General features: G+C 72.6%; 105 protein-coding genes and 1 tRNA gene (2 of these 106 running past the window's edge). 77 read left to right on the top strand and 29 right to left on the bottom strand.

Features of this window, described 5'->3' with window-relative positions:
* From RKE38_RS10490 to RKE38_RS10505, 4 genes are all read left to right on the top strand, one after another.
* Positions 1–791, top strand: the 3' portion of a protein-coding gene (locus tag RKE38_RS10490) for a TnsA-like heteromeric transposase endonuclease subunit (protein ID WP_316007367.1). The gene continues 73 nt to the left of window position 1, outside the view; only the last 791 of its 864 coding nucleotides appear in the window; its start codon lies off the left edge, out of view; the stop codon is at positions 789–791.
* On the top strand, positions 791–3,181 hold the full coding sequence (locus RKE38_RS10495; protein WP_316007368.1) for a hypothetical protein: 2,391 nt from the start codon (positions 791–793) through the stop codon (positions 3,179–3,181). Before RKE38_RS10490 ends, RKE38_RS10495 begins: the two co-directional genes overlap by 1 nt.
* A gap of 19 nt (positions 3,182–3,200) precedes the next feature.
* Complete coding sequence (locus tag RKE38_RS10500; RefSeq protein WP_316007369.1) at positions 3,201–4,376, top strand: TniB family NTP-binding protein; 1,176 nt, start codon at positions 3,201–3,203, stop codon at positions 4,374–4,376.
* A gap of 217 nt (positions 4,377–4,593) precedes the next feature.
* Positions 4,594–6,414: a TniQ family protein gene (locus RKE38_RS10505; RefSeq protein ID WP_316007370.1), complete on the top strand. Its 1,821-nt coding sequence runs from the start codon at positions 4,594–4,596 to the stop codon at positions 6,412–6,414.
* A gap of 140 nt (positions 6,415–6,554) precedes the next feature.
* On the opposite strand, the gene RKE38_RS10510 is transcribed toward RKE38_RS10505, so the two are convergent.
* Entirely contained in the window at positions 6,555–7,397 is an 843-nt protein-coding gene (locus RKE38_RS10510) for a hypothetical protein (RefSeq protein ID WP_316007371.1), read from the bottom strand.
* A 199-nt stretch (positions 7,398–7,596) separates the two neighbouring features.
* Here RKE38_RS10510 and RKE38_RS10515 point away from each other — a divergent pair, with 199 nt between their 5' ends.
* The 6 genes from RKE38_RS10515 (at position 7,597) to RKE38_RS10540 (ending at position 10,468) form a co-directional block, all read left to right on the top strand.
* A complete protein-coding gene (locus tag RKE38_RS10515) occupies positions 7,597–8,058 on the top strand; it encodes a hypothetical protein (protein WP_316007372.1) in 462 nt (153 codons plus the stop codon).
* Positions 8,055–8,756, top strand: a complete 702-nt coding sequence (locus RKE38_RS10520) for a type II secretion system F family protein (protein WP_316007373.1) — start codon at positions 8,055–8,057, stop codon at positions 8,754–8,756. Before RKE38_RS10515 ends, RKE38_RS10520 begins: the two co-directional genes overlap by 4 nt.
* Positions 8,753–9,334, top strand: a complete 582-nt coding sequence (locus tag RKE38_RS10525) for a type II secretion system F family protein (protein WP_316007374.1) — start codon at positions 8,753–8,755, stop codon at positions 9,332–9,334. Before RKE38_RS10520 ends, RKE38_RS10525 begins: the two co-directional genes overlap by 4 nt.
* Positions 9,335–9,480: 146 nt before the next feature.
* The gene (locus RKE38_RS10530) at positions 9,481–9,675 is read left to right on the top strand and encodes a DUF4244 domain-containing protein (protein WP_316007375.1); all 195 of its coding nucleotides are present in this window, start codon (positions 9,481–9,483) and stop codon (positions 9,673–9,675) included.
* Between the two features lie 20 nt (positions 9,676–9,695).
* The gene (locus tag RKE38_RS10535) at positions 9,696–10,025 is read left to right on the top strand and encodes a TadE family type IV pilus minor pilin (protein WP_316007376.1); all 330 of its coding nucleotides are present in this window, start codon (positions 9,696–9,698) and stop codon (positions 10,023–10,025) included.
* Positions 10,025–10,468: an Rv3654c family TadE-like protein gene (locus RKE38_RS10540; protein WP_316007377.1), complete on the top strand. Its 444-nt coding sequence runs from the start codon at positions 10,025–10,027 to the stop codon at positions 10,466–10,468. Before RKE38_RS10535 ends, RKE38_RS10540 begins: the two co-directional genes overlap by 1 nt.
* 57 nt (positions 10,469–10,525) lie before the next feature.
* Here RKE38_RS10540 and RKE38_RS10545 read toward each other — a convergent pair whose 3' ends face one another.
* Together RKE38_RS10545 and RKE38_RS10550 are read right to left on the bottom strand one after the other, a co-directional pair.
* Complete coding sequence (locus tag RKE38_RS10545) at positions 10,526–11,446, bottom strand: hypothetical protein (protein WP_316007378.1); 921 nt, start codon at positions 11,444–11,446, stop codon at positions 10,526–10,528.
* A 126-nt stretch (positions 11,447–11,572) separates the two neighbouring features.
* Positions 11,573–13,960: a DEAD/DEAH box helicase gene (locus RKE38_RS10550; RefSeq protein WP_316007379.1), complete on the bottom strand. Its 2,388-nt coding sequence runs from the start codon at positions 13,958–13,960 to the stop codon at positions 11,573–11,575.
* A 70-nt stretch (positions 13,961–14,030) separates the two neighbouring features.
* Between RKE38_RS10550 and RKE38_RS10555 the strand changes: the two genes are divergently transcribed.
* From RKE38_RS10555 to RKE38_RS10595, 9 genes are all read left to right on the top strand, one after another.
* The gene (locus RKE38_RS10555; RefSeq protein WP_316007380.1) at positions 14,031–14,375 is read left to right on the top strand and encodes an anti-sigma factor antagonist; all 345 of its coding nucleotides are present in this window, start codon (positions 14,031–14,033) and stop codon (positions 14,373–14,375) included.
* A 260-nt stretch (positions 14,376–14,635) separates the two neighbouring features.
* Positions 14,636–17,158: a sodium-translocating pyrophosphatase gene (locus RKE38_RS10560; protein WP_316007381.1), complete on the top strand. Its 2,523-nt coding sequence runs from the start codon at positions 14,636–14,638 to the stop codon at positions 17,156–17,158.
* Between the two features lie 117 nt (positions 17,159–17,275).
* Positions 17,276–17,983 (top strand): AIM24 family protein, encoded by a 708-nt coding sequence (locus tag RKE38_RS10565; RefSeq protein ID WP_316007382.1) that lies wholly within the window; start codon positions 17,276–17,278, stop codon positions 17,981–17,983.
* Positions 17,983–19,482: a methyltransferase gene (locus RKE38_RS10570; protein WP_316007383.1), complete on the top strand. Its 1,500-nt coding sequence runs from the start codon at positions 17,983–17,985 to the stop codon at positions 19,480–19,482. Before RKE38_RS10565 ends, RKE38_RS10570 begins: the two co-directional genes overlap by 1 nt.
* Before the next feature lie 154 nt (positions 19,483–19,636).
* Positions 19,637–20,314 (top strand): TetR/AcrR family transcriptional regulator, encoded by a 678-nt coding sequence (locus RKE38_RS10575; protein WP_316007384.1) that lies wholly within the window; start codon positions 19,637–19,639, stop codon positions 20,312–20,314.
* On the top strand, positions 20,314–22,047 hold the full coding sequence (locus RKE38_RS10580) for an ABC transporter ATP-binding protein (RefSeq protein ID WP_316007385.1): 1,734 nt from the start codon (positions 20,314–20,316) through the stop codon (positions 22,045–22,047). The genes RKE38_RS10575 and RKE38_RS10580 overlap by 1 nt, the downstream gene beginning before the upstream one ends.
* Before the next feature lie 79 nt (positions 22,048–22,126).
* On the top strand, positions 22,127–24,163 hold the full coding sequence (locus tag RKE38_RS10585) for an ABC transporter ATP-binding protein (protein WP_316007386.1): 2,037 nt from the start codon (positions 22,127–22,129) through the stop codon (positions 24,161–24,163).
* A 159-nt stretch (positions 24,164–24,322) separates the two neighbouring features.
* Complete coding sequence (locus RKE38_RS10590; protein ID WP_316007387.1) at positions 24,323–26,086, top strand: sodium:solute symporter family protein; 1,764 nt, start codon at positions 24,323–24,325, stop codon at positions 26,084–26,086.
* A 13-nt stretch (positions 26,087–26,099) separates the two neighbouring features.
* Positions 26,100–26,414, top strand: coding sequence for a hypothetical protein (locus RKE38_RS10595; protein ID WP_316007388.1), 315 nt, complete (start codon positions 26,100–26,102; stop codon positions 26,412–26,414).
* Between the two features lie 101 nt (positions 26,415–26,515).
* Here the strand turns inward: RKE38_RS10595 and RKE38_RS10600 are convergent, their stop codons facing one another.
* From RKE38_RS10600 to RKE38_RS10610, 3 genes are all read right to left on the bottom strand, one after another.
* Positions 26,516–27,691: an MFS transporter gene (locus RKE38_RS10600; protein WP_316007389.1), complete on the bottom strand. Its 1,176-nt coding sequence runs from the start codon at positions 27,689–27,691 to the stop codon at positions 26,516–26,518.
* 114 nt (positions 27,692–27,805) lie between these two features.
* On the bottom strand, positions 27,806–28,291 hold the full coding sequence (locus RKE38_RS10605; RefSeq protein ID WP_316007390.1) for a hypothetical protein: 486 nt from the start codon (positions 28,289–28,291) through the stop codon (positions 27,806–27,808).
* A 626-nt stretch (positions 28,292–28,917) separates the two neighbouring features.
* Complete coding sequence (locus RKE38_RS10610; protein WP_316007391.1) at positions 28,918–29,727, bottom strand: class III extradiol ring-cleavage dioxygenase; 810 nt, start codon at positions 29,725–29,727, stop codon at positions 28,918–28,920.
* A 155-nt stretch (positions 29,728–29,882) separates the two neighbouring features.
* On the opposite strand from RKE38_RS10610, the gene topA reads away from it, so the two are divergent.
* The 7 genes from topA (at position 29,883) to RKE38_RS10645 (ending at position 39,094) form a co-directional block, all read left to right on the top strand.
* Entirely contained in the window at positions 29,883–32,705 is a 2,823-nt protein-coding gene (gene topA / locus RKE38_RS10615; RefSeq protein WP_316007392.1) for a type I DNA topoisomerase, read from the top strand.
* Between the two features lie 61 nt (positions 32,706–32,766).
* The gene (locus tag RKE38_RS10620; protein WP_316007393.1) at positions 32,767–34,137 is read left to right on the top strand and encodes a serine hydrolase domain-containing protein; all 1,371 of its coding nucleotides are present in this window, start codon (positions 32,767–32,769) and stop codon (positions 34,135–34,137) included.
* 154 nt (positions 34,138–34,291) lie between these two features.
* The gene (locus RKE38_RS10625; RefSeq protein ID WP_316007394.1) at positions 34,292–35,065 is read left to right on the top strand and encodes an ABC transporter ATP-binding protein; all 774 of its coding nucleotides are present in this window, start codon (positions 34,292–34,294) and stop codon (positions 35,063–35,065) included.
* Between the two features lie 4 nt (positions 35,066–35,069).
* Positions 35,070–35,777, top strand: a complete 708-nt coding sequence (locus tag RKE38_RS10630; RefSeq protein ID WP_316007395.1) for an ABC transporter ATP-binding protein — start codon at positions 35,070–35,072, stop codon at positions 35,775–35,777.
* Positions 35,778–35,828: 51 nt separating this feature from the next.
* The gene (locus RKE38_RS10635; RefSeq protein WP_316007396.1) at positions 35,829–37,070 is read left to right on the top strand and encodes an ABC transporter substrate-binding protein; all 1,242 of its coding nucleotides are present in this window, start codon (positions 35,829–35,831) and stop codon (positions 37,068–37,070) included.
* A 132-nt stretch (positions 37,071–37,202) separates the two neighbouring features.
* Complete coding sequence (locus RKE38_RS10640) at positions 37,203–38,072, top strand: branched-chain amino acid ABC transporter permease (protein WP_316007397.1); 870 nt, start codon at positions 37,203–37,205, stop codon at positions 38,070–38,072.
* On the top strand, positions 38,069–39,094 hold the full coding sequence (locus tag RKE38_RS10645) for a branched-chain amino acid ABC transporter permease (protein ID WP_316007398.1): 1,026 nt from the start codon (positions 38,069–38,071) through the stop codon (positions 39,092–39,094). The genes RKE38_RS10640 and RKE38_RS10645 overlap by 4 nt, the downstream gene beginning before the upstream one ends.
* Positions 39,095–39,121: 27 nt before the next feature.
* On the opposite strand, the gene RKE38_RS10650 is transcribed toward RKE38_RS10645, so the two are convergent.
* Positions 39,122–39,859, bottom strand: a complete 738-nt coding sequence (locus tag RKE38_RS10650; RefSeq protein ID WP_316007399.1) for a TetR/AcrR family transcriptional regulator — start codon at positions 39,857–39,859, stop codon at positions 39,122–39,124.
* A 101-nt stretch (positions 39,860–39,960) separates the two neighbouring features.
* Here RKE38_RS10650 and RKE38_RS10655 point away from each other — a divergent pair, with 101 nt between their 5' ends.
* The 8 genes from RKE38_RS10655 to RKE38_RS10690 all read left to right on the top strand — a co-directional run bounded on the left by RKE38_RS10655 (position 39,961) and on the right by RKE38_RS10690 (position 48,257).
* Positions 39,961–41,598, top strand: coding sequence for an MFS transporter (locus tag RKE38_RS10655; RefSeq protein WP_316007400.1), 1,638 nt, complete (start codon positions 39,961–39,963; stop codon positions 41,596–41,598).
* A 17-nt stretch (positions 41,599–41,615) separates the two neighbouring features.
* Positions 41,616–42,395, top strand: a complete 780-nt coding sequence (locus RKE38_RS10660) for a MerR family transcriptional regulator (protein ID WP_316007401.1) — start codon at positions 41,616–41,618, stop codon at positions 42,393–42,395.
* Positions 42,396–42,425: 30 nt separating this feature from the next.
* Positions 42,426–43,025, top strand: a complete 600-nt coding sequence (locus RKE38_RS10665) for a GNAT family N-acetyltransferase (RefSeq protein WP_316007402.1) — start codon at positions 42,426–42,428, stop codon at positions 43,023–43,025.
* Between the two features lie 106 nt (positions 43,026–43,131).
* Positions 43,132–43,749: a dTMP kinase gene (gene tmk / locus RKE38_RS10670; protein ID WP_316007403.1), complete on the top strand. Its 618-nt coding sequence runs from the start codon at positions 43,132–43,134 to the stop codon at positions 43,747–43,749.
* Positions 43,746–44,894 (top strand): DNA polymerase III subunit delta', encoded by a 1,149-nt coding sequence (locus tag RKE38_RS10675; protein WP_316007404.1) that lies wholly within the window; start codon positions 43,746–43,748, stop codon positions 44,892–44,894. The genes tmk and RKE38_RS10675 overlap by 4 nt, the downstream gene beginning before the upstream one ends.
* A 27-nt stretch (positions 44,895–44,921) precedes the next feature.
* Positions 44,922–46,463, top strand: a complete 1,542-nt coding sequence (locus tag RKE38_RS10680; RefSeq protein ID WP_316007405.1) for an alpha/beta hydrolase — start codon at positions 44,922–44,924, stop codon at positions 46,461–46,463.
* 136 nt (positions 46,464–46,599) lie between these two features.
* Positions 46,600–46,676: transfer RNA gene (locus RKE38_RS10685), tRNA-Thr, on the top strand.
* A gap of 204 nt (positions 46,677–46,880) precedes the next feature.
* A complete protein-coding gene (locus RKE38_RS10690; protein ID WP_316007406.1) occupies positions 46,881–48,257 on the top strand; it encodes a DUF1254 domain-containing protein in 1,377 nt (458 codons plus the stop codon).
* Positions 48,258–48,447: 190 nt separating this feature from the next.
* On the opposite strand, the gene RKE38_RS10695 is transcribed toward RKE38_RS10690, so the two are convergent.
* The 3 genes from RKE38_RS10695 to RKE38_RS10705 form a co-directional block, all read right to left on the bottom strand.
* Entirely contained in the window at positions 48,448–48,879 is a 432-nt protein-coding gene (locus RKE38_RS10695) for a hypothetical protein (protein ID WP_316007407.1), read from the bottom strand.
* 62 nt (positions 48,880–48,941) lie between these two features.
* Positions 48,942–49,187, bottom strand: a complete 246-nt coding sequence (locus RKE38_RS10700; protein ID WP_316007408.1) for a hypothetical protein — start codon at positions 49,185–49,187, stop codon at positions 48,942–48,944.
* A 10-nt stretch (positions 49,188–49,197) separates the two neighbouring features.
* The gene (locus tag RKE38_RS10705) at positions 49,198–49,443 is read right to left on the bottom strand and encodes a hypothetical protein (RefSeq protein ID WP_316007409.1); all 246 of its coding nucleotides are present in this window, start codon (positions 49,441–49,443) and stop codon (positions 49,198–49,200) included.
* 338 nt (positions 49,444–49,781) lie between these two features.
* Between RKE38_RS10705 and RKE38_RS10710 the strand changes: the two genes are divergently transcribed.
* From RKE38_RS10710 to RKE38_RS10720, 3 genes are read left to right on the top strand one after another with little or no spacing between them, the layout of a single operon-like run.
* On the top strand, positions 49,782–52,520 hold the full coding sequence (locus tag RKE38_RS10710) for a LuxR C-terminal-related transcriptional regulator (RefSeq protein WP_316007410.1): 2,739 nt from the start codon (positions 49,782–49,784) through the stop codon (positions 52,518–52,520).
* A gap of 27 nt (positions 52,521–52,547) precedes the next feature.
* Entirely contained in the window at positions 52,548–54,227 is a 1,680-nt protein-coding gene (locus RKE38_RS10715) for an MFS transporter (protein WP_316007411.1), read from the top strand.
* Entirely contained in the window at positions 54,224–55,774 is a 1,551-nt protein-coding gene (locus RKE38_RS10720; protein WP_316007412.1) for an ATP-binding protein, read from the top strand. Before RKE38_RS10715 ends, RKE38_RS10720 begins: the two co-directional genes overlap by 4 nt.
* 1,422 nt (positions 55,775–57,196) lie before the next feature.
* Here the strand turns inward: RKE38_RS10720 and RKE38_RS10725 are convergent.
* Both RKE38_RS10725 and RKE38_RS10730 read right to left on the bottom strand, forming a co-directional pair.
* Positions 57,197–57,700, bottom strand: a complete 504-nt coding sequence (locus RKE38_RS10725; protein WP_316007413.1) for an RDD family protein — start codon at positions 57,698–57,700, stop codon at positions 57,197–57,199.
* A 7-nt stretch (positions 57,701–57,707) separates the two neighbouring features.
* Positions 57,708–58,754 carry a hypothetical protein gene (locus tag RKE38_RS10730; protein ID WP_316007414.1) on the bottom strand — a complete coding sequence of 349 codons (1,047 nt, stop codon included), beginning with the start codon at positions 58,752–58,754 and terminating at the stop codon, positions 57,708–57,710.
* A gap of 233 nt (positions 58,755–58,987) precedes the next feature.
* On the opposite strand from RKE38_RS10730, the gene RKE38_RS10735 reads away from it, so the two are divergent.
* From RKE38_RS10735 to RKE38_RS10745, 3 genes are all read left to right on the top strand, one after another.
* Positions 58,988–59,455: a DUF6325 family protein gene (locus tag RKE38_RS10735; RefSeq protein ID WP_316007415.1), complete on the top strand. Its 468-nt coding sequence runs from the start codon at positions 58,988–58,990 to the stop codon at positions 59,453–59,455.
* Positions 59,456–59,460: 5 nt separating this feature from the next.
* Positions 59,461–59,823 carry an SHOCT domain-containing protein gene (locus tag RKE38_RS10740; RefSeq protein WP_316007416.1) on the top strand — a complete coding sequence of 121 codons (363 nt, stop codon included), beginning with the start codon at positions 59,461–59,463 and terminating at the stop codon, positions 59,821–59,823.
* Positions 59,824–59,890: 67 nt separating this feature from the next.
* Positions 59,891–60,460, top strand: coding sequence for a potassium channel family protein (locus RKE38_RS10745; RefSeq protein ID WP_316007417.1), 570 nt, complete (start codon positions 59,891–59,893; stop codon positions 60,458–60,460).
* Positions 60,461–60,473: 13 nt separating this feature from the next.
* Here RKE38_RS10745 and RKE38_RS10750 read toward each other — a convergent pair whose 3' ends face one another.
* The 4 genes from RKE38_RS10750 to RKE38_RS10765 form a co-directional block, all read right to left on the bottom strand.
* The gene (locus RKE38_RS10750) at positions 60,474–61,340 is read right to left on the bottom strand and encodes a YihY/virulence factor BrkB family protein (RefSeq protein ID WP_316007418.1); all 867 of its coding nucleotides are present in this window, start codon (positions 61,338–61,340) and stop codon (positions 60,474–60,476) included.
* A gap of 68 nt (positions 61,341–61,408) precedes the next feature.
* Entirely contained in the window at positions 61,409–61,792 is a 384-nt protein-coding gene (locus RKE38_RS10755) for an SHOCT domain-containing protein (RefSeq protein WP_316007419.1), read from the bottom strand.
* A gap of 134 nt (positions 61,793–61,926) precedes the next feature.
* Complete coding sequence (locus tag RKE38_RS10760) at positions 61,927–62,634, bottom strand: phosphatase PAP2 family protein (RefSeq protein ID WP_316007420.1); 708 nt, start codon at positions 62,632–62,634, stop codon at positions 61,927–61,929.
* A 216-nt stretch (positions 62,635–62,850) separates the two neighbouring features.
* Positions 62,851–63,348, bottom strand: a complete 498-nt coding sequence (locus RKE38_RS10765) for a hemerythrin domain-containing protein (RefSeq protein WP_316007421.1) — start codon at positions 63,346–63,348, stop codon at positions 62,851–62,853.
* Between the two features lie 117 nt (positions 63,349–63,465).
* Here RKE38_RS10765 and RKE38_RS10770 point away from each other — a divergent pair, with 117 nt between their 5' ends.
* The 4 genes from RKE38_RS10770 (at position 63,466) to RKE38_RS10785 (ending at position 65,759) form a co-directional block, all read left to right on the top strand.
* Positions 63,466–64,167 (top strand): HAD family hydrolase, encoded by a 702-nt coding sequence (locus tag RKE38_RS10770; RefSeq protein ID WP_316007422.1) that lies wholly within the window; start codon positions 63,466–63,468, stop codon positions 64,165–64,167.
* A 108-nt stretch (positions 64,168–64,275) separates the two neighbouring features.
* On the top strand, positions 64,276–64,464 hold the full coding sequence (locus RKE38_RS10775; RefSeq protein WP_316007423.1) for a hypothetical protein: 189 nt from the start codon (positions 64,276–64,278) through the stop codon (positions 64,462–64,464).
* 83 nt (positions 64,465–64,547) lie between these two features.
* The gene (locus tag RKE38_RS10780) at positions 64,548–64,973 is read left to right on the top strand and encodes a hypothetical protein (protein ID WP_316007424.1); all 426 of its coding nucleotides are present in this window, start codon (positions 64,548–64,550) and stop codon (positions 64,971–64,973) included.
* An 81-nt stretch (positions 64,974–65,054) separates the two neighbouring features.
* Entirely contained in the window at positions 65,055–65,759 is a 705-nt protein-coding gene (locus RKE38_RS10785; RefSeq protein ID WP_316007425.1) for a DUF6766 family protein, read from the top strand.
* 67 nt (positions 65,760–65,826) lie between these two features.
* On the opposite strand, the gene RKE38_RS10790 is transcribed toward RKE38_RS10785, so the two are convergent.
* On the bottom strand, positions 65,827–66,393 hold the full coding sequence (locus tag RKE38_RS10790) for a hemerythrin domain-containing protein (RefSeq protein WP_316007426.1): 567 nt from the start codon (positions 66,391–66,393) through the stop codon (positions 65,827–65,829).
* A 28-nt stretch (positions 66,394–66,421) separates the two neighbouring features.
* Positions 66,422–67,285: a sigma-70 family RNA polymerase sigma factor gene (locus RKE38_RS10795; protein WP_316007427.1), complete on the bottom strand. Its 864-nt coding sequence runs from the start codon at positions 67,283–67,285 to the stop codon at positions 66,422–66,424.
* Between the two features lie 192 nt (positions 67,286–67,477).
* Here RKE38_RS10795 and RKE38_RS10800 point away from each other — a divergent pair, with 192 nt between their 5' ends.
* The 4 genes from RKE38_RS10800 (at position 67,478) to RKE38_RS10815 (ending at position 72,078) form a co-directional block, all read left to right on the top strand.
* Positions 67,478–68,263, top strand: coding sequence for a GAF and ANTAR domain-containing protein (locus tag RKE38_RS10800; protein WP_316007428.1), 786 nt, complete (start codon positions 67,478–67,480; stop codon positions 68,261–68,263).
* A gap of 159 nt (positions 68,264–68,422) precedes the next feature.
* Positions 68,423–69,124: a GAF and ANTAR domain-containing protein gene (locus RKE38_RS10805; protein ID WP_316007429.1), complete on the top strand. Its 702-nt coding sequence runs from the start codon at positions 68,423–68,425 to the stop codon at positions 69,122–69,124.
* 244 nt (positions 69,125–69,368) lie between these two features.
* Positions 69,369–69,641 (top strand): Rho termination factor N-terminal domain-containing protein, encoded by a 273-nt coding sequence (locus tag RKE38_RS10810; protein WP_316007430.1) that lies wholly within the window; start codon positions 69,369–69,371, stop codon positions 69,639–69,641.
* 85 nt (positions 69,642–69,726) lie between these two features.
* Entirely contained in the window at positions 69,727–72,078 is a 2,352-nt protein-coding gene (locus RKE38_RS10815; RefSeq protein WP_316007431.1) for a TIM-barrel domain-containing protein, read from the top strand.
* Positions 72,079–72,104: 26 nt separating this feature from the next.
* On the opposite strand, the gene RKE38_RS10820 is transcribed toward RKE38_RS10815, so the two are convergent.
* Both RKE38_RS10820 and RKE38_RS10825 read right to left on the bottom strand, forming a co-directional pair.
* Entirely contained in the window at positions 72,105–73,010 is a 906-nt protein-coding gene (locus RKE38_RS10820) for a L,D-transpeptidase family protein (RefSeq protein ID WP_316007432.1), read from the bottom strand.
* A gap of 62 nt (positions 73,011–73,072) precedes the next feature.
* Positions 73,073–73,579 carry a DUF6328 family protein gene (locus tag RKE38_RS10825; RefSeq protein WP_316007433.1) on the bottom strand — a complete coding sequence of 169 codons (507 nt, stop codon included), beginning with the start codon at positions 73,577–73,579 and terminating at the stop codon, positions 73,073–73,075.
* 286 nt (positions 73,580–73,865) lie between these two features.
* On the opposite strand from RKE38_RS10825, the gene RKE38_RS10830 reads away from it, so the two are divergent.
* From RKE38_RS10830 to RKE38_RS10845, 4 genes are read left to right on the top strand one after another with little or no spacing between them, the layout of a single operon-like run.
* The gene (locus RKE38_RS10830) at positions 73,866–77,738 is read left to right on the top strand and encodes an ATP-binding protein (protein WP_316007434.1); all 3,873 of its coding nucleotides are present in this window, start codon (positions 73,866–73,868) and stop codon (positions 77,736–77,738) included.
* A 4-nt stretch (positions 77,739–77,742) separates the two neighbouring features.
* Positions 77,743–78,144 (top strand): roadblock/LC7 domain-containing protein, encoded by a 402-nt coding sequence (locus RKE38_RS10835; RefSeq protein WP_171244902.1) that lies wholly within the window; start codon positions 77,743–77,745, stop codon positions 78,142–78,144.
* A gap of 4 nt (positions 78,145–78,148) precedes the next feature.
* On the top strand, positions 78,149–78,520 hold the full coding sequence (locus RKE38_RS10840; protein ID WP_310153489.1) for a DUF742 domain-containing protein: 372 nt from the start codon (positions 78,149–78,151) through the stop codon (positions 78,518–78,520).
* The gene (locus tag RKE38_RS10845; protein WP_316007435.1) at positions 78,501–79,085 is read left to right on the top strand and encodes an ATP/GTP-binding protein; all 585 of its coding nucleotides are present in this window, start codon (positions 78,501–78,503) and stop codon (positions 79,083–79,085) included. Before RKE38_RS10840 ends, RKE38_RS10845 begins: the two co-directional genes overlap by 20 nt.
* 103 nt (positions 79,086–79,188) lie before the next feature.
* Here the strand turns inward: RKE38_RS10845 and RKE38_RS10850 are convergent, their stop codons facing one another.
* The 3 genes from RKE38_RS10850 to RKE38_RS10860 are packed head-to-tail and all read right to left on the bottom strand — an operon-like array spanning position 79,189 to position 82,098.
* Complete coding sequence (locus tag RKE38_RS10850; RefSeq protein ID WP_316007634.1) at positions 79,189–80,808, bottom strand: LLM class flavin-dependent oxidoreductase; 1,620 nt, start codon at positions 80,806–80,808, stop codon at positions 79,189–79,191.
* Positions 80,805–81,194, bottom strand: coding sequence for a VOC family protein (locus RKE38_RS10855; protein WP_316007436.1), 390 nt, complete (start codon positions 81,192–81,194; stop codon positions 80,805–80,807). Before RKE38_RS10855 ends, RKE38_RS10850 begins: the two co-directional genes overlap by 4 nt.
* Positions 81,187–82,098: an alpha/beta fold hydrolase gene (locus tag RKE38_RS10860; protein WP_316007437.1), complete on the bottom strand. Its 912-nt coding sequence runs from the start codon at positions 82,096–82,098 to the stop codon at positions 81,187–81,189. The genes RKE38_RS10855 and RKE38_RS10860 overlap by 8 nt, the downstream gene beginning before the upstream one ends.
* Positions 82,099–82,154: 56 nt before the next feature.
* Between RKE38_RS10860 and RKE38_RS10865 the strand changes: the two genes are divergently transcribed.
* On the top strand, positions 82,155–83,498 hold the full coding sequence (locus RKE38_RS10865; protein ID WP_316007438.1) for an MFS transporter: 1,344 nt from the start codon (positions 82,155–82,157) through the stop codon (positions 83,496–83,498).
* A 226-nt stretch (positions 83,499–83,724) separates the two neighbouring features.
* Positions 83,725–85,104, top strand: a complete 1,380-nt coding sequence (locus RKE38_RS10870) for a C40 family peptidase (RefSeq protein WP_316007439.1) — start codon at positions 83,725–83,727, stop codon at positions 85,102–85,104.
* Positions 85,105–85,209: 105 nt separating this feature from the next.
* On the opposite strand, the gene RKE38_RS10875 is transcribed toward RKE38_RS10870, so the two are convergent.
* Positions 85,210–85,761 (bottom strand): inorganic diphosphatase, encoded by a 552-nt coding sequence (locus RKE38_RS10875; protein WP_316007440.1) that lies wholly within the window; start codon positions 85,759–85,761, stop codon positions 85,210–85,212.
* A 94-nt stretch (positions 85,762–85,855) separates the two neighbouring features.
* Here RKE38_RS10875 and RKE38_RS10880 point away from each other — a divergent pair, with 94 nt between their 5' ends.
* From RKE38_RS10880 to RKE38_RS10925, 10 genes are all read left to right on the top strand, one after another.
* Positions 85,856–87,289 (top strand): D-alanyl-D-alanine carboxypeptidase/D-alanyl-D-alanine-endopeptidase, encoded by a 1,434-nt coding sequence (locus RKE38_RS10880; RefSeq protein ID WP_316007441.1) that lies wholly within the window; start codon positions 85,856–85,858, stop codon positions 87,287–87,289.
* Between the two features lie 63 nt (positions 87,290–87,352).
* Entirely contained in the window at positions 87,353–88,414 is a 1,062-nt protein-coding gene (locus RKE38_RS10885; RefSeq protein WP_316007442.1) for a zinc-dependent metalloprotease, read from the top strand.
* A 7-nt stretch (positions 88,415–88,421) separates the two neighbouring features.
* Complete coding sequence (gene tilS / locus RKE38_RS10890) at positions 88,422–89,402, top strand: tRNA lysidine(34) synthetase TilS (protein WP_316007443.1); 981 nt, start codon at positions 88,422–88,424, stop codon at positions 89,400–89,402.
* A gap of 79 nt (positions 89,403–89,481) precedes the next feature.
* On the top strand, positions 89,482–90,018 hold the full coding sequence (gene hpt, locus RKE38_RS10895) for a hypoxanthine phosphoribosyltransferase (protein WP_410055441.1): 537 nt from the start codon (positions 89,482–89,484) through the stop codon (positions 90,016–90,018).
* Positions 90,019–90,195: 177 nt separating this feature from the next.
* Positions 90,196–92,295: an ATP-dependent zinc metalloprotease FtsH gene (gene ftsH, locus RKE38_RS10900; RefSeq protein WP_316007445.1), complete on the top strand. Its 2,100-nt coding sequence runs from the start codon at positions 90,196–90,198 to the stop codon at positions 92,293–92,295.
* Between the two features lie 12 nt (positions 92,296–92,307).
* A complete protein-coding gene (gene folE / locus RKE38_RS10905; protein ID WP_316007446.1) occupies positions 92,308–92,901 on the top strand; it encodes a GTP cyclohydrolase I FolE in 594 nt (197 codons plus the stop codon).
* Positions 92,898–94,640, top strand: coding sequence for a phosphatidylglycerol lysyltransferase domain-containing protein (locus RKE38_RS10910; RefSeq protein ID WP_316007447.1), 1,743 nt, complete (start codon positions 92,898–92,900; stop codon positions 94,638–94,640). Before folE ends, RKE38_RS10910 begins: the two co-directional genes overlap by 4 nt.
* Before the next feature lie 53 nt (positions 94,641–94,693).
* Positions 94,694–95,491: a dihydropteroate synthase gene (folP, locus tag RKE38_RS10915; RefSeq protein ID WP_316007635.1), complete on the top strand. Its 798-nt coding sequence runs from the start codon at positions 94,694–94,696 to the stop codon at positions 95,489–95,491.
* A 58-nt stretch (positions 95,492–95,549) separates the two neighbouring features.
* Positions 95,550–96,434: a 2-amino-4-hydroxy-6-hydroxymethyldihydropteridine diphosphokinase gene (gene folK, locus RKE38_RS10920; RefSeq protein WP_316007448.1), complete on the top strand. Its 885-nt coding sequence runs from the start codon at positions 95,550–95,552 to the stop codon at positions 96,432–96,434.
* Positions 96,431–96,916 carry a DUF3180 domain-containing protein gene (locus tag RKE38_RS10925; RefSeq protein WP_316007449.1) on the top strand — a complete coding sequence of 162 codons (486 nt, stop codon included), beginning with the start codon at positions 96,431–96,433 and terminating at the stop codon, positions 96,914–96,916. Before folK ends, RKE38_RS10925 begins: the two co-directional genes overlap by 4 nt.
* A gap of 102 nt (positions 96,917–97,018) precedes the next feature.
* On the opposite strand, the gene RKE38_RS10930 is transcribed toward RKE38_RS10925, so the two are convergent.
* Together RKE38_RS10930 and RKE38_RS10935 are read right to left on the bottom strand one after the other, a co-directional pair.
* Positions 97,019–98,191 (bottom strand): NADH-quinone oxidoreductase subunit D, encoded by a 1,173-nt coding sequence (locus RKE38_RS10930; protein ID WP_316007450.1) that lies wholly within the window; start codon positions 98,189–98,191, stop codon positions 97,019–97,021.
* Between the two features lie 9 nt (positions 98,192–98,200).
* Entirely contained in the window at positions 98,201–98,758 is a 558-nt protein-coding gene (locus tag RKE38_RS10935; protein WP_316007451.1) for a hypothetical protein, read from the bottom strand.
* A gap of 125 nt (positions 98,759–98,883) precedes the next feature.
* Between RKE38_RS10935 and RKE38_RS10940 the strand changes: the two genes are divergently transcribed.
* Positions 98,884–100,089, top strand: a complete 1,206-nt coding sequence (locus tag RKE38_RS10940) for a cytochrome P450 (protein WP_316007452.1) — start codon at positions 98,884–98,886, stop codon at positions 100,087–100,089.
* Here the strand turns inward: RKE38_RS10940 and RKE38_RS10945 are convergent.
* Entirely contained in the window at positions 100,073–101,035 is a 963-nt protein-coding gene (locus RKE38_RS10945; RefSeq protein ID WP_316007453.1) for an SAM-dependent methyltransferase, read from the bottom strand. The two genes, RKE38_RS10940 and RKE38_RS10945, sit on opposite strands and share 17 nt — an antisense overlap.
* A 132-nt stretch (positions 101,036–101,167) precedes the next feature.
* Between RKE38_RS10945 and RKE38_RS10950 the strand changes: the two genes are divergently transcribed.
* The 9 genes from RKE38_RS10950 (at position 101,168) to RKE38_RS10990 (ending at position 109,059) form a co-directional block, all read left to right on the top strand.
* Complete coding sequence (locus RKE38_RS10950; RefSeq protein WP_410055442.1) at positions 101,168–102,064, top strand: Rossmann-like and DUF2520 domain-containing protein; 897 nt, start codon at positions 101,168–101,170, stop codon at positions 102,062–102,064.
* Positions 102,061–103,038, top strand: a complete 978-nt coding sequence (gene panC / locus RKE38_RS10955; protein WP_316007455.1) for a pantoate--beta-alanine ligase — start codon at positions 102,061–102,063, stop codon at positions 103,036–103,038. Before RKE38_RS10950 ends, panC begins: the two co-directional genes overlap by 4 nt.
* A gap of 35 nt (positions 103,039–103,073) precedes the next feature.
* A complete protein-coding gene (panD, locus tag RKE38_RS10960; protein ID WP_316007456.1) occupies positions 103,074–103,502 on the top strand; it encodes an aspartate 1-decarboxylase in 429 nt (142 codons plus the stop codon).
* Positions 103,492–105,309, top strand: a complete 1,818-nt coding sequence (locus RKE38_RS10965) for an L-aspartate oxidase (RefSeq protein WP_316007457.1) — start codon at positions 103,492–103,494, stop codon at positions 105,307–105,309. Before panD ends, RKE38_RS10965 begins: the two co-directional genes overlap by 11 nt.
* Positions 105,306–106,193, top strand: coding sequence for a carboxylating nicotinate-nucleotide diphosphorylase (gene nadC, locus RKE38_RS10970; protein ID WP_316007458.1), 888 nt, complete (start codon positions 105,306–105,308; stop codon positions 106,191–106,193). Before RKE38_RS10965 ends, nadC begins: the two co-directional genes overlap by 4 nt.
* 110 nt (positions 106,194–106,303) lie before the next feature.
* The gene (gene lysS / locus RKE38_RS10975) at positions 106,304–107,761 is read left to right on the top strand and encodes a lysine--tRNA ligase (RefSeq protein WP_316007636.1); all 1,458 of its coding nucleotides are present in this window, start codon (positions 106,304–106,306) and stop codon (positions 107,759–107,761) included.
* On the top strand, positions 107,758–107,958 hold the full coding sequence (locus RKE38_RS10980) for a hypothetical protein (protein ID WP_316007459.1): 201 nt from the start codon (positions 107,758–107,760) through the stop codon (positions 107,956–107,958). Before lysS ends, RKE38_RS10980 begins: the two co-directional genes overlap by 4 nt.
* Before the next feature lie 97 nt (positions 107,959–108,055).
* The gene (locus tag RKE38_RS10985) at positions 108,056–108,388 is read left to right on the top strand and encodes an Lsr2 family protein (protein WP_316007460.1); all 333 of its coding nucleotides are present in this window, start codon (positions 108,056–108,058) and stop codon (positions 108,386–108,388) included.
* Positions 108,389–108,600: 212 nt separating this feature from the next.
* Positions 108,601–109,059, top strand: coding sequence for a hypothetical protein (locus tag RKE38_RS10990; RefSeq protein WP_316007461.1), 459 nt, complete (start codon positions 108,601–108,603; stop codon positions 109,057–109,059).
* On the opposite strand, the gene ligD (RKE38_RS10995) is transcribed toward RKE38_RS10990, so the two are convergent.
* Positions 109,056–109,931 carry a non-homologous end-joining DNA ligase gene (ligD, locus tag RKE38_RS10995; RefSeq protein ID WP_316007462.1) on the bottom strand — a complete coding sequence of 292 codons (876 nt, stop codon included), beginning with the start codon at positions 109,929–109,931 and terminating at the stop codon, positions 109,056–109,058. The two genes, RKE38_RS10990 and ligD (RKE38_RS10995), sit on opposite strands and share 4 nt — an antisense overlap.
* On the bottom strand, positions 109,924–110,868 hold the full coding sequence (gene ligD / locus RKE38_RS11000; RefSeq protein ID WP_316007463.1) for a non-homologous end-joining DNA ligase: 945 nt from the start codon (positions 110,866–110,868) through the stop codon (positions 109,924–109,926). Before ligD (RKE38_RS11000) ends, ligD (RKE38_RS10995) begins: the two co-directional genes overlap by 8 nt.
* An 83-nt stretch (positions 110,869–110,951) precedes the next feature.
* Here ligD (RKE38_RS11000) and RKE38_RS11005 point away from each other — a divergent pair, with 83 nt between their 5' ends.
* The 3 genes from RKE38_RS11005 to RKE38_RS11015 all read left to right on the top strand — a co-directional run.
* On the top strand, positions 110,952–111,902 hold the full coding sequence (locus tag RKE38_RS11005) for a Ku protein (protein ID WP_316007464.1): 951 nt from the start codon (positions 110,952–110,954) through the stop codon (positions 111,900–111,902).
* A gap of 9 nt (positions 111,903–111,911) precedes the next feature.
* Positions 111,912–112,313: a nuclear transport factor 2 family protein gene (locus RKE38_RS11010; RefSeq protein ID WP_316007637.1), complete on the top strand. Its 402-nt coding sequence runs from the start codon at positions 111,912–111,914 to the stop codon at positions 112,311–112,313.
* A gap of 107 nt (positions 112,314–112,420) precedes the next feature.
* Positions 112,421–112,979, top strand: the 5' portion of a protein-coding gene (locus tag RKE38_RS11015) for an Fpg/Nei family DNA glycosylase (protein WP_316007465.1). The gene runs 269 nt beyond the window's last position; 559 of the gene's 828 nt are visible here — the first part of the coding sequence; the start codon lies at positions 112,421–112,423; the stop codon falls past the right edge of the window.

The raw sequence follows: 112,979 nt of genomic DNA on the forward strand, positions 1-112,979 counted from the left end.
GAGCCGCACCGGCCCGGTGGGGCGTCGTCCGGGCCACCGCGGTCACGTGGGCCGACCATACCGGCGCCGAGCACACGGGCCCTCCCGGCAGTGACCTTCGTGAGTTGTTGCCCGGGCGGGCGATCCGCAGCATCTCCCAGCATCGAGGGGTCACCCACACCACGAGCAACTACTGTTCGTCCACCGACCGCGCGAGCCTGGCTTGCGAGTCATGGCTTGAGGCACGCTGGTTGCGGCTACTGGACCATGACCCCGACGTCGTCGCCATCCGCACGCAACCACTGATCTTGACCGGGACTGACGTGGACGGGCAGTTCAGCCACACCCCCGATGTCCTGGCGCGTGTTCGCGGTGGAAGCGCCCGACTGATCGACGTGAAGAACCCGACCGTGGTCCGTCACCCTGATGTGCTCCGCCGCGCTCGGCTGGCATCGGCGGCGGCCGAGCGTCTGGGCTGGACGTACTACCTGCTGGCCGAACCACCCTCCACCAGGATGCGAACCGTCGGATGGCTGTCCGGGTTCAGGCGATGGCTGACCGGGCAGGATCTGTTCCCCGAGCTCCTGGCCGCAGCGGCCAAACCGGTCCGGTTGCGGGATCTGTGGGCGCCATTCGGTGAGGACGTGCAAGTCCGCCCCGCCACATACCACCTGCTCTGGTGGCACCGGCTGCTCATGGACTTCGACTCACCGCTGAGCGAGCGCACCCGGGTGTGGGCCTCACCGCTGCCGTATCGCCCGCCCCACGCCGACACAGACCCCGCCTTCGCCCGCACCATGATGGGCGTCTGATGAGCACAGCCGCAGACGCGAAACTGCCCAGCATCGGTGTCGGCGACACCATCACCTACGACGGTGAGGCGCACCAAGTCGTGGGCATCGAAGAACTGGTCACTGAGCAGTCGTCCATCGCGTTCCGGCTACGTGACACCTGCGGCGCCTACAAGCTCGTCCTGGCCGCTGCCCTCTATGCCGACCTGGCTGCTGCTGCGTGCGGGGGCTCGGCTCCTGCCGACACGAGGCGACTGGACCAAGCCCGCAAGCGTCTGAAGAAGAAGACCCGAGGAAGGAATACCGGCCCAGGGTCAGAGGGCAGGTCCGGCAGCTACCTCGGGTTGCCTTTCGACCCGACCACCGAGCCCGAACCCCTGCACTTGGTGGCAGTTGTCGACCCCGCCGATGTGACCGCTTCGCAGGACGTGGCCCCGGCCGACACCCGTAGGCGCATCGACTACTCGGCCGCCCTCCAAGGTCTGACTCAGCAGGCGCTCGAACGCGCTCAGACCCTCGAACGACACGTGCGTGAGGTGGCGACCGGCTTCCCGACCGGGGTCGTGGGGTCAGAACCCCGGCCCGAGTACGACCCGGCCGTCACCGACTTGGAAGGTCGCGTTCAGGCGAAGATGGGTGAGCTCGGGACTTCCCGCAGGACATTGTTCCGGCACTTGGCCGCTTGGCGCGCAGACGGGCTCTGGGGACTGGTCGACGACCGTTCGAAGCGGGTCGCGGACCCACTGGCCGGTTTGGACCACCGCATCGTCGACGCGATCCTCGACCAAGCCGATGCAGAACGGCACCAGTCGACCGGCACCTACTCCCGGTTCCGACGCCGCTTGGCGGCGCGCTTGGCAATCTCCGCGCCGGATCTGACGCTGCCGCCCGACTCGACCCTGCGACCCAAAGTCACGTTCTTGGTCGCTGGCAGGTACACCTTCGACAACGCCACAACCAGGCGCACTCATGACCGCAAGCCGTCCAAGACGTACATGCACGCCCGGGCAGACCGACCCGGGCAAGCGGTGCTCATGGACTCCACCAAGCTCGACATCACCGCCTACGACCCTGTGAACGACGTCGACGTCAAGGTTCAGATGACTTGGGCGGTCGACCTGAACACGCGAACCATCGGGGCGGCGCGACTGAGCCCGCAGGCAGTCAAGAACGTCGACGCTGCGCTGCTGCTCGCCGACATGCTGCGTCCCGAACCGATGCGTCCCCACTGGCAGGAGGAACTGTCAGTCCGGCTGCTCGGGTTGCCTGTCGGCACACTCATCGACCACGACGAACGATTCCGAGGGGCGGCAGCCAAACCCGTCATCTACCCCGAGACCGTTCTCGTCGACAACGACCGCGTCTTCGTGTCAGACGCATTCGAACGCGGCTGCGAGCTGTTCGGCATCAACGATCAGAGTGCCCGAGTCATGACCCCGACGGACAAGGCTGCCGTCGAAGCGTCCTTCCGCAGCCTCGGCGCCAAGTTCAGCCAGCACGTCGCCGGATACACCGGCCCGAACCCGGTCCGGCGCGGTGACCTGACCGAGGAACAGGCCAGGTGGACCGTGGCCGAACTCGAGGAGTTCCTCACCTACTACATCGTGGCCATCTACCAACGCACCCCGCACAGTGCCCTGGTCGCACCGGCGCAACCCTCGCGCCGCCTGTCCCCGAACCAGGCGTACGCCGCCTCCGTCACCAGATGTGGCTGGGTCGCTGCGCCCATAGCCGACGACATGTACTTCCAGCTCCTGCCCGTGCGTTGGGTCAAGATCCACCCCTACGGGGTGAACCTGAACTACCGCGTCCACGACGACGACATCCTGCGCTACTACGCGCGCAAGCCGAGCCCGTATGCCCGCCCACTGACGGCCAAGGGCCGTCGCGGAGGCTCCCAGCACGGCGAGAGGCGTGGCCGAGGAAAGACCCTGCCTGTGCGCTACGACCCCCGCGATCTCACGTACGCCTACTTCTACGCATGGGACCATCACGCTTGGTACGGCCTGAAGTGGATCGACGCCCCCGATGACCTCCAACCCTTCAGCGACACCTACTACCGCACCCTGCGCAAGTACATGCGCGACCACGGCCTGAACCACAAGTCCGGACCGGCCATCGCCCAAGCGCTGTCCGAACTGCAGCACGCAATGGACGCGGAAGAGAACTGGACGGCGACCACCCGCCGGGAACTGTCCATTCTGGCCGAACGGGCCCGTGCCGCTGCCCGCGACCGAGCGGCCAGTGTCCGCCTGGCCAACCAGGAGGAGCTGGACGGCGCTACGCCCGGGCGACGAAGGACGAAACGACCCCAACCGTCGGCACCGGAGCCCCACGACAGCGCCGGGGCCGGATCGTTCGACATCGACATCGCCGCCGCGCGCAGTCTGCGCGTCGTACGGAACGACTGACCCGAAGGGCGGCTCCACGATGGCGGCGCGCGACTCGTTGGTGACTCACTGGCCCGACCCCCTTGCCGGCGGGGCCGACCCGTTGGCAGAGCCGCCGCTGGCGGAGCCGTGGACGAAGACGGCGTGGCGCCGCTACCTGGACCGGACCGAACCTGCCCACCCACCCAAGGTGACCCGTCAGGCGTACGACCGGATGTCGCTGGACCGGGCAGCTGCCTACGACCGTGCCCGGGACCGGTACCACTCCTCCCTTGCGGTGTTCAACACGCCACTGATCGACGCGCTGTCAGCCAAACTCGGATCACTCCTGGCCATCAACCAGCACGCCCAGCCCGGGGCGAGAACCGGACTCGTGGTGTCCGGCCCCACCCGCATAGGCAAATCCACAGCGGTCAAGGCTCTCCTGGCCGACTACGAACGCAGCCTGCGCACACGTCACCCCGACTACTTCGTCAGGCGCGGGGACGAGTACGTCCCCGTCGGCTACCTGCAGATGCCCGAGAAGGCGTCGGTCAAAGCGCTGCTGCAGACGCTCGCCGTGTACTACGAGCTGGACCAACCGGACAAAGCCACCACAACCCTGCTGCAACATGTCGTTACCAAGGCCATGTCCTTGTCGGGGACCAGCATTCTCGTCATCGACGACCTTCACTTCCTCGACGTCGGAAAGGAGGCCGGTCAGGAGGCGAACAACATGCTCAAGGCGTTGGCGAACACCACCGGCGCCACGTTCGTAGCCATCGGTGTCGACTTGGAAGCGGGACAACTGTTCACCGAAGGTCCCGGCAACAGCCGCAAGACGCAGACGAGTGGCAGGTACAGCCTCCTCAGCCCCCAGCGTTACCAGGTGAACACGAAGGCAGCCGCGACCTCTTGGGTGAACTTGGTGAAGACGTTCGAAGACCATCTGGTCTTGCTCGATCAGCCGGTGAACAGCATCACCGAGCACTGGCAGTACCTGCACCGTCGCACCGGGGGTTCCATCTGCTCCCTGTCACAGCTGATGCGTGAAGCCGCGTTCCGCGTCCAAGGGACCGGCTTCGAGCGCATCACCGTCGAGACCCTGGACGAGATCACCATCGACTACGCCAGCGAGTACGAGTTCCGAAAGCACCTCGAAGAGCTGCGCGACCGCGCCGTGAGCACGACGCGGCGCGCCAGCGGCGCCGGCGCCAGCCGTCAACGCACCGCTTGACCCGTCGGGCGGACGCGTCCTAACTGCCGCGCTCCACGGGCGGCGTGTCGGCCCCGACCGGTCAGCCACCAGGTGAACGATGAGCAGCGAGGAACGACGCCACGCGTGCCCCGACCCGCAGATGGAAGCCCGTGTGGCCCGCCCTGTCGGGAGGGGTCTGATGGGCAGACCATTGAGTGCCACCAAATTCCAGAGCATCGCCGGACGTCGGTCACGGATGACGCTCGTGGTGCCGATCGAGCCCGGGGAAAGCCTGTGCTCGTGGCTGGACCGGATGGCCGATCACAACTGCGTCGGCCGGGCGACGATGTGGCACACCCTCGGCCTGACCTCACCCGCACGTCAGGCGCCGCAAGCGTTCGGCGTGGTTCTCCCGCCCGAGCAGGTCACGCACATGGCGGGGCGGACCGGCGAACCAGAAGGCGCCATCGAGGCTGCCCTGCTCAGTCACTTCCGCGACCGTGTGCTGACCGTCGAGGACCTGCACCCCGATGTGCCGGCACTGGTCAGCACCTGGGGCCGCGTCCACTGGGTCTACACGCGTTCGTCCATGGCATGCCCCACATGCCTTGCTGAGTCCGGCGGTGTCTGGCAGCTGACGTGGAAGCTGCCCTGGTTGTTCATGTGTGAACGTCACCAGTGCTACCTCGTGAGCACGTGTCCTTGCTGTGGGCACGCGTTGCAGAGCAACAAGGAGGACAAGCGTCAACGCACCATGTGCACCGCACCCGTCCTGAGCAGGGACGCCGGTGACACACCTTCCGCCGGCCGAACGCGAATGGCGGCTTGCTCTACGGAGCTGACTACCGTGGGCGCGGCTGCCGTGAACGACGACACGGCGCGTGAGCGCATGGCGTGGGCGCGTCGTCTCGTCGAGGGAGGATTCCTCGACGAGCCTGGGCCCGGCGGGCCGGTCGAACCGCTCGTCATGACCGCGAATCTGCGCGCGGCCACCCGACTCGTCCTGCACCAGGGCTGCCCCGAGCTCCTGGCCGGGGCGGACGACGCGATCGTTGGGGCGTTCCAACGGCATGTGGCGGACCGCGAGCAGCGCTTGGCGCAGAAGGCGCGGGAGCCTGGTCGGATCGTGGCCTACCGTGACGCCCCACGGAGCTCCCTCCTGATGGCAGCGGCGCTACGCATCGCCGTCCCGATGCTCGTGGGGACGTCCGAGTCCGTCCACGGACACGTCCGCCAGTTCATCGAGTCGAGCTATGCCCTGCCTGGCGGTCGCGCACGCTGGGACCGCGTTTTGCGGACGTGGACACCGCCCTCACCGATGAGCGGTGCCGTTGTGGCGGCGCGTGAAAGCCGCCACCGTGGACTCGCGCCCGTCACCAGTCTCGCGCGCGTGCACCGGTCCAAGCAGGCGATCGCACCCGGGCATGTCGCCTCGGCGGTCCCCGCCCTTATGTGGCCCACGGTATACGCCGGGCTTCTCCCTCACCTTCCCACGGCCGCTCGCCACGACAACGCCCGACGTCTCATGTCCATGTTGTTGGTGCGTTTGCTGGGGCCGGGATTGATGAGCGCCCCTGACGCAGCTGCCCTCCTCGGCCTCGGGCCCCTGGTCGGCAAGCAGTACTTCCACCACGCCCTGCACGAACTGCGCGTTCGCGGAAACGGAACCGAAGTCGTGAACACGTTGACACGGCTCGCCGGGCAACTCGCGACGACACCACCGCCGGTGGACTACAGCACACGCCGAACGACCTTGGCCGCCCTGACCACAATCACGGACTCCGAATGGTTCGACGTGTGGGCCCCCCACACGCAACGTCTGCCCGTCGGGCCGGACATCAGCCGGCGCCTCATCGCCGCACGTGCGTGGGTCACACTCACCGGCGGCGACCTTCGAGTTGCCCCACCCTTGACCGTAGGGGGGCACATTCTCGCCCCATCCCACCGCCGCGACCAGTACAGGCGCCTCGGTCGCATGGAAGGGGTGAACGAGCTCACCAGCCAAACCGTGACGTCCGTGGCAGAACGGTTCGGTGTCCACGGCCCCCACACGTGGGAACCTGTGCTCCCCGGCTGATGTGAACGCGTTCGCAAGCACACTGTGACCCGGCTCATACGATGGCGGCAGCCGGACGGCACGCACACGCACCTCGTTCGGATGCGATCGGGACGTCGGCGTGGGACTTGCGGTTCGAATGCGGTATTCGAGCCGACTACTCAGTACAGCGCGACGGCATCGACGAGTACAGCGGGCCCCTTGATGTAGGCATGCACGTCGTCTGCGGGTATGTCGAGTTCCAGTTGGCTGACCAGGTCCTTGAGCACGTCGTCGATCTGCGTCATGAGCTTTCGTCGCATGAGGTACTCCCACCCGTCCAGCAGCCATTCCTCAGCCCCGAGGTAACCCTCCTTGCCGCCGTCGACGAGCCTGACCACCGAACCCAGGACGCGCATTTCTCCTTCGAGCCGGTTCGACGACGCTGCGTCGACAAAGTTGTCCGGCCGGAGGTTGACGTAGACCTTCTGCGGCAGACGAGACCCGGTCATTTCGAGCAGCACCGGAATCGGCAGCAGCTCGTTGCGCAAGTAGACGGCCTTGAGCTGTTCGGCCACCTCGAAACTGTCGACGTCGAAGTCGAAGATGGTCTCGAGACCACCGGCGGAGGATTCCATCAGCCGGTGGAAAATGTGGAACATCTTGCCGGCCAGACTGGCTGCGGTGATCCGCGCAGTGCCTTCGACTTCCACCAGGTCGTCTTTGCTCAGCGGCGTCTGACCGTCAGGGTCGGTCTTGACGGCGTCCGCTGCGATGAGCCCGTCGATGACCCTGCTGACGGTCGCCTTCGAGCTGGGCGTCAACGTGTACGAGCGCTGGAACTCCACGTCGCTCCCGATGCTTGCCGTGGCACCGAAGCCGGTCAGTCCTGCTGTGCCTCCGGCCGACCGCTTTCGCCCTCGCCTTTCGACGACCTCCTCCTTCCTGGGCACGTCGATGTCGTGGTAGTCGGCCTGTGCCAGGAGCGTTTCGAGGTCCAGATAGGAGGGGTTTCGCAGCGGCACGCACCGATTGTGTCATCGCGCAGGGCCGCGCCCCCGAATTAGAGACCGTGTCCGGTTCGCGTTTGAGGGTCGGGCTGGTCAAGTGTCATGTTGAGCCGCGAGTGCGGCTTTGCCGCCCGTTCTGTACTTGACACTTACAGCACGAAAGTTCGGCACCCAAGTGTCACGTTGGGCCGATTCGGACAGCGGCTGTGGCACCGTGCACGCGAACGCCCCGGCTGACGTGCCGGCTCGCTTCGAGGCGCTGGGCGCGCTGGCCGGTATGCCGCCCGACGCCGTCCACGCCCAGCTCGCCTCCGCCGTCCGTGTGGTCGTGCACGTGCACCGACGAGTGGAGGGGCGCCGCGTGGCCTCGCTGTCCGTGCTGAAGCGGTCCCCCGACACCGGCCAGGTCCGGTGTGACCTCGCCCTCGACTCCCTGACGGGAGCCAGGGGTCCGGCCTGGTTTGCGCTGTCCGAGGCGATCGGCGCCGCCATCCAGGGTGACGCTCACGGCCATGGCGCCCCACGCAGCGAACACGACGATGGCGGCCAACGCAGCGAGCGCTCGGGTGGCGTGCGACGCAGCGAAGGCGGCGGGAAGGCCGGAGACGGTGACGACCGGGGCGCACGGCGCGGTGCGCTGTCTGTCGCGCCCACGCGGACGGCGGGGAGCGCGTGACCGGTGTCGCCCTGTGCTCCCTGCTCGGCGTGGTGGCCGTCCTGTCCTGGCCCCGCGCGGGGACACCGTTGCCTGTGTGGTCCCCGAACGGCGGCGAGGTCGGCGGGGATGCGTCCGGGCCTGGACGGCTCCCGTGGGCCACGTCGCGCAGGGCCCGCCGCAGCCGGGACGACGCCCTCGGGGAGCTGCTCGCGCTGGTGGCGGGCCCGCTGCGCACCGGCGCGCCTGCCGTCGTCGCCCTCGCCACGGCCCGGTCAGCTCTGGGACCCGGACCCCTGGACGGCCTCGTCGCCGACCTGGTCTCGACCGGCGACCGGGCCGAGCCGCTCGCGCCCGTCTGGTCGCAGTGGGCCGAGCGCCTCGCCAGCGACGAGCTGCGGTTCGTCGCGCGGGCGTGGGCGCTCACCGAGGACACCGGGGCTCCCCTCGCGGACGCCCTGGAGACCTCGCTCGACGTCGTCCGGGCTCGACGTCGTGCGGCGGACCGGGTCGCGTCCGCAACCGCGGGCCCTCGGGCCTCGATGTTCGTGCTGATGCTCCTGCCCCTGTCCGGGCCGCTCGTGGGTCTGGCGTGCGGGATCGACCCCCGGAGCCTCTACCTCTCGAGCCCGGCAGCCGCCGGGAGCCTGCTCGTCGGCCTGGTGCTCGCGGTGCTGGCGCGGTGGTGGAGCGCCCGGATCCTGGCCCGGGCCGCATGACCGGGCTGGTCGTGCTGCTGGCTGTCGCGGCGGTCCTGCTCTGGCCGCCGGGAGGCCGGGCCGGCCGGGCCGGCCGGGCCGGCCAACCGAAGGCTGTGACGACCGGGCGTCCGCGGGGACGGGCGAGTGCCCCCGCGGGTGACCCGCGGCCCGAGGACGTCGCCGATGCGCTGGTGCTGGTCGTGCTGGCCCTCCGGTCCGGCTCGGACCTGGCAGGTGCCGTGGCCGGTGTCGCGGTCGTCTCCCGGGGTGCGGTGCGCCGTGACCTCGACGCGGTCGTGGCTGCGCTGCGCTGGGGCGTGCCGGTCGCGGAGGCCTGGGGATACGCCGGGCCCGTCTGGCGCCCGGCGGCCCTGGCTTTCCAGATGGCCGCGGGCACGGGTGCGTCCCCGACGGGACTGCTGGTCGAGGCGGGTGCGCGGATCCGGGACGAGCAGGAGCAGGACCAGGCGCGGCGGGCGGCGAGGGCCGGCGTGCTGCTGGTGCTGCCGCTCGGCCTCGGCTTCCTGCCTGCTTTCGCGTGCACCGCCGTGATCCCCGTCGTCCTGGCGCTGGCCGCGAGCGTGCTGGCTCCCTGAGCGCTGTGGTGGCGGTCGTCCACAGGCCGTCCCCTCCCGCCACGTTGTCCACCGGCGACGAGAGCGTGCCTGTCCGAGCGCCCGGATCCTCGCTTCGCTGCGTGCAGAGAAGGCGAGACCGCCTTCACCACACGGGAGGAGTTCGCATGAAGAGGTCATTGGCCCACAGGTTCGCGGGGCTGCGTCGGCGGGCCGAGGCAGGGATGACGACGGCCGAGTACGCGGTGGGCACGTTGGCCGCGTGCGCGTTCGCGGCGGTGCTGCTCGCGGTCGTGCGCTCCGGCGGGGTGAAGTCCGCGCTCGCCGGGATCATCACGACCGCCCTCCGGACGGCCGGGTGAGCCGGCGGCGCGAGGGCGGGATGGCGACCGTCGAGCTGGCGGTCGCCATCCCCGCCGTCGTACTGTGCCTGCTCCTCGGCCTGGGTGCGGTGCGGGCCGTCACGGACCAGGTCCGGTGCACCGACGCCGCGCGGGCTGCGGCACGGGCGGCCGCCCGGGGTGACGCCCCCGGCGACGCGGTCGCCCTGGGGCGCAGGTTGGCGCCGCCCGGCGCCACGGTCACCGTCGAGCTGACGGGGGCGACCGTCGAGTCCGCCGTACGTGGCCGGGCGCCGCGCGCGCTGCGCTGGCTGGGCCGGGTGGGTGCGCCGTCGGCCCGGGCCGTGGCCGCGCGCGAGGACGCGGGGTGATGGCGGTCGTGGGCCGCCGCGTGGCCCGCCGCCACCCGCTCGGGCGTCGCCTCCTCGGCTGGCTCGCCCGTGCCCGCAGCGGCGGGTCCTGTCGCGACCGGGGGAGCGGGACCGTCCTCATGGTGGCTGTCGTCGCGCTGGTGTTCCTGCTCACCGTCGCCGGGGTCGCCGTCGCGAGCGCTGTGCTGGCCGTGCACCGCGCCCGGGCGGCCGCGGACCTGGGTGCGCTCGCGGGAGCGGTCGTGCTGGCGCAGGGGGAGTCGTCATCGTCCGCCTGCGGGGCCGCTCGTGCCGTGGCTGCACGCAACGGCGCCGTGCTCCTCGACTGCGGGGCCGGGGCCGACGGCTCGGTCGTCGTGCGGGCAGCCACCCGCGTGACCCTGGGGCTGCCGGGACAGCCCCGTGCGGCATCCGCCTCGGCACGGGCCGGCTCGACACAGTGAGGCCGCCGCCCGGACGTGTCCGGACGGCGGCCTCGGCTGCGCACAGCGGCGGGAGGGTCAGCTGCTGCTGTCGTCCCGTCCGGTCCGGCCCATGATCTTGTCGGCCACGGTGCGGTGGCGGTGGCGCCCCGGCTCGCCGTCTGCGGCCGTGGTGTCCTCGGCCGGCCCGTCCGCGTCGCGCTCCGGTGAGGCGTTCCCGTCGACGCCGTTGCGGGAGGTCCCGGCGCCGTCGTCCCAGGTCGGCGGCAGGTCGCGCGCCTCGGCACGCCGTTCGTTGGCGCTGTCGTCCAGGGCCCTGTCCCGGACCGGCGCCGACGCAGCGGGCCGATCGGCGTCCCCGGCGACGACGTCGCGCTCCGGGGTGTCCGCGCCGCTGCGGTCCCCGAGACGCGCGTTGCCGTTGCCGTTGCCGTTGTCGTCGCGGTGGGCGGCCTCTCCGGCAGCGGCTCCGGCGGCGGCCCCACCGAGGGCTCCGCCCCCAGCCGCGGCAGCGGCACCGTGGCGGTCGGCCAGCTCGCGCTCGACCCGCGCGCGCTCGTCGGCGCGGATGCGGGACTCCTCCTCGGAGCGGCGGCTCGCGTACTCCTCCTCGCGCGCCCGGTCGCGCTCGGCCAGCCGGGACTCGAACTCCTGCTCGCGCACCCGGTCGCGCTCGGCAATCGCCTGCTGGTGGGTCTCCTCGGCGCGGTTGCGCTCGTCGGCGCGGATGTTCTCCTCGAACTCGGCCTGTCGCTGCGCCTCCTTCGCCTCCCGGCGGGGGCGGGCGCGACGGCGTGCGCTGCCGCGCAGCAGCGCGAGGCCGAGCCACAGCAGGAGCAGCACGACGGCGCCGGCGATGATCAACGCGAGCGGCGTCATGCCGACGCTGATGCCGGCCGCGTCGAGGTTGACGGGGGTGGTCAGTGACTGGGTGGCGAGGAAGAGCAGCACACCGGCTGCGATCGCCACGATGACGACGAGAAGTCCGAGGACCAGCACGAGGCCTACCTCCAGAGGTCAAGGGCGCGTGGTGCGCCGTCCGCCTCGACCATAGTGGCTGGGTGGGCGGAGCGCTGGTCGAGCCGCGTCCGGTTTGTCCTGCACGGGGGCGCGCAAAACCGCAGGTCAGAGCTCTGCGGACGGAAACCGACCGAGCTCGGCCAGAGTGGCCTGCAACAGGCGCGCGGCGCCTGCCTTGTCCAGCGGCTCGTTGCCGTTGCCGCACTTCGGCGACTGGACGCACGCCGGGCACCCGGCCTCGCACCCGCACCCGTTGATCGTCTCGAGCGTGGCCCCGAGCCAGGCCTCGACCGCCTGGTGCGCCCGCTCGGCGAAGCCCGCCCCGCCGGGGTAGCCGTCGTAGACCATGATCGTCGGCAGGCCCGTGTCGGGGTGCTCGGCCGTCGACACGCCGCCGATGTCCCACCGGTCGGAGGTCGCCACGAGCGGGAGCATGCCGATCGCCGCGTGCTCGGCCGCGTGGGCGGCGCCGGGGATGTCGACCTCGGCCACCCCGGCAGCGGCGAGCCACGACACCGGCATCGTCCACCAGACCGCCTTGGTCCGCAGCGTCCGCGGCGGGAGGTCCAGGGGGTGCGTGCCGAGGACCTCCCCGCTCGGCAGCCGCCGCAGGAAGGACGTCACCTGCGTGTGGACCCGGACCGAGCCGAAGCAGACCTCGAGGGGCCCGACCCGTCGCGAGCGCTCGGCCGCGACGATGTCGAACGCGCTCACCGACTGCGCGAACGTGCTCCACCCCGGGTCGCCGCGCACCACGGTCGCGGTGCCGCCCTCGAGGTCGAGCTCGGTGACGACGTAGCTCTGGCCCTGGTGGACGTGCACCGCCCCGGCGTGGACCTGCGTGTGGGCGCTCGCGCCGTCGATGGTCCCGAGCACCCGACCCGTCCGGCTCTCGACGATGCCGACCACCTCGCCGGCACCGCGCAGCGACAGGTGGTCGCCGGGCCGGTCCGAGCGCGCCCAGTACCACCCGCCGTTGGGCCGTCGCCGCAGGATGCCCCGCGCGACCAGCGCGTCCAGCAGTGGCCGGGCGACCGCCTCGCCGCCGAAGAGGTCGAGGTCGACCTCGCGCAGCGGCAGCTCCGCCGCGGCGGCCGCGAGGTGCGGGCCGAGGACGTAGGGGTTGCCGGGGTCGAGCACCGCAGCCTCCACCGGCTGGCCGAAGACGACGTCCGGGTGGCCGACGACGTAGGTGTCGAGCGGGTCGTCGGCCGCCACGTAGACGGCCAGCGAGCGGGTGCCGGCCCGTCCGGCGCGCCCCGCCTGCTGCCACAGCGAGGCGCGGGTGCCGGGCCAGCCGGCCATGAGCACGGCGTCCAGCCCGGACACGTCGACGCCGAGCTCGAGCGCGTTGGTGGCAGCCAGCCCGACGAGCGTCCCGTCGCGGAGGGAGCGTTCGAGCTCGCGTCGTTCCTCGGGGAGGTAACCGCCCCGGTATGCCGCGACGCCCGTCGCTGCGCGCACGTGCCCGGTGTCGTCGAGCGTGCGCCGGGCGCTCGACGCGAGCGCCTCGACGCCGGCCCGGGACCGAGCGAACGCCACGGTCTGCACGCCGTCGGCGACGAGCGAGGCCAGCAGGTCCGCGGCCTCGGAGGTGGCGCTGCGACGACCCGACCCGTCGGGGAGCTCGCCCGGCTCCCACAGGGCGAACGTCATCGCCTCCCGCGGGGAGCCGTCCCGCGTGACCTCCTCGAACGGCAGACCCGTCAGTCGCTGCGCGTGCAGCCCGGGGTCGCGCACCGTCGCGGACGCCAGCACGAACGTCGGGTGCGACCCGTACCGCGCACAGACTCTCCGGAGCCGGCGGAGCAGCGCGGCGAGGTGCGAGCCGAACACCCCCCGGTAGACGTGGCACTCGTCCACGACGACGTACCGCAGGGCCCGCAGGAACGGGGCCCACCGCTCGTGGCCCGGCAGCAGCGAGTGGTGCACGAGGTCGGGGTTGCTCAGCACGAGCTGGGCGTGGTCGCGGATCCAGCGCCGCTCCTCGGTGGGGGTGTCGCCGTCGTAGGTGGCGGCCCGGACGCCCGGCACGGCCCACGCCTGGATCCGGGCGAGCTGGTCCGCGGCCAGCGCCTTGGTCGGCGAGAGGTAGAGCGCCGTGGCGCCCCGGCCCGACGGGGCGGTAGCGCCCTCGACGACGGCCGACAGGACGGGGAGCAGGTACCCCAGGCTCTTGCCCGACGCCGTCCCGGTCGACAGCACGACGTGCCGGCCGGCGTGGGCGTGGTCGGCGGCCTCGCGCTGGTGCGACCACAGGGAGGTGATCCCGGATCCGGCGCACGCGGCATACACGGTCGGGTCCACCCAGGTGGGCCACGGCTCGGGACGCGCGCTGCGCGCCGGGACCTCGTGGACGTGGCGCAGCCGCTCCGGCGCACCGGACGCGAGCGCGGACAGTGCGGCCGGCGGGTCGAACCCGGGGGGTGAGCCGGGCGCCCCGGCCGCCCCGCGGCTCGCCGCTGGGGATCCGGTGGCGCTGGGGATGGACATTGCCGCTACGGTAATCCCGTGGGCTGACGGTCTCCGTCGCGCCCGGTGAGCGCACGGAAAGGCGAGACGCGTGGATCTGTCGGTCTCCAGCACGGAGCAGGGAGCCGTGACCGTCGTGCACGTGGCCGGGGAGATCGACGTCTACACGGCGCCGTTGCTGCGCGAGGTGCTCGACAAGCAGGTCGCCGCCGGTCGCACCGAGCTCGTGGTCGACCTGGAGAAGGTCACCTTCATGGACAGCACCGGCCTCGGCGTCCTCGTCGGCCGGCTCAAGCTCGTCCGCGGGCAGAACGGCACGCTGCGCATCGTCAGCGCCCAGGACCGCATTCTCAAGGTCTTCAAGATCACGGGCCTGGACAAGGTGTTCCACATCTACTCCACGGTCGAGGAGGCCACCGCCGCCTCGGCGGTCTGAGCCCGCCGGCCCGGTCATCCGGGCTCCCGCCCCGGCAGGCCGGTGCCGCTGGGCCGCCGCACCACGGCGCCCGCGCCCCGCGTGCCGAGCAGGTCCCCTGTCCTGCGGAAACACCGCAGGAAATCTGCGTGTGACCCTGCTCACCCGCTGACATTTACGGTGTGACGTGCATTACCCTCGCCACCATCGTCCCCTCGTGCGGCGCGCTGGCCAGCGTGCCCGTGGGCGGTTTGGAGAGTTTCCCCATCGAGGAGGATGGAATGTTGCGCGTCGCGCCAGCCGCCAGTGCCCTCACACTGGACGGCTCCAATCTCACCCTGGTGATCGTGGTGGCCGTGGTTGCCGTCATCGCGCTCGGCATGGGTGTGTTCTTCCGCCAGCAGGTCCTGTCGCACGACGCCGGCACCGAGAAGATGCAGGAGATCGGCGCCGCCGTGGAGGAGGGCGCCCAGGCGTACCTCGCCCGGCAGTTCAAGACCCTCGGCATCTTCGTCGTGCTGGTCTTCGGCCTCCTGCTCCTGCTGCCCGCCGACACCGCCAGCATCCGCTGGGGTCGCTCGGCCTTCTTCGTGGTGGGCGCGCTCTTCTCCGCCTCGATCGGCTACCTGGGCATGAGCCTGGCCGTGAAGGCCAACGTCCGCGTCGCCTCGGCCGCGCGCGAGGGCGACCGCGACAGCGGTATGCGGATCGCCTTCCGCACCGGCGGCACCGTCGGCATGGCGACGGTGGGCCTGGGCCTGCTCGGCGCCTCGGTCGTCGTGCTCCTCTACAAGGGCGACGCCCCCAAGGTGCTCGAGGGCTTCGGCTTCGGCGCCGCCCTGCTCGCGATGTTCATGCGAGTCGGCGGCGGCATCTTCACCAAGGCCGCGGACGTGGGCGCCGACCTCGTCGGCAAGGTCGAGGCGGGCATCCCCGAGGACGACCCGCGCAACGCGGCGACGATCGCCGACAACGTGGGCGACAACGTGGGTGACTGCGCCGGCATGGCCGCCGACCTCTTCGAGTCGTATGCCGTGATGCTCGTGGCCGCGCTGATCCTCGGCTCGGTCGCGTTCGGCACCTACGGCCTGGTCTTCCCGCTGCTCGTCCCCGCCATCGGCGCGGTCACCGCCCTCATCGGCGTCTTCATCACCCGCGTCAGGCCCGGCGAGAACGCCCTCTCGGCCATCAACCGTGGCTTCTACATCTCCGCCGCGATCGCCGCCGTCCTGTCGGCCGTCGCCGCCTTCGTCTACCTGCCCGACACGTTCAAGGGCCTGGAGTCGACGGACCAGTCCGTCACCCAGCTGACCGGCAACCCGCGGGTCACCGCGATCCTGGCCGTGGTCATCGGCATCGTGCTCGCCGCGATCATCCTGTGGCTCACGGGCTACTTCACCGGCACCGACAAGCGCCCGACCCGGGACGTCGCCCGCACCTCGCTCACCGGCGCGGCCACGGTCGTCCTCTCCGGCATCGGCGTGGGCCTCGAGTCGGCCGTCTACACCGCGGTCATCATCGGCGGCGCCGTCTACCTCGCCTTCCTGCTCGGCGGCGGTTCAGTCGTGCTGTCGCTGTTCCTCATCGCGCTCGCGGGCTGCGGCCTGCTGACCACGGTCGGCGTCATCGTCGCCATGGACACCTTCGGCCCGGTGTCGGACAACGCGCAGGGCATCGCCGAGATGTCCGGGGACGTCGACGGCGAGGGCGCGCAGATCCTCACCGACCTCGACGCGGTCGGCAACACCACCAAGGCCATCACCAAGGGCATCGCGATCGCGACGGCCGTCCTCGCGGCCACGGCCCTGTTCGGCTCGTACTCCGACGCCTGGCGGGGCACGTTCGACCCGATCCTGGCCAAGCTCGAGCAGCAGGCGCAGACGGGCGTCATCGGCCAGAGCGAGGTGCAGGCGATCCAGAAGCAGCTGACCACCTCCTTCGGCCTGGAGATCGTCTCGCCGAACGTCCTGGTGGGTCTGCTCATCGGCGCCGCGGTCGTGTTCCTCTTCTCCGGCCTGGCGATCAACGCCGTCACCCGCGCCGCGGGCGCGATCGTCTTCGAGGTCCGTCGCCAGTTCCGCGACATCCCCGGGATCATGGAGGGCACCGCCCGTCCGGAGTACGGCAAGGTCGTCGACATCTGCACCAAGGACTCGCTGCGCGAGCTGGCCACCCCCGGTCTCCTCGCGGCCATGACGCCGGTCGCGGTCGGTTTCGGCCTCGGCATCGGCGCCCTCGCCGGCTTCCTCGCCGGCGCGATCGGCACCGGCGCGCTGATGGCCGTCTTCCTCGCCAACTCCGGTGGCGCCTGGGACAACGCCAAGAAGATCGTCGAGGACGGCACCCACGGCGGCAAGGGCACCGAGGCCCACGCGGCCACCGTCATCGGCGACACCGTCGGCGACCCGTTCAAGGACACCGCCGGCCCGGCGATCAACCCGCTCATCAAGGTCATGAACCTCGTGTCGGTGCTGATCGCGCCGGCCATCGTGACCCTGTCTATCGGCGACGGCAAGAACAGCCCCGTCCGGTACGGCATCGCCATCGCGGCGCTGGTCATCGTCATCGGTGCGGTCGCGGTCTCCAAGTCGCGCGACCTCGCCATCGGTGGCGACGACGACACCGCCACGCCGGCCGACGCGGCGGCGCCCGACGGGAGCGCCGCGACGGTCCCGGCCGCGCCGACGGCCACCGGTGCGACCACCGTCCCGGGCGCGACCGCCGACGGGTCGGGCGCAGCGCCCGGCGCCTCGGCGGGTGCGACCGGGACGAGCGAGTCGCTGGAGGAGCCCGCGAACCGCTGACCCTCCTCGGGAACCGACGCGGCCGGTGCCACCACGGGTGGTGCCGGCCGCGTCGTCGTGTCGAGGCCCTCGCCGAACCGGTGTCGGGGCGCAGGCCCGCGCCCCTAGGCTGGACGCGTGCACAGCCCCCTCTTCGACCAGGCCAACCTCGAGGTCCAGGCGCAGCAGCGCTTCGCCCTGCAGAACCCGCAGATGCTGCGCGTCCACCTCGGTGGCGACGTCCTCGCCGTCAAGGGGGCGATGGTCGCCTACCAGGGCGCCATCCGCTTCGACCACGAGAAGGCCGGCAGCGTCGGCCGGATGTTCAAGAAGGCCGTGACGGGCGAGGACGTCTCGCTCATGCGGGTCTCCGGTGAGGGTGACGTCTTCTTCGCCTCCGAGGCCGGCTACGTCTTCCTCGTCGACCTGGCCGGCGACGGCCTGTCGGTGAACTCGCGCAACCTCCTCGCCTTCGACTCGGGCATCGACTGGGACATCAAGCGGGTCCAGGGCGCCGGCATGCTCAGCGGCGGCCTGTTCAACACCACCCTGCAGGGCACCGGCACCGTCGCCATCCACACGGTCGGCCAGCCGGTCGTCCTCGACTGCGCCGCGCAGCCCACCTACGTCGACGTGCAGGCCTGCGTCGGCTGGTCGGCCAACCTCGTGCCGCAGGTCGTGTCGAGCATGAACGTGCGCTCGATGCTCCGCGGCGGCTCGGGCGAGGCGTTCCAGTACGCGTTCTCCGGTCCCGGCTTCGTCATCGTGCAGCCCAGCGAGTGGACCCCACCGCCCGCGCAGGGCGGCGGCGGCGGTGGCTTCAACCTGGGCGGGCTGCTCGACTGATGAGCGCACCGCCGCCGGTCGTCGACACCGACCTCGTCGCGCGCCTGCGCGCCGACCTCGAGCACGCGGCATACACCGTCGAGGCGGTGGGGGAGCTGCTCGGGCCGCTCGCGTCGGCGGCCCTGGGCCGCGAGCAGGTGCTGCCCGCGCAGCGGGTCACAGCCACGGCCGGCACCCCGCTGGCCACCCTGGTGCGGCTGTTCACCCTCGGTGACGCGGTCGACGCCGACGACGCGGCCCGCGCGCTGCCGACGCTCGGCGTCGAGGGTGCGGAGCGGCTGCGCCTGGTGACCCAGCAGGGGCCCGGCGTCGTGGCCACGTGCGACCTGCGCCCGTACGCCGACGAGGACCACTCCTGGTGGGTCGCCTCCGACCTGTCGGAGCTGGCCACCCGGGCGCCGCTGTCGGAGGACCACGTGCTCGGCATCGGTGGCGCCTCGACGACGCTCGCCTCTTGGACGCCCCGGCCGCGGGTCGGGCGCGCCCTCGACCTCGGCACCGGCTGCGGTGTGCAGGCGCTGCACCTGGGCGCCCACGCCGCCTCCGTGACGGTCACCGACATCTCGGCGAGGGCGCTGGCGTATGCCGCGTTCAACGCCGAGCTCAACGGCTGCGACTGGGCGTTCGTCGAGGGCTCGATGCTCGATCCCGTTGCGGGACAACGGTTCGACCTCATCGTGAGCAACCCGCCCTTCGTCATCACCCCGCGCACCCCCGACGTCCCCCTGTTCGAGTACCGCGACGGGGGCCAGGCGGGCGACTCGCTCGTCGCCGACCTCGTGCGCTCGATCGGCGACCACCTGGCGCCCGGCGGCATCGCCCAGTTCCTCGGCAACTGGGAGGTCGTCGGCGACGCCGACTGGCGCGACCGCGTCCGCGGGTGGGTCGCCGGGTCCGGCCTGGACGCGTGGGTGGTGCAGCGCGAGGTGCAGGACCCCGCGCAGTACGCCGAGACGTGGGCCCGCGACGGCGGCCACCACAGCGCCACGAGCGAGTTCGCGACGATGTATGCCGCGTGGCTGGACGACTTCGCCTCGCGCGGCGTGAGCGCCATCGGGTTCGGCGTGATCACGCTCCAGCGGCCCACCGGTGACCGGGAACCGTTCCTCGACCTGACCGAGGCCACCGGCCCGGTCGCGAGCCCGATGGGCCCGGCGGTCCTCGCCGGCCTGGCCGCACGCACCTGGCTGGCCGAGCACTCCGACGAGGAGCTGCTCGAGGTGGCGTGGCGCTGCGCCGACGACGTCACCGAGGAGCGGCACGGCCGTCCCGGTGACACCGACCCGACGGTGATCCTGCTCCGGCAGGGTGGTGGCCTGGGGCGGGTCGTGCGCCTCGGTACGGCGGGCGCTGCGCTGGTCAGCGTGTGCGACGGGAGCCTCCCGGCCGGTGCGGCGGTCGTCGCGATCGCCTCGCTCCTCGGCGTCGACGAGGCGCAGGTGCGGGTCGAGGTGCTGCCGTTGCTCAGGGCCCTGGTGGCCGACGGGCTGCTCGTCTGAACGCCCCCGGCGGGTGAGCGGGCCCGGCCGCCGGCTCCTCGTCCGACGGTCCCGGGCGAGTGAGCGCAGGAGCGCCAACTGCCCCTTGCGGTGGTGTTCGTGCAGGTCAGGAAAAGGTGTTGTGAGTGAGTGCTCACTCACTTACTCTGATCGGGTGTCTCCCCGCGCACCTGCCATGGCCCCCGACGAGCGCCGCGCCGCGATCATCGCGACGACGGTGCCGCTGCTGCGCGAGCACGGGCCGGCGGTGAGCACCAAGCAGATCGCCCGCGCGGCCGGGGTCGCGGAGGGGACGATCTTCCGCGTCTTCGAGTCCAAGGAGGAGCTGGTCGACGCCTGCGTGCACGACGCGTTCCAGACCGAGAAGCTGGTCACCCGCGTGCTCGCCATCGACGACTCGCTGCCACTGCGGGAGCGCCTGGCCGAGGCCGTGTCGACGATGCAGGAGTACCTGCGCGGCATCTTCTCGCTGATGACCATGCTGCACTCGTCGGGGCAGCCGATGCGTCGACCGCACAAGGACCCCCGGCGCGAGCAGGCGAACGAGGCCCTCGATGCGGCCTTCGTCGCCCTCATCGGGGCCGACCGAGACCAGCTCCGGCTGCCGCCGCTCGAGGTCGTCAACTACCTGCGGATGATCACGCTGTCCAGCGTGCACCCGATGCTGCACCACCAGGGCTCATCGGCCCAGGAGATCGTCGACGTCATCCTCGAGGGCGCGCTCCGGCGGCCCGACACCACGGCGCAACGCTGCGCGTCCGCCACCGCCACGCGGCATACCGGCTCGTCGTCCGGTGCCACCGCCACACCGTCCACCAGGGGGAAGAAGTAGTGCTCGTCAGGATTATCCGGACCTATCTCGGGCCGTACCGCGCCCTCGTGGTGGCCCTCGTCGCACTCCAGCTCGTCGGCACCATCGCCTCGCTCTACCTGCCCAGCCTCAACGGCCGCATCATCGACGAGGGGGTGGCGCGCGGTGACACGGGCTTCATCCTGCGCACCGGTGGCTGGATGCTGGCCGTCTCGCTGGCGCAGATGGCTGCCACGGTGGCGGCGACCTACCTCGGTGCCCGCTGCGCTGCCGGGCTCGGCCGCGACCTGCGCGCCGACGTCTTCGCGCGCGTCGGAGACTTCTCGGCGCAGGAGGTGTCGCGGTTCGGTGCGCCGACGCTGATCTCGCGCAACACCAACGACGCCACGCAGGTGCAGACGGTCGTCTTCATGGGTGCCGCGATGATGGTCTCCGCGCCGATCATGATGGTCGGCGGCATCATCATGGCGCTGCGCGAGGACGTCGGGCTCTCCTGGCTCGTGGCCGTCTCGGTGCCGCTGCTGGCGCTGTCGGTCTCGCTCGTGATCCGCAGGATGATCCCGCAGTTCCGGCTCATGCAGGAGTCGGTCGACTGGGTCAACCGCGTGCTGCGCGAGCAGATCACCGGCATCCGGGTCGTGCGCGCGTTCGTCCGGGAGGAGCACGAGGAGGCCCGGTTCGCCGAGGCCAACACCCAGTACACCGGGACGGCACTGGCCGTCGGCCGCCTCATGGCCATGGTCTTCCCGATCGTCATGCTGATCTTCAACGCCTCCACGGTGGCGGTCCTGTGGTTCGGCTCGCACCGGGTCGAGAGCGGGCAGATGCAGATCGGCGAGCTCACGGCGTTCATGAGCTACCTCATGCAGATCCTCATGTCGGTGATGATGGCGACCTTCATGTCGATGATGATCCCGCGGGCCACCGTGTCCGCGGGGCGCATCGGCGAGGTGCTCGACACCGCCTCGACGGTGGTCCAGCCGACCGCGCCCGTCGCCCTTCCCGCCGGCCGGGTCAGCCTGGAGCTGCGGGACGTCGAGTTCACCTACCCCGGTGCGGATGTCCCTGTCCTGCAGGGTGTCTCGCTGACGGCGGAGCCGGGGCACACCACTGCGATCATCGGCAGCACGGGCTCGGGCAAGTCCACCCTGGTCTCGCTCGTCCCGCGGCTCTACGACGTGACCGGCGGTGCCGTGCTCATCGGCGGCGTCGACATCCGGGAGGGGGCGCTCGAGGACGTCTGGTCGCGGATCGGCCTCGTCCCGCAGAAGCCGTACCTGTTCACCGGGACCATCGCGTCCAACCTGCGCTACGGCGACGCCGACGCGACCGACGACGACCTGTGGGAGGCCCTGCGGATCGCTCAGGCCGAGGACTTCGTGCGAGCGATGCCCGGCGGCCTGGACGCGACGATCGCCCAGGGCGGCACCAACGTCTCCGGCGGGCAGCGACAGCGCCTCGCCATCGCCCGGGCGCTGGTGGCCAAGCCGGACATCTACCTGTTCGACGACAGCTTCTCCGCGCTCGACCTGTCGACCGACGCGCGCCTGCGCTCGGCCCTGCGGCCGGTGACGCGTCATGCCGCGGTCGTCGTCGTCGCGCAGCGCGTGTCGACCATCGTCGACGCCGACCACATCGTCGTCCTCGACAACGGCAGCGTCGTCGGCACCGGGACGCACGAGCAGCTGCTGGCGACCTGCCCGACGTACGTCGAGATCGTCGAGTCCCAGCGCGCCGCGCAGGAGGCGGCATGACCAGCGGCGGCACGCGCGGTACGACGCCGCGCCGGCGCCACGAGCACACCACGAACGACCGGGGAACGGGGGCAGCCTGATGGCTGAGGGAGTCAAGACCGAGGAGGAGCGGGCCGCCGAGGCGCGCCGAGGGCCGGCGGCGCGCGCCGGGCAGCGGCACGGGCCCATGGCGGGTGTGGGCATGCCGGCGGAGAAGTCGCAGAACTTCGTCCCGTCCGCCAAGCGCCTGCTGTCCCTGCTGCGCCCCGAGCGCCACCGGCTGTATGCCGTGCTCGGGCTCGCGGTCGCGAGCGTCACGCTCAACGCCATCGGCCCCAAGATCCTGGGCCGCGCGACCGACCTGATCTTCGCCGGGGTCATCGGGCAGCGGCTGCCTGCCACGGCGACCCGCGCGCAGGTGATCGAGGCGCTGCGTGCGCAGGGCAAGGGCACCTTCGCCGACATGGTCGCGCGCATGGACCACCTCGTCCCGGGCCAGGGCATCGACTTCGGCGCTGTGGGCCGCGTGCTGCTGGCCGTCCTGGCGATCTACGCCGTCGCGAGCCTGCTGTCGTGGGCGATGGGCTGGATCCTCATCGGCGCCGTGAACCGGACGATCTTCACGCTGCGCCGCGACGTCGAGGACAAGCTCAACCGGCTGCCGCTGCCCTACTTCGACGCGCAGCCGCGTGGTGAGCTGCTCTCCCGCGTGACCAACGACATCGACAACGTCGCGCAGAGCATGCAGCAGACCCTGAGCCAGATGCTCACGTCGCTCCTGACGGTCGTCGCGATGATCGCGATGATGATCTACATCTCGCCGCTGCTGGCGGTGATCGCGCTCGTGACGATCCCCGTGACCATGGCCGTCACCGCTGCCATCGGCAAGCGCTCACAGAAGCACTTCGTCCAGCAGTGGAAGAGCACGGGCGAGCTCAACGGGATCGTCGAGGAGGCGTTCACCGGGCACCAGCTGGTCAAGGTCTTCGGCCGCCAGGACGAGGTGCGTGCGGCCTTCCGGGCCCGCAACGACGACCTCTTCGACGCCGGCTTCAGCGCCCAGTTCATCAGCGGCATCATCATGCCGACGATGATGTTCATCGGGAACCTCAACTACGTCGTCGTCGCGGTCGTCGGTGGCCTGCGGGTCGCGAGCGGGTCGATGAGCCTCGGTGACGTGCAGGCGTTCATCCAGTACTCGCGCCAGTTCACCCAGCCGCTGACGCAGGTCGCCTCCATGGCCAACCTGCTCCAGTCCGGTGTCGCGTCGGCCGAGCGGGTCTTCGAGGTGCTCGACGCCCCGGAGCAGCAGCCGGAGAGCGGGAGCCCGACCACGCTGGCGGCGGCGCACGGACGGGTGGCCTTCGAGGACGTCTCCTTCTCGTACTCCGAGGACGCGCCCCTCATCGAGCACCTGGACCTCGTCGTCGAGCCGGGGCAGACGGTGGCCATCGTCGGCCCGACCGGCGCCGGCAAGACCACCCTGGTCAACCTCATCATGCGGTTCTACGAGCTCGACGCCGGCCGCATCACCCTCGACGGCGTCGACATCACCGAGCTCACCCGGCGCGGGCTGCGCAGCCAGATCGGCATGGTGCTCCAGGACACCTGGCTGTTCGGCGGGACGATCCGCGAGAACATCGCGTACGGCAACCCCGGCGCGACCGACGAGCAGGTGGTCGCGGCTGCGCGGGCGACGTACGTCGACCGGTTCGTGCACACGCTGCCCGACGGGTACGACACGGTGCTCGACGCCGAGGGGGGCAACATCAGCGCCGGCGAGAAGCAGCTCGTCACCATCGCCCGGGCGTTCCTCTCCGACCCGGCGCTGCTCATCCTCGACGAGGCGACCTCGTCGGTCGACACGCGCACCGAGCTCCTGGTCCAGCAGGCGATGGCCGCGCTGCGCCACGACCGCACGAGCTTCGTGATCGCGCACCGGCTCTCCACGATCCGCGACGCCGACGTCATCCTCGTGATGCGTGACGGCAGCATCGTCGAGCAGGGTTCGCACGAGGAGCTCCTCGAGCGCGGGGGCGCCTACGCCGAGCTGTATGCCGCGCAGTTCAGCGGCGCGGCCGTGGACGTGGACACCGGCGAGGCCCCGGCCGCGGAGATGGCCACCGCCGGCAGCTGACCCACCCTGTGGTGTGGGTCGCGGAGCGTGTCCGCGGCCCACACCACCGGCGTGCCGGACGCCCTCTGGGGTCCGCGCTCGCGGTGGTCGCTCCCCGGGTGCCGAACCACGGCATACCGCCTAGTTTGGGGACGTCCGTCCGTGCGCGAGGAGCCGCCGATGTCATCCCTGGTCCACTTGGCCGCCCCGGCCGCCGACACCCTCATCAACGCGAACTGGCTCGACTACCTGCTGGTGGCGACCTACTTCGCGTTCGTGCTGGGCATCGGCGTCCTGGCCCGGCGGCAGGTGTCCGACTCCATCGACTTCTTCCTGTCGGGGCGGTCGCTGCCGGCGTGGGTGACGGGTCTGGCGTTCATCTCCGCCAACCTCGGCGCGGTCGAGATCATGGGGATGTCCGCCAACGGCGCGCAGATCGGGCTCCCGACCGTCCACTACTTCTGGGTGGGCGCGATCCCCGCGATGCTCTTCCTCGGCGTCGTGATGATGCCGTTCTACTACGGCTCCAAGGTGCGGTCGGTCCCCGAGTTCATGCTCCGTCGCTTCGGCACCGGCGCACACCTCGTCAACGCGATCAGCTTCGCCCTGGCCCAGCTGCTCATCGCGGGCGTCAACCTCTTCCTGCTCGGGTCGATCGTCCACGCGCTGCTCGGCTGGCCGCTGTGGGTGGCCCTCATCGTCGCCGCCGCGATCGTGCTGTCGTACATCACGCTCGGTGGGCTGTCGGCCGCGATCTACAACGAGGTGCTGCAGTTCTTCGTGATCGTCGCGTCGCTGCTGCCGCTGACGCTGATCGGCCTGCACCGGGTCGGCGGCTACGGCGGCCTCAAGGACAAGATCACGGCTGCTGCGAGTGCGGCACCCCCCTCGGCCAAGGTCGCCACCGCCCAGCAGCAGCTCGAGTCCTGGCCGGGCCAGGCCCTCTCGGGCTTCGACTCCGGGTTCTGGTCGGTGGTGGGCATCGTCTTCGGTCTCGGGTTCGTCCTGTCCTTCGGCTACTGGACGACGAACTTCGTCGAGGTCCAGCGGGCCATGGCCTCCAAGTCGATCTCCGCGGCGCGCAAGACGCCCATCATCGGCGCCTTCCCCAAGATGTTCGTGCCGTTCATCGTGATCCTGCCCGGCATGGTCTCCGCCGTGCTGGTCAAGGAGATGGTCGACCTCAAGAACGGCGGGTCGCCGCCCGGCGGGGCCTCCGGCGAGGGCGTCAAGTACAACGACGCGCTGCTGCTGCTCATGCGCGACGTGCTGCCGAACGGCCTGCTGGGGCTGGCGATCGCGGGCCTGCTCGCTGCGTTCATGGCCGGCATGGCGGCGAACATCTCTGCCTTCAACACCGTCTTCAGCTACGACCTGTGGCAGCGGTACATCCGCAAGGACCACAGCGACGACTACTACCTGCGCATCGGCCGGCTGGCCACCGTGGCCGCGACGATCATCGCGATCTTCACCGCCACGCTGGCGAGCAACTTCTCGAACATCATGGACTACCTGCAGACCCTCTTCGGGTTCTTCAACGCTCCACTGTTCGCGACGTTCATCCTCGGCATGTTCTGGAAGCGGATGACCGCGACGGCCGGCTGGGTCGGCCTCTCCGCAGGGACGTTGTCGGCGGTCGCCGTGGCCTTCCTGTCCGAGGACGCGTTCGGCTCGGCCAGCCTGGGCGTCATCCCGCTGTCCGGCCAGGGCGCCAGCTTCGTCGCGGCCTCGACGGCCTTCGTCGTCGACATCGTGCTGAGTGTCCTCGTGTCCATGGCGACCACGCCCAAGCGGGTCAGCGAGCTCAAGGGCCTGGTCTACTCCGAGACCCCGCGCGAGGACCTCGTCGACCCCGAGGAGGCGAGCCAGCCCTGGTTCCAGCGGACGCTGCCGCTGGCAGGGATCGCGCTCGTCCTCGTCATCATCCTCAACGTGAGCTTCTGAGAGGAGCACGGCCATGACCGACAACGACAGGCCCCGCCGCGGGGCGGCCGCGCCGCGCAAGACGGCCGGAGCCTTCGACATCCGCAACATCATCGGGCTGCTGCTCGGCATCTACGGTGTCCTGCTCCTGTTCGCCGGCTTCTTCCTGGACCGCGCGGAGGAGAAGACGGGTGGCGTCAACGCCAACCTGTGGACGGGCCTCGGCCTGGCCGTCGCGGCAGCAGTGTTCCTCGGGTGGGCCCGCCTGCGGCCGATCGTGGTGCCCGAGCACGTCGAGCCGGCGGAACCCGACCCGACCCGCCCCGGCCCCACCCGCAGGGGCCACTGACCCTCGGCTCGCCACTGACCCTAGAGTCACCACCGACCCTCGAGTCACCACCAACCCCGGTGCGTATGCCGCGTGGACGTCGTCCACGCGGCATACCTGTCTCAGGGGCGGTGCACGGACTCGGGCGTCCGGCGCAGTGCCCTGCGGCCGGTCAGGCTGAGGGCGGCGGCGGCCGCGAGGCCGAGGAGGCCACCGACCGCCCACATGAGCCGCGGGTCTACCTGGAACAGGGCGCCGGACAGCGGTGGGGCGATGACGGTGCCGCCGATGGACGCGGCACCGTAGAGGCTCTGGTAGCGGCCGTGCATGCCCTCGGGCGCGCGGTCGGCGGCGTGGGCCGTCGCGGTCGGCTTGTAGAGCATCTCCCCGGCGGTGACCACGGCGATGGCGACGAGGACGAGCACGAGGCCCGGGGCGGGCGCGACGAGCAGCCACCCCAGGCCCACGAGGAGGAAGCCGCCGGCGATCAGCCGCTCCGGCGGCCGCTCGCGCAGGCGGTGGGCCAGCCACGGCTCGAACAGGACGATGAGCGCGCAGTTGAGCGAGATCGTCGTCCCGTAGACCCACGGCGCGGCACCCAGCGACTCCAGCTGCCAGGGCACCGCCGAGTAGGCGAACCGGTAGGCCGTGTCGGCCGCGACCACGGTGAGCAGCAGCAGGACGAAGCGCGGGTCGGCCCGCAGCGCGGCGAGCAGCCGGGTCGGGGTCTCGGCCGAGAGCGTCGTGGGAGCGGCGGCCGGCACGACGAACAGCACGACGCCCAGCATGAGCAGGCTCGCCGCCGCGTCGATGACGAAGACGACGCCGAAGTGGTGGACGGCGAGCAGGCCGCCGAGCGGGGGCCCGAGCACCGTGCCGGCGTTGTTGACCGCCCGCATCCAGGCGGTGGCCTGGCGGCGGTGCTCGGTGGGCAGCGCGCTGGTGACGAGCGCGAACGACACCGGGCGGCCGACACCCCCGAGCGCCCCCATGAGGAACAGGACCACCGGCAGGCCGCCCGTCGGGGTGACCGGCACGAGCAGGCAGCCCGCCGCCGAGGCGAGCGAGGCGCCGGCGAGGGTGCGCCGCAGCCCGAAGCGGTCGCCGACCGTGCCCCCGACCAGGTTCCCGACGATCATGCCGGCGCCCCAGACCGCCGCGACGGAGCCGGCCCTGGCCTCGTCGAGGTGTCGGTCGGAGACGAGGTACAGCGGGACGAACACCCACGCCATCGAGCCCAAGGCGTTGACGAACCGTCCCGCCAGCAGCCAGCGGACCCAGCCAGGCAGCTCCCTCATGAGCGGGGGCGGGTCTGCGGGCGGCCGGGATTCACGCCCGCCACCCTAGAGCCGCCCCGCCCCCGCTCTCTTCCCCGTTTTTCCGCGTTTGGGGGTGTCAGCGTGATCCATACGTCACGCTGACACCCCCGATGCGGACGTCAGTCGGTGGTGGGCCAACACCACCTGGTCCATGAAGGCCACGGTCTGCAGCCGCAGCCCGACAAGGTCGATGGTCAGGACCGTCTCGCCGCCGATCGCCAAGGCGTTTCGGCGCAGGTTGTCCGAGCTGACGGCCAGACCGAGCCGGTGCTGGGCGCCATCGACCTCCACCACCAGGGGGCAGTCGCGCCACCTGACGTCGAGGTAGATCCGGCCCAAGGGTCCGTGGCGGACCACCTGGCGCTCGGGTTCGGGAAGTCCGCGCTCACGGCAGAACCCGGCGAAGTCGAGCTCGCCCAGCGACTGTGCGTCGTCACGGACGTCACAGACCAGCTGCCTGATGAAGGCGGTGCGGCCGTAGTGGGCTCCGGGCCAGCGAACCGGGCACAGGTCTTTGGCGCGGACGATCCGCTGTTGGACCGACATGCAGACGATGAGGGCCGCCTGTCGGTCCGACACGGCCCACTGTGCTGCCCGGACGGTGGCGACCTGCGGGCGAACGCGCGGAAGACCGGCCGCGATGGTGTCATCGTCACGCGTGTCCCGAACCCGGTGCACGCGCACGCCGGGCACCCGCACGGACTGTTCCTCGTGGTCGACGGACACGTGGACGCAGTCCGTGTCGAAGCCGGTGAGGCCCGCCGCGACCAGCGCCGAGACCCCGTCGACGCGCGCGCCGCGGCCCGTCTCCCAGACGGCGCGCCAGAGCTCGGCCGTGGGCGACAGTCAACCGGTGTGCACGGCAACGGTCTGCTTGCCGTGCAGGGCCCAGCGTCCTGCCTTGGCCTCACCGGCGACGGCCCACCGGTCGATGCCGGCTTCTCTGAGGGCGACTCGTGACACGACCCCGTCATGCGCAGCAGCCAGTTCCGCTGCTCGGCGTCGTCGCTCCCGTCCCTGCAGGGTCATCCTGCGATGGTGCTGTGAGCCGTCTCGACAGGGTGGTGCCGCCGAGGAAGGTTGTGGACGCTCGCCCGGGCGACGCGTGCCTGTGGAACGTCGCCGTCACCACTCGCTTTGGGGGTGCAGCCGTGACGAATGGCTCACCTCTGCACCCCCAAAGCTGGAAGAAGGTGGGGCGAGGGTCAGGCGAACTGCCAGGAGCGCTTGCTCAGGCCGAACCAGAAGCCGTCGATGACGCTCTCGTTCTCCAGCGAGCCCGACTCGTAGGCCGCCCCGAGGCTGACGTACAGCGGCGCCCAGTGCTCGGTCCGAGGGTGCGCCTCCCGGGCCGCAGGGGCCTTGTGCACGAAGTCGAGGATCGCGTCGACGTCCTGGCGCGCGAGCGCCTCGGCCGCCCAGTGGTCGAACTCGCTCGAGGCCGCCGGGGGCGTCCCGTCGGGGCCCCCGCCCGGGTTGAACCAGCGCAGGTTGTGGGTGGTGAATCCGGACCCGACGATGAGCGTGCCCTCGTCGCGGAGCGGGGCGAGCCGGCGCCCCAGGTCGAACAGGGTCCGCGGGTCGAGGGTCGGCATCGACATCTGCAGCACCGGCACGTCGGCCTCGGGGTACATCTCGACGAGGGGCACGTAGGCGCCGTGGTCCAGGCCGCGCGTCTCGTCCCGGTGCACGGGGTTCTCGGTCGTGTGGACCAGCCGCTCCACCGACGCCGCGAGCTCCGGCGCGCCCGGCGCGGCATACGTCACCTCGTAGTAGTGCCGCGGGAAGCCCCAGAAGTCGTAGACGAGCGGGACGTCGCCGGAGGTCGCGGACAGCGAGAGCGGCGCCTCCTCCCAGTGCGCCGACACCATGAGGATGTTGGCCGGCTTGCCGAACCGGCCCGACCAGTCGGCGAGCTGGCGGGTCCACACCGGGTCGTCCGCGAGCGGAGGGGCGCCGTGGCTGAGGTACAGGACCGGCTGGCGCTCCGGCGTCGACCCCGTCGAGGTGCTCATGCGTACAGCATACGCTCGAGACAATTTAACTTTCAACTACTGGTATGCCGATGCGGCGGCACAGCGCGGACGGCGAGACCGCCACCAGCCGACTTGACCGCCTCGGCTACCGTCTCTTGCGTTGCCATGTCCACGCAGCGACGAATCCGCTGCACATGGGAGCAGGACGGCAGGTTGGATCTGTGAGCACGGGGCGCAAGCTCGTCATCGTCGAGTCGCCGGCGAAGGCGAAGACCATCGGCGGCTACCTGGGCAAGGACTACGACGTCGAGGCGTCGGTCGGCCACATCCGCGACATCCCGACGCCGTCGGAGATGCCCGCCGAGATCAAGAAGGGCCCCTTCGGCCGGTTCGGCGTGGACGTCGACAGCGGCTTCGAGGCGTACTACGTCGTCGACAGCGACAAGAAGAAGAAGGTCGCCGAGCTCAAGCGCCTGCTCAAGGGCGCCGACGAGCTCTACCTGGCCACGGATGAGGACCGCGAGGGCGAGGCCATCGCGTGGCACCTGCTCGAGGTGCTCAAGCCCAAGGTCCCGGTCAAGCGCATGGTGTTCCACGAGATCACCAAGGAGGCGATCCAGCGCGCCGCCAGCGCCACCCGCGACCTGGACACCGCCCTCGTCGACGCCCAGGAGACCCGGCGCATCCTCGACCGGCTCTACGGCTACGAGGTCAGCCCGGTCCTGTGGCGCAAGGTCAAGGCCGGCCTGTCCGCCGGCCGCGTGCAGTCCGTCGCCACCCGCATCGTGGTCGAGCGCGAGCGCGAGCGGATGGCGTTCGTGCGCTCGTCCTACTGGGACGTCGAGGGCGACTTCACGCCCGACGGCGAGTCCAACCAGTTCGCCGCGCGGCTGACCGCCGTCGACGGGCGCCGCGTCGCCGTCGGACGCGACTTCGCCGACGACGGCACGCTCAAGTCGCGCGAGGTCGTCCACCTCGACCAAGAGCTGGCGACGTCCATCGCCGCCCAGGTCCTCGAGGCGCAGGTGAGCGTCACCGGGGTCCAGGAGAAGCCGTACACCCGCCGCCCGAGCGCGCCGTTCACGACGAGCACGCTGCAGCAGGAGGCCTCCCGCAAGCTGCGGCTCTCGTCCAAGAACGCGATGCGCGTGGCCCAGCGCCTGTACGAGAACGGCTACATCACCTACATGCGTACCGACAGCACGACGCTGTCGGAGGCCGCCCTGACCGCCGCCCGCCAGCAGGCGCGTGACCTGTACGGCGCGGAGTACGTCCCGCAGGCACCCCGCCTGTACGAGAAGAAGGTCAAGAACGCCCAGGAGGCGCACGAGGCCATCCGCCCTGCGGGTGACCGGTTCCGCACGCCGGCACAGGTCGCGGGCGAGCTGCGCGGTGACGAGTTCGCGCTCTACGAGCTGATCTGGAAGCGCACGGTCGCCTCGCAGATGGCCGACGCCCGTGGCTCGACCGCGACGGTCAAGCTCGGCGGCACGCTGGGCGACGGCCGGGTCGTCGAGTTCAGCGCGTCCGGCACCGTCATCACGTTCCGTGGCTTCCTCGCGGCATACGAGGAGGGGCGGGACGAGGACCGCAACCGCAACGCGGACGAGGACGAGCGCCGCCTGCCCAAGCTGAGCGAGGGCGTCGGCCTCACGGTCGTGCGCGCCGAGGCCGACGGCCACGAGACCACCCCACCGCCGCGCTACACGGAGGCGACCCTCGTTAAGGCCATGGAGGAGAAGGGGATCGGGCGCCCGTCGACCTATGCCAGCACGGTCGGCACGATCCAGGACCGCGGCTACGTCCACACCCGCGGCTCGGCCCTCGTGCCCACCTGGCTCGCCTTTGCCGTGACCCGGCTGCTCGAGGAGCACTTCACCGAGCTGGTCGACTACGACTTCACCGCCTCCATGGAGGAGGACCTCGACCGGATCGCCGGTGGCGACGAGCAGCGGGCCGAGTGGCTCAAGCGGTTCTACTTCGGGGAGGGCGACGGCGCCGTGGCCGGCGGCAAGCCCGGCCTGCCCGACGCCGGCTCCGCCCACCTCGGCCTGAAGCAGCTGGTCGACGACCTGGGCGACATCGACGCCCGGGAGATCTCGACCATCCCGATCGGCGACGGCATCGTCGTGCGCGTCGGCCGCTACGGCCCGTACGTCGAGGAGACCGTGCCCCAGGGCGTGGACGCCGCGACCGGTGAGATGACCGACGGTGCGGGTGACACCCCGCGGCGCGCGACGATCACCGACGACATCGCCCCGGACGAGATGACGCCGGAGAAGGCCCGCGAGCTGCTCGAGCTGTCTGCCGACGACGGCCGCGTCCTCGGCCAGGACCCGGAGACGGGCCGCGACATCGTGGCCAAGGCGGGCCGCTACGGCCCGTACGTGACCGAGGTGCTGCCCGAGGAGGAGACGGCGACCAAGGGCAAGGGCAAGGCGAAGGCCAAGCCCCGCACGGCCAGCCTCTTCAAGGACATGGACCTCGCGACCATCGACCTCGACGCCGCGCTCAAGCTGCTGAGCCTGCCCCGCGTCGTCGGCACCACGACCGAGGAGGACGGCACCGAGGTCGAGATCACCGCGCAGAACGGCCGTTACGGGCCCTACCTCAAGAAGGGGACCGACTCCCGCTCGCTCACGACCGAGCAGCAGCTCTTCGACATCACGCTCGAGGAGGCGCTGGCGATCTACGCCCAGCCCAAGCAGCGCGGGCGCGCCGCCGCAGCCCCGCTCAAGGAGCTCGGAGCGGACCCGGTGTCGGGCAAGCCGATGCTGGTCAAGGACGGCCGCTTCGGCCCGTACGTCACCGACGGCGAGACCAACGCGACCCTGCGCAAGGCCGACGACCCCGAGTCGATCACTGCCGAGCGCGGTGCCGAGCTGCTCGCCGAGAAGCGTGCGAAGGGCCCGACGACCCGCAAGCGGGCCGCGAAGAAGACGACGAAGAAGGCTGCGACGAAGAAGACCGCCACCAGGAAGTCGACCGCGAAGAAGACCGCGGCGAAGAAGTCCTGACCCGCGAAGTCCTGACCCGCGAAGTCCTGACCCGACCAGTCCTGAGACGAGCAGCCTCGCGATGACGCCTTCCCTCGACCCTTCCACCAGCCGGCAGCTGTCGCTGCGCCTCGCCAAAGAGCAGTCGCAGCAACGGCTTCCGTCGGTCGCCGCTGCGCTGGTGCGCGACGGTGAGGTCGTCTGGTCCGGTGCCGTGGGCACGCTCGACGGCCGCAGCGGTGGGGAGCCGGCCGGCACCGGCACGCAGTACCGCATCGGCTCGATCACCAAGACCTTCGTGGCGGTCGAGGTGATGCGGCTGCGCGACGAGGGCCGGCTCGACCTGTCCGACACGGTCGTCGCGCTGCTGCCCGAGGTGGAGGGGTCGGACTTCGCCGGCGTGACCGTCGCCCAGCTCCTGTCGCACAGCTCGGGCCTGCAGGCCGAGACCAGCGGGCCGTGGTGGGAGCGCACCGCGGGCGACGACTGGGCGGCGCTGCTCGCCAGCCGGCCGACGCTTCGGTTCCGCCCCGGTGCCCGCTTCCACTACTCCAACGTCGGGTATGCCGTCCTCGGCGAGGTCGCTGCGCGGCTGCGCGGGGTGCCGTGGCACGACGCCGTGCGCACCTCGCTGCTCGAGCCGCTCGGCATGACCCGGACGACCACGCGCCCGCAGGCACCCGCGGCCCCGGGCTGGGGCGTCCACCCGCTCGCGGACCTGCTCCACGTCGAGCCCGAGCACGACGCGGGAGCGATGGCCCCGGCCGGCCAGCTGTGGTCCACAGCGGAGGACCTCTCGCGCTGGGCCGCCTTCCTCGCCGGCCGCACCGAGGGGCTGCTCGACCCCGCGACCCTCGAGGAGATGTGCCTGCCGATCGTGGTCAACGACAGCCCCGGCCAGGCGTGGACCGCCGCGCACGGGCTCGGCTGGCAGGTGTGGAACCTCGAGGGCCGCCGGTATGCCGGCCACGGCGGCTCGATGCCCGGCTTCCTGGCGTCGCTGCGGGTCGACCGCGAGAGCGGCGACGGCTGCGTGCTGTTCGCCAACGCCACCTCCGGGATGTCGCCCGCGCTGTCGCAGGACCTGCTCACCCTGCTCTCCGAGCGGGAGCCGGTCGCGCCGACGCCGTGGTCGGCCGACGCCTCCCAGGTGGACGGCCTCGAGCTGGTGGGCGACTGGTACTGGGGCACGACGGCATACACGCTGCGGCTCGCGGACGACGGGCACCTGGTCCTCGGGGAGCCGGGGGTGCACCGCGGGTCGCGGTTCCGTCCCCTCGGGGCCGGCTGGGTCGGGCTCGACGGGTACCACGAGGGCGAGCCGCTGGTGGCGGTGCGGGACGCGCAGGGCCGGATCGGGCACCTCGACCTGGGCTCGTTCCGGTTCACCCGGACCCCGTACGACCCGGCCGCCGACGTGCCCGGTGACGTGCACCCCGACCGCTGGCACTGAGCTCCCGGTACGGGCGCCACGTGTGGCGCGGGTACATGTCCGGTCCGGTTTGTGTGGATGACCCGGCCATGTCCGACATGGTGGGGCGGCCCTAGGGTTTCGGGAACCGCGACGGGTACCCCCGCCCGTCGCCAGCCCGCACGAGGAGGTGCCGGTGCCGACCGAGGCCACCCATGGCTCCGCGCAGACGCTGCTGGAGACCCGCGGGCTCACCAAGGAGTTCCGCGGCTTCCGGGCTGTCTCCGACGTCAGTCTCGAGGTCGCCGAGGGCACCGTCCACGCGCTCGTCGGTCCCAACGGTGCCGGCAAGACCACCCTGTTCAACCTGCTGACCGGGTTCCTCTCGCCCACGTCGGGGACGATCTCCTTCGGGGGCCAGGACATCACCGGGCTGCAGCCCGAGCAGGTCGCTCACCGCGGCATCGCCCGGTCGTTCCAGATCACCAGCCTCTTCGACCAGATGAGCGCGGTCGACCACGTCGAGCTGGCGCTCGCCTCCCCGACGGGCCTCGGCTACCGGTTCTGGCGCTCCTCGCGGCAGATGCGACAGTTCCGAGACCGCGCGATGGAGCTGCTCGACGAGGTGGGCCTCGCCGACCGGTCGGGCGCAGCGGCCGGCTCACTGGCATACGGCCAGAAGCGTGCCCTCGAGCTCGCCCTGGCGCTCGCGCTGGACCCCAAGCTGCTGCTGCTCGACGAGCCGACGGCCGGGATGGGCCTGGAGGACGTCGACCGCACCATCGCGCTGGTCAAGAAGGTCTCGGCCGGCCGCACGGTCGTCTTCGTCGACCACAACATGCACGTCGTCGGCTCCCTCGCCGACACCGTCACCGTGCTCCAGTCGGGGCAGGTCCTCGCGCAGGGGACCTACGACGCGGTGCGCAACGACGAGCGCGTGATCACCGCCTACCTCGGACAGGCCGGGTGACCCCATGACCGACACCGCCACCCTCGAGCTGTCCGGCCTCTCGGCCTGGTACGGCGAGGCGCGCGTCCTCACCGACGTCGACCTGCAGGTCCGTCCCGGCGAGGTCGTCACGCTGGTGGGCCGCAACGGCGCGGGCAAGACCACGCTGCTGCGCTCGGTGATGGGCCTGCACCGCCAGGTCCAGGGGACCGTCTCGTGGGACGGCAAGGACCTCGGCCGCACGAGCCCCGACCGCCGCGCCAAGGCCGGGATCGGCTGGGTCCCCGACGACCGCGGCATCTACTCGACCCTGTCGGTGGCGGAGAACCTGCGGCTCCCGCCGGTCACCTCCGACGCGGCGTGGAGCCTGGAGCAGGTCTACGAGCAGTTCCCCGTCCTGCACGAGCGGCGCGACTTCCCGGGCACCAAGCTCTCCGGCGGCGAGCAGCAGATGCTGGCCATCGCCCGGGTCCTTCGGATGGGCTCGCGCCTGCTGCTGCTCGACGAGCCCAGCGAGGGCCTCGCGCCGGTCATCGTCCAGCGGATCGGCGAGATCATCCGCCAGATCAAGGAGCAGGGCGTCTCGGTCCTGCTCGTCGAGCAGAACGTGAAGTTCGCGTCCACCGTCGCCGACCGGCACTACCTGCTCGCGCAGGGCCGCGTCGTGGAGTCGCTCGACAACGAGTCCTTCCAGACCCGCACCACCGAGCTGCTCGAGTACCTCGGCATGTAGCACCCGCCACCCGGCATCCCAACGCACCACCTCGAACCCCCGGAGGGGAACATGAAGCGCACCCAGACCCTGGCCGTCGTGGCCACCGCCGTCACCGGCAGCCTCGTGCTCGCCGCCTGCGGCGGAGGAGGCCCGGCCTCGGCCGGCGGCAAGATCAGCGACGGCAAGGTCGTCATCGGCCTGCTCAACGACCAGTCCGGCGTCTACAAGGACCTGTCCGGCCCGAACTCCAAGGTCGCGATCCAGATGGCGATCGACGACTACAAGGCCAAGTACGGCAGCAAGGCCGTCGCCAAGGACATCGAGATCGTCTCGGCCGACCACCAGAACAAGCCCGACATCGCCAACACCAAGGCGCAGGAGATGTACGACCGCGACAAGGCCGACATCATCCTCGACGTGCCCACGTCGTCGGCCGCGCTCGCGGTCGCCACGCAGGCCAAGGCGAAGAAGAAGCTGTTCATCGACATCGGCGCCGGCACCACCGCCCTCACCGGCAAGTCGTGCAACAAGTACACGTTCCACTGGGCGTACGACACCTACATGCTGGCCTCCGGCAACGGTGCCGCCACCGTCCAGTCCGGCGGCAAGAAGTGGTCGATCGTCTACCCCGACTACGCCTTCGGCCAGGACATGACCAAGTCCTACAGTGCGGCCGTCGAGCGCGCCGGCGGCACGGTGCAGCAGAAGATCGCCACGCCGTTCCCCAACGACAACTACGCCACCTTCATCACCAAGGCCGCCGCGTCCAAGCCGGACGTCATCGGCATCATGGCCGCCGGTGGCGACCTGGTGAACTTCATCAAGCAGTTCAACCAGTCCGGCATCGCCAGCACCACCAAGCTGGCCGTCGGCCTCATGTTCATCACCGACATCCACAACCTCGGCGTCGACCAGTTCAACGGCACCACCTTCACCGACGCCTGGTACTGGAACTTCGACCAGCAGAACCGCGCCTGGGCCGACAAGTTCATGGCCAAGACCAAGGTCCGCCCGTCGTTCGCCCACGCCGGCAACTACTCCGCGGCGCTGAACTACCTCGAGGCCGTCCAGGCCGCCGGCACCGACAACAGCGACGCCGTGGTCAAGCAGCTCGAGGGCAAGAAGATCAACGACATGTTCCTGCGCAACGGCGAGGTCCGGGCGGCCGACCACAACGTCGTCCACGACGTCTACCAGGTCAAGGTCAAGAGCAAGGACCAGGTCAAGGAGGAGTGGGACCTCGAGCAGGTCATCAAGACCATCCCCGCCTCCGAGGCCTACGCGCCGCCGTCGCCCGACTGCACGATGTGACAGCTCCCCTCGTCAAGACCGCGCAAGGGCAACGCCTTTCGAGATCCTGAGGTATGCCGCCCGCCCACCCGGGCGGGCGGCACGCCGCCGGCGTCCGACCACCGCCACCGACCTGCACGAGAGGACCTCCCGGTGAGCCAGTTCCTGCAGTACACCCTCCAAGGCCTCGCGGCCGGCGGGTTCTACGCGCTCGCCGCGCTGGGGCTGGCCGTCATCTTCGGCGTGCTCGGCGTCGTCAACTTCAGCCACGGCGCCTGCTACATGCTCGGCGCCATGGCCTCGGCCCTGCTGCTGAAGAACCTGCACCTCGGCTTCTGGCCGGCGCTGGTCATCGTCCCGGTGCTCATGTTCGTCTTCGGCGTCGTCATCGAGCGGCTGTTCGTGCAGTGGCTGCTCAAGCTGGACCCGCTCTACAACTTCCTGCTGACCTTCGGGCTGACGCTGTTCACCGTCGACCTGATGAAGCGGCTCTACGGCGTCTCGTCCCAGCCGTACGAGGTGCCTGCCGGGCTGCGCGGACGGCTCAGCCTGGGCAGCGTCGACCTGTCGACCTACCAGCTGTTCGCCGCCGGGTTCTCCCTGCTCGTCTGCGCCGCCGTCTGGCTGGTGCTCACCAAGACCCGCGTCGGCATGATCGTCCGCGCCTCGACCGAGGACGCCGAGCGGTCGCGGGCCCTCGGCATCAACGTCGCGAGGTGGGTGACCCCGGTGTTCGGCTTCGGCATCGCCCTGGCCGGCCTGTCGGGCGTGCTCGCCGCTCCCTACCGCGCGATCGACGCGGACATGGGGTCGAACTTCGTCATCATCCTGTTCGCGATCGTCGTCATCGGCGGCCTCGGCTCGATCCTCGGCGCGGTCGTCGCCGGCTTCCTCGTGGGCCTGGTCGAGGCGTACGGGCAGGGGTACTACGGCCAGATCTCCCAGGTCCTGATCTTCGTGCTCATGGCCCTGGTCGTCCTGGTCCGGCCCAGCGGCCTGTTCGGCCGGGAGGAGTCAGCATGAGCTCGCAGCTGGAGCAGCGCGTCGACGTCGAGCTGCCCACCGGCCCGGTGGTCGGGGAGCGCAGGGCGGTCGTCCGGTGGGTCGTGCTCGCCCTCGGGCTCGTGGTCACCCTGGCCCTGCCGTGGTTCATCTACCCGCCGGTCGCCATGGACATCGCGGCCTGGGCGCTGTTCGCGATCTCGGTCGACCTGCTGCTCGGCTACACGGGGCTGCTGTCGTTCGGTCACGCGGCCTTCTGGGGCACGTCGGCATACACGACCGGGCTCATCGCCACGAACCTCGGCCTGCCCTTCCCGGTCGCCGTCCTCGGCGGCGCCGTCGTCGCGATGGTGCTCGCGGTGCCGATCGGCTACCTCTCCGTGCGGCGTACGGGCATCTACTTCGCCATGGTGACGCTGGCGTTCGCGCAGATGATCTACTTCATCGCCAACCAGTGGCGTGACGTCACCGGCGGGGAGAACGGCCTGCAGGGGATCCCGAAGAACCTCGGTGGCCTCACCGACCTCATCAACTCCGACGCGTTCTACTTCTACTACGCCGCCCTCCCGCTGATCCTGCTCGGCGTGTTCATCGCCTGGCGCGCGGTCAACAGCCCGTTCGGGCGGGTGCTCGTCGCCATCCGCGACAACCCGGCGCGAGCGCGGGCGCTCGGCTTCGACGTCGAGCGGTACAAGATCATGGCGTTCGTGCTGTCGGCCGGCCTCGCGGGTCTGGCCGGCGGCGTCTTCTCCATCAGCCACGGTTTCGCGTCGTTGCAGGAGCTGGTCTGGACGACGTCGGGCAAGGTCGTGCTCATCACCGTCCTGGGCGGCATCGGCACCCTGTGGGGCCCGGCCGTCGGCGCAGCGCTCGTCGTCATCCTCGAGGACCAGCTCGCGTCGTCCGGGTTCGAGGGCACGGGCATCATCACCGGCGCGATCTTCGTCGTGATCGTCCTCGCCTTCCGCCACGGCATCTGGGGAACCGCCCGCAACGGTCTGGTCGCCCTGATGCGCAAGCGGCGCCACGCCCGCGACGTCTGAAGCCCCGAAGGCTCGGGGAGGCGCGCCTCAGCCGACCTGCGCGGCGATGCCGTCCAGGATCGTCCGCAGCCCGAAGTCGAGCTCGCTGGCGAAGAAGTCCTCCGGCTCGCTGGGGTCCATCGCCTCGGCGGCGCCGGAGAGCAGGTGCGGGAACCGGGCCGGGTCGGCGAGGGCCTGCAGGTTCTGCGGGTAGGAGTCGCCGCCGGTCCGCGCCTCTCCTCCTGCGCTGAGGAAGCCGAGCTGCAGCGACTGGCGGATGTGCTGCTGGACGAATCCGTCGAGCAGCAGCAGTGACGAGAACCGTTGCTGCGACGACAGCGTCGTCGGCGTGAAGGCCTGCAGCCCGCACTCGGTCCACAGCGCCGTGTTGGGGGTCGCCGGGGGTTCGGCGAGCGGCACCAGGACGCTCCACGGGTGCTCGAGCCGGCGGGCCGCGATGGCCCGGGCCCAGCGCTCGAGCCGGCCGCGCCAGCCACCCCTGGCCGTGGTCGCCATGTCGGGCTTCCCGTATGCCGTGTCGAGCATGACCGCGAACAGCTCGTCCTTGGAGTCGACGTACCGGTACAGCGACATGGTGGTCAGGCCGAGCGATTCCGCCACGGCCTTCATCGAGACCCCGGCCAGCCCGTCACGGTCGGCGATGGCGACGGCCGCCCGGCCGATCTCCTCGATGCTGCGCCCCGGCTTAGGGCCGCGACGGCCGCCCTCCTCCACGCCCCACATCAGGCGCAGGTAGCGGGGCGCGGTGGCCGGCGTCGACGTCATGCGGGGAGTCTAGGGCAGAACTGCTTGCACCATACACATTTGAGGTCTACCTTTCCGTGTACAACATCAACAGTATGCGATGTACACAGACAGGAGTGCCCATGTCCAGCTCGCCCACGCTCCCCGAGGAGCAGCACACGCCGGCAGCAGCCCCCACCAGCCCGCCGGGCCACGGAGAGGTCGCGGGTCGCAGGGAGTGGGTCGCGCTCGCGGTGCTCTGCCTTCCTCTGCTCGTCGCGTCGATGGACGTGTCGGTCCTGTTCTTCGCGGTCCCCTCGATCGCCCGGGAGCTGCACCCGAGCGCCACGCAGATGCTCTGGGTCTTCGACGTCTACGGCTTCGTCCTGGCGGGGCTGCTCCTCACGATGGGGGCCGTCGGCGACCGCATCGGGCGGCGGCGGTTGCTGCTCCTCGGTGCGGCGACCTTCTCTGCGGCGTCCCTCGTCGCGGCACACGCCTCGTCGGCTGCGACTCTCATCGGGGCCCGCGCGCTGCTCGGGGTCGGGGGTGCGACCCTCATGCCGTCGACCCTCGCGCTGGTCCGCAACCTCTTCACCCGTGAGTCCGACCGCGCCAAGGCCGTGGCGGTCTGGAGTGCGGTGCTGTCGAGCGGTGTCGGCCTGGGTCCCGTCGTGGGGGGTCTGCTGCTCGAGCACTTCTGGTGGGGATCGGTCTTCCTCGTCAACGTCCCCGTCATGGCCCTCCTGCTGGTCCTCGGACCCCTCCTGCTGCCGGAGTCCCGAGTGACCGTCCGGCGGCCGCTCGACCTGCCCAGCGTCGCGATGTCGCTCCTGGCAGTGCTCTCCGTCGTCTACGCGGTGAAGTCCACCGCGGCCGAGGGCTGGTCGGTGCGCGCGACCGGCCTCGGGCTCCTGGGGCTGGGGGTCGGCGCGCTGTTCGTGCTGCGTCAACGCCGGATCGCCCACCCGCTGGTGGACCCGGCGCTCTTCCGCGACCGGCGCGTCGGGGGAGCGGTGGCGGTCAACGTCGCCGGCACCTTCGGCGTCATGGGCAACGCCATCGTCCTGACGCAGTACCTCCAGAGCGTCCTCGGCATGAGCCCGCTGCGGGCGGCGCTCTGGGGCCTCGTGCCGTCCGTGGCCGTCGCGGCGGCAGCACCGACGGCCGCGACCGTGGCCGGCCGCGTGGGGCGTGCCCGCGTCATGGCGCTCGGGTTCGCCGTTGCCGCAGCCGGGTTCGCGATCCTCACAACGGTCGGGTCGGGCAGTCCCCTGGCGGTGGTGCTCGTGGGAGCCGGCGTCGTGGCGATCGGGACGGTGGCCGTCCTCACGCTCGTCACGGACTACGTGCTCGGCGTCGCACCCGCCGAGCGGGCCGGTGCCGTGTCGGGCCTGTTCGAGACCACGAGCGAGCTCGGCGGGGCGCTCGGGATCGCCCTCCTCGGGAGCATCCTCGCCGCCGGGTACCGGGCCCACATCGACGAGCTGCTCCCCGCAGGGCTGGCGCCCGGTGCCCGCATCGCCGCCCACGACGGGCTCGCCGGCGCACTGGCGACGGCGGGACAGCTGCCCCGTTGGGCGGCGCGCGCGGTCGCCGAGGCCGGCCGCACGGCATACCTCTCGGGGATGCGGACCACGGAGGTCGTCGCAGCGGTGGCCATGCTCGCCATGGCGCTGCTCACCCGCCACCTCCTGCGCGGCGACGAGGGGACCGGGAGCCGCAGCGCGGACGCGGTGGACGACGAGCGCGCGGCGTCGCTTGACCCTCACGCGGCGTGAGGCGCCACAGTGGTGCCATGACCACGAGGACGGGGCAGGAGCTGCTGACGGTGGGCCAGGTGGCCGACGAGCTCGGCGTCACGGTGCGCACGCTGCACCACTACGACGAGATCGGGCTGGTCGAGCCGAGCGAGCGGTCGCGGGCCGGGTACCGGCTCTACACCGCGGACGACCTGACCCGGCTGCAGCACGTCGTGGTCTACCGGCGGCTGGGGTTCGGGCTCGAGGAGGTCCGGCTGCTGCTGGACCACCCAGAGGGCGTGGAGAAGCACCTGCGCCGCCAGCGGGCAGCGGTCGCCGAGCGGCTCGAGGAGATGCGCGAGCTCGTGGCGGCCATCGACAAGGCACTGGAGAGAGAGGGGTCAGGCATGAGGCTGACGAAGGAGGAGCAGAGGGAGCTGTTCGGCGAGGGGTACTCCGACGAGTACGCCGCCGAGGCCGAGGAGCGGTGGGGCGACACCGACGCGTGGAGGCAGTCGCAGGACCGCACGGGCCGGTACTCCAAGGAGGACTGGGTCCAGGTCAAGGCCGAGGCGGACGCGCTCAACGAGGCGTTCGTGGCGGCCAAGCGCGCCGGCCTGGCGCCGGACAGCACCGAGGCGATGGACGCGGCCGAGGCGCACCGGCGCCACATCCACGACCGGTTCTACGACCTGTCGCACGAGTTCCACCGCGGGCTCGGCGACATGTACGTGGCGGACCCGCGGTTCACCAGGACCTACGAGGACCTGGAGCCGGGGCTGGCGCAGTACGTCCGCGACGCCATCCACGCGAACGCCGACCGGCACGCCGGGTGACCCGACCCCGACGCGCCTAGGCTCGGTCCGGTGAGCACCACCGGACCGAGCCTCGCGTCGTTGACGTGGCCCCTGCGGACCGAGCGGATGTCGTTGCGGCCCATCACCCACGACGACGTCGACGCCGTGCTCGAGTACCGCTCGCGCGAGGACGTCGCGCGGTACCTCACCCGCGCGGCCCTGGGGCGCGAGGACGTGCGCGACCGCGTCACCCGGTTCGCCGAGCGTGGCCGCCCCGGACACCCGGAGCCGGGGCTGGGACTGGTCGCCGAGCTCGAGGGCCGCGTCGTGGCGGATCTGTCGCTGCGGCTCGAACCCGATGACAACGGGATGTGGCTGGCCGTGCTCGGCTACGCCGTGCACCCGGACGTCGCCGGCCGAGGGGTGGCGACAGAGCTGGTCCGCGCGCTGGTGCGGCTGAGCTTCGCCGACCTGCACCTCGCGATGGTCACCGCCGACGTGTTCGCCCCCCACCGTGCCTCGCAGCGGGTGCTGGAGAAGGCCGGCTTCCGCGTCGTGGCTCGGGTGCCGGCGGGCAGCAAGGGCGACGGCGAGCCGCGGCTGGACGACCTCGTGTATGCCGTGACCGCCGCCGAGTGGGCCGCCCACGCAGGCGCCGCCAAGGGCTGATGCCGCGCGACCCGCTGACCCACCGGGCGGTGTGCCGCGTGGCCGAGCCGGCCACGCGGCATACCGCTGTCCGGGGGTTGTCCGCCGCCTGGCCTAGGCTCGGGACGTGACCGACGGACTCTTCATCGCCTTCGAGGGGGGAGACGGGGCGGGGAAGTCCACCCAGGTGGCCCTGCTCCGTGACGCGTTCGAGGCTGCCGGCCGCACCGTGCTCGTCACGCGCCAGCCCGGGGGCACGCCGCTGGGGCGCGAGATCCGCGACCTCGTCCTGCACGGCGACCACGTCTCGCCGCGTGCCGAGGCGCTGCTGTTCGCCGCCGACAAGGCGCACCACGTCGAGCAGGTCATCACGCCGGCACTTGCCGCGGGCGACGTGGTCCTCACCGACCGCTACACCGACTCCTCCGTGGCCTACCAGGGGGCCGGCCGCGAGCTCGGCGCCCAGGAGATCCACGACCTCAACATGTGGGCGGTCGACGACCTCGTCCCCGACCTCACCGTCGTCGTCGACGTCTCCGCGCAGGAGGGCCGCCGCCGCCGCGGTGAGGTGCACGACCGGCTCGAGTCCGAGCAGGACGACTTCCACGAGGCGATCCGGGCCCACTACCTCGCCATGGCGCAGGGCAACCCGCAGCGCTACCTCGTCGTCGACGGCACGCTGCCGCCCGAGGACGTCCACGCGGCTGTCGTGCAGCGGCTGCGGTCGATGGGGGCCCTGCCGTGACGGTCTGGCGCGACGTCATCGGCCAGGAGTCCGCGATCGAGACGCTGCAGCGCGCGGTGGACTCGCCGGCGGCGATGACGCACGCCTGGCTCTTCACCGGGCCGCCGGGGTCGGGTCGGTCCAACGCGGCGCGCGCGTTCGCGGCTGCGCTGCAGTGCCGCCAAGGCGGCTGCGGGGAGTGCCGCGAGTGCCGCACCGCCCTCGACGGCACCCACGCCGACGTCGACGTCGTGGCGACCGAGGGCCTGTCGATCAAGGTCTCCCACGTCCGAGAGCTCGTCCAGCTGGCCCAGCTGCGGCCGTCGGTCGGTGCGTGGCGGATCATCATCATCGAGGACGCCGACCGGCTCACCGCGTTCACCGACGCGCCGGCCAACGCGCTGCTCAAGGCGCTCGAGGAGCCCACGCCACGCACCGTGTGGCTGCTGTGCGCGCCGTCGGTCGAGGACGTCATCATCACCATCCGCTCGCGCTCGCGGCACGTGCGGCTGCGCACGCCCCCGGTCGAGGCGGTTGCCGAGCTGCTCCACCGTCGCGACGGCGTCGAGATGCCCATGGCCCTGTATGCCGCGCGTGCGGCACAGTGCCACGTCGGCCTCGCCCGGCGGCTGGCGCGCGACGAGGGGGCGCGGATCCGCCGACGGGACGTCGTCTCGCTCGCGGGCAGGATCCACGGGGTGGGCGACGCCGTCGGCGCGGCCGAGGACCTCAAGTCGATCGCCGACGAGGAGACGGCCGCGGCGACCACGGAGCGCGACGCCGCGGAGCGCCAGCGGCTGATGGAGGTGCTGGGCGCCGACCCGACGGCGCGCACCCAGCCGCCCCACATCCGCAGCCAGCTCGCCGGCCTCGAGCGCGAGCAGAAGGCCCGCGCCACCCGGCACTCGCGTGACGTCCTCGACCGCTCGCTGGTCGACCTGCTGTCGGTCTACCGCGACGCCATGGTGCTGCACTCCGGTGCGAGCATCGGCCTGGTCAACCAGGACAACCTGCCTGCGGTGCAGGCACTCGCCCGGTCGATGTCGTCCGAGCAGCTGCTCCAGGCCATGGACGCGATCGGCACCGCCCGCGAGCGGATCGGGCTCAACGTCGCGCCCCTGCTCGCGCTCGAGGCGATGGCCATCTCGCTGCGCGTTCCGCGCTGACGCCGGGGCCTGTGTAGCGTCACCACCATGACGGTGCGGCGACTCCCGCTCGTCGCCGGCGTCCTGGCGCTGGCGACCGGCCTCTCAGGATGCTCACTGCTCGAGGGGGACCCCAACTCCGCCCCCGAGCCGAGCGTCACCATCTCGCGCACCCCGCCGCAGGGGTCCGAGGCGTTGGCGAAGTTCTACGCGCAGCCGCTCTCGTGGCAGGGCTGCGGCACCGGCCAGTGCGCGGAGCTCACCGTGCCCCTCGACTACGCCAAGCCCGACGGCGAGACGATCAAGCTCAGCGTGCTGCGGATGCGCGCCACGAGGCCGAAGGAGCGGCTCGGGTCGCTCGTGGTGAACCCCGGCGGCCCCGGCGGCTCCGGCGTGGACTACGCCCGGGCGGCGGACTTCATCGTGGGCAAGCCGGTGCGCCAGCGGTTCGACGTCGTGGGCTTCGACCCCCGCGGCGTGCAGCGGTCCAACCCGGTCCAGTGCCTGCCGGACCCCCAGATGGACACCTTCCTCGGCCAGGACCCCACGCCCGACAACGCCGGCGAGGAGAAGGCGTTCATGGCCTCCGGCGCCGAGTTCGGCAAGGCCTGCGTCGCCAACACCGGCCCGCTCGCCGCGCACGTCTCGACCGTCGACGCCGCCAAGGACATGGACATCCTGCGGTCGGCCCTCGGCGACGCCAAGCTCAACTACCTCGGCAAGTCCTACGGCACCTTCCTCGGTGCCACGTATGCCGGCCTGTTCCCGAAGCTGGTCGGCCGCTTCGTCCTCGACGGCGTCGTGCCGCCGGACGCGACCCCCGAGGAGCTCGCGCTCGGCCAGGCCGAGGGCTTCGAGCGGGCGACCCGTGCCTGGGCCGGCTCGTGCGTCGAGGAGGGCGGCTGCCCGCTCGGCTCGTCGGTCGATGCCGTCATGGCGTCGCTGCGTGCGCTGCTCAAGCAGCTCGACTCCCAGCCGATCCCGGTGCGCGGCGACGTCAGGGTCACCCAGCTCACCGAGGGCTGGGCGGCCACCGGTGTGGCCCAGGCGATGTACGACCAGGGCCAGTGGTCGACGCTGACCGACGCGCTCGGCAAGGCCCAGGCGGGCGACGGCACCGCATTGATGGACCTCGCCGACGCGTACGCGACCCGCGACAAGTCGGGGCGGTACACCTCGAACCTGCTCGAGGCGTACTACGCAGTCACCTGCCTCGACGACCCGGACTCGCCCGACCCGGCGACGTACGAGGCGCGGGCGAAGTCGTTCACCGCGAAGGCGCCGACCTGGGGGCCGTTCATGGCCTGGGGGAGCGCGCCGTGCGGCGAGTGGCCGGTGAAGTCCGACGCCAAGCCGCACAAGATCAGCGCCGAGGGCAGCGGGCCCATCGTGGTCATCGGCACGACCCGTGACCCGGCGACGCCGTACGAGGGCTCGGTGCGCCTGCGCGACCAGCTCGCCAACGGGCGGCTCATCACCTTCGACGGCGACGGGCACACGGCATACGGGCGCTCGAACAGTTGCGTGGACAACGCCGTCAACGACTACTACACGCAGGGGAAGGCGCCGGCCGACAACACGAAGTGCTGAGCCCTCGGGCCGCCGCCGTGGGCCGCCGCCCCGGTCGCGCGAGGGCGCCGACAGGTGCTCGGGGAGGCGATCCGGAGCCGGTTCGGAAAATGCCCGGCGCATCCGTATACTCGACCTCCGTGCCCGATGGGCACCTGCCGCCTTAGCTCAGTCGGCCAGAGCGATTCACTCGTAATGAATAGGTCAAGGGTTCGATTCCCTTAGGCGGCTCCACCAGACGCCCCCCGGCTCGCCGGGGGGCGTTTCTGCTGTGTTGGCACCAGGCGACGTGGTGTCGCTGGCACCCGCGCCGTGCGGGCGGCGGGGCGTCATCCGACGCGGATGATGGCGGCCGGCCCGGTCGCTGCGAGTGTTGGTGGCGGTCCAGCGCGGGCTCCGACCGCGCTGGACCGCCACCAGGCTGGCAGGAGAGATGCCATGAGCGTCAGGCAAGAGACCCGTCCCACGTCCACGACGTTCGACGATGCGGGCGCCATCGCCGTGGAGGCCTACGTCTACCTGTTCCCGCTGGTCCTGATGGAGGTCACCCGGCGCCAGATGACCTCGGGCCCGGTCGGGGCGAAGGTGGGCTTCGCGCCGATGGGCACCTTCTCGCACGCCCGTGAGTTCCCGCCGGGGGACTTCAGGGGAGTCGTCCGCCCGAACTTCGACACGCTGTACTCCAGCGCGTGGCTGGACGTGAGCACCGAGCCGTCGATCGTCTCCGTGCCCGACACACAGGGCCGCTACTACCTGCTGCCGATGTACGACATGTGGACCGAGGCCTTCGCCGTGCCGGGCACGCGCACGACGGGCACCGCAGCGGCGTCGTATGCCGTGGTGCCGCCGGGTTGGCGCGGAGAGCTCCCTGCCGGCGTCACGGCCGTGCAGGCCCCGACGCCGCACATCTGGGTCATCGGGCGCATCCAGACGAACGGCCCGGCGGACTACGAGAACGTCCGCACCATCCAGGGTGGCTTCACCATCACCCCGCTGTCCGGGTGGGACGGTGCAGGAGGGTCGCCAGCACCCGTGCAGTCCGGCCCCGCGACCGCGCCGTCCGACCCGGACGTCGACACCGAGACCCCGCCGCTGGACCAGGTGCTGGCCATGCCGTCACGGCAGTTCTTCACCCTGGCCGAGGAGCTCCGGGCCCGGCACGGGTCGCACCTGACCGACTGGTCGATCCTGGCGCGCATGCGTCGCCTCGGGCTGGCGGCCCGTGACCTCGACTTCGACGCGCTCGAACCGGAGGCCAGGGAAGCGCTCGACCGGGCCCCGGCCGCCGCTCTGGCGCTGATGCACGCGAGCGTGCCCCGGATGGCGCGGGTGCTCAACGGCTGGCAGCTGAGCACCGACACGATGGGCGTCTACGGCAACTCCTACCTGAAGCGGGCGATCGTCGCCCTGACGGGTCTGGGCGCGAACCAGGTGGAGGACGCGATCTACCCGTTGAACATGACCGACGCCCGGGGCGAGCAGCTCGACGGTGACCGGAACTACGTCCTGCACTTCGAGGCGGGGGAGCTGCCTCCGGTTGCGGCCTTCTGGTCGGTCACGATGTACGACACCGAGGGCTTCCAGGTGCCGAACGCCCTCAACCGGTTCGCGATCGGCGACAGGGACCCGCTGGTGTACAACCCCGACGGCTCGCTCGACCTCTACCTCCAGCACTCGAGTCCCGGCCCCGAGCGGGAGGCCAACTGGCTGCCGGCCCCACGAGGACCGCTGGGCGTGACGATGCGCCTCTACGCCCCCGCCCCCGAGGCGCTGGACGGACGCTGGACGCCGCCGCCGATCCGTCGGGCCACCTGATCCGGGTCCGGACGGCACCCGTACGTGGAAGGGACGTGCTGGGACTGAAAGGGACGTGCTGGGACCCCGCACGTGGAAGGGACGTGCTGCGGACCGAAAGGGACGTGCCGGGACCCCGCACGTGGAAGGGACGTGCGGGGTCGGGTGGAAGGGACGTGCGGGGTCGGGTACTCGGCGGTGCGACGCCGGCTCAGCGGTCCGACGGGAACTCAGCCGTGCAGAGCGCCCAGATCACGAAGACGTTGATGGCAAGGAGCACCGTCGACCACAACGGGTACCACGGCATCGACACGAAGTTGAGGATCACCGCGATGGAGGCGGGGACCAGGGCGAGGATCCGTCCGAGCGTTCGTCCGGCGACGATGAGTCCACCGGCCGCGACCAGGACGAGGCCCCAGATGAGGTGCACCCAGCCCCACGAGGTGACGTTGAACTCGAGGATGTACTTCGGTGTGCTGACGTAGAGCGTGTTGGTGAACAACGCGGTCAGCCCGCGGAAGAACTCCAGGATCCCTCCGATGAGCATGACGATGCCAGCAGCGAGGACCGTGCCGTACGCCAGGCCGCTGGGCTGTCCCGGTGTGGCGAGGGAAGACCTGGAAGTGGACGTGGAAGTGGACATTCTCGCTGCTCCTCTCCTTGGGGCGATGCCTCCATGCTCGGTCGCGGCGCGACCACGAGACCTCACCCCGGGCAGATGAGATGGGGGGATCCCACGCGCCGGATGTCGACGATGACCAGTCCGCGTGCCTCGAGCTCCCGGGCGATCGCCCCGATGCCGGGGTCGGGGACAGGGCGAAGGAGGAACACGGTGGTGAGCTCGACACCGAGTGTCGCGTCGGACACCAGGGCTGCACGGTGCGACGGCCTCAGGCTGCCGGGAACCGCCACCTCGTAGCCCGATCCGGTCCCGCGGGTCGTGCTCGGCATCCGCCGGCCCTCACCGCGTGGCGCGTCCCGAGCCACGGTCGTCGGCCACCCAGGTCGTCGGGATCCGTCGCACCTCCACGACCTCGATCCCCAGGGCCATGAAGCGGTCGAGCAGCCCGTGCAGGGCCGACTGGTCGGGAACCCCGCACAGGACGGTGCTGGTGGACCCCTCGGCGAGCCTGACGGCAGCCATGTCGTCCAGGTCCTCCTGCGAGACGACACCTGCGACACGAACCTCGTACGTCACCCGCTCCATGCCTGGTCCCTTCCGAAGAAGTGGCACCGACCCTCGCAGAGAGGTCGTCCCGCGAGCGTCATCCGTCCGGGATGAGATGCGCTGTGCGGCGCCGTCCCCGGCCGCGGTGTCCGGGCTGTCCCCTTCACTCCCGTTCGTGCGGGGACGGGGCGGTGCCCTTCCCCGACTAGGGGGTCGATCAGGACCTTCGCCCCCTCTCGGAGCCGACTCCCGCATGCTGCCGTGGACCTGGAGGAAGGCCGCAGGGTGGCCGTGCACCTACCTACAGATGGGTGATGGGTATGCCGCGCACGCTGCGGACGCAGACTGGTCCCGAGGGCAGGACCCCCCTGCGGCGCGTGGTACGGCAGCCCGCCGTGCTCGACCCGCTCGACTCGCTCGGCACGGCAGGCACCCACGAGTCACCTCGCCCGTCAGCGATCGTGCAGCGCCGCAGCGTGCTGTCCCTGATGGACGCGGGCGCGCAGCGGTCGGTGACGTTGCTGAGCGCGCCGGCCGGCTACGGCAAGACCGTCGTCGCCGGCGACTGGGCGTCCCGCGTCCACGCCTGGGCAGCCGTCGCGCACACCAGCATCAGCGAGGAGGGCGGGGCCCTCGACGACTTCTGGACCGTCGCCCTGAGAGCGCTCGACGCCGGCGGCGTCGACGTCTCGGGCCTCACCGCCGGGCCGTCCCCGAACGACGCCGGTCCGGCACTGGTGCGGGAGATCGGGCAGAGGATCCAGCGCCACGGCCAACCCGTCGTGTGGGTCCTCGACTGCGACGAGTTCGCGCTGGGCCGGGCGGAGGGGCAGCAGCTGCACCGACTGCTCAGCGCCAGCGGTGGGGCGCTCCGCCTGGTCCTCCTCACGCGGAGCGACCCTCCGCTGCCCCTGCACCGGTACCGGCTCGCCGGCCAGCTCACCGAGGTGCGCGCCTCCGAGCTCGCGTTCACGGTCTCCGAGGTCGCGGCGGTCCTCCGGCACGCGGGTGTGGACCTGCGACCCACGGAGGTGTCCGAGCTGCATGCGCGCACCGCGGGGTGGCCGGCCGGCCTGGCCTTCGCGGCGATGTGGCTCGCGGGCCGACGCGACACCAGGCAGGCGATCCGCGACTTCCGGGGTGACACGGCGAACGTCGGGGCCTACCTCATGTCCGAGGTGCTGGCCACGCAGCCGCCCGAGCTGCAGGAGTTCCTGCTGCGCACGTGCCTCGCCGACACCCTGTACCCGGAGCTCGCCGGCGTCCTGACCGGACGTCACTGCGACGACCGGGTGCTGCAGTTCCTGGCCCACGGGAACACGTTCATCGTCCCGGTCGGCGACGGGAGCGGGGCGTACCGCTACCAGCCGTTGTTCAGGGAGTTCCTGCGCAGTGAGCTCGCATACCGCCGTCCGGACCTCGTGCCGGGACTCCACCGGTGGGCAGCGGGATGGCTGGCGGCGAACGGCCGGTACAGGACCGCGATGCGGCACGCGGTGGCGGCCCGGGCCTGGGACGACGCCGCGCGGTACCTCCTCGACGGCCCGGGCGTCGCCGCGCTGCTCGTCGGTCCGGACCGGGTGGGCCTGCGCACCCTGGTGGCGGCGGTCCCCGCGGACGCGCCCGGGTCCGCGACCGCCCTGACCCGAGCTGCGCTGGCCCTCGGCGCGGCCGACGCCGAGACCTGCGTGGCCGAGCTGGCGGCAGCCCGTCGGTGGATCGGGGTGGAGGGGACGTCCTCGCCCACCTCCGACGCCGCGCTCCTCACGCTCTCGGCGGTGGCAACCAGCTTGGGGACCGACCTGGACGCCGCCGTCGAGGCCACCCTGGCGGCCGAGAGCACGGTGCTCACGACCACGACGGGCGCAGCCCCCGACACCCCGACCGTGACGCTCCTCGCGGCAGTGAAGGGCAGGGTCCTCTTCGAACGCGGCGACCTCGCAGCCGCGAGCGAGGCGTTCCGCGCGGCGGCTGCGGCGGCGACCACCGCCCACTTCGACGGGGACGCGGTCGAGCTCCGCGGCATGGCAGCCCTCGCGGAGGCCGCGGCCGGCAACCTGCGCCGCGCGCGTGAGCTCGCCGGGTGCGTGGCACCGCAGGGCTCCGGTACCGGTGGGCAGCCCAGCGTCGCGGCGTCCTCCCAGGCAGGGGCGCTCGCCATGGCGTGGGTGTGGATGGAGGAGTACGACCTCGCCGCCGCCGCCGAGGCGCTGGACGACGTGCACCGGCTGCCGTCGTCCTTCCCGGGGCGAACGCTCTGTGCGGTCCACGCACTCGTGAGGTCGCGCCTCCTGCGCGCGCAGGGCTCCACCGAGCTGGCCATCGCCAGCGTCCAGTCACTGCGTCGCGACGGCCCCACGGCGGACGTGGGTGCAGGCTGGCTCGCCCACGCCCTGGCTGCGGCCGAGGCCGACCACCTCGTGGCCGCCGGGCGGCGCGAGGAGGCGCTCGGGGTGCTGGCCGAGCTCGAGGCCTGCGAGCACGCGTCCTGTGCGCTCGCGGTCCGGCGCACTGCGCCCGCACGAGCTCCGGCGACCGGCGACCCGGGTGCGGACGACCCCGGTCCCTGGGCCCGAACCACGTCCACCGTGCAGACGCAGGTGGCGTACCAGGTGGAGTGCGCGCAGGAACACCTCGATGCCGGCGACCGCGAGGCGGCCGAGCGGTCGATCGAGTCCGCACTGGCCCTGGCGCTGCCGGAGCAGCTGCGCCGCCCCTTCCTCGAGAGCCCGGCCGAGGTCCGCGCGCTGCTCAGGGACACCGGCCGGATGGGACGGCTGCGCCAGCAGACCAGGACGGGGCCGCACCGGAGCCCCGACATCGCGCTGACCGCCCGGGAGCAGGAGGTCCTGGGCCACCTCGCCGAGCTGCTGACGACCGAGGAGATCGCGCAGGCGATGTTCGTGTCCGTCAACACGGTCCGCACCCATGTGCGCAGTGTGCTGCGCAAGCTCGACGTGACCCGGCGCAACGAAGCCGTGCGCCGGGCCTGGGAGCACGACCTGCTGCCCGGCCGACCCGGCCGCGGAGCGACTCCCGCGCCAGCGCTCGCGCAGCCCACCGGCATACCCCCCGAGCTCGTCCCGAGCCGCGCGCGTGGTGCGCGGACCGGGTGACACCGACCACCGAAGGACTCCCGAGCCATGTCGAGCGCACCCGCGACAGCCGCCACGACCGCCACCGCCGCAGCGTCCGGCGCCGTGCTGGTCACCCTCGCGTGCGGCCAGTTCCTCATGGCCCTCGACAGCTCGGTGATGAACGTGTCGATCGCGACGGTGGCGACGGACGTGGGCACCACGGTGACCGGGATCCAGACGGCGATCACGCTCTACACGCTGGTCATGGCGTCGCTGATGATCACCGGCGGCAAGCTGGGCCAGATCTGGGGGCGCAAGCGGGCGTTCGCCCTGGGGTGCACCGTGTACGGCTGCGGCTCGCTGACGACCGCCCTGGCGCCGAACCTCGCTGTGCTGCTGGTGGGGTGGTCCCTGCTGGAGGGCATCGGCGCGGCGCTCATCATGCCCGCCATCGTGGCTCTCGTGGCGTCGAACTTTGGTCGCGCCGAGCGGCCCCGGGCCTACGGCATGGTCGCCGCCGCCGGTGCCGTCGCCGTGGCAGCCGGCCCCCTCATCGGTGGCCTCTTCACCACGTACGCGTCCTGGCGCTGGGTGTTCGCCGGGGAGGTCCTGGTCGTCGTGGGGATCCTCGCCCTGGCGCGCCGCGTGACGGACAACCCCGCGGAGGGTGGGGTGCGCCTTGACCTGGTCGGGACGGCGCTGTCGGCCCTGGGACTCGGCCTGGTGGTCTACGCGGTCCTGCGAGCGGGGTCGTGGGGCCTGGTCAACCCCAAGCCCCAGGCCCCGAGCTGGCTCGGCGTGTCGGCGGTGAGCTGGCTGGCCCTGGCCGGGGGGCTTGTCCTGCTGCTGTTCCTGTCGTGGGAGCGGCGCCGGGAGGGCCGAGGTGAGGCCGCGCTCATCGACACCTCGATGCTGGGGAACCGCCTGCTGCGGGCGGGGCTGACCTCCTTCTTCCTGCAGTACATGCTCCTGGCCGGGCTCTTCTTCGCCGTCCCGCTGTTCCTGTCCGTCTCGCTGGGCCTGTCGGCCATCTCGACCGGCGTCCGGATCCTGCCGTTGTCCGTGACGCTCCTGCTGGCCGCGGTGGGGGTACCCAAGCTCTTCCCGCAGGCCTCGCCACGACGTGTGGTCCGCCTGGGGTTCCTCTCCCTCCTGCTCGGCCTGGTGAGCCTCACCGCAGCGCTCGAGGTGGGGGTCGGGGCCGAGGTGGTCACGGTGCCGATGTTGTTGGCGGGGCTGGGGATCGGCGCCCTCGCCTCGCAGCTGGGCAGTGTCACCGTCTCCGCCGTCCCGGACGAGCAGAGCAACGAGGTGGGCGGGCTGCAGAACACCGTGTCCTTCCTGGGGTCCTCGGTTGGCACGGCCCTGAGCGGCGCGATCCTCGTCTCGGCGCTCACCACCTCGTTCTTCACCGGCATCCAGGGCAACCCCTCGATCCCGGCGTCGTTGTCCGCCCAGGCACAGGTCGAGCTGGCCTCCGGGGTGCCGTTCATCCCGGACGACCAGCTGAACGAGGCGCTGAGCAGCGTGGGCGTCACCGGCGCCACGGCCGCTGCCGTGGTGAAGGAGAACGAGGCGGCGCGCATCGACGGCCTGAGGGCGTCACTGGCGTTCCTCGTGGTCCTCGGGCTCGTCGCCCTGTTCGCCACCGGCGGCCTCCCGCAACGCCAGCCGGGTTCGAGCGAGCCGCCCACCGGTGCCGACGTGCCGGCGCCACCGCACCCAGAGGAAGGACACTCACCATGAGCGCACCGGGGGCCCTGCCCACGACCGCCCAGGACGGCGACCTGCTCCACCGACTCGCGACGTACCGGCGGACCCGCGAGGAGGTGGAACGCCGCGTCCTCCCCCTCGCGACCTCGGTGGACGGCGTGACGTTCGAGTTCCAGTGCTCGCTGCACGACCTCCAGCTGCGCCGCGGCGGGTACGTCGTGCTGCAGTCGGACGGCGTCGACCGGCTGGGGCAGGTCACGGACCTCGACGCCGTGGTCGTGAGCTCGAGCGCCCAGCTCGGCGACGTCGTCTCCGACATCGCCCTCCGCCTGGCCAGGGGGTCCGGGGCCCTGCTGGCCACCGACGGCCGCCCCTTCCACGACGCAGTGGTGCGGCCGGCCGACCCGGCCGAGGTCGCCGACTGGTGCGCCACGAGCCGACCCGCCCGCGCCGGCCTCACCGTGGGCGAGCTGCTCCTCGCCCCCGGCGTCCCGGCCACGCTCGACAGCGGCGGACTGACCCGGCACACCTTCCTGTGCGGGCAGTCGGGGTCGGGCAAGACCTACGCGCTCGGTCTGCTCCTGGAGCGGGTCCTGGCCGAGACCACCCTGCGGGTGGTCGTCCTCGACCCGAACTCCGACCACGTGGGCCTGGGGCGCGTCCGTCCGGGTGCCGACCCCGCCCTCGCCGAGCGGTATGCCGGTGTGCCCGCCGAGGTCGCGGTGTGGCGCAACGACCTAGGGGCCCAGCACCAGCTCCGCCTCCGCTTCCCCGACCTCGACCCGGCCGCCCAGGCGGCCGTCCTCGGGCTGGACCCGGTCGGTGACAGGGACGAGTACTCCGCGCTGCTGGAGCTGTTGAGGCGGCGGCGCGAGGGCGAGCCGCTGGTCACCGGAGTCGAGGACCTGCGCTCCTCCGACAACGAGGGTGCGCGCCGGCTCGGGGTGCGGGCGGAGAACCTCGGGGTCCTCGGCTGGTCCCTCTGGGGTCCCGGGCTCCCCTCGATCGTCGACGAGATCCGGCACCCCACGAGCCGCTGCACGGTGGTCGACCTCGGCTCGCTCGACAGCGCGCAGGAGCAGCGCGTGGTCAGCCAGGCCGTGCTGACGGCCCTCTGGGAGGAACGGCGGTCGAAGGTGCCGTGCCTCGTCGTCATCGACGAGGCGCACAACGTGTGCCCGGCCGAGCCCCGTGACGAGCTGAGCCGGCGGGCCACCGAGCGGTCCGTGCAGATCGCGGCCGAGGGGCGCAAGTACGGCCTGTACCTCCTGACCTCGACGCAGCAGCCGCACAAGGTGCACGAGAACGTCGTGTCCCAGTGCGACAACGTCCTGCTCATGCGGATCAACTCGCGAGCCGACCTCGCCGACCTCACACGGCTCTTCTCCTTCGTGCCCGAGGGGCTCATCGCAGGCTGCCCCTCGTTCGGTCTCGGGCAGGTGCTGGTCGGCGGGAGGCTCCTGCCCCAGGCGGCATACGTCCGGATGGGGCACCGTGTCTCGATGGAGGGCGGCGCGGACATCCCGCCCACGTGGGCGGCCCCGCGACCCGACGACCGATCCGGCGTCGCCACGCGGTGACGCACAGCCGAGGAAGGTGAGCGTGCCATGGACGAGACCACGGAGCTCGAGAGGCTGCGGGCGCGGGTGGCGCAGCTCGAGGCCGAGCTGTCGACGGCGGGACCCGCCGGCGCGCCGAGCGCGCCACGTCACGGCCCGAGGTCCCGCTGGTGGTCGGTGCTGTCCGCGGTCCTCGTCGTGCTGGGCACGGTCCTGGCGCCGGTGTCCGTGGCCTCCACGTGGGCCGGCCGGACGCTGTCGGACACCAGCCGGTACGTGGAGACGGTGGCCCCCGTCGCGCACGATCCCGGCGTCCAGGACGCCATCGCCGACAGGGTCACGCAGGTGGTCTTCGAGCACCTCGACGTCGGTGCCATCACGTCCCAGGCGCTGACGGCGCTGGCACAACGAGGGGACCTGCCACCCCGGGTGGCGAGCGTCCTGCCGAACCTGTCGGTGCCGATCGAGAAGGGCGTGCAGAACTTCACCCGAGACCAGGTGCAGACCCTGGTGCGGAGCCCCCAGTTCGCGCAGCTGTGGGACCAGGTGAACCGGGTGGCGCACCAGCAGGTCGTCGGCCTGCTCGAGGGGCGCAGCACGGGCGCGGTGACCACGCGCGGCGACGCGATCGTCCTCAACCTCGCGCCGGTCATCGCGGCGGTCAGGGACCGGCTGGTCGCCCAGGGCTTCGGCCTGGCCTCGAGCATCCCCACGGTCGACACCTCGTTCGTCCTGGTGCAGACGCAGGGCCTCACGAAGGCCCAGACGATGTTCGCCCTCCTCAACACCCTCGGTACGTGGTTGCCCTTCGTCGCGCTCGGACTGCTGGTCGCCGGGGTGCTCGTGGCGCGTGACCGTCGCCGGGTCCTCGTCAGGACGGGCCTGGCCCTCGCGGTCGCCATGATCGCGCTCGGCATCGGCCTGGCCCTCACGCGCCTGTGGTACCTCGACACCCGGCCGGGCACGCTGTTGCCGGACGAGAGTGCCGCGTACGTCTTCGACACCCTGGTGCGCTTCCTGCGCACCAGCCTGCGCACGGTGGCGGTGGTGGGCCTCGTGGTCGCCGGGGCGGCCCTCCTCGCGGGTCCCTCGCGGCCGGCGGTCAGGACCCGCGCGGTCGTGGCCGCCGGGATCGGTTCGGCCCGTCGGGACAGCGAGGCCGCGGGCCTGGACCTCGGGCGCTTCGGGGCGTGGGTGGCCACGTACCGGCGCCCCCTGCGCCTCACCGTGGCGCTGGGGTGGGGCCTGGTCCTCGTGCTGTGGGACCGGCCGACCGGGTGGGTGGTGGCGTGGACCGCGGTCGCCGCAGGACTGCTCCTCCTCGTCGTGGAGTTCCTGGCGCATCCGGTCGGCGAGGCCTCCGGACCGACCCCGGCCGGGGCGCCCGGTTCGACGTCGGCCTCGACGTCGGCTTCGGCGCCGGCCTCGACATCGGCTACGACGTCAGCCGCGCGTGCGCCGGAGCCGCTGGTCATCTCGGGACTGCCAGTCGTAGATGACGGAGGTGCGCAGCACGAGGTCCTGCGCCGACCGGTTCTCCCGGCTCAGCGCGACCCAGAAGAGTCCGATGGGAAAGCAGGTGCACAGCAGCGCCCGGACGAGTGACCCCGCCAGGTGCATCCTCTGGCCGTGCAGGTTCACCACCCGCAGGCCCATCAGCAGGTCCCCGTAGGTGCGCCCGCTGGACCACCAGCACACGGTGAGGTATGCCACGCACACCCCGAAGCCCGCGGCCATGCTCAGGAGCAGGCTGGTGTCGGGGAAGGTGAAGCCTCGCGGCGAGAGGATGAACCTGATGGCGGTGACTCCGGCATACCCGGCCCCCACCAGGAGCCCCACGACCGCGGCGTCGACGGCGGACGCGACGAGACGACTCACGAGGCCGGCGCGCCGGCCCTGGTACGGGCGCGCGACCCGCGGCAGTGGGGAGACGCCTCGGCCGGCCATGCCGATGTCACGGCACCCGATCGCGCGTCGGGGCCGGGTGTCCGTCGGGGGACGGGTTCTCGTCCGCGACCTGCCGGCCTGGCCACTGGTCGCCGGGGAGCTGCAGCTCGGGCGGCGGTACCTCGGACGGCTGCTTCCCGGCGGGGACACCCGTGGAGCGGCGGCCGTGGCGCAGCAGGAAGCGGTCCACCACGTGGCTGACGGCCTCGTCGGCGGTGATGCCCTGCATCCGTGCCTCCTGCACCGTGTCCGAGGCCATGCTCCCGGTGGACTCCCGGATGATCTCCGCCAGGTTGACCCCGTCGATGACCTGGTCCGCGAGGCCGATCAGGTCGAGGCGCGCCAGCACTGCCTGCACGACGGCGTCCAGGTCGACACGCTGGAGCACCACCGAGGTGAGGTCCAGGCGGTCGAGCACGGCGTCCATGTCGATGCGCTCGATGACGCGGTCGAGGTCGGCGCGTGCCACGACGGCGTCCACGTCGATGCGCTCGATGACGCGGTCGAGGTCGGCGCGTGCCACGACGGCGTCCACGTCGACGCGCTCGATGACGCGGTCGAGGTCGGCCCGTGCCACGACGGCATCGACGTCGACGCGCTCGAGAACCGCGTCGAGGTCGGCCCGTGCCACCACGGCGTCCACGTCCACCCCACGGACGACGGCCTCGATGTCCACCCTCCTGACGGCCCGGTCGAGGTCGACGCCGGCGACCACCTCGTCGAGGTCGACGTACTCCGTCACGAGGCCGGTGACGTCGACGCGGCCCAGGACCTCGGCCGCCACCCTCGGGACCAGCACGTCGACCAGCGCCACGAGCTCCTGGCGCAGCCGCCGCCGCCGACTCGAGCCCTCGTGGCCGAGCACGCCGAGCCAGTGGGCCGGGCGGAGGCCCGAGGGCACCGGTGCGAGCCGGGACAGCCTCGTGAGCGGGTCGACCAGGGGTCGGGTCCTGCGGCCGGCCTCCTGCACGCCGCGCGCCCCGAGCCGCACCAGCGCGATGGCTCGTCCGGTGGCTCCCAGCCCGACGTCGAGCAGCACCATCGAGTTGGTCATCGGAAGTACCCTCCTGTCGCACGATGCGGCAGAGGCGCCGTCGCGGTGCGGAACCCGTGCCGGATGCAGCCCACAGGTCCTGACCGACCCTTGTCGCGCCTCTACCGCTGAGGTCCATGGGACCGCACCTCGGCGCCGGGCGGATCATCCCCCTGGGGTGAGGCAGCCGACGGCGGCCCGGGGGAGATTGGACGGCAGGAGAACCGCGCAGCACCGGATGCCGAGGAGAAGACGTGAGCACCGTCAGCACCATGGACGTCGTCGGACCCATCGACTTCGTCCTCCTGGAGTTCCCGCAGGACCGGCTCACGGGCGAGGTGAGCACAGCCCTCGCCGACCTGGTCGAGAGCGGGACGATCCGCCTGTACGACCTGGTCGTCCTCAGCAAGGACCTCGAGGGGTCCGTGCACGTGGTGGAGCTGGCCGGTGCGCAGGGGTCGGAGGGCCACTTCTCCTCGTTCGCGGGAGCAGCCTCGGGCCTCATCGGGGACGACGACGTCACGCAGGCAGCAGCCGCGATCGAGCCGGGCACGGTGGCCGCACTCATCGTGTACGAGAACCGTTGGGCCGAGCCGTTCGTCGCGGCGGTGGTGGACAGCGGGGGAGACCTGGTGGCCAGCCAGCGGATCTCTGCGGCTGACCTCATGGACGCCCTCGAGGCGCTCGAGACATCGGACGACGTCGAGACCACCGAGGGGTGAGGACGATGCCTGGACTGTTGCGTGGGGTGGCCCGGACGGCGGTCATCGCGGGGACAGCCACGGCGGTGAGTGGGCGCGTCCAGCGCCGGCAGGCGGAGCGGTTCGCCCAGCGCGATGCCGCGATCTACGCGCAACGCGAGCAGGCGTACCAGGAGCAGACGGCTCCCGCCGCCCCCGCGCCCGCCGCCCCTGCCCCCGCGCCCGTCGCCCCTGCACCCGCCGGATCCGCGGCCCAGGTCGCGGGGTCGGTCGACACCACGGGCGACACGATCCAGCACCTCAAGGACCTCGCGGAGCTGAGGAGCCAGGGGATCCTGACGGACGAGGAGTTCGCGGCGCAGAAGGCGAAGATCCTCGGCGGCAGCTGACCCCTGCGGCGAGCCGACGCCGGACGGCTCACCGCGACCGGGACGTCACGACCAGCCGGGAGGTGGCATGGGCGAGCTCAGGCAGCAGCAGGCTCCCGTGCCCCCGCTGGAGGAACGGCACCCCGCTCCCACCCGTGAGCGCCTCGCGCTGCGCTCGGTCGCACGGTCGCTGGCCGTCTCGACCGCCATCACGGTGCTCTACTTCGTCCTTCCGCTGCGACCGCGCGCCTGGGGTGCCGTGCTGACGTTGGCGATCGGCCTGCTCGTCGTCGCCGCGGTGGTGGTGTGGCAGGTGGTCCTGATCGTCCGCTCGCCGTACCCGGGGCTCCAGGCGCTCACCACCCTCGCCCTGGTCATACCCCTCTTCCTGGTGGGCTTCGCGGCCACGTACTTCATCCTGTCCTCGACGGACCAGGCCGCCTTCTCGGCGTCCCTGACCCGGCTGGACGCCGCCTACTTCGCCGTGACGACCTTCGCGACGGTCGGGTTCGGCGACATCGTCGCGCGGTCGGAGGTGGCGCGGGCGGTGGTCACCGTGCAGATGCTGGCCGGCCTGGTCCTCGTCGGGATCGTCGCCCGGGTGGTCGTCGGAGCGGTCCAGGAGGGCCGCAGTCGTCGGCGCACCTCCTCGGACTGACGGCTCGTCCGCCTCATCGGACTGACGGCTCGTCCGCCTCCTCGGTCTGCACCGACGGTCCTCGGTCTGCCCCGACGGCCGTGCGTACCCGCCGTGCCCACCGCTCGGGCGAGCGGTCCAGCTCACCGGCCACGATGGCTGCCACCACGATGATCATGGAGATGCACAGGAGCCAGCCCACCAGGGCGAGCGTGACGCCGAAGAGCCCGTAGCGACGGTTGTAGCTCTCGAGCAGGCCCGGCATGTACACGGTGGTGGCAGCACCGTACGCGTTCGCGCAGAACGCAGCCATGAGGCCGCCGACGAGCAGCCGGCGCCAGTGCACCCGGCGGTCCAGCAGCAGCCACGGGATGGAGGTCCACAGCACCAGGCTGGCCAGGAGCGACAGGGGCGCGCCCAGGAGCCAGTCACCCGGCAGGTGCCGCACGACGGCCCGCGCCAGGCCCAGGAGGACGATCTCCACCAGCATTGCGCTGAGGCCCAACGTGGCGTTCAGCGACCCCCGCAGGCCGACGACGCCCGGGTCGCCCTCGCGGTGCCACGCCTGCCGGTACATGCGCTGGATCCTGCGGGTGAGGGAGACGCCCGAGACCACCATCAGGACCACGCTCAACAGCTCGGTGCTGGGGTTGGTGGAGCCGCCGAACATCTGCTGCACTGCAGCGGCGCTCTCCCCGGACAGGTTGAACCGGCCCACGATGGCGTCGGCGACCAGCCCACGGCGCGACGCCGGCGCCAGCGCCGCCACCAGGATGAGCAGCGGGATCAGGGCGGTGAACGCCTGCGACGCGATCACCATGGCCCGGTCGACGGCCTGCTGGGCCACGAGCTGTTGCACGCAACGGCCCGCGAACGACTCCCCGAGCCGGCGCCTCAGCACCTCGGCATCGGGGAGTCGTCGCCGTACGTCCGTTCGTCGCCGCACGGTCGTCCGGGCGGGCGTCGGCCTCAGGTCAGGGCCTTGGCCTTGTTGGTGTTGAACTCGGCGTCGCTGATCACGCCGTTGTCCAGCATGGTCTTGGCCTGGGCGATCTGGTCCGTGGGGCAGGGGGTGGACGGCCCGGCGAGGCTGCGGATGTAGTCCTCCTGCTGCTGGCGCACCTGGACCGCGTCCTTCGCCGCGCGGTCGGACATGCCCCACCCACGGGCGATGAGGTACACGACGGGCGCGAGGAACGGCATGAAGATCAGGAAGACCACCCACAGCGCCTTGGCGACGCCGGAGGTCCCCTTGTCCCGGACGAGGTCGACGACGATCGAGAACATCACCATGAGGTACGCCACCAGGGCGTAGGTGATGAAGATGAACCACACGATGTCCCAGAACGACATCTCTGCCACCCCTTCCAAGGGATCGGCGAACCTGTTCCGCCATCCCAAGCCTCTCGGCAGGGAGGGGGCTTCCGCTTCGTCTGCCGGGGATGATCTGCCCGCGCTCGGTGCGCCCCGGGGGTGGGCCCGGACGCTCAGGCTGTATGCCGGGTGCTCGCCCTGGCGAGCAGCGACCGCACGCGCGGGGTGTCCAGGACGAGGGCGAGCCCGGTGACCGTGCCGATCCCGACGGCCGCTCCGGCCACCGTGTCGGTGAAGTAGTGCCACCGCAGGGCGATGACGGCGCACGCGACGACGCAGGCCAGCCCGACAGACGCGGCGATCGCGGCAAGGGCCCACCGTGCGCGGACCCTCTGTGAGGCGTGCATCCGCGAGGGGTTCGTCCGCGAGGGGTTCACCAGAACGGTCACGGTGCCGGCCAGCGCGAACGCAGCGGTGGCGTGGCCGCTCGGAAAGCAGAGGAACCCGTCGTAGGTGCGGGCGACCAGCGGCTTGAGGACCAGCTCGACCACGCCGACCGAGAGGCAGACGGCCGCCACGGCGAGCAGGGCACCGTTGGCCCGCCCCGTCGCCAGGCACGCGAGTGCGATGACGGCCGTGCAGACCGCTGCAGGAAGCCCCGCACCGGGTGCAGCCAGCCACGCCGCCACGCCGAGGTGGCTGCCGTAGGCGGAGATGACCGCGCCGTCGACCGCCCGGTCCAGGCTCCCGGGCCTGCTCTGGTGGAAGGACAGGGCGCCGAGGACGACGACCACGGCGCCGAGGGACACGAGCAGGCCTGCTGCCCTGGTGCGCGCCGGCCCGGACAACAACGGCGGCCCCACGCGGCTGACCGTTCGCACGGCACGCCTCCCGCCCTTCCGACTGCTCCTCCGACGATCGTCGACGCACCCAGTTTCCTGCACGCCACCGGCGAGGGCGTCCTGGAGGGGCCGCCCGGGCGGCGAGGAGCCCACGACGCGGGCGGCGCGCAGCACCCTGCCGATGGGGATGATCGGCGCCACCGCCATCGACTTCCTCGGACCCGAGCGGGACGGCCGTCAGCGCAGGGCCGTTGGTCAGGAGACGACGGCGTCGACCGCCTTCTTCAGGGCGCTCGGCTGCGCGGGGGAGCGGGGCGCGCGCTCCTTGGCAGCCAGCAGCTGCTCGCCGAGCTCGCGGAGCTGGGTGCGGCCGAGCCCCTCACGGACCTTCGGGAACCAGTCGGACTCCTCCTCGTCCATGTGGTGCGTGACCGACTCGATGAGCACTGTGGTCTTGGCGTCGAACCGCTCGTCCGACGGCTTCATCGTGCTGAGCTCCATGACGAGCACGTCGGCGACGTGGTGCTCCTCGTACGACTCCAGCACGTCGTCCTCGAGGTCGGGCAGCAGCCGGCGCACCTCGGGGTACATGACCTCGTTCTCGATGTAGGTGTGCACCGTCAGCAGCTCGACGACCTTCTCCACGATCTGGCCCTTGCGGGCCGGTGTCACGTCCTTGCGCTGGAACTCGCGGAACAGGGCGCGGACCTCCTTGTGGTCCTCACGCAGGATGACGATGGCGTCGTTCGACACGGGGGCTCCTCCAGGGTGGGACGGCTGGTGGCTGGGTCTACCCCTTCCCGCCTCCTCCAAACCGGCCGGGCAGCGGCCGTCCGCGCGGTCTAGCGTGGCGGGGATGAGGACTCCCCGATGAGCGCCGGCACCCCCGACGGCCCAGCGCACAGGCCCCGCCCCGGCGACACCGTCATCTTCGACGTCGACGGCACGCTGGTGGACTCGACGTACCACCACGCGCTGGCGTGGCACCGGGCGTTCAAGGAGTGCTCGGTGGACGTCCCGCTGTGGCGCGTGCACCGGGCCGTCGGCATGGGCGGCGACCGTCTCGTGTCGGCCGTCGCGGGTGAGCAGGTGGAGCAGGAGCACGGGGACCGCCTGCGCGAGCTGTGGGAGGCCGGGTACGACGAGCTGCTCCCGGAGGTCGACCCGCTGCCCGGCGCCGCCGACCTCGTGCGCCGCCTGCACGAGCAGGGCTTCGTCCTGGCCGTGGGGTCCTCGGGCAAGCCGAAGTACACCGACGCGGCGCTGGACGCCGTCGGCGTGCGCGACCTCTTCGCCGCCGTCACGACGTCGGAGGACGCGCAGGAGTCCAAGCCCGCCGCCGACATCCTGCGTGCCGCCCTCGAGGCCGCCGGTGGCTCACGTGCCGTCGTGGTCGGGGACACCCCCTACGACGTCGAGGCCGCCTCGTCCCTCGGCGCGGCCTGCGTCACGGTGCGCACGGGTGGCTTCGGGGCCGAGGAGCTCGAGGCAGCCGGCGCGGCCCACGTGGCGGACGGGCTGGAGGACCTCCTGGACTCCGACTGGGCTGCCTTCGTCACGCGCGGACGCTGACCCTCCGACCACCGTCACCCCTGCCCGGTTTGCCGCCCAGCCGTTCGGGTAGGTGAAGGCGTCCGTGGCGCGCCCGCCACGGGCGCCACCCACGAAGGAGGCTGACCGATGACTGCATCGACCGGTGCGCACGACGAGAACGCCGACGGCCAGGACACGACCAGCGAGGCCGGCGCCCCCGCCCCCGAGTCGACCCAGCCCGACGGCGGCCCGGGCTCGCACAGCGAGGACGGCTCCGGCGGCGCCGAGAACGACACCGCCAGCGGCGGTGTCCCCGAGGAGGGCGAGGACAGCTGACGCTCCGGCGTGGCGTTGCCGTCCTGCGCGGTGGCCCGCGTGTCGCGAGCGGGCTTGCCCCGCAACGGCATACGTTCGGCGCCGTGCATCCCCTACGTATGCCGCGTGCGCGGCACGTCGCGCTCGTGGGCTCCGTCGTGGTGTCCCTCTCCGGCTGTGGCGCGGCATCGCTCGAGCCGACGGCGCGGGACGCGGCCGTGTCCTTCGTCCGCGAGGCGTCGAGCGACCCGGGCCGTGCCTGCGGGCAGCTGGTGGACCCGACGCGCAAGGCCGTCGAGCAGACGGACCCTTCGGGCGACTGCGCCACCGCGCTCCGCAAGACGAAGCTGGCACAGGGGGCCGACGTGGTGCGGACCACCGTCCAGGGCCACAGCGCAGAGGTGGTCCTGCGCGACGACATCGTCTTCCTGTCGCTCTTCCGCGACGGGTGGCGCGTGATGGCTGCGGGGTGCCGGCGGACGTCGCAGGACCTCGCGCAGCCCGCCGACTGCGAGATCTCGGGAGGCTGACGTGCGCGGAGCGTTCTGGGCGTATGCCGTGTTCATCGCGGCCGGTCTGGCCTTCTTCTTCGTGATCGGGGGGCTGGGCCGGTGACGACGGGGTCCGACCCGCAGGGCGCGCCGCGCCGTCCGCTGCGCGACAACAGCCTGTCGATCGTCTTCGGCGTGCTCCTGCTGCTGACGCTGCTCGGGCAGTCGATCTGGGGCCTGGTCGGGTACAACGCGGAGGCGCGGACCGCCGGCCTGCAGCAGCTGTCGTACTGGCGGTACGTGACGTCCTCGTCCTTCGCGGTCGACGTGGCAGAGAACTGGCAGTCCGAGTACCTGCAGTTCACCCTGTACATCCTGCTGACGGTCTGGCTCGTGCAGCGCGGCTCCTCGGAGACCAAGAAGCCGGGCGAGAGCGGCCGGGAGAGCGACAAGGAGCAGCAGGTCGGTCGGTGGGCCACCGCCAAGTCGCCCGCCTGGGCGCGCGTGGGCGGCTGGCGCACGAGCCTGTACTCGCACTCCCTCACCCTCGTGATGGCGCTCGTCTTCCTGCTGTCGTGGTCGGCGCAGGCCGTGGCCGGGCGGGTCGCCGCCAACGAGCTGCGGCTTCGTGACCTGCTCGAGCCGCTGTCGATGGCGCAGTACCTCGCGTCCGCCGACTTCTGGGGCCGGACCCTGCAGAACTGGCAGTCCGAGCTCCTCGCCGTCGGCACCATGGCCGTCTTCGCGATCTACCTGCGCGAACGGGGTTCACCCGAGTCCAAGCCCGTGGGTGCGCCGCACGACCTGACGACGTCGGACGACTGAGCGCGCCCGTCGACCGGACCGCGTAGCCAGCCCGGGGCCCCGGGCTCGCGACCGGATGACCCTCAGGTCAGCCCGGGTGGGGGCCTCGGCCGCGTGAGGCGACGAGAAGGCCGTCGAGCTCGTCCTCGGCGAGGTCGAGCATGGCGGCGAACGGGGCGTCGCCGCCCGCTGCGGCGAGCGTCCCGGCCACCCTCTCGACCAGCAGCAGCACCTCGAGGAGCTCGGCTGCGTCGTCCTCGGTGATGCGGTGCAGGAAGCCGGCCAGCTCGTCGTGCTCCTCGCGGCGGGAGTGGGCGGTCACCAGCTCGCACAGCGCGAGCAGTGGCGCCCGGAACCAGCCGTCCGCCCGGGGCACGCCCTCGAGGGTGGTCATCGCCCGGGCGATGTCCTCCTCCTCTGCCACGCGGTCGATGACGGACAGGTCGTCGCGGTCGCGGGCCCGGAACATCGGGTGCATGACGAGCCGCTCCGCGGCCTCGTGGGCGGCGAGGTAGGCACGCAGCTGTTGCCAGGCGCCCTCCCATCGGTCGTCGCCGGCGGTGAGGACGTCCTGCATGAGCCGGCCGAGGCGCCGGTGCTGGCGGCCCACCTCCCTCGCGAAGGCGACCACCTCGGGGTCCACGTCGGCCTGCACGGCGAGCCGCTGCCTCGGAACCGTCGCCTCAGGCAACGGCGTCGGCCTGCACCATCGTCGCGCGCAGGTGCTCCAGCGTGGCCGACAGCAGCCGGGAGACCTGCATCTGGCTCACGCCGATCGCGGCGCCGATGTCGGACTGGGTCCGCTCCTCGACGTAGCGCATGCGGACGATCGCCAGCTGGCGCTCGTCGAGGGTGTCCAGGGCACGCCCGAGCGCGTCGCTGCGGTCGAGCGCCGCGTACGCGTCGGAGCCGTCGGGCACCTCGACGGTGTGCTCGCCCGCCGGGGCGTCGAGGGAGCTGGTGCTGAACCACGAGGCTGCCTCGGCGCTCTCCTCCAGGCCGGCGCGGTCGACACCGACGGCACTCGCGACCTCGTCGCGGGTCGGCTCGCGCTGCAGGTCCTGGCGCAGCTCCTCCTCCGAGCGCAGGACCCGGGCCCGAGTCTCCTGGAGTCGGCGCGGCGGCCGGACGGCCCACCCGGTGTCCCGGAAGAACCGCTTGAGCTCCCCCGAGATGGTCGGCACGGCATACGCCGCGAAGCCCGGCCCGCGGCCGGGACGGAAGCCGCGGACGGCCTTGAGCAGGGCGAGCGAGGCGACCTGGCGCAGGTCCTCGAACTCGAGCCCGCGACCGCGGTAGCGCCGGGCGGCACGGTCGGCGAGGTCGAGGGTGAGCACCACCACCTGGCGCTCGAGCTCGCGGCGGTCGTCGGGGGACAGGCGTCCCGCGAGGCAGAGGAGGAGCTCCTCGGCCTCGTCGTGCGCGGCACTGCCGTGCGGGTGGCGACCGTGGGGCGCCTCTCGGGGCGCGACCTCGGAGGGGTCGACCGGTCGCAGGGACGGGGTCTGCGGCTCGTGGCGGCATACGGGGACAGGGGCGGGGTCCATCAGGACGTCCTTCCGGCAGGGAAGGCTGGCGCCACTGTTGGACCACTCTGCCGCCTCCACTCAAACACCCCATTCGCCGCGAGGCAACCGCAAGCGCGGCATTTCGGGCGTCGTGCGCACGGATTAGGCTGGCCCCCGAGTTCGTACGCAGGTGGTGATCGGGGGGCGAGGACGGCGAGAGAGAGGTGACCGGTGGCCGATCAGACCGACGGTCCTCAGGGCTGGACCGCAGTGCTGGGCGAGGAGTTCGCCGAGCTGGCCACGGCGCTGGGCAACGGGACCGGGACCCCGCCCGACCCTGACCGCGTGGTGCGTTTCGTCGCCAAGGCCGTCCCCGACAGCGAGGCCTGCTCGGTGACCTTCCTGCGCCCTGGCCGGCGTCCCACCACGGTGGCCGCGTCGAGCGAGCTGCCCACCGAGGTGGACCGGATCCAGTACGGCACGGGTGAGGGGCCCTGCCTCGACGCCGCCACCGGCGACGCGGCGACGCTGGTGCAGGACCTCGGCACCGACGAGCGGTGGCCGGCCTTCGCCGCACGGTGCGTCGCGGACACCGGTGTGCGCAGCATCCTGGCGTTGCGCCTGCCGATCGGCGGCGACGACGAGGCGGCGCTCAACCTCTACTCCCGCCGGGCGGGCGCGTTCGCGGCTGCCGACCTCGCGACGGCCTCGGTCTTCGCGCCCTTCGCCGCCCTGGCCGTCCAGAGCGCGGTCCACCAACAGGACGTGAGCAACCTCGAGGCCGCGCTCACGAGCAGCCGTCAGGTGGGGACCGCGATCGGCATCCTCATGGCTCGTGACCTCGTGTCCTCCGACGAGGCCTTCGAGCGCCTGCGCCGCGCCAGCCAGGACCTCAACCGCAAGCTGCGCGACATCGCCGCCGACGTGGCGCTCACCGGCGACCTGCCGGGTCGGGGTGAGCAGGACGGGTCGGTGCAGGACGCGCGGGACGTCGCGCCCGGGCCACCGGGAGCCTGACGTCCCGGCGCACCCGCGGGGGAGTCACGAGTCCGCGGCGCGCCGATGACCTGCTGCGACGCCGTCGGCGCCGTTCAGTAGAGTCCTGCCCGCGGGAGCGCCAGCGGCCAAACCACGTGCCGGTCGGGCGAACCGTCGCTTCTTCGGAGAACGTTTTCGATGAGTCGATTCGTCCCGGCGCCAGAGCACGACCTGGCCCGGTACTTCGCAGAGCTCGTGCACGCCGTCCAGGCCGAGGGCGGCCGACTGGGCACCCTGCAGACGGTGTGCGAGCTGGCGGTCACGATCATCCGCGCCGACCACGCGTCCATCACGGTGCGCCGCGGCGACCTCTTCAGCACGCTCGCCACCACCGGTGAGCTGCCCGAGACCGTGGACCGCATCCAGGGGGAGACGGGTGAGGGCCCCTGCATCGACGGGCTGCTCGACCACGAGTCCTTCGCCACCGGTGACCTGGGGAGCGACGGCCGGTGGCCGCTGTTCGCGGGGCGCGTCGCCGCCGAGACGGGGGTTCGGAGCATGCTGTCGCACCGGCTGTTCGTGCGGGAGGGGAGCGTGGGGGCGCTCAACGTGTATGCCGCTCGCCCCGACGCCTTCACGCCCGGGGACGTGCTGGTGTCGGAGGTCTTCGCCGCGCACGCCGCGATCGCGGTCCAGGCGGCCGAGGACCAGCAGCGCGCGGACAACCTCGAGATCGCGCTGCGCAGCAGCCGCCGCATCGGCACGGCCATCGGCATCGTCATGGCCAGCCACCGCCTCGACGAGCAGTCCGCCTTCGAGCTGCTGCGCCGTCGCAGCCAGGACACCAACCGCAAGCTGGCCGACATCGCCGACGACGTCGTCTACACCGGACAGCTCTGAGGCGGTCCGAGCGGCACGCCGCCGGCGGGGAGGGCCGGGACAGCTGGTGGTTCAACCGCCCCGGCCCGTCGAGCGCGGCCGACGGTGCCCGTCGACTGCGGCCGACGACCGGCCCATACCCCCGTCCCCCCACGAGGTATGCACGCGGCGCGGCCCCACCTTCGGTGTCGTGGCGGTTTCGACCACGCACGGGCCGGGTAGTGGCCGGAAGGAGGACCTGTGCCACCGACCCGAAGGAGAGGTCATGCCCGCTCGCAAGGACCCCGGTCCCAGCGTCAAGGACAAGGACGTCTACGAGGGCGTCCGCAGGGACGGCGCCTCGAAGGAGAAGGCCGCGCGCATCGCCAACGCCGCGGCCGGCTCGTCCCGCAAGGTGGTCTCCCGCAAGGGCGGTGCGGGACAGGACTACGAGGACCGCACCGTCGCCGAGCTGCGCAAGCGGGCCGCGGAGGTCGGCATCGAGGGCCGCAGCCGGATGACGAAGTCGCAGCTGGTGTCGGCCCTGCGCAACCACTGACGCGCGCGGAGCGCTGGGGCGCCGCTAGCGTGGCCCCGGCGCCGGGCGCACCTCCGGGCTCGGCCGACGACGAAGGACGGTGCCCGTGAGCGCACGACTGGCCGTGGCCGGCGACCCCGTGGCGGACCCGGCGGCGGTGGTCACGGGCGACCGGTGGCGGGTGACCGTCCTGACACCCGGCCTGCTGCGGCTGGAGTGGTCGGAGTCCGGCCGGTTCGAGGACCGCGCCAGCGTGTTCGCCGTCAACCGGCGCCTGCCCGTGCCCGAGGTCGAGGTCCGGCGCCACGACGGCCGGCTCGAGCTCACCACCGAGTGCCTGCACCTCGACTACGACGGGCAGCCCTTCAGCCCGAGCGGGCTGCTCGTGACGGTCGTCGGCCCGGTCGACCACCCCCACACCCAGCAGTGGCGGTTCGGGGAGCCGGTCGACGACCTCGGCGGTACCGCGCGCACGCTCGACGACGTCGACGGTGCCGTGCCGCTCGGGCCCGGCGTGGTCTCCCGCACCGGCATCGCCGTGCTCGACGACTCGACGTCGTTCCTCCTCGAGGACGGTCGCGCGGTGCCGCGCCCGGAGGGCTCGCTCGACCTGTACGTCTTCGTCCGTGGCCACGACTACCGCGCCGCCGTGCGCGACCTGTACGCCGTGTCCGGCCCGATACCGATGCTGCCGCGGTGGGCGCTGGGCAACTGGTGGTCGCGCTACCACCCCTACTCGGCGCAGGAGTACCTCGACCTGCTCGACACCTTCGACACCGAGCAGGTGCCGCTCTCGGTGGCGGTCCTCGACATGGACTGGCACCTCGTCGACGTCGACCCGAGGTTCGGCACCGGCTGGACCGGCTACACCTGGAACCGCAAGCTCTTCCCGGACCCACCGGCATTCCTCGCCGAGCTCCACCGTCGCGGCCTGGCGGTGACCCTCAACGTGCACCCGGCCGACGGCGTGCGGGCCTTCGAGGACGCCTACCCGGACATGGCGCGGGCGATGGGGATCGACCCCGACACGGAGCAGACCGTCGCGTTCGACCCGACCGACCCCCGCTTCATGGACGCCTACTTCGAGGTGCTGCACCACCCGCTCGAGGACGAGGGCGTCGACTTCTGGTGGCTGGACTGGCAGCAGGGCTCGTTCAGCCGCACCGCCGGGGTTGACCCGCTGTGGGTGCTCAACCTCGAGCACTTCAACGACTCGGCCCGCCGCGGCCGGCTGCCGATCACGTTCTCCCGGTACGCCGGCCCCGGCAGCCACCGCTACCCGGTCGGCTTCTCCGGCGACACGCACATCACGTGGGACTCCCTCGCCTTCCAGCCGTACTTCACCAGCACCGCCTCGAACATCGGCTACGGCTGGTGGAGCCACGACATCGGCGGCCACTGGTACGGCAGCCGCGACGACGACCTCACCGTGCGGTGGGTGCAGCTCGGCGTCTTCTCCCCGGTCATGCGGCTGCACTCGACGCTGCACCCCTTCATCCGCAAGGAGCCCTGGACCTTCCCGGCGCAGGCGCGCGACACCATCGACGCGTTCCTGCGGTTGCGGCACCGGCTCGTGCCCTACCTGCACACCATGAACGCGCGGGCCGCCCGCGACGGCGCGCCGCTCGTCGAGCCGATGTACTGGGAGGACCCGCAGGCCCCCGAGGCGTATGCCGTGCCCACCCAGTTCCGCTTCGGCACCGAGCTCGTCGTGGCGCCGGTGACGGGCCCGCAGCAGGACGTCCTCGGGCTGGGTAGCACCCTCGCGTGGCTGCCCGAGGGGGAGTGGACCGACCTGTTCACGGGAGCCGCCTACCGCGGCGGACGCCAGGTCCGGCTGCACCGCCCGCTCGAGACCCTGCCGGTGCTGCTGCGCGCCGGTGGGCTGCTGCCCCTCGCCGGCACCGCCGACGCGGCGGTCGGCACGGGGCTGCCCGAGCACGTGGAGGTCGTCCTGGCCCCCGGCGCGGACGGTCGCTTCGACCTCGTGGAGGACGACGGCAGCACCGAGCCCCGGACCGCCGTCACGACGATCACCTGGGACGACGAGGGCGGCACCCTCGTCGTCGCGGGCCCGTCCGGCGACACCGACGTTCTGCCGGCCCGGCGCAGCTGGAGCCTGCTGGTCCTCGGGTGCGACGCCGGTGCGAGGCGCGACGGGGAGGCACTGCCGGCCGAGGCGACCGGGGCCGGCACGCGCATCGAGCTCGGCGTGACGACCGGTGACGGCCTCACGGTGCAGGTCGCGGACCTGCGGCAGTTCGGGTGGGACCGCACGGTGGAGCAGGTCCGCGCCGTCCTGGACCGCGCCCGGATCGAGTACAACACCAAGCGCGCGGCGTTCGAGCTCGTGCAGGCGGCCGAGGGAGCGGCGCAGGCGGCCGCCGGGCTGCGCGGCCTCGAGCTCGACCGCGAGGTCGAGGGCGCCGTGCTGGAGCTGCTGCTCGCCCGCTGGTGAGGGAGCCGCCGGTCGCGGGGCAGGGGTCAGCCGGCGACCACGGCCCGGGGTCCCATCACCACGACGGGGTGCAGGCCGGGGTCGAGACGGCGCAGGAGCAGCTGCAACCCCGCCTTCGGCACCGAGACGCAGCCGTGGGTCGGTCCGTTGTGGTCCAGGTGCAGCCAGATGCCGCCGCCGCGTCCCTCGCCGAGGGGGCGCTCGCGGTCCAGCGGTGAGCGCCCGGCCACCCGGTTGTAGTCGATCGCGATGACGTGGTCGAACGCGTCCGCGGCGGAGTCGCCGAAGCCCGGACCCGACTCGGGAGCGCGGAACAGGCTGGAGCGGTGATAGGGCAGCCTGGCGGACGGGGCGGCGAGGCGGCCCCCGGCGTCACTGAGGCGGTACACCCCGACGGGAGTACGCAGGTCGCCCTCGACGTGCCGCTCGGACCAGCCCGACCGGCCCACGTGCCCGGGCCAGGAGGCCACCCGCGTCCACCCGGTGCTGCCGGCCTCGTACAACGTCACCCGGGCCGTGCTGCTGTCGGCGCCGGCCCCGGCCACCAGGACGACCTGACGGGTGCCCGCCGGGACCTGTCGCGCCATCGCCGCCGAGAGCGGGAGTTCCGCGGCCGCGGCGGCCGGTGGCGTGACCGCCCCCGTCGACGGGGTGGGGGACGGTATGGCAGAGGCCGCCTCGGAGTCGCCCGCGCCGTCGTGGCCGGCTCGTGCGCCGCCGGCGGGGGAGGGGGAAGCCGGTCCGTGCCCCGGCGCGGACACCGCAGCCTCCCGGCCGCCGCCGTCGTGCCGGTCCGCCAGCACGGCACCCACCCCCACGAGGGTGGTGAGGGCGAGCGCGAGGTGCTGCTGGCGCCGTCGTCGCCGCAGGCGTCGCGTGAACCGCACGCTGCGGCTCTCGCCGCCGGACTCCGGACGGTCCGTGCGCGGCATACGCCCATCCTAGGGGCGCGTGGCGCGCCGACCGGACGGCGTCGAGCAGGACGCGGGCAGGCTCAGCCGCGCGGGTCGTGCACCGGGTGACCGCGTCGGAAACCCAGCGGCAGTGCCACCCAGTTGGTGAGGAAGAGGCCGAAGGCCACGACCGCCGCAGCCACCGCCGCGCCGGCGCTGACCACGACGTCGAAGATCAGGAACGTCACGCTGCTGACGCTCAGGGCCAGGCACCCCAGTCCCGCCCGGGCGCACCGGTCGCCGAACCGGACCAGCGACGCCTTGGCCCGGCGGCGGAACAGCAGCCGGTGGGCGCTGACCGGCGCCACGAGGAAGGCGGTCGCCGCGATGGCCAGCGAGAACGCCACGAGGTAGACCACGCGGTTGGACCGGTCGACCTCGGTGAACCTCTGCTGGAACGGCAGGGTCAGCAGGAAGCCGGCCAGGATCTGCACGCCGGTCTGTGCGACGCGCAGCTCCTGCAGCAGCTCGTCCCAGTTGCGGTCCAGCCGCTCGGTCGGCGTCTCGTGGCGTCCGTCGTCGGCGTCGGCGTCGTCCAGGTGGCCCATGCCGGGACGATACCCACCTCGCGCCCCGGACAACCGGCCCGGACGCGTGGCCCCTTCCCGCGCAGCAGGATTCGTCGCCCCCGAAAGCCCCCACGGAAGGCCCCGAACCTCCATACTCGGCGCTGCGTGGACGGCGCGAGCGGACGCACCGGGAGGTCCTAGTCCGTTTGGTCAGTTGTGCGGAGTCCGAAGGTGCCAAGTGCCTGTGCAGGCCTATCCCGGCCACCCGTGGACGGCCCTAGGTTGCACTGAGCCCGATATGTGTCGTGATGAGGAAGGTGAGTCTGTGTCCAGACTGAAGTCGGCGGCCGGCCGTGTCTCCCCCGGCTGGTCGTTCGGTCACTGGCCGCTGCGGCGCAAGCTCGCCGCTGCGCTGGCACTGCCCGTGATCCTCGCCTTCGTCTTCGGTGGCCTGCGGGTCAAGACCGACTTCGACGCCGCCCGCTCGCTCACCCGAGCCGCCGACACGGTCCTGGTCCTGCGACCCATCGTGGACTACAACCTCGCGGTCCAGCACCTCGCCGCCGCCGACGCGATCGGCGGTGGCGGTGAGATCGCCGCCATCACCAAGTACGAGTCGGCCGCGGCGAACCTGCGCATCGCCATCAAGTCGCCCAGCGTCCCCGAGGCCGTGAAGGAGCAGGCCGAGTCCGCCCTGGCCCTCGGTGCCTCCGTGCGGTCGGCCAAGACCCAGCAGAGCTTCTCGGGCGTCATCATCGACAAGTCGGGCAGCACCGCGACCCTGCTCTCCAGCGCCGTGAGCAACCTCGGGCTCGCCGACGACTCCGGCTCCGCCAAGATCGTCGCCAACCTGCAGGACGCGATCTCGGCCCAGCGCGCCATGACCGCCCAGCAGCTCAACCTGGCGAACTCCGACGACGCCAGCTCCAAGCTGCGCGCGCTCGGCTCGGTCGGCGCCGAGACCGCGGCCCTCACCCGGCTCGTCTCCAACGCGCCGGCGGACGAGGGCACGGCAGTCCGCCAGCTCCTCAACGAGAACGGCCGTCGCTACTACGCGCTGCAGCAGGACTCCCTCGACAAGGCCGCGGTCGCCCAGCTCGGTACCGTCATCGAGCGGAGCAACAGCGGGTACTCCGACCTCGCGGACGCCCAGCTCACCAACCTCGAGACCACGCTGCGTGACCGGGCTGCGAGCCACCAGCGGGACGCGCTCGTCAACGCCGGCCTCATCGGGATCGCCCTGCTGGCCGCCCTCGTCATCGTCATCGGCCTGCTCCGCTCGCTGCTGACGCCCATCCGCGCCGTCCGTTCGGGCGCCCTCGACATCGCCAACAAGCGCCTGCCCGCGGCGGTCGCCGCCATGCGCGACGGCGAGGAGCCCCCGGCATTCGAGCCGATCCCCGTCACCACCCGCGAGGAGATGGGCCAGCTGGCCCGCGCGGTCGACGACCTGCACAGCCAGGCCCTCGCGCTCGCCGGTGAGCAGGCCCGCCTGCGGGTGCAGGTCGGGCACATGTTCGAGACGCTCTCGCGCCGCAGCACCTCGCTCATCGACCAGCAGCTCACCCTCATCGAGCGCCTCGAGAGCGACGAGGAGGACCCCAAGCGCCTCCAGAGCCTGTTCCGCCTCGACCACCTCGCGGCCCGCATGCGCCGCAACTCCGACTCCCTGCTCGTGCTCGCAGGCACGTCGACCCGTCGTGGCGTCTCGGGTGCCATCGCGGTCTCCGACGCCGTCCGCGCGGCCGTGTCCGAGGTCGAGAACTACGAGCGCATCGACATCGGCGACACCTCCAACGACAAGGTCCTCGGCGCCGTCGGCTCCGACCTCATCCACCTCGTGGCCGAGGTCGTCGACAACGCCCTGGCCTACTCCCCGCCCACGACCCGTGTGGCGATCCGTGGTGCCCGCACGCCCGAGGGTGGCCTGCTCATCGAGGTGAGCGACCACGGCCTGGGTATGCCGCCCAAGGAGCTGGCGGCGCTCAACGACCGCCTCGCCAACGGTGGCGACATCACCGCCGACACCGCCCGCCGGATGGGCCTGTTCGTGGTCGGCAGCCTGGCCAAGCGCCACGGCATCGCCGTCCGCCTGCGCCGCAACGGCGAGGACAAGATGGGCATCACCGTCTCGGTCCACCTGCCCGCCGGACTGCTCGCGGACAGCTCGACCCTGGAGCGGCAGCCGCGTCCGGTCGCCAAGGCGGCGCCGAGCCCGGCGCCGGTCGAGGCCGCCCCGGCAGCCCCGGTCCAGCCCGCCGTCGGCGGCACCACCAAGTCCGGCCTGCCCACGCGGGTCCGCGGTGCGAGCGGTGCGCCGAGCCTCCCCGGCCCGAGCCCGGTGCCCGGCGCGGCGAAGAAGGTCCTGCCGACCCGCACCCCGGGTGCGCACGGGCCCAACGCGTCCACCGCCCTGCCCGCTCCGGTCAAGCCCGTCATCGAGGGTGCCGAGCCGCCGGCCGACAAGGCAGCGGCCAACGGCTCCGCCGCCAACGGTTCGGCCGCCAACGGTTCGGCGGCCCACGGTGCCGAGACCAACGGCGCGCAGCCGAACGGCTCCGCGGTCAACGGGCACGCCGCCGTCGACGGGTCGGGTGGCAACGGCGCCGACGCCAACGGCCGCGCCGCCGGCGACACCGCCGAGGGCGAGTCCACGCCGCAGGCCGCACCAGTCGACGGTGCCGAGGCCCAGCAGGCCCCGGCCGCCGACGCGACGCCCGAGCAGCCCGCCCAGGAGGCCCCCAAGCTCTCGCCGTCGGGCCTGCCGGTCCGTCGTTCGGGCGCCACCGGCATCACCGCCTTCCGCGAGTTCGAGGACGCGCCCTCCGTGGCGCCCGAGGGCGAGCAGGACTCCCCGGCCACGCCGTCGGCCGCCCCGAGCGCCGCCAAGGGCTCGCGCCTCATGAGCTGGCTCCCGGGCCGGGCGAAGGCCCAGGCCGAGGCCGCCCGGCTCGAGGCCGAGGCCAACGAGCCGCGCCAGATGCCGTCGAACCTGTCGGCCTGGCTCGACCACCGGGCCAAGCTCGTCGAGGCCGCGCAGGCCCGCGAGGCGGCCACCTCCGAGGACACCGTCGAGGACGGCGCCGACACCGGTGCAGCCACGGGCGGAGCCCCCGAGGCGGCGGCCATGCCCGAGGCGCCGGCTGCGGCCGTCGAGGGTCCGGAGACCACCGACATGACGGTGCCCGAGGAGTGGGTCGCCGAGGCCCTCGCCGACGAGCAGGTCGCCGAGCTCGTCACGCCCGAGGCCGTGGACCCGACCCCCGAGCCGCACGCCGGGGACCACGAGCCCGTCGCCCGCCAGGACGACACCGCGGTCAAGGAGGCCGAGGAGCCGGTGGCCGAGGCAGGCGTGGTCGAGGCCGCGCCGGAGGCACCGTCCACCGACACCACCGAGGCCCTGCCGACCCGCGTCCCCGGCGCGACCGGCTCGGCCGCCACCGACCAGGCGCAGCCGGAGTCGGACGAGTCCGCGGGCCCGCGGACCCGCCGCCCCGCGGTGCGGGCCCACTCCTCCTCGTTCTTCGGCGCCCGTCGCCGCGGTCCGGCGGAGGCTGCGGCCAAGGACGCTCCTGCCCCTGAGGCGACCCCGGTCGCGCAGGTGGAGCAGCCGCAGGCCGAGGTCGTCCAGCCCGAGCCGGAGCCCTCCGAGCCGGAGTTCGTCGAGCCGGTGGCCGAGGTGGCCCAGCCCGAGCCGGAGTTCGTCGAGCCGGTGGCCGAGGCCGTCGAGGCCGAGCCGGCGCCCGTCGAGGAGCAGCAGGCCCAGCCCGTGGCGCAGGACGCTTCCTCCGACGAGGAGCCTGCTGCCGCCGGGCCGCTCAACGACACCCCGATCTTCCGGGCGATGATGTCGAACTGGCTCACCGACGGCAGCGCCCAGCCCACCGCCGACAACTGGTCGCCGACCGAGGCCGACCAGGCCTGGTCCGCCGCCGCGCGCATCGAGGAGCAGCAGCCCGTGCAGGAGAGCTCGGCCGGCCTGCCCATGCGCAGGCCCGGCAGCAACCTCATCCCCGGTGCCATGGACGCCGCAGCGCCGGCGTCGGCGCCCGAGACGCCCACGGTCGCCCCGACCGGGTCACGCCGCGACCCGGAGACCATCCGCCGCAACCTGAACCGCCACAAGAACGGTGTGAGCGCCGCGCGCACCGAGGCACAAGACGGAACACACCGAGAGGAAGCCGATGTTCACCACTGACGCCATGGCCCAGCCCAAGGGCGAGTACGACTGGCTCGTGGCCAAGTTCGCGACCGAGACCCCTGGCGTGTCGCACGCCATCCTGGTCTCGGCCGACGGGCTGCCCATGGCCTCCAGTGAGCAGCTCCCGCCGGAGCGAGCCGAGCAGATGGCCGCAGTGGCCTCCGGCATGGCGAGCCTCGCCTCGGGTGCGGCACGTCTCTTCCAGGGCGGCACCGTGCTCCAGTCCGTCATCGAGATGGAGCTCGGCTACCTGCTGCTCATGAGCGTCGGCGACGGTTCCCACCTCGCTGCGCTGACCGGTACGGACTCCGACATCGGTCAGGTCGGCTACGAGATGGCGGTCCTCGTCGACCGCGTCGGACAGATGATCGACGCGGCTGCCCGGACCCCGATGTCGGGGTAGTGCGATGAGTGCCGAGGAGCGTGAGGAGAGCGCCGGACCCCGACTGGTCCGGCCCTACGCGCTGACGCACGGCCGCACCGAGGCCAAGGTCGACCTTCCGATCGAGGCGACCCTCGAGGTGCTGCCGTCCGCCAAGTCCGCGACCTGGCCGGAGGGTGACCTGTCCGGTCGCATCGTCGAGCTGTGCGCCACGAACCCGTCCGTGGCCGAGGTCTCGGCCAAGCTCCACATCCCGCTCGGCGTTGCGCGGGTCCTCCTGGGAGACCTGATCACCGCCGGCCACCTGAAGACCCGAGCCACCATCTCCGAGAACACGACGACGGACGAGCGCCGTGCCCTCATCGAAAGGACTCTCAGTGGACTACGCGCCCTCTAACCGCAACAGCGCCTCGACGAAGATCGTCGTGGCCGGCGGGTTCGGCGTCGGCAAGACGACCTTCGTGGGGGCCGTCTCCGAGATCGACCCGCTGCGCACCGAGGCCCTGGTCACCCAGGAGTCCGAGGGGCAGGACGACATCTCCAAGGTGCAGTCGAAGCACACCACCACCGTGGCGATGGACTTCGGCCGCATCACCCTCGCGGAGAACCTCGTCCTCTACCTGTTCGGCACTCCCGGCCAGCGCCGCTTCTGGTTCATGTGGGACGACCTGGTCAAGGGCGCGATCGGCGCCGTGGTCCTGGTCGACACCCGCCGGCTCGACGACAGCTTCGCCGCCGTCGACTACTTCGAGGCCAAGGGCCTGCCGTTCATCGTCGCGCTGAACCAGTTCGACGGTGCCGGCGAGTTCGGCCCGGACGAGATCCGCGAGGCCCTCGCGATCCCGTCGCACATCCCGGTCATCACGGTCGACGCCCGCGACCGCGAGTCCGCCAAGCAGGCCCTCGTGCGGATCACCGAGTTCGCGCTGACCCAGCTCACCGGGGTCGCGGCCACCGCCTGACCTCCAGCACGGCCGGCAGGGCCGGGACGCCTCGTGCGTCCCGGCCCTCCGTCGTCCCGCGCGGTCGTCGTGCCGGCCCTCCGTCGTCCTCGTGCGGGCGTCGTCAGGTGGGCCGCAGCACCGGCGCGAGCCGCCCGAGGTCGTCGGGCGTGGCGAGGTCGGGCAGTGCCACGAAGACGGTGTCCACGCCCTCCTCGGCCAGCTGCCGGTAGCGCTCGGCGTGGCTCGCGGGCTCCCCGGCGTGGTGCGTGCGGGCGTATGCCGCGGCGGCCGTCCGCCCGCGCAGCCGCTCCACCCTGCGCCAGGTGTCCTCGCGGTCCCGCCCGACGACGGGGACGTCCAGCACGGTGACGGCCACCTCGGCCGGGTCGCGGCCCACCTCCGCGCAGTGGCGGCGCAGGACCTCGACCTTGCGGCGCACGGTCGCCGGGTCGCTCGACACGTTGCACGCGTCCCCGATGCGGGCTGCCACCCGCAGGGTGCGCCGCTCGCCACCGCCACCCACGACGACCGGCAGCGGCCCGACCGGCCGGGGGTAGGCCGTGGTCTCCGGCAGCGAGACCCGGTGCCCGGCATACGCCCTCGTGCCGCTGGCCCACAGCGCCCGCATCGTCTCGATGCCGTCCTCGAGCAGGTCGAGGCGCGCGGGGGCGGGAGGGAAGGGGACGCCGAAGCCGAGGTGCTCGCGCTCCCACCACCCCGCGCCCACCCCGACGAACGCCCGGCCCCCGCTGAGCACGTCGAGGGTGGCCGCCGCCTTGGCGAGGACACCGGCGGGGCGGAAGGTCATGGGGGACACCAGGGTCCCGAGCCGCAGAGAGGTGTCCAGGCCGGCGAGCAACCCGAGCGTGACCCACGGCTCGGGGATCGGCTCCCAGGCCCGGTCGACCTGCGGGACCTGCACGAGGTGGTCCATGAGTGCCAGCCCCGCGAAGCCCGCCTCGTCGGCGGCCAGCGCCACCCCGCGCAACCACCCCACCGGGTCCTGTCCCCACGGGAAGCGTGAGACCTGCAGGACGAGCTCGGGCAGCCCCGCAGCCCCCGGGCGCCGGTCGTCCCTGGCGCCGCGGTGCCAGGCCGAGGCCGGTGCCGCGCCCACCACGGGGCGGGCGGTGCGTCCGCCGGCGGCCTCGCCGGCTACCTCGCCGGCGACCGCGGCCGCGGCACCCGACCCGGGCGCGGCACCGGTCGCGGTTGGGGCACCGGCCTCGGGCGTGGCACCGGCCCCGGGCGGGGCGCCGGGGGTGGAGCCGTCGACGTGGAGCACGACGTCCCAGCCCTCCCCGGCGACGTCCTGGACGACCCGCGGCATCCGGGCCAGCTGCTGGCCGAGGACGTTCGCCGGCACCGGGCGGTCGCGCCGGGCGTTGCGCTCCCGGCACAAGGCACCCGCGGTGTCGAGGACGACGGCGACGCAGGGCAGCCCGGCCGCGCGCCCCATCTCGCGGTACCGGTCGCGGGTGTCCGGGTCGAGCCCGAGGGTGTCGACGACGACCGTGAGCCCACGACGGCTGCGGGCCGCCACGACCTGGTGGAGCACGGCGAAGGCGTCCGCCGAGGCGTCGAGGTCGAACTCGCCGCTGCCGACCACGGCGCGCAGGGCGTCCGAGGACACCACCTCGGGGCGCCGGTAGTGCGCGGCCGCCCAGGTCGACTTGCCCGAGCCGGTCGGGCCGACGAGGACGACCAGGGCCGGGTCGGGGAGCCCCGCGGGCCCGGTCAGCCCTGCCCCTTCGGGCGGGTGCCGACGAGGCCGACCAGGTTGCCCTCGCTGTCCCGGACGAACGCCATCTCCTCGTCGGTGTCGGCCGGCCCGAGGGTGTCGTCGTCGTGGCTGAAGATGACGTGCGGCTCGCCCTCCACCGGCACGCCGTCGGCGCGCAGCCGCTCGACGGCCGACCGGACGTCCTCGACCCGCACGTAGATCAGCGCCGACGGGGCACCGGCCTCCAGCAGCAGCCGGGTGCCGTCGCCGAGGGAGAAGAACAGCAGCCCGGGCGGGTCGAAGCGGGCGAGGGGAGGGCTGCCGAGCAGGCGCTCGTAGAACGCGGCCGCGCGGTCGAGGTCCGTGGCGCGCTGGGCCACCTGCGCGAGCTTCGGGTCAGGCATCCTGCGGAGCACCTCCTGCTCGCGAGAGTACCGCCGCGGCGACCTCCTGCGCCCGGGTCTCGGGCAGCCAGTGGCCGGCGTCGAGCTCGACGAACCGGTAGTCCGACGCCACCCAGTCGCCACTGGCCTCAGCGGCTCGCCGGCCCAGCGCCGGGTCGTGCGAGCCCCACAGGTACGTCGTCGGCACGGTGATCCGGTGGCCGCCGAGGCCTGGGTCGGGCACTTCCGCCCGGTCGCGGGATGCCTTGCGGCGCAACGGGTTCGGCAGGCCGGACAGGGTCGAGGCCCCGAGCGGCAGGGCGCGGTACCAGGCCAGGCCCCCACCGGCGGCGCCCGGCTCGCGGAAGCGCGCGGCATACCTGCGCGCGTCCTCCGGCGGCAGGCCGCTGCGCCTCAGCACCCCCTCCAGCCGGCCGGCGAGCACCAGCTCGGGCAGCACCGGCAGCTGGAACGCGGCCATGTACCAGCTGTGCGAGGCCTGGTCGAGGTGGCGCAGCGCGGCGGCGAACGCCCGGTGGTGCGGCGTCGACAGGACGGTGAGCGACGCGAACCGCTCCGGGTGCCGCTCGGCCGCCGCCCACGCGACCGCACCGCCCCAGTCGTGCCCCACCAGGTGCACCCGCTGGACCCCGCACGCGTCGACCGCTGCGACGACGTCGGCCACGAGCTCGCCCATCCGGTATGCCGCACGGCCGCGCGGGCGGGCGCGCGGGGAGTACCCGCGCTGGTCGAACGCCACGACGCGCAGGCCGCCGGCCGTGAGCAGCGGGGTCACCCGCGACCAGGCGTGGCGGTCCTGCGGCCACCCGTGAAGCAGCAGCGCGACCGGTGGGTCGGCCGCCCCGTCGTCGGGGCCGTCGTCGCTGACGTCGAAGGTCAGCCCGTTCCTGCTGAGCTCGCGCATGCCGGCAACCTAGCCCGGCCCGCGAGCCGTCGCGCGGCTGCGGGACAATGGCGGCCGTGACCAGCCGCGACCACCAGTACCCCATGGGCGGTGGCCGGGCCTGGGTGGTCTACGGCAGCGCCGTCGCGCTCTACGTCCTCGCCGTCTTCAACCGCAGCTCGCTCGGCGTCGCCGGGCTGCTGGCGAGCGACCGCTTCCACATCGCCGCCACCCAGCTGTCGGTCTTCACGATGGTGCAGCTGTTCGTCTACGCCGCCATGCAGATCCCGGTGGGTGCCCTGCTCGACCGGTTCGGGCCCAAGCGGCTGCTGCTCACCGGCATGGGGCTGATGACGGTGGCGCAGCTGGCGTTCGCGTTCGCCGACTCCTTCGCCGCGGGCATCGGGGCGAGGGTGCTGCTCGGGATGGGCGACTCCATGGTGTTCGTCCCCCTCCTGCGCATCGTGGCCCTGTGGTTCCCCCCGATGCGGATCCCGATGGTCTCGCAGCTGACCGGCCTCCTGGGGCAGCTGGGCGCGCTCGTCGCCGCCTCACCTCTCGTCTACGCGCTGCACCAGTGGGGCTGGACCCCCTCGTACCTGACCGCGGCGGGCGCCGGGGTGCTGCTGGGGGTGGTGGCGCTGGTGCTCGTCCGCGACTCCCCGAACCCCGACCACGAGCTCGACCGCATCAAGGTGCGCGCGATCGCCCGCAGCCTCCGGGCGGCCTGGCGCGCCCCGGGCACCCGCCTCGGCCTGTGGTCGCACTTCTCCGCCCAGTTCGGGGCGACGGTGTTCGCGCTGCTGTGGGGCTACCCGTTCCTCGTTGCGGGACAAGGACTCTCGCCCGAGACGGCGGGCACGCTGCTCATGCTCATGACGGTCACCACGGTCGTCACCAGCCCGCTCATCGGGGGCTTCGTGACGCGGTACCCGTTCTCCCGCTCGACCCTGATCCTGGGCATCGTGCTGCTCATCATGACCGTGTGGGCGGTCGTGCTCCTGTGGCCGGGCCGGGCGCCACTGCCGCTGCTGGTCGTGCTCGTCGTCGTCACGGCCGTCGGTGGCCCCGGATCGCTGGTCGGCTTCGACCTCGCCCGCACCTTCAACCCGCCCACCCGGCTGGGCAGCGCCACCGGGATCGTCAACGTCGGCGGGTTCCTCGCGTCGCTGTCGACGGTGACCCTCATCGGCATCGTGCTCGACCGGGTCGCGCCCGGCGGCCCGGAGACGTACACCGTCGACACCTTCCGCGCGGCGATGGCCGTGCAGTACCTCGTGTGGGGCGTCGGCGTCGCCCAGATCCTGCGCTACCGGCGGCGTGCCCGGCGCCACCTGCGGGACAGCGACCCCCAGGCGTATGCCGCGCTGCGGGCCGGGAAGCCGGTCCAACCGGCCGATCCGGGCCTCCCACCTGCGTAAACGCCGATTTCGTGACCAATTCGTGACGGTTGTTGGACACGTGTCCGAACGACCCGGTCCACCTGCTGAAAAACATCCGTGTCATTCGCCGAGTCACACGGTTGTCATTTCGTCCGGGGGCCCGGGAGCAGTGGGATTCGTGTGACGAATGGGTTTCGAGTGAAAAGGCGGTCGTAGTCTCGTCCGGCTGACCCCAGTGAAGCACCGTGACGAGAGAGGCATCTCCGTGCCAGGCACCACCTCCCCCCGACGCGCACTGCGCGTGGGCGCCGCGATGTCCCTGGTCGGCGCCCTCGGCCTCGGCACCGCCTGGACGGCGAGTGCCGACCCCGGCCCCGTCTACCCCTCGAAGTCCCAGGTCGACAAGGCGAAGGCCAGGGTCTCGAGCACCGCCGGCGAGGTGTCCGCCCTCGACGCCAGGTACGCGGCCGCCAGCGCCCAGCTCAGCCAGGTCCAGGACGACGCGAGCGCCGCCGCCGAGGCGTACAACGGCGCCCGGCTTGCCCTCGACCAGGCGACGGCCGAGGCCAGCGCCGCCGCCAAGCGCGCCGCCGACGCCCAGTCCCAGGCCGACGCGGCGAGCCTGGAGGTCCGTCGCTACGCGTCCTCCGTGTACCAGTCGGGCGGCAGCCTCGGCGAGCTCGACGCATACCTCTCCAGCACCGGCCCCCAGGACCTGGTCGACCGCGCCACCGCCATCGAGGCGGTCAGCGACGCCCGCAGCCGGGCGCTGCAGAAGGCGGCCGCGACCTCGCTCGTCGCCCAGACCATGCGGGCCCAGGCCGCCACCGCACGCGACCAGCAGGCCCGGGCGGCGACCTCCGCGCAGCAGGCGCGGGACGCCGCGCAGGCCCGTGCCGACCAGGCGACCGCCGAGGCGAGCCGGATCCAGCACGAGCAGCAGGCCCTGACGGTCCAGCTCGCCACCCTGCGCAAGACGTCCGTCGCCCTGGAGAAGCAGCGCCAGGACGGCCTCGCCGCCGCGGCCGCAGCCCGGGCCGCAGCGGCGGCCGCCGCCGAGCAGGCCCGCCTGGCGGCCCAGCGCGCCCAGCAGGCCCGCGACGCCGCGGCCCGCCGGGCGGCGCAGGCCGCCGCCAAGGCAGCGGCCCAGGAGGCGGCCCGCCAGAAGGCTGCCGCCGAGGCGGCCCAGAAGGCCGCCGAGCAGCAGGCCTCCCAGCCGAGCCGGCCCAGTCGGCCCACGCCGCCTGCGCCGCAGCCGGCCGACCCCCCGCCGCCGCCCCCGAGCAGCGGCGGCGTCGGAGCGGTCATCGCCTACGCGCAGGCACAGCTGGGCAAGCCCTACGGGTGGGGTGCCGCGGGTCCGGACTCCTTCGACTGCTCCGGGCTGACGATGATGGCCTGGCGCCAGGCCGGGGTGTACCTGTCGCACTACACCGGCGCGCAGTGGGCCGAGACCAGCCGGGTCGCGATCAGCGACCTGCGCCCGGGCGACCTGGTCTTCTACGGCTCGGACGGCCCGAGCAGCCACCACATGGGCCTGTACGTCGGCAACGGCCAGATGATCGAGGCGCCGCACACCGGCGCGGTCGTCCGGTACGCCTCCATCTACCGCAGCGACCTGCTGCCCTACGGCGGCCGCCCCTGACGGGCCCCACCACGGCTCACGCAAAACGGCGGTTGCTTGACATCCCGCGGGTCACGATCCCGCGGGTCGTCGAGCAACCGCCGTTTTGCGGTGGCTGCGGACCGCTCAGTCCGTGACGGGACGGGCCTCGCTCTGGGCGGTGTGCCCGGGCAGCGTCCAGCGGGCGGTGGTGAAGCCGGCGTCGGTCGCGCGCTTCATCGCCTCGCGGACGCACTGCTCGGCCGCCTCGCGACCGGCCCAGTGCGCGCCCTCGACCGACTTGCCCGGCTCGAGGTCCTTGTAGGTCTCGAAGAAGTGCTGGATCTCCAGGCGGTCGAACTCGTTGATGTGCTCGAGCTCGGTGATGTGCGCCTGGCGCGGGTCACCGGCCGGGACGCACAGGATCTTGTCGTCGCCGCCGGCCTCGTCCCGCATGTGGAACATGCCGATCGGCCTGGCGCGCACGAGGCAGCCGGGCCACGTCGGCTCCTCGAGGAGCACCAGCGCGTCGAGCGGGTCGCTGTCCTCGCCGAGGGAGTCCTCGACGTAGCCGTAGTCGGCCGGGTAGCGGGTGGACGTGAACAGCAGCCGGTCCAGGCGGATGCGGCCCGTCGCGTGGTCGACCTCGTACTTGTTGCGAGCTCCCTGCGGGATCTCGATGGTGACGTCGAACTCCACGACGCTGGCCCCTTTCCTCTTTGCCACCAGGTGGATGACCTAGGCTCGCGCCCAAGTGTTCCGCATGGTGCAAGTCGAGAGCCAAGGGGGTCGAGTGCGGCGGGTCCTGGCAGCTCTCGCGGCTGTGCTCGTCCTGCTCGTGGGCTACGCGACGCTCGACGTGTTCGACGTCGTGCCCGGCGTCCTCACCCGGGACCGGCCCACACCCGTGCCGACGGCCACGACCCCGGCGCCGACCGGACCCGCGGTCACCGTCCCGACCGTCGACGCCGCGGCGCAGCCGCTCCCGCCGGCCTCGGCCGACGCCCCCATCCCGGCCGCGACCGGCGTCGCCCGCACCGTGGCCGCAGCCGTGGCCGACCCGGGGCTCGGCGGTCGACCCGGGGTCGTCGTCCGCGACGCCTTCACCGGGCAGACGCTGTACGCCAAGGACGCCGACCGGGCGCGGGTCCCCGCCTCGACGGCCAAGCTCCTCACCGCCCTGGCGGTCTCCACGACGCTGGACACCAGGGCGACGATGGCGACCCGGGTCGTGCAGGGGGCCACGCCGCAGGACCTCGTGCTCGTGGCCGGCGGCGACACCATGCTCGCGAGGGGCAAGGGAGATCCCGCCGCGGTGGAGGGCCGGGCCGGGCTGGCCGACCTCGCCGAGCAGGTGGCCGCGGCGCTGCAGCCCAGTGGCACCACCAGCGTCACGCTGCGCCTCGACACCTCCTACGCCCGAGGGGCCCGCTGGGCGCCGGGCTGGAGCCAGGCGGACGTCAGGGCCGGGTTCACCGGTGGGGTGAGCATGATCGGCCTGGCCGGCCAGCGGGCCGTCCCGTACAAGCCCGCGCCGCGGGACCCGGAGGCCGCGACCGCCGCGGCGTTCGTGGCCGCCCTCGCCAAGGTCGGCCTGACGGCGAAGCTCGCCCCCGAGTCGACGTGGGCGACGCCCGTGCCCGAGGGCGCCGGTGAGCTGGCCCTGGTCGAGTCGGCCCCCATCGGCGACGTCCTCGCGCTCGCCCTCGGCGACAGCGACAACGCGCTCACCGAGGGCCTCGCGCGGCAGGCCGCGGTCAAGGCCGGGAGCCCGGCGACCTTTGCCGCCGCCGTCGCGTTCGTCCGCAAGACCGTCACCGACCTCGGGGTCGACCTCAGCGGCGTGACGCTCAAGGACACCTGCGGCCTCACCTCGGGCCAGGCGATTCCTCCCCGGGTGATCTCCGACGTCCTGCAGCGCGGAGCCGACGGCTCGGTGCCGGGGATGCAGGACGTCGTGGCCCAGCTGCCGGTCGCCGGGCTCACCGGCACCCTGCACGACCGGTTCACGACGAGGACGACCCACGTGGTCGCCGGCCTGGCCCGGGCCAAGACCGGCACCCTCACCGGGGCGAGCGCGATCGCCGGCACCGTCATCGACGCCGACGGCCGCGTGCTGTCGTACGTCGTGCTCGCCGACGGGCTGCCCGGCGGCGTCGGAACGCTGGAGGCGCGAGCCGCGTTGGACCGCTTCGTGGCGCGGCTGGCCACCTGCGGCTGTCGCTGAGCAGACGCGCGGCCGCCGCGGAGCGCACCGGCCGGGTGGCGCACCCACGACTACGGTGAGGGGATGGACGTGCAGACACCGACGACGCGGTACGTCGACTGGGAGTTCGCCAAGGCGACCGGTCGGCGGCTCGTGGCCGCAGGCCCCCGGGTCACGCCCGGCGAGGCCGCGGACGTCGTCGCCTCCGTGCGCGCCAGCGCCGCCCGCGCGCAGGGCCCCGTGGCCGAGACCGCGCGGCTGCACGCCCCCGGTGACGCCCCGGCACCGGTCGTGGTCGACCGCTCGACGTGGATCAGCCTCAACGCCGACTCGATGGCCGCGCTCATGGACCCGGTGATGGTCAAGATCGCCGCCTCGCAGAAGCGCACGCCGGGGGAGACCGCCCGGGCCATCACCGGCAAGGTCAGCGGGGGCGAGGCAGGAGCGCTGCTCGCCTTCATGGCGGGCAAGGTGCTCGGCCAGTACGACCTCGCCCCCGACGGCACCCCCGCGCTCATGCTCGTCGCGCCCAACATCGTCCAGGTCGAGCGCGAGCTCGGCCTCGACCCGCACGACTTCCGGCTCTGGGTCTGCATGCACGAGGAGACCCACCGCGTGCAGTTCACCGCCGTGCCGTGGCTGCGCGACCACATGGTCGAGCGGGTGCGCTCGCTGGCCGTCGACCTCGTGCCCGACCCCGAGTCGCTGCAGGAGACCCTGTCGCGGCTGGCCTCCTCGCTGCCCGACGCCGTGCGGGCCGGCGGCACGGGCCTGGTCGACCTCGTCGCCACGCCGGAGCAGCGCCGCGCGCTGGCGGAGGTCACCGCGGTCATGTCGCTGCTCGAGGGGCACGCCGACGTCGTCATGGACGAGGTCGGCCCCCAGGTCATCCCGTCGGTCGCGCACATCCGCAGCCGCTTCGACGCCCGGCGCAAGGGCGCAGGCGCCGTCGACAAGCTCCTGCGCCGCCTGCTCGGACTCGAGGCGAAGATGCGCCAGTACCGCGACGGCGCGGCCTTCGTCCGTGGGGTCGTCGACTCGGTCGGGGTCGAGGGCTTCAACCGGATCTGGGAGTCCCCCGAGACGCTCCCGCGTCCGGAGGAGATCGACGAGCCGGCCGCATGGGTCGCCCGCGTCCACGCCTGACCGCGTCGTGAGCGGCCCGCACCCGGCCACCGCCGCGGTCCGCCTCGCCGTCCGGGGGGTGCTCGCCGAGTGCGACCCGGGCGACGTCGTCCTGGCAGCGGTGAGCGGCGGGGCGGACTCCCTCGCCCTCGCCGCGGCGCTCGCGTTCGAGGCGCCGAGGCTGGGCGTGCGCGGGGGAGCGGTCGTCGTCGACCACGCCCTGCAGCCGGGCTCCGCGGAGGTGGCGCGGCAGGCCGCGGCAGCCTGCGAGGCCCTCGGGCTGGCCCCGGTCTCGTGGGTGCGGGTGGAGGTCCCCCGCGGCCGCGAGGGCGTGGAGGCCGCCGCCCGCGCGGCCCGGTACGACGCCCTCGCCAAGGCCGCGGCGCGGGAGGGCGCGCGGCTGGTGCTGCTCGGCCACACCCTGGACGACCAGGCGGAGCAGGTGCTCCTCGGCCTCACCCGCGGTGCCGGCGCCCGTTCCCTCGCCGGTATGCCGCGTGCCCGCGGCCTCCTGCGACGTCCCCTCCTGGGCGTGACGCGGGAGCAGACCCGGGCGTCCTGCGGCGCCGAGGGGCTGCGGTGGTGGGAGGACCCGATGAACGCCGACCCGGCATACACCCGGGTGCGCGCGCGGCGCGCCCTCGTGGACCTCGAGCGGGACCTGGGACCGGGGGTGGCCGCCGCGCTGGCGCGGTCGGCCGACCAGCTGCGCGAGGACGCCGACCTGCTCGACGGCCTCGCCGACGAGGCCGTGGCGCGGTTGGGCCCCGGCCCGTGGGACGTCGCCGCGCTCGCCGCCCTCGCCCGGCCCGTGCGCACGCGCGTGTGGCGGCGCCTGCTCCTGGCCGCCGGTGCCCCGGCCGGCCAGCTCGGCAGCCGGCACACCGACGCGTGCGACGCGCTGGTCACCGACTGGCACGGGCAGGGCCCCCTGAGCGCGCCCGGACCGCTGCAGGTCACCCGATCCGGTGGTCGGGTATCCATCGCCGCGCCGGCTCCGGTTGAATAGGCCGGGCATCCCCGCACGACATCCCGCACGACACCCGCGTCGCTGACACCCCAGGAGAAGAGCCGTGGACGCTGCCCACATGGGAGCAGATCTGGAGAAGGTCCTCATCACCGAGGAGGAGATCCAGGCCCGGCTCGAGGAGCTGGCCGCGGAGATCTGGGCCGAGTACCAGGACAAGGACCTGCTCCTCGTGGGGGTGCTCAAGGGCGCCGTCATGGTGATGGCCGACCTGTCCCGCGCGCTGCCCGGGACCGCCCCCGTCGACTGGATGGCCGTCTCGTCCTACGGCTCGGGCACCAAGTCCTCCGGCGTCGTGCGGATCCTCAAGGACCTCGACACCGACATCTCGGGCAAGCACGTCCTCATCGTCGAGGACATCGTCGACTCCGGCCTGACCCTGTCGTGGATCCGCTCGAACCTCGAGTCCCGCTCGCCGGCCTCGGTGGAGATCTGCACCCTGCTGCGCAAGCCCGACGCGGCCAAGGTGGAGATCGACGTCAAGTGGGTGGGCTTCGACATCCCCAACGAGTTCGTCGTCGGCTACGGCCTCGACTACGCCGAGCAGTACCGCAACCTGCGGGTCGTGGGGACCCTCGCCCCGCACGTGTACGCCTGAGGCGAACGCACCGTGGACGCGTGCCGGACGTCGGAACACCGCCGCCATCCAGGTCGTTGACCAGCACGAACCACGGGGGTACCGCGTAGTACCGTCGTGGTGACGCCGCGCCCAGCAGGGTGACGGCACGAAGCGTGACCGAGCAGGAGGCACGGGGCCGCCGGCCCCGCTACACACATGGACTTCAAGCGCATCCTTCGAGCCCCGTTGTTCTGGGTCGTGGCCGTCGTCGCGATCACCCTGACGGTGTTCAGCTTCAGCGATGCGGGTGGCTACACCCGGATCGACACCTCGGCCGCGCAGCAGCTCATCTCCGACAAGAAGGTCGAGCGCGTCGTCGTCACCAACAACGAGGTCGTCGACATCGACCTCAAGAAGGGGCAGACCTACTCCGACGGCAAGAACGTCAAGGACGCGACCAAGGTCCGCACCCAGTACGTCGACGCCGCCGGCCCCGGCATCATCCAGCTGCTCAAGGACAACCCGCCGCCCGGCGGCGTCGACCAGCAGATCAAGGACACCAACCCGGTCCTGGCCCTGCTCGGGTCGCTGCTGCCGATCATCATCCTGCTGGCGATCTTCTGGTTCCTCATGAACCAGATGCAGGGCGGCGGCTCGCGCGTCATGCAGTTCGGCAAGTCCCGCGCCAAGCTCGCGACCAAGGACACGCCCAAGGTCACCTTCGCCGACGTCGCAGGCGTCGACGAGGCGGTCGAGGAGCTCCACGAGATCAAGGAGTTCCTGTCCGAGCCCGCCAAGTTCCTCGCGGTCGGCGCCAAGATCCCCAAGGGCGTCCTGCTCTACGGGCCGCCCGGCACCGGCAAGACCCTGCTCGCCCGCGCGGTCGCCGGTGAGGCCGGCGTCCCGTTCTACTCGATCTCAGGCTCGGACTTCGTCGAGATGTTCGTCGGTGTCGGCGCCTCCCGCGTCCGCGACCTGTTCGAGCAGGCCAAGGCCAACGCCCCTGCCATCGTCTTCGTCGACGAGATCGACGCCGTCGGCCGCCACCGCGGCGCCGGCCTCGGCGGTGGCCACGACGAGCGCGAGCAGACGCTCAACCAGCTGCTCGTCGAGATGGACGGCTTCGACGTCAAGACCAACGTCATCCTCATCGCGGCGACCAACCGCCCCGACATCCTCGACCCGGCGCTGCTGCGCCCGGGCCGGTTCGACCGCCAGATCGCGGTCGAGGCGCCCGACATGATCGGCCGCCACCGGATCCTCGAGGTGCACGCCCAGGGCAAGCCGATGGCCACCGGCGTCGACCTGCTCGCCGTCGCCCGTCGCACCCCCGGCTTCACCGGTGCCGACCTGGCCAACGTCCTCAACGAGGCCGCCCTGCTCACGGCGCGCAGCGACAAGAAGCTCATCGACGACCACGCCCTCGACGAGGCCATCGACCGCGTCATCGCCGGTCCGCAGAAGCGCACCCGGATCATGTCCGCCAAGGAGCGCAAGATCACGGCGTACCACGAGGGTGGACACGCCCTCGTCGCCGCGGCGATGAACCACCTCGACCCGGTCACCAAGGTGACGATCCTGCCGCGCGGCCGGGCCCTCGGGTACACGATGGTCATGCCGACCGACGACAAGTACTCCACCACCCGCAACGAGATCCTCGACCAGCTCGCGTACGCCCTCGGTGGCCGCGTCGCCGAGGAGGTCGTGTTCCACGACCCGACCACCGGTGCGGCCAACGACATCGAGAAGGCCACCGGCATGGCCCGCAAGATGGTCACCGAGTACGGCATGAGCGAGCGGATCGGCGCGATCAAGCTGGGCCAGAGCCAGGGCGAGGTCTTCCTCGGCCGCGACATGGGCCACGAGCGCGACTACTCCGAGGAGATCGCCAGCGTCGTCGACGAGGAGGTGCGCAAGCTCATCGAGAACGCGCACGACGAAGCGTGGCACGTCATCAACGACAACCGCGACATCCTCGACCACCTGGTGCTGGAGCTGCTCGAGCACGAGACGCTCAACGCCAAGGAGCTCGCCGAGCTGTTCCAGCCGGTGCGCAAGCGCCCGCTGCGCCCGACCTGGCTGTCCAGCGAGACCCGGTTCCTGTCGGACCAGCCGCCCGTGCTGACCCCGGCCGAGCGGGCCGCGCAGAACGGCAGCGGTGGCCTCGAGTCCGCCGGCAGCGACCGGCACACGGCCGCCGCGATCGACCGGGCCGCCGAGGCCGGGGCGGTCAAGTCGGCCGAGGAGCACCCGCCCACGCAGATCATCGAGACGCCCGGCAACGACCCGGTCGACCCGGGTCCCGGGCAGCACTGAGGCGCCGGTCCGATGTCCCCAGACACGCCACGGCACGTGGTCGACCAGGCCCGTGCCGAGGCCGCGGTCCGCGAGCTGCTCATCGCCATCGGTGAGGACCCGGACCGCGAGGGCCTCGTGGAGACCCCCGCTCGGGTCGCGCGCGCGTACGGCGAGTTCTTCGCCGGCCTCGCGCTCGACCCGGCGGCGGTCCTGAGCAAGACCTTCGAGATCGAGCACGAGGAGATGATCCTCGTGCGCGACATCGAGGTGTACTCCATGTGCGAGCACCACCTCGTGCCGTTCCACGGGGTCGCCCACGTCGGGTACATCCCGGCCAAGGACGGCCGCGTCACCGGCCTGTCCAAGCTGGCGCGCCTCGTGGAGATGTACGCCCGGCGTCCCCAGGTGCAGGAGCGGCTCACCACCCAGGTGGCCGACGCCCTCGTCACCTACCTCGGCGCCCAGGGCGTCATCGTCGTCGTCGAGTGCGAGCACCTGTGCATGTCGATGCGCGGCATCCGCAAGCCCGGCTCCCGCACCATCACGTCGGCCGTGCGTGGCCAGCTGCGCGACCCCGCCACGCGGGCAGAGGCGATGTCGCTCCTGCTCGGGGGCAAGCGGTGAGCGGTCGCGAGAGCACCCACACCACCACCCCCCGGCTCCCCGGCTTCCTCAGCGCCAGCAAGGCCCCGGCCCTCCTGGGCAACCTCACGTACCTCATCGGGCTGCTCGACCTGCTCACCGGGCTGCTGCACAGCTGGCGGCACCGGCTGCTCGAGCTGACCGAGGTGCTGCCCGGGGCCCTGTCCGACGCCGCCGCTGCCGCGACCGTCGTGTCGGGCGTCCTGCTGCTCGTCCTCGGGCACTCGCTCAAGCGGCGCAAGCGGCGGGCGTGGCGTGCCGCGGTCGCCCTCCTCGGGATCTCGGTCGTGCTGCACGCTGCCAAGGTCGAGCCGGTCTCCACCCTGGTCTCGCTGGGGGCGCTGGCGCTGCTCGTGCGCAACCGGCGCGAGTTCTTCGCCCTCGGTGACCCGAGCACCCGGTGGCGCGCGGTCCGCGCCTTCCTCGTCCTGGGGACCGTGTCGTTCCTGGCCGGGACCGTCGCGATCTGGATGAACCGCCGCCACATCGTGGGCGGCTTCCCGTCCTTCCCCGACCTCGTGCGCGAGCTGCTCTACGGAGCCGTCGGGGTCAGCGGGCCGCTGCAGTTCACCCACTCCCGCGCCGAGGACATCGTCGGGTCCCTGCTGCTCGCCCTCGGCCTCATGACCGCGTTCACGACGGTCTACCTCGCGCTGCGCCCGGCGGAGCCGCGCCCCGAGCTCACCGACGACGACGACGCCCGGCTGCGCCTGCTCATGCAGCGGCACGCCGACTCCCTCGCGTACTTCAACACCCGGCGCGACAAGTCCGTCGTCTGGTCGCCCACCGGCAAGGCCGGGGTCGCCTACCGCGTCGTCAGCGGCGTCATGCTCGCCAGCGGCGACCCGCTCGGCGACCCGGAGGCGTGGCCCGGCGCGATCGAGGCCTTCCTCGAGGAGGCGCGCAGCCACGCGTGGACCCCCGCGGTCCTCGGCTGCTCCGAGCAGGCCGGCACCGTGTGGGTCCGCGAGACCGGCTTCACGGCCCTCGAGCTCGGCGACGAGGCCGTCGTCGACACGACCACGTTCACCCTCCAGGGCCGGCCCATGCGCAACGTGCGCCAGATGGTGGGCCGGATCGAGCGCGCCGGGTATGCCGTGGACGTCACCCGGGTGCGCGACGTGGACCCGGCGGTGCGCGACGAGGCGATGAAGGACGCGTCGGCCTGGCGGTCCTCGGACACCGAGCGCGGCTTCTCGATGGCGCTCGGCCGGCTCGTCGACCCTGCCGCCGACCCGGAGTGCGTGTTCGTGACCGCCCGGCACGACGGGGTCGTGCGCGCGTTCCTGCAGTTCGTCCCGTGGGGCGACGACGGCATGTCCCTCGACGTCATGCGGCGCGACTCGACCGCCGAGGCCGGGGTCAACGAGCTCATGATCGCCACCGCCCTGCAGCGGGCGCCCGAGCTCGGCGTGCGCCGGGTGTCGCTCAACTTCGCCGCCTTCCGCTCGGCCCTCGAGCGGGGGGAGCGGCTCGGTGCCGGGCCGGTGCTGCGGCTGTGGCGGCGGGTGCTGCTCTTCGCCTCGCGCTGGCTGCAGATCGAGAGCCTGTACCGGTTCAACGCCAAGTTCCAGCCGCAGTGGCAGCCCCGGTTCCTCGTCTACCCGGCCGCGGGCGACCTGCCCCGGGTCGCGCTCGCCTCGCTCGAGGCCGAGGCGTTCCTCGTCTGGCCCAAGCTGGGGCGCCTCAACGGCGCCCGCGAGGCCGTGGGGGCCAGGTGAGCGCCACGGGCGGGAGCTGGCCGCTGCACCGCGCCGACGGCCTGCCGGTCGTCATGGGCGTGGTCAACGTGACGCCCGACTCCTTCAGCGACGGTGGCCAGTGGTTCGAGCCGGAGGCGGCAGTCGCCCACGGCCACGAGCTGCTCGCGCAGGGTGCCGACGTGCTCGACGTCGGTGGCGAGTCGACCCGGCCCGGCGCGCAGCGGCCCTCGGTCGAGGAGGAGCTGCGCCGGGTGCTGCCGGTCGTGCAGGCCCTCGCCCGGGACGGTGCGGTGGTCTCGGTCGACACCATGCGGGCGCAGGTCGCGGCCGCCGCGCTCGAGGCCGGTGCGGCCCTGGTCAACGACGTCAGCGGGGGGCTGGCCGACGACGGCATGGCCGCCGTCGTCGCGGACGCGGGTGCGCCGTTCGTCGTCATGCACTGGCGCGGCCACAGCGCGGGGATGCAGTCGCGCGCGGTCTACGGGGACGTGGTCGGCGAGGTCCGGGACGAGCTGCTCGCCCGGGTCGAGGCACTGACGGCGCGGGGCGTCAGGGACGACCGGCTCGTCCTCGACCCCGGCTTCGGCTTCGCCAAGCTGGCGTCGCACAACTGGACCCTGCTCGCGCGGCTCGATGAGCTCCTCGGGCTGGGCCATCCCGTGCTCGTCGGGACGTCGCGCAAGACGTTCCTGGGCCGGCTCGGCGTGCCCGAGGGCGACCCACCGCGCGAACCGCTGGACCGCGACGTGGCGACCGCCGCCACGTCCATGCACGCAGCCCGGCTGGGCGCGTGGGGGGTGCGCGTCCACCACGTGCCGTCCACCCTCGACGCGATGCGCATCGCCCGGGCCATCGAGGAGGCACGATGAGCACCACCCCACGACGTTCTCCGCTCCCTCGCCGCTCCGACACCTCGCGGGGACCCCGATGAGCGACCAGATCGTCCTCAAGGGGATCTCGGCGCGGGGGCACCACGGCGTGCTCGACTTCGAGAAGCGGGACGGGCAGGTCTTCGTCGTCGACGTGACGATGGACGTCGACCTCGCGCCCGCCGGGTCGAGCGACGACCTCGCCGACACCGTGAACTACGCCGAGGTCGCCGCCGACGTCGTGGCCCTCGTCGAGGGCGAGCCGCTGGACCTCATCGAGGCGCTCGCGGCCCGCATCGCCGACCGCGTCCTGGCCCGCCCGCTCGTCGAGGCGGTCGAGGTGACCGTGCACAAGCCCGAGGCCCCGGTGGGGGTGCCGTTCACCGACGTGCAGGTGGTGGTCAGCCGCGAGCGGTGCACCCCGGTCGTGGTCGCCCTCGGCTCCAACGTCGGCGACTCGGTCGAGACTCTGCAGGACGCCGCGGTCGCCCTGCACGGCCTGCTCGACGTGACGGCCGTGTCCCGCCTCGTCGAGACCGACCCGGTCGGCGGCCCCGAGCAGCCGGCATACCTCAACGCGGTCGTCACGGGCACCACGCACCTCGCCCCCTCCAGCCTGCTCGCCGGCCTGCACGACATCGAGCGCGAGCACGGGCGCACCCGCGAGGTGCGCTGGGGCCCACGGACGCTCGACCTCGACCTCGTGCAGTACGGCGACCCGGTGTTCGACACCGACGTCGTCATGGACACCGCCACCCTGACCCTCCCGCACCCCCGGGCGCACGAGCGGGCGTTCGTGCTCGTGCCGTGGCTGCAGGCCGACCCCGAGGCGGTCCTGCGGGTCGAGGGACAGGTGCGCCGCGTGGGCGACGTGGTGGCCGGTCTCGACACCTCGGGCGTGCGCCCCGGGCCGGACGTCGACCTCCTGGAGGGCCCGTGGTGAACTCGGGCACGGGGCTGCGCTGGTCGCAGCTCGTGGCGATCGCGCTCGTCGTCGGGCTCGTGTCGTTCGTCGGGTGGCGGGTCTACCTCGGGCGCGGGCACCTGCTCTCCGCCCCCTCGTGGGTGTCGGCGGTGCTGCTCGTCCTCATGGCGGTCCTCGTTCTGGCCGCCGGGCTCCCGGTGCGCAGGTTCCTGCGCGGCCGGGCGACCAAGCCGCTGAGCCCGATCCGTGCCGCGCGCACGCTGGTGCTGGCGCAGGCCGCGGGGCTCACCGGGTCGGCCGTCCTCGGCTGGTACGCGGGCCTGGTCCCGCACGCGATCGCCGACGTCGACCTGCCGGGCTACCGCGACGCGCTCTGGCGGCTGCTCACGGTCTGCGTGGCGGCCGCCCTGCTCGCGGTCGCGGGCATGCTGACGCAGCGCATGTGCCGCATCGACGACGGGGGCGAGGGCCCCCGCCGCGAGGGCCGCGACGACGCCTGACAGGCCCGGCGCCTCGCCCCACTCCGGGCCACCGGGCCGCGGTGCGGCGGGTGTGGTCCGGGGCTGTGTGGCCCGCAGTGCGGAAGCGAGGGGCCGCGGGCGCTACTTGTCGACGTCGCCGACGACGAAGAACATCGAGCCCAGGATGGCGACCATGTCCGAGACGAGGTTGCCGGGCAGCACCTCGCCGAGCACCGACACGTTGTTGAACGACGCCGAGCGCAGCTTGAGCCGCCAGGGCGTCTTCTCGCCGCGCGAGACCAGGTAGTAGCCGTTGAAGCCGAGCGGGTTCTCGGTGGCGGTGTAGAGGTCGCCCTCGGGGACCTTGAGCACCTTGGGCAGCCGGACGTTGACCGGGCCCCGGGGGAGCGACCGCAGCCGGTCGAGGCACGCCTCGGCCAGGTCGAGGCTGACGTGCACCTGCTCGAGCAGCACCTCCAGCCGCGCCAGGCAGTCGCCGTCGGTGCGGGTCACGACCCGGCCGGGCCCGCCCTCGGCGAACAGCTCGGCATACGCGAGGTAGGGCTCGTCGCGGCGCAGGTCCACGTCGACGCCGGACGCCCGCGCGATGGGCCCCGAGACGCCGTATGCCGCGATGGTCTCCGGGGCCAGGACGCCCACCCCGCGCGTGCGCGCTTCGAGGATCTCGTTGCCCACGAGCATCGACTCGAGGTCGGGCAGTCGGCGGCGGACCGCCGCCACGGCACGGTCGACCCGGTCGAGCCACCCAGCGGGCAGGTCCTCCTTGAGGCCGCCCACGCGGTTGAACATGTAGTGCATCCGGCCGCCGGACGCCTCCTCCATGACCGCCTGCAGCTCCTCGCGCTCGCGGAACGCGTAGAAGATCGGGGTGATCGCGCCGAGCTCGAGCGGGTAGGAGCCGAGGAACATCAGGTGGTTGAGCACCCGGTTGAGCTCGGCGAGCAGGGTGCGCGCCCAGACCGCGCGCTCGGGGACCTCCATGCCGAGCATCCGCTCGACGCCGAGGACCACGCCGAGCTCGTTGGCGAACGCCGAGAGCCAGTCGTGCCGGTTCGCGAGCACCACGATCTGCCGGTAGTCGCGCACCTCGAACAGCTTCTCGGCGCCGCGGTGCATGTACCCGACGATCGGGTCGGCACTGACGATGCGCTCGCCGTCGACGACGATCCGCAGCCGCAGCACCCCGTGGGTCGCCGGGTGCTGCGGGCCGATGTTGAGCACCATGTCGGCGGTGGCCAGGCCGCCCGCCCCCATGCCGACGGTGAGCTCGCGCTGGTCGCCGGTGGTGCTCATGCCTGCAGGCTAGCCGGGGCAGCCGGGGATGTTGTCGGCGGCGACCAGGCGGCCCTGGTCGTCGAGCTTGACCAGGACGGTGTTCTCCCGGTCGGGCAGGCTCGCCAGCGCGGCCGCGTCGGCGGACTTGGTCTGCAGCGGCTGGTCGGCGGCGATGCAGTGGTGGACCAGGATGCGCGCGCCGTCGACCACCGGGATCGAGTACGTGAGCTTGTCGTTCTGGTTCTCGTACGGGACCTTGCCGCGGAACGGCTTCGTCGGCACGCCCTGCTGCGCGAGCTTGGCGTCGTCGAGGCCCTTCCAGGTCCAGCGGTCGAGCTCGATGACCGTCGTGCCGGCCACCGTGCCCACCTTGGTGACGGTGCCGTAGTCGAACGCGCGGCCCTTGACGTCGCTGGTGGCCGTGGGTGCCGGGGTCTTCTTCGCCGGGGCCGCCTTGGCGGTGACGGTCGGGGTGACGGTCACGGTCACATCGGCGTTCTTCGGGGAGCCGCCGCAGCCGGCGAGGGCGAGCGCGGACACGGCGGCGAGGCCGGCGGCCACGCGGGCACGGTGCTGGAAGGTCATGGGGACTGGGGTCCTTTCGAGGTTCAGCAGCGGACCAGTCTGCCGTGGGGACCGGCATCGGCCCAAAACGTGCAGGTCGCGGACCCTGCCTGACACGGGCGCACCGGCTGGTGCAGGCTGCTCCCGTGCCCACGAAGTCCTCGCTCGACGCCGCCGACCTGCTCGACCTCGGCGACCCGGCGGTCGTCGCCGACCCGTACCCCGCGATGGCGGCCCTGCGCGAGCAGGCGCCGATCGCCTGGCACAGCCGGATGGGCACGTGGCTGGCGACGGGCCACGCCGAGGCCGGCGCCGTCCTGCGCGACCGGCGCCTGGGCCGCGTCTTCGGCCCGCGCACGCCCGAGGACGACTGGGACACCTTCAACTGGCTGCACGCCGACTCGATCCTCGACAGCGAGCCGCCGAAGCACACCCGGTTGCGCCGGCTCGTGGCCGGCGCCTTCGGCCGCGGCCACGTCCAGCGGCTCGCGCCGCGCATCGAGGAGCTGGCCTCAGGTCTGCTCGCGCAGCTCCCCGACAGCGGCCCGTTCGACGTGATCGAGGAGTATGCCGAGCCGTTGCCGGTGCTCGTGATCGCCGAGCTGCTCGGCGTGCCGGAGGCCGACCGGCACCACCTGCGGCCGTGGTCCCAGGCGATCGTGCGCATGTACGAGGTCGACCGCACGGCCGCCGAGGAGCAGGCGGCCCGCGACTCGGCGGCGGCCTTCGCGGCATACGTCGAGGAGCTGGCGGCCGACCGCGCCCAGGCGCCCGGCGAGGACCTGCTCACCGACCTCGTCCAGGCCCGCGACGGCTCGGACCGCCTCTCCGCCCACGAGCTGGTGGCGACCGCCGTCCTCCTCCTCAACGCGGGTCACGAGGCGAGCGTCAACGGCTTCGGCAACGGGCTGCACTCGTGGCTGACCGCGCCGGACCGCCCACACGTCGACGCACGCGACGACGCGGCGGTCGAGCGGCTCGTCGAGGAGTTCCTGCGGCACGACAGCCCGCTGCACCTGTTCGAGCGGACGGCCAAGGAGCCGGCGTCGGTCGCGGGCGTCGAGCTCGAGCCCGGGGACAAGGTCGCGGCGCTGCTCGGGGCCGCCAACCGCGACCCGAAGGTCTTCGCCGACCCGGACCGGTTCGACCCCACGCGCGACCCGAACCCGCACCTGGCGTTCGGCGCCGGCATCCACTTCTGCATCGGGGCGCCGCTGGCCCGGCTCGAGCTCGCCATCTCGCTGCGCACGCTGCTGGCCCGGCACCCGCGGCTCGAGCTCGTCGAGGCGGTCCAGCGGCCGACGTTCGTGCTGCGCGGGTTCGAGCGGCTGGTCGTCAGCCCCGCCGGCTGAACGCCCAGAGGAAGTCGCCGAAGCCGCCGCGGGCGGTGAGCTGGGCGGCGGCGCTCGACTCCTGCAGCGACTGCAGGTAGCCGGCCGGGTCGGTGCGGGCCAGCTCGACGGGCGGGGTCCGGCCGTCGACGCCGAGCCGGGCCAGTGCGGTGCGCTGGTCGACGAGCTCGTCGTGCACCAGCGAGTCCATGGCGACGTGCGCGGTGAGATCGCAGGTCCCGTCCGGCACGGGCTCGACCAGGTGCCCGCTCCGGTATGCCACGAGCGTGCCGTGCGCGGGTCGCGTGGCAGCCGTGTGGCCGTAGTCGACGGCCACCACCAGGCCGGTCGTGACCCGCCCGAGCAGCCCGGCCCAGGCGCGGTCGCGGGGCAGGCCCACCTCCACCCGGTCGCCGGTCGCGGTGGCCGGCCAGTGCTGCTGCGCCCAGGCCAGCTGCTCCCCGGACAGGGGCTCGCCCCACGACTCGACCCCCGTGACCGGGTCGACGAGCCGCTCGCGCAGGCATCCGCGGTCGTCGACCTCCGCGACGGTGCACGGGACGACGTCGAGCCACTCGTGCGCCACGACGAGGACGTCCCGCAGGTCGTCCAGCTCGTCGGGCAGTGCGGGGCCGCCGGGGGAGACGAGCCACTCCACCTCGTGCGGGAGCCGGTCCGGCCGGGGCCCCACGTCGACCCCGGTGAGCCGCAACGACGGTGCCGAGGGCTGCTCGCCGTGCCGCACGGCACACAGGTGCGTGAGCAGCTCACCGCCGCCACAGCCCACGTCGACGACACCGGTGAGCCCGTGCTCGTCGGCCAGCCGCAGCAGGGCCCGGGCCAGGACGCGGCCCGTGGGGCCGTGCGTCGCGGTCGTGAAGTGGGCGGCCGGGCCGCCGCGGGCACGGTAGAAACCGTCGGGTCCGTAGAGCGCGTCCTGCCACGCGAGGGACCAGGGCTTCGGCACGGCCCCAACCTACGGGCCGGCGCGCTGGCTGTGTCCCTCGCGGCTGACACTGTCCCGCGCCGCTGACCGGGCCCCTGCTCGCTGACCGGGCCCCGGCCCGCGGGCCCTGCCGGCGGGGATAGGTTGGGGCGCGTGACCAGCAGCGACGAGCGCCCGGCCCGCCTCACGGTCGGTGTCGTCGGCGCCGGCCGCGTCGGCTCGGTGCTCGGAGCCGCGCTCGCGCGCGCGGGTCACCACGTCGTGGCCGTGTCGGCGGTCAGCGAGGCGTCGCTCGCGCGGGCCGCCGAGCTGCTGCCCGGCGTCCCGGTCCTGCCCCCGGACGAGGTGGTGCGCAGGTCCGAGCTCGTCGTCCTCGCGGTCCCCGACGACGCGCTCGCCGACCTGGTCGCCGGCCTGGCCGCGACGGACGCCTGGCGGCCGGGCCAGCTCGTGGTGCACACCTCGGGGCGGCACGGCCTGGAGGTGTTCGGGCCGGCCGGGCAGGCGGTCCTCGGGATGGCGCTGCACCCGGCAATGACGTTCACCGGCACCGCGCTCGACCTCGACCGGCTCGTCGACTGCTGCTTCGGCATCACCGCCCCCGAGCCGCTGCGCGCGGTCGCGGAGGCGCTGGTGGTGGAGGTCGGGTCCGAGCCGGTGTGGATCGACGAGGCCGCCCGGCCGATGTACCACGCTGCCCTCGCCCACGGGGCCAACCACCTCGTCACCCTGGTCTCGCAGGCGCTGCAGGCACTGCGGGCGGCCGGCGTGGAGGCGCCCGACCGGATGCTCGGGCCGCTCGTGGAGGCGGCGCTGGACAACACGCTGCGCCGTGGTGACGCCGCTCTCACCGGGCCGGTGGCCCGCGGCGACGCCGGTACGGTGGCCGAGCACCTGAGACAGCTGCGAACCCTGACCCCCGACGTCCGTCCCACCTACGTCGCGCTCGCGCGGGCCACCGCCGAGCGCGCCCTGGCGTCCGGACGGCTACGACCCCACGCGGCGGAGCCCCTGCTGGAGATCCTCGCGCGCGACGAGGAGCGCCCATGAGCACGCACGACACCGTCCCTGCGGGCGCCGACACGGGGTTCACCTCCCCTGTCGGTGGTGCCGGCGAGACCCTCGCCTCCCCCGTCGTGGCGAGGACGCGGGACGAGCTGCGCGCCGCCCGGTCGGCGCTGGGCGACGGTGACGTCGCCGTGGTCATGACGATGGGCGCCCTGCACGACGGCCACGCCACCCTGATCCGCCTGGCCCGCCAGGAGGCGGCGCACGTCATCGTCACGATCTTCCTCAACCCGCTGCAGTTCGGGCCCAAGGAGGACCTCTCGCGCTACCCGCGGACCTTCGACGCCGACATGGAGATCTGCCGCAGCGCCGGGGTCGACCTGGTCTTCGCCCCCACGCCCGATGTCGTCTACCAGGACGGCGACCCGGGCGTGCGCATCTCGGCCGGCCCGCTCGGCACCGTCCTCGAGGGGCAGGCGCGGCCGGGCCACTTCGACGGGATGCTGACCGTCGTCGCCAAGCTGTTCCACCTCACCGCGGCGGACAGCGCGTACTTCGGGCAGAAGGACGCCCAGCAGCTGCTGCTGATCCGGCGGATGGTGCGTGACCTCGACTTCCCCGTGCGGGTCGTCTCGGTGCCGACGGTGCGCGAGCCCGACGGCCTGGCCATGAGCAGCCGCAACGCCTACCTCACCGAGACCGACCGCGAGGTCGCCCTCTGCCTGTCCAGGGCGCTGAAGGCCGGGGCCGCTGCTGCGCCGGAGGGCCCGTCTGCGGTGCGGCGCGCGGCCCGGGCGGTGCTCGTGCGCGAGCCGCTGGCCCTCATCGACTACCTCGTCCTGGTCCACCCGACGACACTGGAGGACGTCCCGGAGTGGTACCGCGGCGAGGCGCTCCTGGCGGTCGCCGGACGGGTCGGCACCACACGGCTCATCGACAACCTGCCCATCTCCGTCGGCCCGGGTGGGGGCGCGCTCGACGTCTTCTCCGACGTCGACTCGGCCACACCGGCCTGACGGCGGCAACGCCCGGCACCTCCCGAGGACCAGACATGCAGCGCTTCATGCTCTACGCCAAGATCCACCGCGCGACCGTCACGCAGGCCGACCTGCACTACGTCGGGTCGCTCACCATCGACCGCGACCTCATGGACGCGGCCGGGCTGCTCCCGGGGGAGCAGGTGGACGTGGTCGACGTCGACAACGGCAACCGGCTCACCACCTACGCGATCGAGGGGGAGCGGGGCTCGGGCATCGTGTGCATCAACGGCGCTGCTGCCCGGCTGATCTCGCCCGGGGACACCGTCATCATCATCGCGTATGCCGCGATGGACGACGCCGAGGCGCGGACCTTCGAGCCGCAGGTGGTCTTCGTGGACCGGCAGAACCGCATCGTCGAGGTCGGCCACGACGCCGGCGACGTGCCGGACGGGTTCGGGCTGCACACGTCGGCCGTCACGCACCGCGGCCATGACGCCTGAGGCGGGCGACGTGCCGGGCGAGGTCGTGGCAGGCGTGCCGGGCGACGTCAAGGCAGGCGTGCCGAGCGACCTGGCCGCGGACGTGCCGGGCCCCCCTGCCCCGGCCGGGCCGCACGGCATACTCACCGTCCCCGGCCGGCTGCGCGCCCCGCAGCCGGGCTGGACCGCCCAGGCCGACGTCATCGTCGTCGGCTCGGGCATCGCCGGGCTCACGGCCGCGCTGCGGCTGCGCCAGCGGGTCGACCACGTCCTGCTGGTCACCAAGACGGTGCTCTCGGAGGGCTCGACGCAGTGGGCGCAGGGCGGCATCGCGGCCGCCCTCGACCCGGCCGACTCCCCGGAGGAGCACCTGCACGACACCCTCGTCGCCGGGGTCGGGATCTGCGACGTGGAGGCCGTGCGCGCCCTCGTGACCGAGGGCCCGCAGCGGGTGCGCGAGCTCGTGGCGCTCGGCGCCGAGTTCGACCTCGACGAGGCGGGTGAGCTCAAGCTGACCCGCGAGGGCGGCCACCACCGCGACCGCATCGCCCACGCGGGCGGCGACGCCACCGGCAAGGAGATCTCGCGGGCGCTCATCGCCGCGCTGCACCAGGTCAAGGACGACCCGGGCATCGAGGTCATCGAGCACGCGCTCGTCCTCGACCTCCTGCTCGACGCGACCGGCCGCGCGTGCGGCGTCACCCTGCACGTCATCGGCGAGGGCCAGCGCGACGGCGTCGGAGCCGCCCGTGCGCGGGCCGTCGTCCTCGCCACCGGCGGCCTGGGCCAGGTGTATGCCGCGACGACGAACCCCTCGGTGGCCACCGGCGACGGCCTCGCCGCCGCCCTGCGGGCCGGTGCCGCCGTGGCCGACGTCGAGTTCGTGCAGTTCCACCCGACGGTGCTGTGGCTGGGGCCGGGTGCCAGCGGGCAGCAGCCGCTCATCTCCGAGGCCGTGCGCGGCGAGGGTGCCGTCCTCGTCGACCGCGCCGGCGTGCGCTTCATGCAGGGGCTGCACCCGCTGGCCGACCTGGCCCCGCGTGACGTGGTGGCCCGGGCCATCGTGCAGCGCATGCGCGAGACCGGCAGCGACCACGTCTACCTCGACGCCCGCCACCTCGGGCGCGAGTTCCTCGAGCGACGGTTCCCCTCGATCGTCGCCCGGTGCCGCGAGCTCGGCTTCGACCCGGCCACCGACCTGCTGCCCGTCGCACCCGCCCAGCACTACGCCTCGGGTGGCGTGCGCACGGACCTGCACGGCCGCACGTCGGTCGAGGGCCTGTACGCCTGCGGCGAGGTCTCCTGCACCGGTGTGCACGGTGCCAACCGTCTCGCGTCCAACTCCCTGCTCGAGGGGCTGGTCTTCGCCTCGCGCATCGCCGACGACCTCACCGCGCGGCTCGCGGCGGGCGAGCTGCCGCCGGTGCCTCCCGGGCAGGCCGGTCGGCCCCCCGGCGCCCCCGCCCTGCTCGACGAGACGGCTCGCGTCCGGCTGCAGACGGCCATGACGACGGGTGCCGGCGCCGTGCGGACCGCCGACTCGCTCGCCTCCACCACCGCGGACCTGGCCCGGCTGGCCGAGGAGTCCCTGCAGGACGGGCCCGCCGAGCCGGGGCCGCAGTCCTGGGAGACGACCAACCTGCTCCACGTCGGTCAGCTGCTCGCCACCGTCGCGGCCCTGCGCGAGGAGACCCGCGGCGGCCACGTGCGCGGCGACTTCCCCGACCTCGACGACGCCCGCTGGCGCGGCCACACCGTGGCCTCCCGCGGACGGGACGGCGTCGTGACCACCACCTACGAACCCGTCCAGACGGAGGCACCCGCGTGACCGACCTGCAGTTCCCCCGCGAGGCCGCGCTCGCGGTCGTCCGCACCGCGCTCGAGGAGGACCTCGGCCCGCAGGGCGTCGACGTCACGACCGACGCCACCATCCCCGCCGACCAGGTGAGCACCGCGCACCTCGTCGCCCGCGCCGACGGCGTCCTGGCCGGCACGCCGGTGGTCGCGCTCGTGTTCGAGGAGGTCGCCCGCCGCCTCGGCGCCGACCCGCTCGAGGTCGACTGCCCGCACGAGGACGGCGACCTCGTCGGCGCCGGCGACGTCGTCGCGGTGCTGCGCGGCTCGACCCGGGTCCTGCTCGTCGGCGAGCGGACCATGCTCAACATCGTGTGCCGGATGTCCGGTGTCGCCAGCCACACGTGGGACTGGGCCCAGCGGCTCGAGGGCACCGGCGCCACCGTCCTCGACACCCGCAAGACCACGCCCGGCCTGCGCGCGCTGGAGAAGTACTCCGTCCGCGCCGGTGGCGGCACGAACAAGCGGATGGGCCTGTTCGACGTGGCGATGATCAAGGACAACCACAAGCTCGCCGCGGGCTCGCTGTCCAAGGCGTATGCCGCGGTGCGCGCCACCCACCCGGACGTCCCGGTGCAGGTGGAGGTCACCACCGTGGCCGAGGCGGTCGAGGCCGTGACGGCGGGTGCGCGGTTCCTGCTGTGCGACAACATGACGCCCGCACTGCTGCGCGAGACGGTCGAGGCGGTCCGTGCCACGGGCGAGCAGGTCGAGCTCGAGGCCACCGGCGGACTGACGCTGGGGGAGGCGCGCGAGTACGCCGAGACCGGGGTCGACTACCTGTCGGTGGGCGGGCTCACGCACTCCAGCCCGATCCTCGACCTCGCCCTCGACCTCGTCGACGAGTCCCGGGACTGACCCCGACCCGCGGATGAGGGCGGCGCAGGAGCGCTGGGTACCCTTTGCGGGTGACCTCGACCCCCGGCCAGACGACCGTCGCCACCCCCGAGACCGACCTTCCCGAGCAGATGAAGGTCCGGCGGGACAAGCGCGACCGCCTGCTCGCCGAGGGCCGCGACGCCTACCCGGTGTGGGTCGACCGCACGCACACGCTCGGCGAGGTCCGCGAGCAGTGGGGCCACCTCGAGGCCGGCGAGGAGACCGACGACCTGGTCGGCGTCGCCGGTCGCGTCATCTTCATCCGCAACACCGGCAAGCTGGCGTTCGCGACGCTCCAGGAGGGCGTCGGGACGCGCCTGCAGGTGATGCTCAGCCTGGCCGAGGTCGGCGAGGAGTCGCTCGCCGCGTGGAAGGCCGACGTCGACCTCGGCGACCACGTCTTCGTCGAGGGCCGGGTCATCTCCTCCAAGCGCGGCGAGCTGTCGGTCATGGCGAAGACCTGGCAGATGGCCTCCAAGGCGCTGCGCCCGCTGCCGGTGCTGCACCACGACCTGTCCGAGGAGGCGCGGGTCCGCCAGCGGTACGCCGACCTCATCGTGCGCCAGGAGTCCCGCGACATGGTGCGAACCAAGGCCCGCGCGCTGTCGGCGATCCGCGGTGTCCTCGACGGGCAGGGCTACCTCGAGGTCGAGACGCCGATCATCCAGCTGGTCCACGGCGGCGCTGCGGCGCGGCCGTTCCGCACCCACATGAACGCCTTCGACCAGGACATGACGCTGCGCATCGCCCTGGAGCTCAACCTCAAGAAGGCCGTCGTCGGCGGCGTCGACCGCGTCTACGAGATGGGCCGCATCTTCCGCAACGAGGGCGTCGACGCGACCCACAGCCCCGAGTTCACGATGCTGGAGGCCTACCAGGCGTACGGCGACCAGACCACCATCGGCGCGCTCATGCGCGACCTCTACCTCGGCGTCGCCGACGCGCTCGGCTCGCGCACGGTCCAGACCGAGCGCGGCACGGTCGACCTCGACGCCGAGTGGCGCTGGCTGCCGGTCTATGACGCGGTCAGCGAGGTCCTCGGCGAGACCGTCACCCTCGAGACCGACCTGGAGACGCTGAGCGGGTATGCCGCGAAGCACGACGTCGCGATCGACCCGGCCTGGGACAAGGACAAGGTCTTCCTCGAGCTGCTCGGCGAGCTCGTCGAGCCGACGCTGCTGCAGCCGACCTTCCTCTGCGACTACCCGGCGGTGGCGCAGCCGCTCGCCCGTCCCCACCGGTCCAAGCCGGGCCTCATCGAGGCGTGGGACCTCATCATCGCGGGCGTCGAGCGGGGCACGGGCTTCTCCGAGCTCGTCGACCCCGTCGTGCAGCGCGAGGTCCTCACCGCCCAGTCGATCAAGGCAGCGGGCGGCGACCACGAGGCGATGCAGCTCGACGAGGACTTCCTGCGCGCGCTGGAGTACGGCGCGCCGCCGATGGGCGGCCTGGGCCTGGGCATCGACCGGATGATCATGCTGTTCACCGGCGCGAACATCCGCGAGACGATCCTGTTCCCGCACCTGAAGCCCGAGGTGTCGCGGTGAGCGGGGTCTGGCCCTACATCGCGGCGATCATCCCGTCGGCCGGTGTCGGATTCCTTTTCTGGGTCGTCGTCAAGAACATGATCGAGGGCGACCGCAAGGAACGCCTCGCGCATTCCCAGTGGGACCGCGAGCACGAAAAGGAACAATCTCGGGAAAAGGCGGCGGAGAATTCCCCGGCCCCGAAGGAAAATGACTGAGAAAGGCCCCGGAATTCGCCACCCCGCTTTTGCGGTGGTCCTTTTCCCGGCTATCTTCCTCTCGTAAGGATTTCCTTTTCCCCTGAGAGGAACCCAGATGGCCCAGCGTGTGAACATCGTCCTCGAGGACGACCTCGACGGCAGCGAGGCCGACGAGACGGTGTCGTTCGCCCTCGACGGCACGACCTACGAGATCGACCTCAGTGCCGCGAACGCGGCCAAGCTGCGCGACGCCCTCGCGCCCTACGTCGGTCACGCCCGCCGCGCGTCGGGCCGCCGGGCCCCCGCCCGCTCCACCTCGGGCCGGTCCGCAGGCGCCAAGCGCGACCTCGCCGACGTCCGCGAGTGGGCGCGCGCGAACGGCCACCAGGTGAGCGACCGCGGCCGCATCTCCGCCGAGATCCAGGCGGCCTACGACAAGGCGCACTGACCGCCATCTCCGCCCGTTCCCTCGTCGACCGGCTCCGGCCGGTCCTGACCTACCCCACCCTGCGCGCGGCAGGCCCGGACGACCCGGACCTGCCGTGGCGCTGGGCGGACGTCCTCGCCGGCCAACGGATCGGCGAGGACCCCACCGGGCCGTGGCGCTCGGCGCTGTCCGCGTCGACGGCCCGCCAGTACGCCGCTGCCACCCCGCCCGCGATGCCGGCGGCGTTCGTCCTGCAGTGGCTGCTCGAGGTCGCCGCGGTGCCCGCCGCCCACGCGGCCGTGCACACCGCCCACGTGCTCGACCCGCTGCGGGCCGGGCTCAGCTTCGCGCTCGAGCCGCGGCAGCTCTACCCCGTCGTGGTCCAGCTCCGGGAGGCCCCGGTGACGCCGATGCTGCTCGACGAGCGGCTCGAGGCGGCGCACGCGGCATACCTCTCGGCGGCGACCGAGCTCGCACTCACGTACCGGCCGGGCGTGCACCTCGGGACGCACCAGCGGCTGGAGATGGTGCGCGACGTCTGGGCGATGGCGGTGGCGCGGGCCTGCGGGCAGGCGCCGCCGCAGCGCGGGTCCTGCTGCTACCTCTACGTGCTGCCGGGGACGCACGAGTGCACCGGCTGTCCCCGGCTGCGCCGGCGGCCGCCGTCACCGCACCGGCGCTCGGGCGGCTAGGCCAGCAGGTCCTCGATCAGGTCGCCCTCGGAGTCCAGCCGCTCCAGGACCTCCTCGAGGTCGAGCTGCTCGAACCGGCCACCCTCGGCGCCCCGCTCGACCTCGTCCCAGGTGCGCGGCGCGGCCACCGTGGGGGCGTCCTTTCCCCGCAGCGAGTACGGGCAGATGGTCGTCTTGGCAGCGACGTTCTGGCTCCAGTCCAGGAAGACCTTGCCCGGCCGCAGCGACTTGGTCATCTTCCAGACGATGAGGTCGGGGTGCTTCTTCGTCAGCTCCTGCGCGAGCTGCTGGGCCAGGTCGCGCGTCTGGTCCGACGACAGGTCGCCGGGCATGGTCGCGTAGAGCTGCATCCCCTTGCTGCCGCTGGTCACCGGGTAGAGGTCGAGGCCGAGCTCACCCAGCCGGTCACGCACCAGGAGGGCGACCTGCGCGCACTCCTCCAGGCCGGCCGGGGCACCGGGGTCGAGGTCGACGACCAGCCGGTCCGGGTGCAGCCGCTTCCCGTCGGCGTCGACGCGCCATTGCGGCACGTGCAGCTCGATGGAGTTGAGGTTGACGAGGTAGGTCAGGTGCGACAGGTCCTGCACCATCGGGTACGTCACGTCGTCGACCTGCACGCGTGGCAGCCACGACGGCGCGCCCGAGGGCAGGTTCTTCTCGAAGAAGCTCTGGTCGGACGTCCCGTGGGGCCAGCGGACGCGCGTCACCGGGCGGCCGGCCAGGTGCGGCAGGATCACGTCGGCGACCTGGGCGTAGTAGTTGAGCACCTCGCCCTTGGTCGTCTCGGTGTGCGGGTAGAGCAGCTTGTCCAGGCTCGTGAGCTTCAGCCGCCTCCCCGCCACCTCGACGCGGGTCACCTCGCCCTCAGGCACCGTCCACCTCCTGCAGGTCCGCGGGCGTGAGGTCGGGGCGCACCCCGAGGTATGCCGGCTGGCGCAGCCGGCCGTCCCGCGTCACCTCGAGGGCGCGCACCTCCACGACGAGGCGCGGCTCGACCCACGTGGTGCCGACCGCGTCGACCCGGGGCACGGGCGTGGAGAACGGCGAGTGCGGGATCGTCCCGGTGCCGATCTCCTCGGCCAGGAGCGTGGCTGCGCGGCCGGCGATGCCGCTGCCGACACGGCCGAGGAAGGCCCAGCCGCCGGCGCCGTCGGGGGTGCCCACGAGGATCGCCCCGAGCCGGCCGGAGTCGTTGGTCTGCTCCGGTCGCCACCCGCCGACGACGACGGAGTGGGTGGCCCGGTGCGGCGACTTCAGCCAGTCCGCGGAGCGCCGCCCGGGCAGGTAGGGGGAGGAGCGGCGCTTGCTCACGACGCCCTCGAGCCCCTGCTCCAGCGTCGCGTCGAACAGCTCCTGCCCGTCGTCGTAGACCGGGGGCACCTGCCAGTGCCGGCCGTCGAGGTCGAGCCGCTCGAGCAGCTCGCGCCGGGCCGACAGGGGCTGGCCCGTGAGGTCGGAGCCGTAGAGCCGCAGCAGGTCGAACACCATGAAGGTGACCGGTCGCGTCGCTGCCAGCCGCTCCGCCTTGCGCCGGTCGCGCACGTGCATCCGCTCGGCGAGGGCGCCGAAGGACGGGCGGCCACCGTCGAGGGCGACGACCTCGCCGTCGAGCAGCATGTCGTCGTAGAGGTCGGCGAGCCCCGCGAGCTCGGGGAAGCTCGCCGTCGCGTCGTTCCCCGCCCGCGAGGTGAGCGTCAGCCGGCCGTCGCGGACGTCGGCGAGAACGCGCATGCCGTCCCACTTCACCTCGTGCAGCCAGTCCTCCCCCGTGGGGAGGGCCGTGGCCGGCGTGGCCAGCATGGGACGCATCCGGTCATTCTGTCAGCGCACTCCGCGCGGGACGTGGAAAAGGGACGTGGCGCCGCCACGCGGCATACGCGAAGATCGTCGGTATGCGAGCCATCTGGAAGGGCGCGGTGTCGTTCGGGCTGGTCAACGTGCCCATCCGGCTGTACTCCGCCACCGAGAACCACGACGTGCAGTTCCGCCAGGTGCACCGCGAGGACGGCGGGCGGATCAAGTACCAGCGGATCTGCTCGATCGACGGCGAGGTCGTGTCCTACGACGACATCGCCAAGGGGTACGAGACCGAGGACGGCGAGATGGTCGTCCTCACCGACGAGGACTTCAAGGACCTGCCGGCGACCAGCAGCAAGGAGATCTCGGTCGAGAAGTTCGTGCCGGCCGAGCAGATCGACCCGATGCTCTTCGACAAGTCGTACTACCTCGAGCCGGACAAGGCGGCGACCAAGCCCTACGTCCTGCTGCGCGACGCGCTCGAGCGCGAGAACCGCATGGCCGTGGTCACCGTCTCGATCCGCACCCGCATGACGATGGCGGTGCTGCGGGTGCACGAGGGCGTCATCGTCATGCAGACGATGTTGTGGCCGGACGAGATCCGCAAGCCCGACTTCGCCACCCTCGACGACGACCAGAAGGCCACCAAGCAGGAGCTCGCGATGGCGGACCTGCTCATCGAGCAGCTGGCCGGCGACTACGAGCCGGACGAGTACGAGGACGACTACGCGGCGGCGCTGCAGGCACTGGTCAAGGCCAAGGTCGAGGGCGGCGAGGTGCAGTTCACGCCGGAGTCCAAGGACGAGTCCGGCGAGGTGGTCGACCTGCTCGCCGCGCTCAAGCGGTCCGTCGACAAGGCCAAGGCGTCCCGCGGCGAGGCGCCCGCCCCGCAGAAGGCGGCCGCAAAGAAGACCGGCGCGTCGGGCGCGACTGCGAAGAAGGCGACCGCCACCAAGGCTGCCGCGAAGTCGACCGCGGCGAAGAAGACCGCGTCGAAGAGCGCGTCGAAGACGGCCGCCAAGAAGACCGCGAAGAAGGCCAGCTGAGTGAGTGCGATGCCCACCGACGACGACCTGTCCGTCGTCGAGGACTGCGAACGCGCCCTGCTCACCGGGTCGGTGCGCGGTGACCGGCTCAGCGCCGGGCTCCTGCTGCACCCGGAGTTCCGCGAGGTCGGGCAGTCGGGCACCGTCTGGGACCGCGACTCGATCCTCGACCTGATGGAGGCCGAGGCCCATGCGGGCCCGGTCGCCATCCGTGCCGAGGACCTCGTGCCGACGGCACTGGCGCCGGACGTGGTGCTGCTGACCTACGTCTCGGTCTCCGCGCACGGGCGCGCCCACCGGTCGTCGGTGTGGGTGCGCCGGGACGGCCGCTGGCAGCTGCTGCACCACCAGGGCACGCCCGTCCCGCCCTCGGCCGCACCTGCCCCGGGACCCGGCACGCGAGACGAGTGACGCGCACTGTGCGTTCCCCCGACCACCGGGGCAACGCACAGTGCGCAAGGCCGGTGGCCCAGCCCCGGCCCACCGCCGACCGGCCGGTGTGCCCGAGAATGGGACACATGCCCGAAGGCCACACGCTCCACGCCCTCGCGCGTGACCTCGACCGCGCCTTCGCCGGCACCCGCCCGGAGGCCACCAGCCCGCAGGGCCGGTTCGCCGCCGGTGCCGAGCTGCTGTCCGGACGCGAGCTCGTGCACGCCACCTCGTGGGGCAAGCACCTCTTCGTGGAGTTCGAGGGCGACGCCTGGCTGCACGTGCACCTCGGCCTGATCGGGAAGTTCTCCGTGGACGGCCACGAGTACGCCGGCGCCACGCCCGTCACCGGCCAGGTGCGGCTGCGGCTGCAGACCGACGAGCACGTCGCTGACCTGCGCGGCCCGAACCTCTGCGCCGTCATCACGCCCGAGCAGGTGGAGGCTGTCACCTCCCGGCTCGGCCCCGACCCCCTGCGGCCCGAGCCCGACCCGGACATCGCCTGGCGCCGGATCAGCCGCAGCGGCAAGTCGATCGCCGAGCTGCTCATGGACCAGTCGGTGCTCGCCGGGGTCGGCAACGTCTACCGTTGCGAGGTCCTGTTCCGCCAGCGGGTGGACCCCTTCCGGCCGGGCCGGGAGATCC

The organism is Phycicoccus sp. M110.8, assembly GCF_032464895.1.
Lineage (GTDB): Bacteria > Actinomycetota > Actinomycetes > Actinomycetales > Dermatophilaceae > Pedococcus.

Excerpts from the sequence above, each read along its gene's own strand:
- RKE38_RS10495 (WP_316007368.1), top strand. The coding sequence starts at position 791 with ATGAGCACAGCCGCAGACGCGAAACTGCCCAGCATCGGTGTCGGCGAC.
- RKE38_RS10500 (WP_316007369.1), top strand. The coding sequence starts at position 3,201 with ATGGCGGCGCGCGACTCGTTGGTGACTCACTGGCCCGACCCCCTTGCC.
- RKE38_RS10505 (WP_316007370.1), top strand. The coding sequence starts at position 4,594 with ATGACGCTCGTGGTGCCGATCGAGCCCGGGGAAAGCCTGTGCTCGTGG.
- RKE38_RS10525 (WP_316007374.1), top strand. The coding sequence starts at position 8,753 with ATGACCGGGCTGGTCGTGCTGCTGGCTGTCGCGGCGGTCCTGCTCTGG.
- RKE38_RS10530 (WP_316007375.1), top strand. The coding sequence starts at position 9,481 with ATGAAGAGGTCATTGGCCCACAGGTTCGCGGGGCTGCGTCGGCGGGCC.
- RKE38_RS10535 (WP_316007376.1), top strand. The coding sequence starts at position 9,696 with ATGGCGACCGTCGAGCTGGCGGTCGCCATCCCCGCCGTCGTACTGTGC.
- RKE38_RS10540 (WP_316007377.1), top strand. The coding sequence starts at position 10,025 with ATGGCGGTCGTGGGCCGCCGCGTGGCCCGCCGCCACCCGCTCGGGCGT.
- RKE38_RS10550 (WP_316007379.1), bottom strand. The coding sequence starts at position 13,960 with ATGTCCATCCCCAGCGCCACCGGATCCCCAGCGGCGAGCCGCGGGGCG.
- RKE38_RS10560 (WP_316007381.1), top strand. The coding sequence starts at position 14,636 with ATGTTGCGCGTCGCGCCAGCCGCCAGTGCCCTCACACTGGACGGCTCC.
- RKE38_RS10570 (WP_316007383.1), top strand. The coding sequence starts at position 17,983 with ATGAGCGCACCGCCGCCGGTCGTCGACACCGACCTCGTCGCGCGCCTG.
- RKE38_RS10585 (WP_316007386.1), top strand. The coding sequence starts at position 22,127 with ATGGCTGAGGGAGTCAAGACCGAGGAGGAGCGGGCCGCCGAGGCGCGC.
- RKE38_RS10590 (WP_316007387.1), top strand. The coding sequence starts at position 24,323 with ATGTCATCCCTGGTCCACTTGGCCGCCCCGGCCGCCGACACCCTCATC.
- RKE38_RS10595 (WP_316007388.1), top strand. The coding sequence starts at position 26,100 with ATGACCGACAACGACAGGCCCCGCCGCGGGGCGGCCGCGCCGCGCAAG.
- RKE38_RS10600 (WP_316007389.1), bottom strand. The coding sequence starts at position 27,691 with ATGAGGGAGCTGCCTGGCTGGGTCCGCTGGCTGCTGGCGGGACGGTTC.
- RKE38_RS10610 (WP_316007391.1), bottom strand. The coding sequence starts at position 29,727 with ATGAGCACCTCGACGGGGTCGACGCCGGAGCGCCAGCCGGTCCTGTAC.
- topA (WP_316007392.1), top strand. The coding sequence starts at position 29,883 with ATGGGAGCAGGACGGCAGGTTGGATCTGTGAGCACGGGGCGCAAGCTC.
- RKE38_RS10620 (WP_316007393.1), top strand. The coding sequence starts at position 32,767 with ATGACGCCTTCCCTCGACCCTTCCACCAGCCGGCAGCTGTCGCTGCGC.
- RKE38_RS10630 (WP_316007395.1), top strand. The coding sequence starts at position 35,070 with ATGACCGACACCGCCACCCTCGAGCTGTCCGGCCTCTCGGCCTGGTAC.
- RKE38_RS10635 (WP_316007396.1), top strand. The coding sequence starts at position 35,829 with ATGAAGCGCACCCAGACCCTGGCCGTCGTGGCCACCGCCGTCACCGGC.
- RKE38_RS10645 (WP_316007398.1), top strand. The coding sequence starts at position 38,069 with ATGAGCTCGCAGCTGGAGCAGCGCGTCGACGTCGAGCTGCCCACCGGC.
- RKE38_RS10650 (WP_316007399.1), bottom strand. The coding sequence starts at position 39,859 with ATGACGTCGACGCCGGCCACCGCGCCCCGCTACCTGCGCCTGATGTGG.
- RKE38_RS10655 (WP_316007400.1), top strand. The coding sequence starts at position 39,961 with ATGTCCAGCTCGCCCACGCTCCCCGAGGAGCAGCACACGCCGGCAGCA.
- RKE38_RS10660 (WP_316007401.1), top strand. The coding sequence starts at position 41,616 with ATGACCACGAGGACGGGGCAGGAGCTGCTGACGGTGGGCCAGGTGGCC.
- RKE38_RS10680 (WP_316007405.1), top strand. The coding sequence starts at position 44,922 with ATGACGGTGCGGCGACTCCCGCTCGTCGCCGGCGTCCTGGCGCTGGCG.
- RKE38_RS10690 (WP_316007406.1), top strand. The coding sequence starts at position 46,881 with ATGAGCGTCAGGCAAGAGACCCGTCCCACGTCCACGACGTTCGACGAT.
- RKE38_RS10695 (WP_316007407.1), bottom strand. The coding sequence starts at position 48,879 with ATGTCCACTTCCACGTCCACTTCCAGGTCTTCCCTCGCCACACCGGGA.
- RKE38_RS10700 (WP_316007408.1), bottom strand. The coding sequence starts at position 49,187 with ATGCCGAGCACGACCCGCGGGACCGGATCGGGCTACGAGGTGGCGGTT.
- RKE38_RS10705 (WP_316007409.1), bottom strand. The coding sequence starts at position 49,443 with ATGGAGCGGGTGACGTACGAGGTTCGTGTCGCAGGTGTCGTCTCGCAG.
- RKE38_RS10715 (WP_316007411.1), top strand. The coding sequence starts at position 52,548 with ATGTCGAGCGCACCCGCGACAGCCGCCACGACCGCCACCGCCGCAGCG.
- RKE38_RS10720 (WP_316007412.1), top strand. The coding sequence starts at position 54,224 with ATGAGCGCACCGGGGGCCCTGCCCACGACCGCCCAGGACGGCGACCTG.
- RKE38_RS10725 (WP_316007413.1), bottom strand. The coding sequence starts at position 57,700 with ATGGCCGGCCGAGGCGTCTCCCCACTGCCGCGGGTCGCGCGCCCGTAC.
- RKE38_RS10730 (WP_316007414.1), bottom strand. The coding sequence starts at position 58,754 with ATGACCAACTCGATGGTGCTGCTCGACGTCGGGCTGGGAGCCACCGGA.
- RKE38_RS10740 (WP_316007416.1), top strand. The coding sequence starts at position 59,461 with ATGCCTGGACTGTTGCGTGGGGTGGCCCGGACGGCGGTCATCGCGGGG.
- RKE38_RS10745 (WP_316007417.1), top strand. The coding sequence starts at position 59,891 with ATGGGCGAGCTCAGGCAGCAGCAGGCTCCCGTGCCCCCGCTGGAGGAA.
- RKE38_RS10755 (WP_316007419.1), bottom strand. The coding sequence starts at position 61,792 with ATGTCGTTCTGGGACATCGTGTGGTTCATCTTCATCACCTACGCCCTG.
- RKE38_RS10770 (WP_316007422.1), top strand. The coding sequence starts at position 63,466 with ATGAGCGCCGGCACCCCCGACGGCCCAGCGCACAGGCCCCGCCCCGGC.
- RKE38_RS10775 (WP_316007423.1), top strand. The coding sequence starts at position 64,276 with ATGACTGCATCGACCGGTGCGCACGACGAGAACGCCGACGGCCAGGAC.
- RKE38_RS10795 (WP_316007427.1), bottom strand. The coding sequence starts at position 67,285 with ATGGACCCCGCCCCTGTCCCCGTATGCCGCCACGAGCCGCAGACCCCG.
- RKE38_RS10805 (WP_316007429.1), top strand. The coding sequence starts at position 68,423 with ATGAGTCGATTCGTCCCGGCGCCAGAGCACGACCTGGCCCGGTACTTC.
- RKE38_RS10810 (WP_316007430.1), top strand. The coding sequence starts at position 69,369 with ATGCCCGCTCGCAAGGACCCCGGTCCCAGCGTCAAGGACAAGGACGTC.
- RKE38_RS10820 (WP_316007432.1), bottom strand. The coding sequence starts at position 73,010 with ATGCCGCGCACGGACCGTCCGGAGTCCGGCGGCGAGAGCCGCAGCGTG.
- RKE38_RS10825 (WP_316007433.1), bottom strand. The coding sequence starts at position 73,579 with ATGGGCCACCTGGACGACGCCGACGCCGACGACGGACGCCACGAGACG.
- RKE38_RS10835 (WP_171244902.1), top strand. The coding sequence starts at position 77,743 with ATGGCCCAGCCCAAGGGCGAGTACGACTGGCTCGTGGCCAAGTTCGCG.
- RKE38_RS10840 (WP_310153489.1), top strand. The coding sequence starts at position 78,149 with ATGAGTGCCGAGGAGCGTGAGGAGAGCGCCGGACCCCGACTGGTCCGG.
- RKE38_RS10855 (WP_316007436.1), bottom strand. The coding sequence starts at position 81,194 with ATGCCTGACCCGAAGCTCGCGCAGGTGGCCCAGCGCGCCACGGACCTC.
- RKE38_RS10860 (WP_316007437.1), bottom strand. The coding sequence starts at position 82,098 with ATGCGCGAGCTCAGCAGGAACGGGCTGACCTTCGACGTCAGCGACGAC.
- RKE38_RS10885 (WP_316007442.1), top strand. The coding sequence starts at position 87,353 with ATGGACGTGCAGACACCGACGACGCGGTACGTCGACTGGGAGTTCGCC.
- hpt (WP_410055441.1), top strand. The coding sequence starts at position 89,482 with ATGGGAGCAGATCTGGAGAAGGTCCTCATCACCGAGGAGGAGATCCAG.
- ftsH (WP_316007445.1), top strand. The coding sequence starts at position 90,196 with ATGGACTTCAAGCGCATCCTTCGAGCCCCGTTGTTCTGGGTCGTGGCC.
- folE (WP_316007446.1), top strand. The coding sequence starts at position 92,308 with ATGTCCCCAGACACGCCACGGCACGTGGTCGACCAGGCCCGTGCCGAG.
- folP (WP_316007635.1), top strand. The coding sequence starts at position 94,694 with ATGGGCGTGGTCAACGTGACGCCCGACTCCTTCAGCGACGGTGGCCAG.
- folK (WP_316007448.1), top strand. The coding sequence starts at position 95,550 with ATGAGCGACCAGATCGTCCTCAAGGGGATCTCGGCGCGGGGGCACCAC.
- RKE38_RS10930 (WP_316007450.1), bottom strand. The coding sequence starts at position 98,191 with ATGAGCACCACCGGCGACCAGCGCGAGCTCACCGTCGGCATGGGGGCG.
- RKE38_RS10935 (WP_316007451.1), bottom strand. The coding sequence starts at position 98,758 with ATGACCTTCCAGCACCGTGCCCGCGTGGCCGCCGGCCTCGCCGCCGTG.
- panC (WP_316007455.1), top strand. The coding sequence starts at position 102,061 with ATGAGCACGCACGACACCGTCCCTGCGGGCGCCGACACGGGGTTCACC.
- panD (WP_316007456.1), top strand. The coding sequence starts at position 103,074 with ATGCAGCGCTTCATGCTCTACGCCAAGATCCACCGCGCGACCGTCACG.
- RKE38_RS10965 (WP_316007457.1), top strand. The coding sequence starts at position 103,492 with ATGACGCCTGAGGCGGGCGACGTGCCGGGCGAGGTCGTGGCAGGCGTG.
- lysS (WP_316007636.1), top strand. The coding sequence starts at position 106,304 with ATGAAGGTCCGGCGGGACAAGCGCGACCGCCTGCTCGCCGAGGGCCGC.
- RKE38_RS10985 (WP_316007460.1), top strand. The coding sequence starts at position 108,056 with ATGGCCCAGCGTGTGAACATCGTCCTCGAGGACGACCTCGACGGCAGC.
- RKE38_RS10990 (WP_316007461.1), top strand. The coding sequence starts at position 108,601 with ATGCCGGCGGCGTTCGTCCTGCAGTGGCTGCTCGAGGTCGCCGCGGTG.
- ligD (WP_316007463.1), bottom strand. The coding sequence starts at position 110,868 with ATGCGTCCCATGCTGGCCACGCCGGCCACGGCCCTCCCCACGGGGGAG.
- RKE38_RS11005 (WP_316007464.1), top strand. The coding sequence starts at position 110,952 with ATGCGAGCCATCTGGAAGGGCGCGGTGTCGTTCGGGCTGGTCAACGTG.
- RKE38_RS11010 (WP_316007637.1), top strand. The coding sequence starts at position 111,912 with ATGCCCACCGACGACGACCTGTCCGTCGTCGAGGACTGCGAACGCGCC.